The organism is Amycolatopsis sp. NPDC050768, assembly GCF_040654155.1.
GTDB lineage: Bacteria > Actinomycetota > Actinomycetes > Mycobacteriales > Pseudonocardiaceae > Amycolatopsis.
The window spans coordinates 136,441-230,760 of the sequence record NZ_JBFAHL010000016.1; the positions used below are offsets into that span (position 1 = coordinate 136,441).

At 70.9% G+C, this 94,320-nt stretch carries 89 protein-coding genes, 2 tRNA genes and 1 riboswitch; of the genes, 39 read left to right on the forward strand and 52 right to left on the reverse strand.

What is annotated here, in order from left to right; translation table 11 throughout:
- Positions 1 to 101: 101 nt before the first annotated feature.
- Positions 102 to 1,565, reverse strand: coding sequence for a M1 family metallopeptidase (locus tag AB0H62_RS37045; RefSeq protein ID WP_360591291.1), 1,464 nt, complete (start codon positions 1,563 to 1,565; stop codon positions 102 to 104).
- Positions 1,566 to 1,642: 77 nt separating this feature from the next.
- On the opposite strand from AB0H62_RS37045, the gene AB0H62_RS37050 reads away from it, so the two are divergent.
- From AB0H62_RS37050 to AB0H62_RS37060, 3 genes are all read left to right on the forward strand, one after another.
- Positions 1,643 to 2,743: a histidine kinase gene (locus tag AB0H62_RS37050; protein WP_360591293.1), complete on the forward strand. Its 1,101-nt coding sequence runs from the start codon at positions 1,643 to 1,645 to the stop codon at positions 2,741 to 2,743.
- A gap of 18 nt (positions 2,744 to 2,761) precedes the next feature.
- Complete coding sequence (locus tag AB0H62_RS37055) at positions 2,762 to 3,403, forward strand: response regulator transcription factor (protein ID WP_220243156.1); 642 nt, start codon at positions 2,762 to 2,764, stop codon at positions 3,401 to 3,403.
- A gap of 81 nt (positions 3,404 to 3,484) precedes the next feature.
- Positions 3,485 to 4,201: a DUF4190 domain-containing protein gene (locus tag AB0H62_RS37060; protein ID WP_220243157.1), complete on the forward strand. Its 717-nt coding sequence runs from the start codon at positions 3,485 to 3,487 to the stop codon at positions 4,199 to 4,201.
- A 4-nt stretch (positions 4,202 to 4,205) separates the two neighbouring features.
- Here AB0H62_RS37060 and AB0H62_RS37065 read toward each other — a convergent pair whose 3' ends face one another.
- Both AB0H62_RS37065 and AB0H62_RS37070 read right to left on the reverse strand, forming a co-directional pair.
- Positions 4,206 to 5,687: a cobyric acid synthase gene (locus tag AB0H62_RS37065; RefSeq protein ID WP_360591296.1), complete on the reverse strand. Its 1,482-nt coding sequence runs from the start codon at positions 5,685 to 5,687 to the stop codon at positions 4,206 to 4,208.
- On the reverse strand, positions 5,684 to 6,622 hold the full coding sequence (locus AB0H62_RS37070) for a cobalamin biosynthesis protein (RefSeq protein ID WP_220243159.1): 939 nt from the start codon (positions 6,620 to 6,622) through the stop codon (positions 5,684 to 5,686). Before AB0H62_RS37070 ends, AB0H62_RS37065 begins: the two co-directional genes overlap by 4 nt.
- Positions 6,623 to 6,658: 36 nt before the next feature.
- On the opposite strand from AB0H62_RS37070, the gene AB0H62_RS37075 reads away from it, so the two are divergent.
- From AB0H62_RS37075 to AB0H62_RS37085, 3 genes are all read left to right on the forward strand, one after another.
- The gene (locus AB0H62_RS37075; protein ID WP_354876980.1) at positions 6,659 to 7,264 is read left to right on the forward strand and encodes a bifunctional adenosylcobinamide kinase/adenosylcobinamide-phosphate guanylyltransferase; all 606 of its coding nucleotides are present in this window, start codon (positions 6,659 to 6,661) and stop codon (positions 7,262 to 7,264) included.
- A 10-nt stretch (positions 7,265 to 7,274) separates the two neighbouring features.
- Positions 7,275 to 8,294 (forward strand): nicotinate-nucleotide--dimethylbenzimidazole phosphoribosyltransferase, encoded by a 1,020-nt coding sequence (gene cobT, locus AB0H62_RS37080; RefSeq protein WP_360591299.1) that lies wholly within the window; start codon positions 7,275 to 7,277, stop codon positions 8,292 to 8,294.
- 145 nt (positions 8,295 to 8,439) lie between these two features.
- Positions 8,440 to 9,195, forward strand: coding sequence for an adenosylcobinamide-GDP ribazoletransferase (locus AB0H62_RS37085; protein WP_255638321.1), 756 nt, complete (start codon positions 8,440 to 8,442; stop codon positions 9,193 to 9,195).
- A 53-nt stretch (positions 9,196 to 9,248) separates the two neighbouring features.
- On the opposite strand, the gene AB0H62_RS37090 is transcribed toward AB0H62_RS37085, so the two are convergent.
- From AB0H62_RS37090 to AB0H62_RS37115, 6 genes are read right to left on the reverse strand one after another with little or no spacing between them, the layout of a single operon-like run.
- A complete protein-coding gene (locus AB0H62_RS37090; protein ID WP_220243162.1) occupies positions 9,249 to 10,199 on the reverse strand; it encodes a redoxin domain-containing protein in 951 nt (316 codons plus the stop codon).
- Positions 10,200 to 11,489, reverse strand: a complete 1,290-nt coding sequence (locus tag AB0H62_RS37095) for an epoxide hydrolase family protein (RefSeq protein ID WP_255638322.1) — start codon at positions 11,487 to 11,489, stop codon at positions 10,200 to 10,202.
- A gap of 54 nt (positions 11,490 to 11,543) precedes the next feature.
- On the reverse strand, positions 11,544 to 12,569 hold the full coding sequence (cobC, locus tag AB0H62_RS37100; protein ID WP_360591302.1) for an Rv2231c family pyridoxal phosphate-dependent protein CobC: 1,026 nt from the start codon (positions 12,567 to 12,569) through the stop codon (positions 11,544 to 11,546).
- The gene (locus AB0H62_RS37105) at positions 12,562 to 13,902 is read right to left on the reverse strand and encodes a cobyrinate a,c-diamide synthase (RefSeq protein WP_360591304.1); all 1,341 of its coding nucleotides are present in this window, start codon (positions 13,900 to 13,902) and stop codon (positions 12,562 to 12,564) included. The genes cobC and AB0H62_RS37105 overlap by 8 nt, the downstream gene beginning before the upstream one ends.
- A gap of 5 nt (positions 13,903 to 13,907) precedes the next feature.
- Positions 13,908 to 14,522 (reverse strand): cob(I)yrinic acid a,c-diamide adenosyltransferase, encoded by a 615-nt coding sequence (gene cobO, locus AB0H62_RS37110; RefSeq protein WP_220243165.1) that lies wholly within the window; start codon positions 14,520 to 14,522, stop codon positions 13,908 to 13,910.
- Entirely contained in the window at positions 14,522 to 16,507 is a 1,986-nt protein-coding gene (locus AB0H62_RS37115; RefSeq protein ID WP_220243166.1) for a putative cobaltochelatase, read from the reverse strand. Before AB0H62_RS37115 ends, cobO begins: the two co-directional genes overlap by 1 nt.
- 68 nt (positions 16,508 to 16,575) lie before the next feature.
- On the opposite strand from AB0H62_RS37115, the gene cbiE reads away from it, so the two are divergent.
- Genes cbiE through AB0H62_RS37145 form a run of 6 tightly spaced genes read left to right on the forward strand, consistent with a single transcriptional unit; the run spans position 16,576 to position 23,966 of the window.
- Positions 16,576 to 17,727 (forward strand): precorrin-6y C5,15-methyltransferase (decarboxylating) subunit CbiE, encoded by a 1,152-nt coding sequence (gene cbiE, locus AB0H62_RS37120; RefSeq protein WP_360591307.1) that lies wholly within the window; start codon positions 16,576 to 16,578, stop codon positions 17,725 to 17,727.
- Positions 17,724 to 18,485 (forward strand): SAM-dependent methyltransferase, encoded by a 762-nt coding sequence (locus AB0H62_RS37125; protein ID WP_360591309.1) that lies wholly within the window; start codon positions 17,724 to 17,726, stop codon positions 18,483 to 18,485. Before cbiE ends, AB0H62_RS37125 begins: the two co-directional genes overlap by 4 nt.
- A complete protein-coding gene (locus AB0H62_RS37130; RefSeq protein WP_220243169.1) occupies positions 18,482 to 19,492 on the forward strand; it encodes a Gfo/Idh/MocA family oxidoreductase in 1,011 nt (336 codons plus the stop codon). The genes AB0H62_RS37125 and AB0H62_RS37130 overlap by 4 nt, the downstream gene beginning before the upstream one ends.
- Positions 19,489 to 20,217 (forward strand): cobalt-precorrin-6A reductase, encoded by a 729-nt coding sequence (locus AB0H62_RS37135; protein WP_360591311.1) that lies wholly within the window; start codon positions 19,489 to 19,491, stop codon positions 20,215 to 20,217. Before AB0H62_RS37130 ends, AB0H62_RS37135 begins: the two co-directional genes overlap by 4 nt.
- Positions 20,214 to 20,858 (forward strand): 5,6-dimethylbenzimidazole synthase, encoded by a 645-nt coding sequence (bluB, locus tag AB0H62_RS37140; RefSeq protein WP_360591313.1) that lies wholly within the window; start codon positions 20,214 to 20,216, stop codon positions 20,856 to 20,858. Before AB0H62_RS37135 ends, bluB begins: the two co-directional genes overlap by 4 nt.
- Before the next feature lie 30 nt (positions 20,859 to 20,888).
- Positions 20,889 to 23,966, forward strand: a complete 3,078-nt coding sequence (locus AB0H62_RS37145) for an arabinosyltransferase domain-containing protein (protein ID WP_360591315.1) — start codon at positions 20,889 to 20,891, stop codon at positions 23,964 to 23,966.
- Positions 23,967 to 23,969: 3 nt separating this feature from the next.
- Here AB0H62_RS37145 and AB0H62_RS37150 read toward each other — a convergent pair whose 3' ends face one another.
- A complete protein-coding gene (locus tag AB0H62_RS37150; protein ID WP_360591316.1) occupies positions 23,970 to 25,142 on the reverse strand; it encodes an MFS transporter in 1,173 nt (390 codons plus the stop codon).
- Positions 25,143 to 25,196: 54 nt separating this feature from the next.
- Between AB0H62_RS37150 and AB0H62_RS37155 the strand changes: the two genes are divergently transcribed.
- Together AB0H62_RS37155 and AB0H62_RS37160 are read left to right on the forward strand one after the other, a co-directional pair.
- Positions 25,197 to 25,943 carry a helix-turn-helix transcriptional regulator gene (locus tag AB0H62_RS37155; protein ID WP_360591318.1) on the forward strand — a complete coding sequence of 249 codons (747 nt, stop codon included), beginning with the start codon at positions 25,197 to 25,199 and terminating at the stop codon, positions 25,941 to 25,943.
- A gap of 47 nt (positions 25,944 to 25,990) precedes the next feature.
- The gene (locus AB0H62_RS37160; protein WP_255638328.1) at positions 25,991 to 26,416 is read left to right on the forward strand and encodes a heme-binding protein; all 426 of its coding nucleotides are present in this window, start codon (positions 25,991 to 25,993) and stop codon (positions 26,414 to 26,416) included.
- Here AB0H62_RS37160 and AB0H62_RS37165 read toward each other — a convergent pair.
- From AB0H62_RS37165 to AB0H62_RS37175, 3 genes are read right to left on the reverse strand one after another with little or no spacing between them, the layout of a single operon-like run.
- Positions 26,407 to 27,927 carry a precorrin-2 C(20)-methyltransferase gene (locus AB0H62_RS37165; protein WP_360591320.1) on the reverse strand — a complete coding sequence of 507 codons (1,521 nt, stop codon included), beginning with the start codon at positions 27,925 to 27,927 and terminating at the stop codon, positions 26,407 to 26,409. The genes AB0H62_RS37160 and AB0H62_RS37165 overlap by 10 nt on opposite strands.
- Positions 27,924 to 28,547 (reverse strand): precorrin-8X methylmutase, encoded by a 624-nt coding sequence (locus tag AB0H62_RS37170; protein ID WP_360591322.1) that lies wholly within the window; start codon positions 28,545 to 28,547, stop codon positions 27,924 to 27,926. Before AB0H62_RS37170 ends, AB0H62_RS37165 begins: the two co-directional genes overlap by 4 nt.
- Positions 28,544 to 29,671 carry a precorrin-3B synthase gene (locus AB0H62_RS37175; protein WP_220243176.1) on the reverse strand — a complete coding sequence of 376 codons (1,128 nt, stop codon included), beginning with the start codon at positions 29,669 to 29,671 and terminating at the stop codon, positions 28,544 to 28,546. The genes AB0H62_RS37170 and AB0H62_RS37175 overlap by 4 nt, the downstream gene beginning before the upstream one ends.
- Positions 29,672 to 29,815: 144 nt before the next feature.
- On the opposite strand from AB0H62_RS37175, the gene AB0H62_RS37180 reads away from it, so the two are divergent.
- From AB0H62_RS37180 to AB0H62_RS37205, 6 genes are all read left to right on the forward strand, one after another.
- The gene (locus tag AB0H62_RS37180) at positions 29,816 to 30,676 is read left to right on the forward strand and encodes an ABC transporter ATP-binding protein (protein ID WP_360591407.1); all 861 of its coding nucleotides are present in this window, start codon (positions 29,816 to 29,818) and stop codon (positions 30,674 to 30,676) included.
- Complete coding sequence (locus AB0H62_RS37185) at positions 30,676 to 31,557, forward strand: ABC transporter permease (RefSeq protein ID WP_220243177.1); 882 nt, start codon at positions 30,676 to 30,678, stop codon at positions 31,555 to 31,557. The genes AB0H62_RS37180 and AB0H62_RS37185 overlap by 1 nt, the downstream gene beginning before the upstream one ends.
- A gap of 6 nt (positions 31,558 to 31,563) precedes the next feature.
- Positions 31,564 to 31,797: a helix-turn-helix transcriptional regulator gene (locus AB0H62_RS37190; RefSeq protein ID WP_220243178.1), complete on the forward strand. Its 234-nt coding sequence runs from the start codon at positions 31,564 to 31,566 to the stop codon at positions 31,795 to 31,797.
- A gap of 10 nt (positions 31,798 to 31,807) precedes the next feature.
- Complete coding sequence (locus tag AB0H62_RS37195; protein ID WP_220243179.1) at positions 31,808 to 32,425, forward strand: hypothetical protein; 618 nt, start codon at positions 31,808 to 31,810, stop codon at positions 32,423 to 32,425.
- Positions 32,426 to 32,490: 65 nt separating this feature from the next.
- Positions 32,491 to 32,560: riboswitch (cobalamin riboswitch) on the forward strand.
- 52 nt (positions 32,561 to 32,612) lie between these two features.
- Entirely contained in the window at positions 32,613 to 36,221 is a 3,609-nt protein-coding gene (cobN, locus tag AB0H62_RS37200) for a cobaltochelatase subunit CobN (protein WP_360591325.1), read from the forward strand.
- 851 nt (positions 36,222 to 37,072) lie between these two features.
- Positions 37,073 to 38,281, forward strand: coding sequence for a chitinase (locus tag AB0H62_RS37205; RefSeq protein ID WP_360591327.1), 1,209 nt, complete (start codon positions 37,073 to 37,075; stop codon positions 38,279 to 38,281).
- 82 nt (positions 38,282 to 38,363) lie between these two features.
- Here the strand turns inward: AB0H62_RS37205 and AB0H62_RS37210 are convergent, their stop codons facing one another.
- From AB0H62_RS37210 to AB0H62_RS37225, 4 genes are all read right to left on the reverse strand, one after another.
- The gene (locus AB0H62_RS37210; protein WP_360591329.1) at positions 38,364 to 39,470 is read right to left on the reverse strand and encodes a dihydrofolate reductase family protein; all 1,107 of its coding nucleotides are present in this window, start codon (positions 39,468 to 39,470) and stop codon (positions 38,364 to 38,366) included.
- Positions 39,467 to 40,699 carry an aldehyde dehydrogenase family protein gene (locus AB0H62_RS37215; RefSeq protein ID WP_360591331.1) on the reverse strand — a complete coding sequence of 411 codons (1,233 nt, stop codon included), beginning with the start codon at positions 40,697 to 40,699 and terminating at the stop codon, positions 39,467 to 39,469. The genes AB0H62_RS37210 and AB0H62_RS37215 overlap by 4 nt, the downstream gene beginning before the upstream one ends.
- 89 nt (positions 40,700 to 40,788) lie before the next feature.
- A complete protein-coding gene (locus AB0H62_RS37220) occupies positions 40,789 to 41,451 on the reverse strand; it encodes a M50 family metallopeptidase (RefSeq protein ID WP_360591409.1) in 663 nt (220 codons plus the stop codon).
- Positions 41,452 to 42,319: 868 nt separating this feature from the next.
- Positions 42,320 to 43,294 (reverse strand): hypothetical protein, encoded by a 975-nt coding sequence (locus AB0H62_RS37225; RefSeq protein ID WP_360591333.1) that lies wholly within the window; start codon positions 43,292 to 43,294, stop codon positions 42,320 to 42,322.
- A gap of 173 nt (positions 43,295 to 43,467) precedes the next feature.
- On the opposite strand from AB0H62_RS37225, the gene AB0H62_RS37230 reads away from it, so the two are divergent.
- From AB0H62_RS37230 to AB0H62_RS37240, 3 genes are all read left to right on the forward strand, one after another.
- Complete coding sequence (locus AB0H62_RS37230; RefSeq protein WP_360591335.1) at positions 43,468 to 44,235, forward strand: methyltransferase domain-containing protein; 768 nt, start codon at positions 43,468 to 43,470, stop codon at positions 44,233 to 44,235.
- A gap of 35 nt (positions 44,236 to 44,270) precedes the next feature.
- On the forward strand, positions 44,271 to 45,593 hold the full coding sequence (locus tag AB0H62_RS37235; protein ID WP_360591336.1) for a M20 family metallopeptidase: 1,323 nt from the start codon (positions 44,271 to 44,273) through the stop codon (positions 45,591 to 45,593).
- A gap of 111 nt (positions 45,594 to 45,704) precedes the next feature.
- Positions 45,705 to 46,757 carry a trypsin-like peptidase domain-containing protein gene (locus AB0H62_RS37240; RefSeq protein ID WP_360591338.1) on the forward strand — a complete coding sequence of 351 codons (1,053 nt, stop codon included), beginning with the start codon at positions 45,705 to 45,707 and terminating at the stop codon, positions 46,755 to 46,757.
- Between the two features lie 123 nt (positions 46,758 to 46,880).
- Here AB0H62_RS37240 and AB0H62_RS37245 read toward each other — a convergent pair whose 3' ends face one another.
- Positions 46,881 to 47,267 carry a DUF3224 domain-containing protein gene (locus AB0H62_RS37245; RefSeq protein ID WP_360591340.1) on the reverse strand — a complete coding sequence of 129 codons (387 nt, stop codon included), beginning with the start codon at positions 47,265 to 47,267 and terminating at the stop codon, positions 46,881 to 46,883.
- A gap of 66 nt (positions 47,268 to 47,333) precedes the next feature.
- On the reverse strand, positions 47,334 to 48,875 hold the full coding sequence (locus AB0H62_RS37250) for a helicase HerA-like domain-containing protein (RefSeq protein WP_220243188.1): 1,542 nt from the start codon (positions 48,873 to 48,875) through the stop codon (positions 47,334 to 47,336).
- A 117-nt stretch (positions 48,876 to 48,992) separates the two neighbouring features.
- Between AB0H62_RS37250 and orn the strand changes: the two genes are divergently transcribed.
- Positions 48,993 to 49,601 carry an oligoribonuclease gene (orn, locus tag AB0H62_RS37255; RefSeq protein WP_220243189.1) on the forward strand — a complete coding sequence of 203 codons (609 nt, stop codon included), beginning with the start codon at positions 48,993 to 48,995 and terminating at the stop codon, positions 49,599 to 49,601.
- 74 nt (positions 49,602 to 49,675) lie between these two features.
- Positions 49,676 to 49,751 (forward strand) — tRNA-His (locus AB0H62_RS37260).
- A 241-nt stretch (positions 49,752 to 49,992) separates the two neighbouring features.
- Here the strand turns inward: AB0H62_RS37260 and AB0H62_RS37265 are convergent.
- Positions 49,993 to 51,234 carry an NADH:flavin oxidoreductase/NADH oxidase family protein gene (locus AB0H62_RS37265; RefSeq protein ID WP_220243190.1) on the reverse strand — a complete coding sequence of 414 codons (1,242 nt, stop codon included), beginning with the start codon at positions 51,232 to 51,234 and terminating at the stop codon, positions 49,993 to 49,995.
- A gap of 233 nt (positions 51,235 to 51,467) precedes the next feature.
- Here AB0H62_RS37265 and AB0H62_RS37270 point away from each other — a divergent pair.
- Positions 51,468 to 51,540: transfer RNA gene (locus AB0H62_RS37270), tRNA-Lys, on the forward strand.
- Between the two features lie 72 nt (positions 51,541 to 51,612).
- Here AB0H62_RS37270 and AB0H62_RS37275 read toward each other — a convergent pair.
- The 3 genes from AB0H62_RS37275 to AB0H62_RS37285 form a co-directional block, all read right to left on the reverse strand.
- Positions 51,613 to 52,008 carry a tyrosine-type recombinase/integrase gene (locus AB0H62_RS37275; protein ID WP_360591342.1) on the reverse strand — a complete coding sequence of 132 codons (396 nt, stop codon included), beginning with the start codon at positions 52,006 to 52,008 and terminating at the stop codon, positions 51,613 to 51,615.
- A gap of 34 nt (positions 52,009 to 52,042) precedes the next feature.
- Complete coding sequence (locus AB0H62_RS37280; protein WP_360591344.1) at positions 52,043 to 52,831, reverse strand: hypothetical protein; 789 nt, start codon at positions 52,829 to 52,831, stop codon at positions 52,043 to 52,045.
- 449 nt (positions 52,832 to 53,280) lie between these two features.
- Positions 53,281 to 54,666 carry a site-specific DNA-methyltransferase gene (locus tag AB0H62_RS37285; RefSeq protein WP_360591411.1) on the reverse strand — a complete coding sequence of 462 codons (1,386 nt, stop codon included), beginning with the start codon at positions 54,664 to 54,666 and terminating at the stop codon, positions 53,281 to 53,283.
- A 680-nt stretch (positions 54,667 to 55,346) separates the two neighbouring features.
- Here AB0H62_RS37285 and AB0H62_RS37290 point away from each other — a divergent pair.
- The gene (locus tag AB0H62_RS37290; RefSeq protein ID WP_255638329.1) at positions 55,347 to 56,450 is read left to right on the forward strand and encodes an AI-2E family transporter; all 1,104 of its coding nucleotides are present in this window, start codon (positions 55,347 to 55,349) and stop codon (positions 56,448 to 56,450) included.
- 792 nt (positions 56,451 to 57,242) lie between these two features.
- On the opposite strand, the gene AB0H62_RS37295 is transcribed toward AB0H62_RS37290, so the two are convergent.
- The 6 genes from AB0H62_RS37295 to AB0H62_RS37320 form a co-directional block, all read right to left on the reverse strand.
- Entirely contained in the window at positions 57,243 to 58,121 is an 879-nt protein-coding gene (locus AB0H62_RS37295; protein ID WP_360591346.1) for a GAF and ANTAR domain-containing protein, read from the reverse strand.
- Positions 58,122 to 58,126: 5 nt separating this feature from the next.
- Complete coding sequence (locus AB0H62_RS37300; RefSeq protein ID WP_360591348.1) at positions 58,127 to 58,825, reverse strand: ANTAR domain-containing protein; 699 nt, start codon at positions 58,823 to 58,825, stop codon at positions 58,127 to 58,129.
- Positions 58,822 to 59,115: a WhiB family transcriptional regulator gene (locus AB0H62_RS37305; RefSeq protein ID WP_220243196.1), complete on the reverse strand. Its 294-nt coding sequence runs from the start codon at positions 59,113 to 59,115 to the stop codon at positions 58,822 to 58,824. Before AB0H62_RS37305 ends, AB0H62_RS37300 begins: the two co-directional genes overlap by 4 nt.
- Entirely contained in the window at positions 59,112 to 60,197 is a 1,086-nt protein-coding gene (locus AB0H62_RS37310; protein WP_360591350.1) for an acyl-CoA desaturase, read from the reverse strand. Before AB0H62_RS37310 ends, AB0H62_RS37305 begins: the two co-directional genes overlap by 4 nt.
- 302 nt (positions 60,198 to 60,499) lie before the next feature.
- Positions 60,500 to 60,976: a DUF5994 family protein gene (locus AB0H62_RS37315; RefSeq protein WP_360591352.1), complete on the reverse strand. Its 477-nt coding sequence runs from the start codon at positions 60,974 to 60,976 to the stop codon at positions 60,500 to 60,502.
- 160 nt (positions 60,977 to 61,136) lie between these two features.
- The gene (locus AB0H62_RS37320) at positions 61,137 to 61,601 is read right to left on the reverse strand and encodes a DUF5994 family protein (RefSeq protein WP_220243199.1); all 465 of its coding nucleotides are present in this window, start codon (positions 61,599 to 61,601) and stop codon (positions 61,137 to 61,139) included.
- A gap of 884 nt (positions 61,602 to 62,485) precedes the next feature.
- Here AB0H62_RS37320 and AB0H62_RS37325 point away from each other — a divergent pair.
- The 4 genes from AB0H62_RS37325 (at position 62,486) to AB0H62_RS37340 (ending at position 65,259) form a co-directional block, all read left to right on the forward strand.
- Positions 62,486 to 62,944 (forward strand): DUF5994 family protein, encoded by a 459-nt coding sequence (locus AB0H62_RS37325; RefSeq protein WP_360591354.1) that lies wholly within the window; start codon positions 62,486 to 62,488, stop codon positions 62,942 to 62,944.
- A 414-nt stretch (positions 62,945 to 63,358) separates the two neighbouring features.
- Positions 63,359 to 63,520: a hypothetical protein gene (locus tag AB0H62_RS37330; RefSeq protein ID WP_360591356.1), complete on the forward strand. Its 162-nt coding sequence runs from the start codon at positions 63,359 to 63,361 to the stop codon at positions 63,518 to 63,520.
- 10 nt (positions 63,521 to 63,530) lie between these two features.
- A complete protein-coding gene (locus tag AB0H62_RS37335) occupies positions 63,531 to 63,887 on the forward strand; it encodes an RGCVC family protein (RefSeq protein ID WP_360591358.1) in 357 nt (118 codons plus the stop codon).
- Between the two features lie 991 nt (positions 63,888 to 64,878).
- Positions 64,879 to 65,259, forward strand: coding sequence for a membrane dipeptidase (locus tag AB0H62_RS37340; RefSeq protein WP_255638332.1), 381 nt, complete (start codon positions 64,879 to 64,881; stop codon positions 65,257 to 65,259).
- 59 nt (positions 65,260 to 65,318) lie between these two features.
- On the opposite strand, the gene ilvD is transcribed toward AB0H62_RS37340, so the two are convergent.
- The 17 genes from ilvD to AB0H62_RS37425 all read right to left on the reverse strand — a co-directional run bounded on the left by ilvD (position 65,319) and on the right by AB0H62_RS37425 (position 81,988).
- Positions 65,319 to 67,016: a dihydroxy-acid dehydratase gene (gene ilvD, locus AB0H62_RS37345; protein WP_360591360.1), complete on the reverse strand. Its 1,698-nt coding sequence runs from the start codon at positions 67,014 to 67,016 to the stop codon at positions 65,319 to 65,321.
- Between the two features lie 9 nt (positions 67,017 to 67,025).
- The gene (locus AB0H62_RS37350; protein ID WP_360591361.1) at positions 67,026 to 67,466 is read right to left on the reverse strand and encodes an iron chelate uptake ABC transporter family permease subunit; all 441 of its coding nucleotides are present in this window, start codon (positions 67,464 to 67,466) and stop codon (positions 67,026 to 67,028) included.
- A 205-nt stretch (positions 67,467 to 67,671) separates the two neighbouring features.
- On the reverse strand, positions 67,672 to 67,857 hold the full coding sequence (locus tag AB0H62_RS37355; protein ID WP_220243206.1) for a hypothetical protein: 186 nt from the start codon (positions 67,855 to 67,857) through the stop codon (positions 67,672 to 67,674).
- Positions 67,858 to 68,342: 485 nt separating this feature from the next.
- Positions 68,343 to 69,545 (reverse strand): alpha-hydroxy acid oxidase, encoded by a 1,203-nt coding sequence (locus AB0H62_RS37360; RefSeq protein WP_360591363.1) that lies wholly within the window; start codon positions 69,543 to 69,545, stop codon positions 68,343 to 68,345.
- The gene (locus AB0H62_RS37365) at positions 69,542 to 70,441 is read right to left on the reverse strand and encodes an NAD(P)-dependent oxidoreductase (protein ID WP_360591365.1); all 900 of its coding nucleotides are present in this window, start codon (positions 70,439 to 70,441) and stop codon (positions 69,542 to 69,544) included. Before AB0H62_RS37365 ends, AB0H62_RS37360 begins: the two co-directional genes overlap by 4 nt.
- Entirely contained in the window at positions 70,441 to 71,643 is a 1,203-nt protein-coding gene (locus AB0H62_RS37370) for a M24 family metallopeptidase (RefSeq protein ID WP_360591367.1), read from the reverse strand. Before AB0H62_RS37370 ends, AB0H62_RS37365 begins: the two co-directional genes overlap by 1 nt.
- Positions 71,640 to 72,422: an ABC transporter ATP-binding protein gene (locus tag AB0H62_RS37375; RefSeq protein ID WP_220243210.1), complete on the reverse strand. Its 783-nt coding sequence runs from the start codon at positions 72,420 to 72,422 to the stop codon at positions 71,640 to 71,642. The genes AB0H62_RS37370 and AB0H62_RS37375 overlap by 4 nt, the downstream gene beginning before the upstream one ends.
- A 1-nt stretch (position 72,423) precedes the next feature.
- Positions 72,424 to 73,215: an ABC transporter permease gene (locus AB0H62_RS37380; protein ID WP_255638334.1), complete on the reverse strand. Its 792-nt coding sequence runs from the start codon at positions 73,213 to 73,215 to the stop codon at positions 72,424 to 72,426.
- Positions 73,212 to 74,072: an ABC transporter permease subunit gene (locus AB0H62_RS37385; protein ID WP_220243211.1), complete on the reverse strand. Its 861-nt coding sequence runs from the start codon at positions 74,070 to 74,072 to the stop codon at positions 73,212 to 73,214. The genes AB0H62_RS37380 and AB0H62_RS37385 overlap by 4 nt, the downstream gene beginning before the upstream one ends.
- Positions 74,069 to 75,052, reverse strand: a complete 984-nt coding sequence (locus AB0H62_RS37390) for an ABC transporter substrate-binding protein (RefSeq protein WP_360591370.1) — start codon at positions 75,050 to 75,052, stop codon at positions 74,069 to 74,071. The genes AB0H62_RS37385 and AB0H62_RS37390 overlap by 4 nt, the downstream gene beginning before the upstream one ends.
- A 130-nt stretch (positions 75,053 to 75,182) precedes the next feature.
- A complete protein-coding gene (locus AB0H62_RS37395; protein ID WP_220243213.1) occupies positions 75,183 to 76,145 on the reverse strand; it encodes an amidohydrolase family protein in 963 nt (320 codons plus the stop codon).
- The gene (locus AB0H62_RS37400; RefSeq protein WP_360591372.1) at positions 76,142 to 77,308 is read right to left on the reverse strand and encodes an FAD-dependent oxidoreductase; all 1,167 of its coding nucleotides are present in this window, start codon (positions 77,306 to 77,308) and stop codon (positions 76,142 to 76,144) included. Before AB0H62_RS37400 ends, AB0H62_RS37395 begins: the two co-directional genes overlap by 4 nt.
- An 8-nt stretch (positions 77,309 to 77,316) precedes the next feature.
- The gene (locus AB0H62_RS37405) at positions 77,317 to 77,520 is read right to left on the reverse strand and encodes a ferredoxin (protein ID WP_220243215.1); all 204 of its coding nucleotides are present in this window, start codon (positions 77,518 to 77,520) and stop codon (positions 77,317 to 77,319) included.
- A 12-nt stretch (positions 77,521 to 77,532) separates the two neighbouring features.
- On the reverse strand, positions 77,533 to 78,714 hold the full coding sequence (locus AB0H62_RS37410; RefSeq protein ID WP_360591374.1) for a cytochrome P450: 1,182 nt from the start codon (positions 78,712 to 78,714) through the stop codon (positions 77,533 to 77,535).
- A gap of 86 nt (positions 78,715 to 78,800) precedes the next feature.
- Complete coding sequence (locus AB0H62_RS37415) at positions 78,801 to 79,715, reverse strand: fumarylacetoacetate hydrolase family protein (protein WP_360591376.1); 915 nt, start codon at positions 79,713 to 79,715, stop codon at positions 78,801 to 78,803.
- A 25-nt stretch (positions 79,716 to 79,740) separates the two neighbouring features.
- Entirely contained in the window at positions 79,741 to 80,931 is a 1,191-nt protein-coding gene (locus AB0H62_RS37420; RefSeq protein WP_360591378.1) for an FAD-dependent monooxygenase, read from the reverse strand.
- A 4-nt stretch (positions 80,932 to 80,935) separates the two neighbouring features.
- Entirely contained in the window at positions 80,936 to 81,988 is a 1,053-nt protein-coding gene (locus AB0H62_RS37425; RefSeq protein WP_360591380.1) for a cupin domain-containing protein, read from the reverse strand.
- A 191-nt stretch (positions 81,989 to 82,179) separates the two neighbouring features.
- Here AB0H62_RS37425 and AB0H62_RS37430 point away from each other — a divergent pair, with 191 nt between their 5' ends.
- Positions 82,180 to 83,109: a MarR family transcriptional regulator gene (locus tag AB0H62_RS37430; RefSeq protein ID WP_360591382.1), complete on the forward strand. Its 930-nt coding sequence runs from the start codon at positions 82,180 to 82,182 to the stop codon at positions 83,107 to 83,109.
- A gap of 556 nt (positions 83,110 to 83,665) precedes the next feature.
- Here the strand turns inward: AB0H62_RS37430 and AB0H62_RS37435 are convergent.
- The gene (locus tag AB0H62_RS37435) at positions 83,666 to 84,598 is read right to left on the reverse strand and encodes a hypothetical protein (RefSeq protein WP_360591384.1); all 933 of its coding nucleotides are present in this window, start codon (positions 84,596 to 84,598) and stop codon (positions 83,666 to 83,668) included.
- A 120-nt stretch (positions 84,599 to 84,718) separates the two neighbouring features.
- On the opposite strand from AB0H62_RS37435, the gene AB0H62_RS37440 reads away from it, so the two are divergent.
- Positions 84,719 to 85,207: a hypothetical protein gene (locus AB0H62_RS37440; RefSeq protein ID WP_360591386.1), complete on the forward strand. Its 489-nt coding sequence runs from the start codon at positions 84,719 to 84,721 to the stop codon at positions 85,205 to 85,207.
- Positions 85,208 to 85,266: 59 nt separating this feature from the next.
- Here AB0H62_RS37440 and AB0H62_RS37445 read toward each other — a convergent pair whose 3' ends face one another.
- Both AB0H62_RS37445 and AB0H62_RS37450 read right to left on the reverse strand, forming a co-directional pair.
- Positions 85,267 to 85,626, reverse strand: coding sequence for an MmcQ/YjbR family DNA-binding protein (locus tag AB0H62_RS37445; RefSeq protein ID WP_220243222.1), 360 nt, complete (start codon positions 85,624 to 85,626; stop codon positions 85,267 to 85,269).
- A 167-nt stretch (positions 85,627 to 85,793) separates the two neighbouring features.
- Positions 85,794 to 86,081, reverse strand: a complete 288-nt coding sequence (locus AB0H62_RS37450; protein WP_360591388.1) for a hypothetical protein — start codon at positions 86,079 to 86,081, stop codon at positions 85,794 to 85,796.
- 236 nt (positions 86,082 to 86,317) lie between these two features.
- Between AB0H62_RS37450 and AB0H62_RS37455 the strand changes: the two genes are divergently transcribed.
- From AB0H62_RS37455 to AB0H62_RS37470, 4 genes are all read left to right on the forward strand, one after another.
- The gene (locus AB0H62_RS37455) at positions 86,318 to 86,566 is read left to right on the forward strand and encodes a hypothetical protein (protein ID WP_220243225.1); all 249 of its coding nucleotides are present in this window, start codon (positions 86,318 to 86,320) and stop codon (positions 86,564 to 86,566) included.
- A 248-nt stretch (positions 86,567 to 86,814) separates the two neighbouring features.
- A complete protein-coding gene (locus tag AB0H62_RS37460; RefSeq protein WP_255638336.1) occupies positions 86,815 to 87,441 on the forward strand; it encodes a TetR/AcrR family transcriptional regulator in 627 nt (208 codons plus the stop codon).
- Positions 87,442 to 87,593: 152 nt separating this feature from the next.
- Entirely contained in the window at positions 87,594 to 88,805 is a 1,212-nt protein-coding gene (locus AB0H62_RS37465; RefSeq protein WP_220243226.1) for a cytochrome P450, read from the forward strand.
- Positions 88,806 to 88,828: 23 nt separating this feature from the next.
- The gene (locus AB0H62_RS37470; RefSeq protein WP_220243227.1) at positions 88,829 to 89,023 is read left to right on the forward strand and encodes a ferredoxin; all 195 of its coding nucleotides are present in this window, start codon (positions 88,829 to 88,831) and stop codon (positions 89,021 to 89,023) included.
- A gap of 168 nt (positions 89,024 to 89,191) precedes the next feature.
- Here AB0H62_RS37470 and AB0H62_RS37475 read toward each other — a convergent pair whose 3' ends face one another.
- The gene (locus AB0H62_RS37475; RefSeq protein ID WP_220243228.1) at positions 89,192 to 89,968 is read right to left on the reverse strand and encodes an aquaporin; all 777 of its coding nucleotides are present in this window, start codon (positions 89,966 to 89,968) and stop codon (positions 89,192 to 89,194) included.
- Between the two features lie 144 nt (positions 89,969 to 90,112).
- On the reverse strand, positions 90,113 to 90,598 hold the full coding sequence (locus AB0H62_RS37480; protein WP_220243229.1) for a carboxymuconolactone decarboxylase family protein: 486 nt from the start codon (positions 90,596 to 90,598) through the stop codon (positions 90,113 to 90,115).
- Between the two features lie 200 nt (positions 90,599 to 90,798).
- On the opposite strand from AB0H62_RS37480, the gene AB0H62_RS37485 reads away from it, so the two are divergent.
- Positions 90,799 to 91,974 carry an HAD family hydrolase gene (locus AB0H62_RS37485; RefSeq protein ID WP_360591391.1) on the forward strand — a complete coding sequence of 392 codons (1,176 nt, stop codon included), beginning with the start codon at positions 90,799 to 90,801 and terminating at the stop codon, positions 91,972 to 91,974.
- Between the two features lies 1 nt (position 91,975).
- Here the strand turns inward: AB0H62_RS37485 and AB0H62_RS37490 are convergent, their stop codons facing one another.
- Positions 91,976 to 93,475: a PLP-dependent aminotransferase family protein gene (locus AB0H62_RS37490; RefSeq protein WP_360591393.1), complete on the reverse strand. Its 1,500-nt coding sequence runs from the start codon at positions 93,473 to 93,475 to the stop codon at positions 91,976 to 91,978.
- Positions 93,476 to 93,622: 147 nt separating this feature from the next.
- On the opposite strand from AB0H62_RS37490, the gene AB0H62_RS37495 reads away from it, so the two are divergent.
- Positions 93,623 to 94,320, forward strand: a 698-nt coding sequence (locus AB0H62_RS37495; protein WP_360591395.1) for an MFS transporter, incomplete at its 3' end; no start/stop codon positions are given.

Below are 94,320 nucleotides of genomic sequence, written 5' to 3' on the forward strand. Positions count from 1 at the left end.
CGCGTGGGCCGCGGGCTTCTACTCCCGCGGGTCTCCGCGGCCAGGGGCCGATCGCACCGCCTGATCGAGACGCCGGCGCGATCTCGCGGTCGCCGGTCATCTCACGCCCTCCAGTCCGGGTGGCCCGGCATCGCCGGAGTGGTGGACGCGTACAGCCAGTCGTGGAAGAACGCGCCCAGGTCGCGGCCGGAGACGCGTTCGGCCACGGCGACGTAGTCCTGCGTCGCGGCCGGGCGGCCTTGGAACTCGTCGAAGAAGGTGCGTTCGATGCGGTCGAAGGTCGCCGGGCCAACGAGGCTGCGCAGCGCGTACAGCGTGAGCTTGCCGCCGAGATCGGTGCCGAACATGACACCCGCCGCGTAGGTCTGGCGGGCGACCGGGCCGTTCTGCTTCAGGATCTCGTTGTTCTGCGCATAGCCGGACTTCGCCGTCTCGTCGAACGGTTTCCCGCCGTGCTCGGAGTCGTAGAGGTCCTGGTAGAAGGTGGCGTGGCCTTCGCTGAGCCACATGTCGTCCCAGTGGCGCACCGGCACGGCGTCGCCGAAGTACTCGTGCGTGAGCTCGTGCGCCATGGTCGAGACCTCGCTGGGGTTTTCGAGGGCCAGAGCGCTGTAGGTCGGCATCGCCGCGGTCTCCAGCGCGACGCCGCCACCGTAGAGGCGGTTGACGCCGAGGGTGCCGGCGCTCGCGTACGGGTACGGGCGGCCCAGGCGCTGCTCCAGCCACGCGATGATCTCCGGGGTCTTGCGCGCGGTGTCGAGCGCGGCCGGTTTCGCCGCCGTCGTCACGTAACTGCGCACCGGCAGGCCGTGCGGGCCCACCTGGTCGACCTCGGTGAAGTGGCCGGCCGCGAGCTGCACGACGTCGGTGGCCGTGGGCCGATCGACACGGAACACCGAGGTCACCCGGTCGCCCGCACGGTGCTTCCCGACGAGCGTGCCGCTGCCGACGCCCTGCACGTCGGCCGGGGTCGTGATCCGCAGGGTGTAGGTGGCCGGGTCGCCCGGCACATCGTCGGACGGGAAGACCGCGTGCTCACGGTCCGTCTGCCCCATCACCGCGAACCCGTCCGGGGTGTTCTGCCAGACACCGATGGCCTCGGCGAGATCGGGCGGCAGCGGCTGCCCGGTGGGCGACTGCGGGCTCTTCGCCCGGTCCGCGACGTAGCCGATCCGCACGGTGAACGGCACGCCCTTGCGCACCGGCCGCGCAGGCGTGACCACCAGCTTTTCGCCCTGCACCACGAACTTCGCGGCCGTGCCGTCGACCTCGACCGTCCGGATCTCGCCCACGGCCGAGTCGAGCCCGAAGGACGACAGCGACTGCGTGGCGACGGCGCGCATCGCCACCGCCGCGTCCATCGTGGTCACGCCCGGCCGGTAGTCGAGGGAGACGTCGTAGTCGCGGGCGTCGTAGCCGCCGTTGCCGAGCCCGGGGAACAGCCGCTCGCCCGCGCTCAGCGCGCCGGGAGACGCGGGATCAGCCGTGGCGGCGGTCGCGGTGCCGGCGGCCAGCACTGCGGCGAGCCCTGCCACCGCTGCGGTTTTCACGATCGTTTTCACCATGCGCCCTACCTTGCCGAGACCACCGCCGCACGCACATCAGCCGGGCAGCTCGAACGGGCTAACCGGAAAGTCGTACGGTGATCGCCGTGCGACTGCTGCTGCTCGACGCCTGCCTGGCGATCGCGGTCGCTGGCGTGCTCACGCTGGAGGCGCTCAACGGCGTGAACCGGCCCGCGCTGTGGCAGCTCACGATCGTGGCCGTGCTGGTGCTGTTGCTGCTGCGTCGCCGGTTCCCGCTGGTCACGATGCTGGCGATGGCGGTGCTGGCGTGGTTCGAGCCGACGGCGCAGCTCGCCACGATCTTCTCGCTCTACACCGTCGCGGCCCAGCGCGGACCGAAGTGGCCGACGGCGGTCGCGGTGGCCGCGGATCTGGTGATCACGTTCGTCACCTACCGGCCCGACGACCTGCAGGCCTGGGAGATCGTCGGCTTCGTCGCGGCCCTGATGCTGGTCCTGCCCTTGCTCGCGGGCCTGTGGATGCACCAGCGCGCCGTGCTCGTCGACGCCCTGCACGACCGCGCGGACCAGGCCGAACGCACGCGCGACCTGCTCGCCGAACGCGCCGTGACGGCCGAGCGCCGGCGGATCGCGCGCGAGATGCACGACGTGGTGGCCCACCGCGTGAGCATCGTCGCGCTGCAGGCCGGAGCGTTGTCCGTGCGCGCGCCCAACGACGAGACCGCGCGGCTCGCCGAGGTGATCCGCGAGTCGAGCGCCGCCGCGCTCACCGAGCTGCGCGACATCCTGCGGGTGCTGCGCGAGGAGGAGAACGAACCGAAGGCGCTGCCGAGCCCCACGCTCGACGGCGTCGCGCAGCTGGCCGGCGATCTCGCCGCGGCCGGCGCGGACGTCGACGCCGAGGTGCCCGATCCCCTGCCGCAGGTGCCGGAAATGGTGGGCCGGGCGGCGTACCGGATCGTGCAGGAAGCCCTGACCAACGCGGCGAAACACGCGCCGGGCGCGCCGATCCGCGTCCGGCTGTCCCTCGACAGCGGCAAGCTCGTGGTCGAGGTGGCCAACGCCCTCGGCGCGTCGGCGGGCTTGCCCGGCGCGGGCTACGGCGTGATCGGCATGCGCGAGCGCGTGACGTTGGCCGGCGGCGCGCTGCGCGTCGGCCCTGACGGCTCGGGTGACTACGTGGTGCGCGCGGTGTTCCCGCTCGCCGGCGGTGCGTGAGATGAGGAGGACGCTGCGGTGATCAAGGTCGTGCTGCTGGACGACGAGGTGCTCGTGCGCAGCGGCATCCGGATGATCCTCGAGTCGGATCCGGAGATCCGCGTGGTCGCGGAGGCGGGCGACGGCACGGGCGTCGCCGAGCTCGTCGCGCGGCATCAACCCGACGTCGTGCTCACCGACATCCAGATGCCCGGCGTCGACGGCCTCGAGGTGACCCGCGTGGTCACGGCGCTGCCCGAGGCGCCGGCGGTGGTCGTGCTGACCACGTTCGACCTCGACGAGTACGTGCACACCGCGTTGCGCCGCGGCGCCACCGGGTTCCTGCTCAAGGACACGCCGCCGCGCGACCTGGTGAGCGCTGTGCACGTGGTGCGCCGCGGCGAGGCGATGCTGTCGCCCGCCATCACGCGGCGGCTGCTCGGCGAGTTCGCCTCAGGCGGGGCCACGGAGAGCGCGAAGGCGCGGCTGACGGCGCTGACCTCCCGCGAACGCGAGGTCGCGGTGGCCGTCGCCGAGGGCTGGAGCAACGCAGTGATCGCCACCCACCTCGGCGTCAGCGAGGCCACCGTGAAGGTCCATCTGGGCCGCATCATGTCCAAAGTGGAGGCCTCGAACCGCACTCAGGTGGCCATTCTCGTGCACGATGCTGGTCTTGCTTGAATCGTTGTCGCGCAAGCGGTGCCCGGTTGGTTACGATCATGCCCGGGTCGGGGGATTCCACGGAGAATTCAGGGGACCCTCATGTCCGATTCAGTCCTGCCGCCCAAGCCGACCGGGCCGAGCTACCAGGACGCGCCACCGCCACCGCCGCCACCCGCGACGGGCAAGACCAACGGTTACGCCATCACCTCACTGGTGCTCGCGATCGTCCCGCTGCTGAAGGTGCTCTTCGGCTTCGCTCTGGCGATCCCGGGGATCAGCCTGCTGCTGAGCGTGATCTTCGGTGTCGTCGCGCTGCGTCAGATCCGGCGCACCGGCGACAGCGGCCGCGGCCTGGCCATCGCGGGCCTCGCCCTGTGCGGTGCGTGGCTGCTGACGCTGATCATCACCGCCGGCAACTCCTCCGGTTCGAGCAGCGAAGACGCCGCCATCGACGAGCTGTCGGGCGGCGGCAACAGCGTGTTCTCGGCCGAGCAAGGCGAGTGCTTCTCCGGCTACGACAAGCTCACCAGCGACATCGCCAAGGTCTCGTGCGACGTGGCGCACGCCGACGAGATCTATGCAGTGGTGCCCCTGCCGGAGTCCGAGAGCTATCCCGGCGAGGAAGCCCTGACCACGCTGAGCCGCCAGTACTGCACCACAGCGCAGTCGGGGTTCTTCGTCGACACCACGATGCCGGCGGACCTGGTGATGGGCGTGTACTACCCGCCGGCCGGAGCGTGGCAGAACCAGAACCGCTCGGTGGTCTGCACCCTGGAATCCAAGTCCGGCGTGCTGAAGGCCCCGGTGGCGCACTAGCGGATCACGGTGCGCCGGGCGGGACGAACGGCAACCCGCCCGGCGCACCGTTTTCCAGCAGCCGCAGCAACTGCGCGGTGTCCACTTCGGACTCGATGGCGTCGGCCAGGCGCTCCAGCATGTCCTCACGCAAGGCCGCGAAACCTGGCGCGTCCGGGGCCGGGGTCCAGTCGACCCCGGACTGCGCCGCCACCTCCGTGAGCCAGGCGCGGCGGAAGCCATCGTTTTCGAAGGCGCCGTGCCAGGTCGTGCCCCACACGGACCCGACGCGAAAACCGTCCAAAAAGGACTCTTCGGCGGTGCCCGATGCCGTGCCGTGGTGGATCTCGTAGGCCTCGACCCGGTGGCCGCGCCATTCGCCGACCGGGCGGCCGAGCACCTTCTCCCCCGCGAACGTGACGTCGGTGGGCAGTAGACCGAGGCCGTCGACCGTGCCGGCGCGCGACTCGACGTCGTCGTGGATTGTGGTGGCGAGCATCTGGTAGCCGCCGCAGATGCCGAGCACGGGACGGCCGGCGGCGGCGCGCGCGGTCACCGCGTCGGCGAGGCCGCGCTCGCTCAGCCAGCGCAGATCGTCCACGGTGGCGCGGGAACCGGGCAGCACCACGAGATCCGCGGCGGCGACCGTGTCCGGGTCGGCCGTGAGGCTCACCGTCACGCCGGGTTCGGCCGCGAGGGCGTCGACGTCGGTGGCGTTCGAGGCGCGCGGGAAGCGCACCACGGCCACGCGCAGCCCGCCGCCGCGCGGAGCCTCGTGCCGCCAGCCCGCGGCGGCCAGCGCGTCTTCGGAGTCGATCCACACGCGGTCCAGCCACGGCAGCACCCCGAGCACGGGCCGGCCGGTCACGTCTTCGAGGCTCTTCAGCCCCGGGCGCAGCAAGCCGACGTCGCCGCGGAACTTGTTGACCACCCAGCCCGCGACCAGAGCCTGGTCTTCCGGTGACAGCAGCGCGAGCGTGCCGAACATCGCCGCCAGCACGCCGCCCCGGTCGATGTCGCCGACCACGACCACCGGCAGCGAGAACCGCCGCGCCAGACCCAGGTTCACGTAGTCCCCGCCGCGCAGGTTGATCTCCGCGGGGCTGCCGGCGCCCTCGCACACGACCACGTCGAACCGGGAGCTCAGGTCCTCGAAAGCGCCGAACGCGATCTCCGCCAGCCCCGCGCGGCCGGTCGCGTACTCGCCGGCTTCCAGCGTGCCGAACGGTTTCCCGAGCGCGATCACGTGACTGCGCCGGTCGCTGCCCGGCTTGAGCAGCACGGGGTTCATCGCCGCTTCGGGCTCGACGCGCGCGGCGCGGGCCTGCAGCCACTGCGCGCGGCCGATCTCGGCACCGTCGGCGCAGACCATCGAGTTGTTCGACATGTTCTGCGCCTTGAACGGCGCCACCCGCACACCGCGGCGGGCCAGCCAGCGGCAGATCCCGGCCGTGACCAGGCTCTTCCCTGCATCGGACGTCGTGCCGGCGACCAGCAGCCCGCTCATCGCGCCACCGCCACCGCTGCTGCCACCAAGGCCGCGGCCGCGCCGGCCACGCGCGACAACCGCACCGCGCGGCGCAGGTCGACGGGCTGCGGCGCGCGGCCGTCACCGAGCGTGCCGCGGTCCTCGACCTCGCCGCCGTAGCTGTTGGTGCCGCCGAGACGCAGGCCGAGCGCGCCGGCGAACGCGGCCTCGACCTGGCCGGCGTTGGGGCTCGGGTGGTGCGAGCCGTAGCGCCGCCACGCCCGCCACGACGCCCGGGTCTGCCCACCCGCGAGCGGCGCGGACACCGCGGTGAGCACGGCGCCGGCCCGCGACGGGACGAGGTTGACGATGTCGTCGAGGCGCGCCGCCGCCCAGCCGAAGTTGCGGTGACGCGGCGAGCGGTAGCCGACCATCGCGTCAAGCGTGTTGAGCGCGCGGTAGCCGAGCAGGCCGGGGATGCCCGCGACGGCGCCCCACAGCAGCGGCGCGACCACAGCGTCGGACGTGTTCTCGGCGATCGACTCGGTAGCCGCGCGCGTGAGCTCCGCGGGGTCGAGCTCCGACGCGTCGCGCGCGCAGAGGTGCGACAGGCGGGCACGGGCGGCGGGGACGTCGCCGGCGTCGAGCAGCCGCGCCATCTCGCGGCCCTCCGCCGCGAGCCCGCGGCCGCCGAGCACGACCCACGTCGCGGCGGCCGTGAGGGCGAAGCGCGCGAAGGGACGTCGGCGCGTGCTCAGCTGAGCGGCCACGCCCAGGCCCGTCGCGGCTCCCGCGCACACCGCCGCGTACGCCGCTCCGCGCGGCTTCGAGTCGGCCCACCAGCGGCGTTCCAGCGCGCCGGCCCAGCTGCCGAACACCGCGACCGGGTGCCCGCGGCGGGGGTCACCGAAGAGTGAGTCGGCCGCATATCCGGTGATCAGGCCGGCCGCGGTGACGGCTTGTCGGAGTGGCACGTGGCGAACGGTAGCGCGTGCACGAGAATGCCGGGTATGACCAAGCTGACGCACCGGCTCGCCGGGTATCTCGAGACCCTGGCGCGGACCCTCCGCCGGTACGGACGCGACGACGGCAAGGTGCTGGTCCTCGGCGGCGTCCGCTCGGGGAAGTCGAGGCACGCGGAGCGGATCGTCGCGCACCACACGCACCTCGTGTACGTGGCCCCCGGCCTCCCCCCGAGTGACGACGACCCCGAGTGGGCCGCCCGCGTCGCCGCGCACAAGGCCCGGCGCCCGCGCCACTGGACCACGGTGGAGACCACCGACCTGGCTACCGTGCTGCGCTCGGCGACGAGCCCGCTGCTCATCGACTGCCTCGGCACGTGGCTCTCGCGCGTGCTCGACGAGGTCGGCGCGTGGTCGGGCAAGCCGGGCTGGGAGCGCCGTCTCGACGACCGGCTCGAGGACTTCCTGGCCGCGTGGACCCAGGCCCGCGTGCCCGTGGTGGCCGTGAGCAACGAGGTCGGCAGCGGTGTGGTGCCCGCTACGTCGTCCGGACGGCTGTTCCGTGATGTGCTGGGCGCACTCAACAACCGGGTGTCCGCCGAGTCCGACCGGAGTCTGCTGGTCGTCGCCGGGCGGGTGCTCGAACTGCCGTAAGGAGTCCGCCGTGCCGAGTTTCGACATTCCCGTGCCCGACGCCGCCGCCCGCGCCGCCGCGCAGGAGCGCCTCGACGGCCTGGTGAAGCCACTCGGCGCGCTGGGCCGGCTCGAGGAACTGGCCGCGTGGCTCAGCGCCGCCCACGGCGTGGTGCCGCCGCGTCCGCTGGACGACGTGCGTGTGGTCGTCTTCGCGGGCGATCACGGGGTGTCGGCGCAGTCGGCCTACCCGCGTGAGGTCACGGCGGCGATGGTGCGGGTGTTCCTCGCCGGGCGCAGTGGCGTCACGGTGCTCGCCGCGCAGGTCGGTGCTCGCGTGCGAGTGGCGGACATCGCGGTCGATTGGGACGCTTCGGATGTTCCGGCTTCCGTGACCGCGCACAAGATCCGCCGCGGCTCGGGCGCCATCGACGTCGAGGACGCGCTCGCCCCGGGCGAGGCCCTCGCCGCGTTCGAGGCGGGGCGCGCCATCGCGGCGGAGGAGGCGGACGCGGACCTGCTCATCCCGGGCGACATGGGCATCGGCAACACCACGATGTGCGCGGCCCTGGTCGCGGCCACGCTGGGCCTGCCCGCGGCCGAGGTCGTCGGCACGGGCACCGGCGTGTCCGGGGCGGCTTTGGACGCGAAGACGGCCGTGGTCGAGGCCGCGGTGCAGCGCGCCGCGGGACGGGTGGCCGATCCGTTCGAGCGGCTGACGGCGTTGGGCAGCGCCTGCGTCGCGGCCACCGCGGGGTTCCTCGTGGAAGCCGCGGTGCGGGGCATCCCCGTGCTGCTCGACGGCATCTTCTCCGGCGCGGCCGCCCTGGTCGCCCGGGACATCGCGCCGGGTGCCGAGCAGTGGTGGCTCGCGGGGCACCGCTCGACGGAGCCTTCGCAGGCGTTCGCGTTGAAGGCGCTCGGGCTCACGCCGATCCTCGACCTGGGCCTGCGCCTCGGCGAGGGCAGCGGCGCCGTCCAGGCCGTTCCGACGCTGCGTGCGGCGCGGGCGATCATCGCGGACATGGGGTTGCTGGCGGACCTCGCGTGAGGGCTGCCCGCGAGGACGTGAGGGCCACCGGAGCACGGCTCGAAGGATTCGGGTGGCCGTCTGCCACGGCCCTGAGAAGCGCGGCGAGGCGGCCGGCGGCCGTTGTCAGGTGCCTCGATTCCGGAGGGCTGCGGGTGGGGCGCCGGTGAAGCTCGGCGACGCGCTGCGGCTGGCCTTCGGCACACTGACCACCGTGCCCGTGCCGGCCCCGCGCGTCATCGATCGAGGGGTGGCCGGGGCGGCGATGGTGCTGGGCCCGGTCGCGGCGGTCCCCCTCGCGGCGGCCGCGGGCCTGGTCGTGGCCGGCGGCGTGGCCGTGGGACTGCCCGCGCTCGCCGTCGCCGCCCTCGCGCTGGGAGTGGTGGCCCTGGGCAGCCGCGGCCTGCACCTCGACGGGCTGGCCGATACCGCGGACGGGCTCGGCGCGTCGTACGACCGCGCCAAAGCCCTCGACGTCATGCGCCGCGGCGACTCGGGCCCGACCGGGGTGGCGACGCTCGTCTTCGTGCTCCTGGTGCAGGTCGGTGCTTTGACCGGCGCCGTGTCGGCGGACCACGGCGTCGTGGCCGCCGTGGTCTCCGTGCTGGCGGGCCGGTGCACGCTGTCGATGTCGTGCGCGCGCGGCGTGCCGTCCGCCCGGCCGGAGGGGCTCGGAGCGACGGTGGCGGGGTCCGTGCCGCGGGTGGTCGCGGTGGCCGTCGGTCTGGTGGCCGCCGCGCTGGCCGCGCTGGCGCCCGGCTTGCCGTGGTGGCAAGGGGTGGCCGCGGTCGGCGCCGGGTACCTCGTCGCGGCCGCCTTGCTCGCCCGGTGCGTCCGGCGCCTCGGCGGAATCACCGGTGACGTCCTCGGCGCCGGAGTCGAAGTGGCGGTGGCGGCGACGCTGCTCACGCTCGCCGTCTGAGCCGCACCCGGTTCCGGTCGGCGACGGCGACGGCGACGGCGACGGCGACGGGGCTAGCCGAACGTGAACACGTACGCCTGGGCGCCGGGTTCGAGGAAGGTGATCTCCAGCGTCCGCTCGCGGACCTCGTCGTGCTGGCGCACGAGCTGGTAGAGGCGAGCGTCCCGGAGCAGGCCGTTCCCGTCCTCGTCGACGTCCACACCGTGCGCCGGGCCCGGAGCCGCGCCATCGAGGAACACGCGGAAGAGAACCGGCTCCCCCGCACCGCGAGACAGCACGACATGCGCGTCCCGCGCGTGGAACCGGTAGGAGATGCTCCCGCCGGCTCGGTCGAGCACGACGTTCTCGGGCCCGATCGTCCAATCGCCGGCGAGGGCCCAGTTGCCGAGGTGCAGGCGCGGCGGGAGCCCGTAGGTGCGGCGTTCGTCGAACCCGACGCGGCCCGGCGACGCGAAGTGCTCACCACGCCCGTAGCCGAGATACGTCTCGGACGTCCGCAGGTGCTCCCAGTCGGCCTCGGCCTCCACGCCGCGCCCAGCGACGGAGACGAGCTCGCGCTCGACACCGAGCAGCCGCTGGATGACGCGCTCCGACTGCTCGTAGCGTCCTTCCCCGAAGTGGTGGTCGCGGATGACGCCTTGGGCGTCCACGAAGTAGAGCGCCGGCCAGTAGTGGTTGTCGAAGGCGCTCCAGATGGCGTAGTCGTTGTCGACCGTGACCGGGTAGTCGATTCCTCGTTCCATCGTCGCCTGCCGCACGCGGTCGATCTTGTGCTCGAACGAGAACTCCGGCGTGTGGACTCCGACTACGACCAACCCGTCGTCCCGATAGGCCCGCGACCAGGCGCGGACGTAGGGCTCCTGGCGCAGCCAGTTGATGCAGGTCAGCGTCCAGAAGTTGACGACGACGACGCGGCCCTCCAGCTCGGCGGGGCCGAGTGACCCGGAGTTGAGCCACTCGGCCCCGCCGAGCGCGGGCATCTGCACGCGTGCGGATACCGACATCTAGCGAACCGAACGCAATCCGGCGCGGACCTCGGAGGCGAACAGCTTCGGCTGCTCCCAGGCGGCGAAGTGCCCGCCCTTGTCGAGGCGGTTGTAGTGGACGAGGCGGGGATAGGCCTCCTCCGCCCAGCTCCGCGGCACCTGGTAGAGCTCGTCCGGGAAAACGCTCACCGCCACCGGGACGGAGACGCCCTTCGGGTCGAAGAAGCCGAGCTTGTTTTCCCGGTAGAGACGTCCCGAGGAAACCCCCGTGTTCGTCAGCCAGTAGTGGGTGATGTTGTCGAGCACGTCGTCTCGGGTCAGGCCCTCGTCCTGCCCGTCGAAGACGCGAGCGATCAGCGCCAGACTGGCCGAGTCGTGATCGAGCATCCAGGCGGCGAGGCCGACGGGTGAATCGGCGATCCCGTAGAGCGTCTGCGGGTGGGTCCCCATCTCGAGGGCATAGGCCACGTCGGTCGCGAAGAAGTCCTTCAACTTTTCGTAGAGGCGGGTTCCCTCGTCGGACAGATCGGGCGGTGCCGGGCCGCCGGACTGCACGGCCTGGGCGACATCGGGTCGAACGGCGCCGGGGAAGTTGGTGTGGATGCCGATCAGGCCTCCCGGCGCCTGTGCACCCATCAGATCGACGATCTGCCCGCCCCAATCGCCGCCCGAGGCGACGTAGCGCTCGTAGCCCAGGCGCTTCATCAGCTGCGCCCAGGCGCGCGCGATGTGCTCGGGGCCCCAACCGGTGACGGCCGGCTTGCCCGAGAACCCGTAGCCGGGCATCGACGGGATCACCAGGTGGAACGCGTCCGCTTCGCTCGCGCCGTGGGCAGTGGGATTGGTGAGCGGATCGATGATCTTCAGCTGCTCGATGACCGAGCCGGGCCATCCGTGCGCGACGAGGAGCGGCAACGCGTCTTCGTGTTTCGAGCGAACGTGGATGAAGTGGATGTCGAGGCCGTCGATCTCGGTGATGAAGTGCGGTAGAGCCTTCAGCCTCTCCTCGCATCTGCGCCAGTCGTACTCCGTCGCCCAATAGCGGGCGAGCGCCTGCATCGTCTCCAGCGGCACGCCCTGCGAGATGTCCGAGACGGGTTCCTTTTCCGGCCAGCGAGTGGCCAGAATGCGCGCACGCAGATCATCAAGATCCGCATCGGGCGTCTCGACCGTGAACGGCCGGATCGCTTGATCGTGCGCTGCTCCTTCAGTCGTGACAGACATGCGTCTCCTCGGTGGGATGGGTGCGGTGGTCGATGTCGCGTTGCCGGACCAGACGCGAAACTCGGTACTGTGCCACCCGACCACCGGCGGTTCCTCACCCGAAACGAGTGATACGCACGGTTTCGTCGTGCTCGCCGGCTAGAGCGAGCGGGCCAGCGCGGCGACGAACCCGTCGGTCACCTCGCGGGAACGGACCGCCAGGCGCAGGTGCCGGGGGCCCAAGCCGGGGAACGTATCGCCGCGGCGCACCGCGTACCCCACGGAGCGCAGGCGAGAACGCAGGCCTTCGTCGGGAGCCTCGATCAGCACGAACGGACCCCGCGGGTCACCCAGGACCGGAATGCCCAGTCCGCTCAGGCGGGAGACGAGGTAGTCGCGGTCCGATTCGGCGGTGGCGGCCAGCTTTTCCGCTTCTTCCAGCGCGGTCGGGCGGCAGCAGGCGACCGTGGCGACCGCGGCCGGCGTCGACACCGACCACGGTGGCTGGACGGCCCGCAGCCGCGCGAGGACTTGAGGCGGGCCGAGGACGTAACCCGCGCGCAAGCCCGCCAGGCCCCACGTCTTGGTGAGGCTGCGCAGCACGACCACGCCGTCTAGCGACGAACCCGCCAGGCTCTCCGCTTCGCCGGGGATGGCGTCGAGGAAGGCTTCGTCCACCACGAGCAGGCGGCCGGGTTGTGCCAAGGCACGAAGTACGTGGGCGGGGTGCAGCACCGAGGTCGGGTTCGTCGGGTTGCCGACGAACACCAGGTCGGCCGACGCCGGGACGAGGCCGGGATCCAGCACGAAACCGTCCGACGACGGCAGGACTACACGCGAGACGTCGTGACCCGCCGCGCGCAGGGCGGCCTCGGGTTCCGTGAACTGCGGGTGCACGACCACCGCGTGCCGCGGCTTCAAAGCCGAAGCCAGCAGGGTGAACGCCTCCGCCGCACCGGCCGTCACCAGCACTTCGTCCACCGGACGGCCGTGCCGCGCGGCAACAGCTGCCTGTGCCGCCGACGGATCGGGGTACGCGGCCAGACTGTCCACAGCGGACACCAGCTCCCGCCGCAACCACTCGGGCGGGCGCGGCAGCCGGACGTTCACCGCGAGGTCCACCAGCCCCGGCCCGACCTCGCGATCGCCGTGGTGGTGCAGGTCGTAGTCCGAGGTGTCAGCCACGCGGAGCCACCTGGGCAAAGGCGCGCACGTGGGTAGCGAACCGTTCCGCCAGCTCCGGATACCCGGCCCAGTGCACATGCAGGTACGACGCGTGCAGCGAACTCGAAGCGAACCCGTCCACCGTCCGCTCCCAGCCCCACGCCGGCGACGGACCGGCCCCGGGCGTGAGCTCCGTGCGGTGGAACTCGTGGCCGGTCACGCGCTGGCCCGCGACCGCGAGCACGTTGTCCGCCAGCGAAACCGCCGTCCGGTACCCCAGCTTCCCGCGTTTGGTCATCACCGCGGTCGCGTCCACGACACCGGCCATCGGCAGTCCGTCCAGCTCACGGCACAGGTAGAGCAGCCCCGCGCACTCCGCGCTCACCGGCATACCCTGCCCGACCGCGTCCGCCACCGCCGTGAGCAACGGCTTGTTCGCCGACAGCTCCGCCGCGTGCACCTCCGGGAACCCGCCACCGAAGTACAACCCGGCACAGCCCTCGGGCAGCTGCTCGTCCCGCAGCGGATCCACGTCGACGACGTCCACGCCGAGCGAGGCCAGCAGCTCGACGTTCTCCGTGTACCGGAACGTGAACGCCGGCCCGGCCGCCGCGGCCACCACCGTCCGCGGTCCCTCGAAGCCGCCGGGCGGTGTCCACACGGGACCGGTCAACGGCGGCGCCGCCCGCGCGACCCGGACCACGGCTTCAAGATCCACCCCGCCGGCCACCCACGACGCCAGCTCAGGCAGCACCCGCTGCGAGTCGGCAGCGCGCTCGGCCGCGGGCACCAGGCCGAGGTGGCGGCTCGGCGCGTGCACGTTCTCGTTGCGTCGCAACGCACCCAGCAGCGGAACGCCCGTGGCCTCCAACGCGGACGCGATCTCGTCCTCGTGGCGCTGCGAACCCAGCTTGTTCAGGATCACCCCGGCGAGGCGCACGCGCGTGTCGTAGTTCGCGAACCCGAGCACGGTCGCCGCGACGCTGCGCGAAGCGGCCGAAGCGTCGACCACCAGCACCACCGGCGCGTCGAGGACCCGGGCGACGTGCGCGGTCGACGCGTAACCCTCCGTGCCGAGCGCGCCGTCGAACAGTCCCATCACGCCTTCGATCACGGCGATGTCCGCGTCGGCGGAACCGTGGCGCAGCAAGGGAACCAGCCGGTCCTCACCCTGCAGGAACGGGTCGAGGTTGCGCGCGGGACGACCCGTGGCCAGCGCGTGGTAGCTCGGGTCGATGAAGTCGGGCCCGACCTTGTGGCCCGACACGCGGTGCCCGGCGGCGCGCAACGCCGCCATCAGCCCGGCGGCGATGGTGGTCTTGCCGTGCCCCGAGCCGGGCGCGGCGATGACCACCCGCGCTACCACTCGATCCCCCGCTGCCCCTTCTGGCCCGCGTCCATGGGGTGCTTGACCTTCGTCATCTCGGCCACCAGGTCGGCGGCCTCGACGAGTTCCGGCGGCGCGTAGCGGCCGGTGATCACCACGTGCTGGTGCCCGGGCCGGGAGACCAAAGTGGACACCACGTCGTCGACCTCGAGCCAGCCCCACTTGAGCAGGTAGGAGAACTCGTCGAGCACGTAGAAGTCGTGCGTCTCGGCGGCGAGGCGGCGCTTGATCTCGGCCCAGCCCTCGCGCGCGTTGGCGGCGTGGTCTTCGTCGGTCCCGGACTTGCGCGTCCAGCTCCAGCCCTCGCCCATCTTGTGCCACTCGACGGGCCCGCCCTCGCCCGTGTCGTCGTGCAGCTTCCCGAGCGCGCGGAACGCGGCTTCCTCGCCGACGCGCCACTTCGCCGACTTCACGAACTGGAACACCCCGATCGACCAGCCCTGGTTCCACGCGCGCAGCGCCATGCCGAACGCGGCGGTCGACTTGCCCTTCATCTCGCCGGTGTGCACGGCGAGCAGAGGGCGGTTGCGGCGCTGTCGCGTGGTGAGCCCGTCCTGCGGGACGACGGCCGGTTTCCCTTGCGGCATCAGGCAGCCCTCCCGGTGCGTTCGCGGACGGCCGAGGCCAGCGTCTCGGCCGCGACCTCGGCGAGTGCCACATGCTCGGCGCCGAGGTGCCCGGCCAGCTCCGCCGCCAGCCCGAGGCGCATCCGGCCGCTCTCGCAGTCCATCACGATGGTGGTGACGCCGGCCAGCAACCCCGCCGCGGCCTGCGAGCGTGCGACGGCGTCGGCTCCGCTCGTGGCCCGCCCGTCCGTGACGAGAACCAGCAGCGGACGCCGGCGCGGATCGCGGATCGCCTCCACGCGCAGCACGCGCGCGGCTTCCAGCAGCCCTTCCGCGAGCGGCGTGCGGCCGCCCGTCGGCAGTCCTTCCAGCCGCGCGGCCGCGGCCTCGACGCTGATCGTCGGCGGCAGCGTGAGCTCGGCCGAGTCACCACGGAAGGTGACGAGCCCGACCTTGTCACGCCGTTGGTAGGCGTCCAACAGCAGCGACAGCACCGCCGTCTTCACTTCGCGCATCCGCGTGCGCGCGCCCATGGAGCCCGACGCGTCCACGCAGAACAGCACGAGGTTGCCTTCGCGCCCTTCGCGCAACGCGAACCGCAGATCCTGCGTACGCACCAGCAGCCCGGGACCGCTGCGGCCACGGGACCGCTGGTGCGGCGCGGCGGCACGCATCGTGGCGACGAGGTGCGGCCGGCCGTCGCGGACGCTCGGTGGCTGGACCCCGATCGTGCGGCCGGTGTCGGTGATGGCCCGCGACCGGCGGCCACGCTCGCCTTCGCCGGTTCCCTTCACGCGGAACACGCGCGCCCGGAACGTCTCGCCGGAACCGACCGTGTTCTGCGGTCCGGAACCCGTCCCCTCGCCCGGTTGCTGCTGCGGTTGCTGCTGGGGCGGCGCCGGCTGGTCCCCCGGCGGCTGCTCACCTTCGGCGCTCGGGGACCCGGAACCCGAGCCGGGACCGTCGTCCTCCGGGCCAGGACCGGGATCCTCAGGCGGTTGCGCGTCCTGCAACGCCTGTTCCAGCTGCTCCTCGGAAATCCCCGGCGCGTCGAACGGGTTGCGGCGGCGCCGGTGCGGCAACGCGAGCCGCGCGGCCACGCGCACGTCCTCGGTGGTCACCTCGTTGCGCCCGGCCCACGCCGCGTGCGCGACGGCCGTGCGCGCCGTGACGATGTCGGCCCGCATCCCGTCCACCTCGAACGACGCGCACACCTCGGCGATCTGCCGCAGCGCGTCGTCGGGCAGCTTCACCGCGGGCAGAAGCCGTTGTGCCGCCTCGATGTCCGCGGCCAGCGCCGAGTCTTCGGCGGCGTACGCGGCCGCAAACCCGTCGGGATCCGCCTCGTACGCGAGGCGCCGGCGGACCACCTCCACGCGCTGCTCGGGCTCTCGGCTGGACGCGACCTCGACCGTCAGCCCGAACCGGTCCAGCAGCTGCGGCCGCAGCTCGCCTTCCTCGGGGTTCATCGTGCCGATCAGCACGAACCGCGCCGCGTGCGACACGGACACGCCCTCGCGCTCCACGGTCGCGCGGCCCATCGCGGCGGCATCGAGCAGGGTGTCGACGAGGTGGTCGTGCAGCAGGTTGACCTCGTCCACGTAGAGCAGGCCCCGGTTCGCCGCGGCCAGCAGACCCGGCTGGTAGTCCGTGACGCCCTCCGACAGCGCCTTCTCCAGGTTCAGCGACCCGACGACCCGGTCCTCCGCCGCGCCGACGGGCAGCTCCACCAGCCGCGCCGGCCTCCGGTGCGCGGGCGCGCCCGCGGGGTGCGGACCGTCCGGGCAGACGGGGTCGGGCGCGGCGGGATCGCACGAGAACCGGCAGCCGTCCACCACGTCGAGCTGGGGCAGCAGACCGGCGAGCGCACGCACCATCGTCGACTTCGCCGTGCCCTTCTCGCCCCGCACCAGCACGCCGCCCACGGCGGGTGAGATCGAGGACAGGATCAGCGCCAGGCGCAGGTCCGGCATCCCGACGACGGCGGTGAACGGGTACGGCTTCAAGAGCTCTCCTCGTGGTCGGCGTCCGGCCGATCATCGCACAGGAAACGCGTCGTCTAGCGTGGGTGAACGTGCGCGAAAAATCACCCCTGTTCGTGGTCGGCATCGGGGCCGACGGCTGGCCGGGATTGGCCGAGCGGGCGCGGAAAGCCGTGCTCGAAGCCGACGTCGTGCTGGGTGCGCCGCGGCAGCTCGCGATGCTGCCCGAAGGCGTCCGCACGCAAGCCTGGCCGAGCCCGTTGCTCCCGGCGCTCGACGACGTCCTCGCCGCGCACGCCGGGAGTCGCGTCTGCGTGCTGGCCAGCGGCGATCCCCTGCTCTCAGGCATCGGCACGACCCTGCGCGACCGCGGCCACGAGATCGACGTCCTGCCCGCGCTTTCGTCGGTGACGCTGGCCCGCGCGCGGCTCGGCTGGTCGTTCGAGGAGACCGAGGTGGTCACTGTCGTCGGGCGCGCCGTGGACCGCGTGGCCCGGGTGCTCGCGCCGCGCCGGAAAGTGCTGGTGCTGGGCGCGAACGCGGCCGACCTGCGGGAGCTGCTCCGGACCCGCGGCTACGGCGAGTCCACCCTGACCAGTCTCGAAAACCTCGGCGCCGAAGACGAGCACATCGAAGACGGCTGGATCGGCGAACCCGGCCCGCTCACCGTGTTCGCCCTGGTCTGCGCCGGCCCCGCGCTCCCGCTCACCGGACTGCCCGACAGCGCATTCGAGCACGACGGCCAGCTCACCAAACGCGACGTCCGCGCGTCCGCCCTCGCCCACCTCGCGCCCGTCCCCGGCGAGCTGCTCTGGGACGTCGGCGCGGGTGCGGGCAGCGTCGGCATCGAATGGTCCCGCGCGCACCCGCTCAACCGCGCGATCGCCGTCGAACGCGACCCCGCGCGCGCCGAGCGCATCACTCGCAACGCCGCCACACTCGGTGTCCCCGAGCTGCGGGTGGTCACCGGCCCGGCCCCCGACGCACTGGCGACCCTGCCCCGGCCCGACGCCGTCTTCATCGGCGGCGGCCTCACCGTGCCCGGCCTGCTCGACGCGTGCCTCGCCACGGGTGCCCGCGTGGTCGCCCACGGTGTCACGCTGGAAGCAGAACAGATCCTGGCGAACGCCTACGCGAGCCGGGGTGGTGAGCTGACGAGGATCACCGTCGACCACGCGCAGCCGCTCGGCGGGTTCACGGGGTGGACCCCGTCGCGCACCGTGACGTCCTGGAGTTCGAGATGACCGTTCACTTCATCGGCGCCGGCCCCGGCGCGGCCGACCTCATCACCGTCCGTGGCCGCGACCTGCTCGCGCGCTGCGGTGTGTGCCTGTACCCGGGCAGCATGACGCCGACCGACCTGCTCGCGTACTGCGCGCCCGAGACCGAGCGCGTCGACACGGCCAACCTGAGCCTCGACGAGATCGTCGAACGCCTGATCGCGGCCCACCACGCGGGCCACGACGTCGCGCGGCTGGTGTCCGGCGACCCGTCGCTCTACAGCGCGGTGGCGGAAACCGTGCGCCGCCTCGACGCCGCCGGCGTGCCCTACGCCATCGTCCCCGGCGTCCCCGCGTTCGCCGCGTCGGCCGCCGTGCTGGGCCGTGAGCTGACCGTGCCCGGCATCGGGCAGAGCCTCGTGATCACGCGCGCGCAAGCGCGGTCGACGGCGTTGCCCGAAGGCGAGACGCTGGCGAACTTCGCTCGCAGCGGCACCACACTCGCGTTGCACCTGGCCATCAACCACATCGAGCGCGTCACCGAGGAGCTCGTGCCGTTCTACGGCGCCGGCTGCCCCGCGGCCGTCGTGGCGCTGGCGAGCCAGCCGGGCGAAACCGTCGTGCGCGGCACGCTCACCGACATCGCCGCACGGGCGCGCGAAGCGGGAATGACGCGCGCGGCCACCATCTTCGTCGGCCAGGTGCTCGCCGCCGGAGGATTCCCCGACAGCTTCCTGTATTCGAGCACCCGAGACCGCGCGAGCCAACCGGAGTCACTGTGACAGACCTACGCTGGGGCCTGCTGGCCGCCGGATCGATCGCCGCCGACTTCGCGACCGGCGTCGAGCTCAGCAAACACGGCACGCTGGAAGCCGTCGCCGCCCGCTCGGCCGACCGGGCGCGCGAGTTCGCCACCCGCTTCGACATCCCGAAGGCCTACGGCTCCTACGGCGACCTGCTCGCCGACCCGGACGTCGACGCCGTCTACATCGCCACGCCGCACCCGATGCACGCGGAGTGGGCGATCCGCGCCGCCGAAGCCGGCAAGCACGTGCTGTGCGAGAAACCGCTCACGGTCACCGCGGCCGAGGCCGAGAAGGTGATCGACGCGGCGCGCCGCCACGACGTCTTCCTCATGGAGGCGTTCATGTACCGCCTGCACCCGCAGACGCGCCGGCTCGTCGAGCTGATTTCGTGCGGCGCGATCGGTGAGGTCCGGGCCGTCGACGTCTCGTTCAGCTTCGACACCGGCGCCAACGACGCCCCTCGCCTGGCCGACCCGGCGCTCGGCGGCGGCGGGATCCTCGACGTCGGCTGTTACTGCACGTCGCTCGCGCGGCTCGTTTCGCAGGCGGCGACCGGCATCGACGTCGTGGAACCCACTACCGTCACCGGGATGGCGCGGCTGACCGACCGCGGCGTCGACGAGTTCGCGATGGCCCTGCTGCGGCTGCCGGGCGACATCATCGCGCAGCTGTCCTGCGGCTACCGGCTCACGCAGGACGACCACATCCGGATCTACGGCACCACCGGGCAGATCCACGTGCCGAAACCCGCCTGGCTGCCGCAGATGCGCCGCGCGACGTCGTCGCAGATCGTGCTGACGCCGGCGGGCGGCGAGCCCGAGGTGATCGAGATCGAGGCGACGCAGAGCGTGTTCGCGCGCGAGGCCGACCACGTCGCCGCCCACGTGGACAACCGGCAGGCACCCGAGCTGACCTGGGCCGAGACGCTCGCGAACATGCGCACGCTCGACCGCTGGCGCGCGGCCGTCGGCTACGGCGGATGACCGTGCTGGTCCTCGGCGGCACGGCCGAGGCGCGGGCGCTCGCGGCCGAACTGCACTCGCGCGGGGTCGCCGTGGTGTCGTCGCTCGCCGGGCGGGTCGCCCGGCCGCGGCTGCCCGTCGGCGAAGTGCGGGTCGGGGGTTTCGGTGGTGTCGAAGGGCTGTCCGCGTGGCTGCGTGAGCACGACGTGGCGGCGGTTGTCGACGCGACCCATCCGTTCGCGGAACGCATTGGTACCAACGCTTTCGCCGCCACCTCGGCCATCGGCGTGCCGCTGCTGCGGCTCGCCCGGCCCGGTTGGCAGCCCGCCGAAGGCGATCGCTGGCACTGGGCCGATGACCTCGGCGCCGCCGCCGGACTGCTGCCCGGCCTCGGCTCCCGCGTCTTCCTGACCAGCGGACGACAGGGGCTCGCCGCGTTCGCCGAGCTCGACGCGTTGTGGTTCCTCATCCGCTGCGTCGACCCGCCCGAGCCGCCGTTGCCGAGGCAGCACCAGGTCCTGCTGAACCGCGGACCGTACGAAGTGGACGGAGAACGCGCGCTGCTGGCCGAGCATCGCATCGACGTCCTCGTCACCAAGGACAGCGGCGGCCCGATGACCGCCGCGAAGCTCACCGCCGCCCGCGAGCTTGGCCTGCCGGTGGTCGTCGTGCGCCGCCCGGCGCGCCCGGCCACCGCCGAGGTCGCGGGGGTCGCCGAAGCCGTGGAATGGGTGCTGCACCGATGATCGACGAGTTCTACGAAGTTCTTCGCCGCCGCCGCGACGTCCGAGGCGAGTTCACCGGCGAGCCGATCGACGACCCCGTGCTCACCCGCGTGCTCGAAGCCGCGCACGCCGCGCCGAGCGTGGGCCTGAGCCAGCCGTGGGACTTCGTGCTCGTGCGCGACCCCGCCACGCGCGCGGCGTTCGCCCAGCACGTGCACGACGAACGCGACGTGTTCGCGGCCGAACTGGCAGGCGAACGCGCCGACACGTTCTCCCGCATCAAGATCGAGGGCATCCGAGAGTCGACCCTCGGCATCGTCGTCACCTACGACGCCGAACGCGGCGCGCCCGCCGTGCTGGGCCGGCACGCCATCGCCGACGCCGGGCTGTACTCCGTCTGCCTCGCCATCCAGAACCTGTGGCTGGCCGCGACCGCCGAGGGCCTCGGCGTCGGCTGGGTGAGCTTCTACCGCGAGCCGTTCCTCGCGTCGTTGCTCGGCATCCCGGCCGGAATCCGGCCTGTGGCCTGGCTCTGCGTCGGCCCCGTGACCGCGCTGGCCGAGGTCCCGGACCTCGAGCGCCACGGCTGGCGCACCCGCGCGCCGTTGGCCAACGCCGTGCACCACGAGCGCTTCACGCCCCGTGACGAGGGGTGTGCGTAGCCCCTTCAGCCGACCGGATAGCTTTCCCGGATGCGTCCGATTGCCGTAGCGCTGGGGTTGCTTTCGGCGCTGTGCGCCCTGGCTTATCCGTTCCTGCCCGTCGTGCAGGACACCGCGCAGGTCGGCTGGCCCACCGGCTCCGACACCCGGTCCGTCAACGCGCCCTTGACCGGGTACTGGGCCCAGGACCTCGAGGCCGAGATCCCGTGCGCCACGGTCAAGTCGCTCGACGCGCGCACGAACGGTCCCGCGCTGCTGTTCGCGACGGTGCCGGACGGGCGCACCGACCCGCGCGCCGGCAACGGCGTCGGATTGCAGCTGCGCGTGGACAACGGCGTGCTGCTCGCGTCCAGCCAGGGCCAGCAGATCGCGCAGCAGCCACTGCCACCGGCCGGCTGCACGGTGACGCTGAAGTCGGACGCCACGCAGATGACGCTCGCCGTCGCGGGCACGACGGTGTTCCACACGACCGGCGACGTCCGCCCGCGCGTGGTCGGCATCTACTCCTCGATCAGCTCCGCGAAGGACCCGATCTCGGGCCTGCACGTGACGGTCGTGCCGGACACCCGCTACCAGACTTCGCCGACGGCGTTGAAGATCGGCGTCGGCATCCTCGGCGTGCTCGCGTTCATCGCCTGCCTGATCGTGGTGTGGCGCATGGACTCCGGGTTCGCCCGTCGCGCGCCGCGGTGGGCTCCCGTGGGCTGGTGGCGCCTGACCGGCCGCGACGCGACGGTGATCCTCGCGCTCGGCGCGTGGGTGTTCATCGGACCGGTGACCTCGGACGACGGCTACATCCTCACGATGGCCAGAGTCACGGAGTCCACGGGCTTCCTGACCAACTACCACCGCTGGTTCGGCGTCGCTGAGGCGCCGTTCGGCTGGTTCTACCACCTCTACGAGCTGATGACGCACGTCAGCACGGTGCCGCCGTGGATCCGGCTGCCCTCGTACCTGGTGGGCGTGATCAGCTGGCTGCTCATCAGCCGCGAAGTGATGCCCCGGCTGGGCACGCAGGTGCGCGGCAGCCGCGCGGCCGGCTGGGCCGCGGCGGCCGTGTTCCTCGTCTGGTGGATGCCCTACAACAACGGCGTGCGGCCGGAACCCGTGGCCGCGCTGGGTTCGCTGCTCGCGATCTGCGCCGTGGAACGCGCGTTGGTGACGCGCCGCCTGCTGCCGCTGTGCCTCGGCCTCACCGCGGCCGCGTTCACGCTCGCCGCGACGCCGACGGGGCTGATCGCGGTGGCGCCGTTCCTGGTGGCCGCGCGGCCGTTGTTCAAGCTCGTGCGCCAGCGCGCGGCCGGTGGCTGGCTCCCGATCCTCGCGCCGATCGCCGCTTCGGGGCTGCTCGTGCTCGTGGTGGTGTTCGCGGACCAGACGTTCGCGACCGTGCAGGAGGCCACGCGCATCCGCACGCAGGTGGGGCCGAACCTGTCGTGGTTCCAGGAGCTCGCGCGCTACCAGCTGCTGTTCGAGAACCTGCCCGACGGGTCCGCGCCACGCCGGTTCCCGGTGCTGCTGGTGGTCCTGTGCACGGTGACGTGCCTGGTCGTGCTGCTGCGGCGCGGCCGGATCCCGGGCGCGGCACTCGGACCGAGCCGGCGGCTGATCGGCACCACCGCGTTGTTCTTCCTGCTGCTGGCCCTCACGCCGACGAAGTGGACGCACCACTTCGGCGCGTTCGCGGCTGTCGGGGCGTCGATGGCCGCGTTGACCGCGTTGGCGACGAGTTCCACCGTGCTGCGCTCGAACCGCAACCGGGCAACGTTCGTCGCGGGGCTGCTCGTGGTGGGCGCGCTCGCCGCGACGGGACCCAACACGTACTGGTTCGTCTCGCGCCTGGGCGTGCCGTGGACCGGGCTCGCGCCGTCGATCGCCGGGATCCCGCTGTCGACGATCCTGCTGGTGGCCGCGGCGATCGCGGGGATCTACGCGTTCGTGGAGAACATCCGCGCCCACCGCCCGGGCGCGCCCGCGCCGCAGGAAAAACGCGGCCGGTCGCTGCGGCTGGGCTCGCTGTCGCTCGTGGTCGTGTGCGGCTTGGTCGCGTCCGGCGAGTTCTACACGATGGCGGCGGCGATCTACATCCAGCGCGGCAGCTACAGCCTGGGCGCCGCCGACTTCGGGCACCTGTTCGGCAAGAGCTGCAACCTGTCCGACCACGTGATGGTGGAGACCGACGCCGCGAAGAGTGTCCTGCACCCCCAGCCCGAGCAACGGACCGTGCCGGCGAAACAGGAAGAGTCGCCGCTGCCGAACCCGGACCAGGGCAACGGCCAGGTCCAGACCGGCTTCCACACGCGTCCCACCGAAGAGGACGACCCGCTTTCCGAGCCCCCGCACGGCTTCACGCCCGACACCGTGCCGATGTGGAGCAGCTACTTCGAGCAGAACCGCGCGGGCCGGCTGCGCAGCGAGTGGTACGCGCTGGCCGACAAACCCGCCGACGGCCAGATCGTGATCGCGACGGCGGGCCAGCCGCGGCGTCCCGCGTCGGTGAGCCTCGACTACGGCGTGGTGACGCCCGACGGCGTCAAGGTGCTGCGCAGCCAGTTCGCCCTCCCGCCGGGCGCCGGCACCGGCGGCTGGAACGACACCCGCATCAACCTGCGCGACCTGCCGCCGCAGACCACGTCGGTGCGCGTGGACATCGTCGACAACGACCTCACCGAGGACGGCTGGATCGCCGCGTCCGCCCCGCGCGTGCCGACCTTCACCACGTTGACGGACAAGCTCGTGGGCAAGTCCGTGTACATCGACTGGCCCGCGTCGTTCGTCTACCCGTGTGCGAACCCCGTGACCTCCCGCGACGGCATCTCGCAGGTCCCCGACTACCGCATCACGGCCGGCGCACTGGCCGACGAGGCGGAATGGGCGTCGGCCACCAACGGCGGGCCGATCGGCTGGCTCGAGGAGGTGGCGAAGGAACCCGAGGTGCCCAGCTACCTGATCGGCCAGCCGAGCCAGTCGTGGGGCCAGCTGCTGCAGGTGGAACCGTTCAGCGAAGGCATCGCGCCCACGGTGCAGCACGGCCGGAAGACGGTGTGGGGCTGGTGGTCTCCGGGTCCGGGGCCGGCACAGCCGAACGGGAAGGACCCGACGCGCTGACCCTCACGCCTTGACCGTCTCCTGTGGACGGTCCTCGTGGTGCGGTTCGGTCAGCCCGCGGGCCGCGACCGCGGCGAGCACCGGCAGCACGGCCAGCGACAGCAGCGCCCACTGCAGGCCCGCCGCGTTCGCGAGCACGCCGACCGCGGGCGCGGCCAGCCCGCCGACGCTCACCGCCAGGCCGAGCGTGACGCCGCTGGCCGTGCCGTGGCGGTGGGGCAGGTAGTCCTGGCCGAGCGTGACGTGCAGGGAGAACGGGACGTAGGTGGCCACGGCGGTCAGCGCCACCAGCGCGTACACCGCGGGTCCGGGCACGAGCGCGACGCCGGCGACGGCGGGAATCGCGACGAGGTACGCCACGCGCAGGGTGCGGATCCGGCCCCAGCGCTCGGCCAGCACTCCGCCGAGCAGGGTGCTCGCGGCGCCGGCGCCGAACAGCACGACCAGCGCGGTCTCACCCGCCGTCGGACCAGCGCCGACCCGTTGCGCGACCCAGATCGCGAGGAACGTGCTCAGCCCGAACGTCACCATCGAGCGCGCGACGACCACGATCGTCAGCCGGGCGAACTGGCGCCAGTCGTCGCGGCCGGCCACAGCGGCGCGGCTCGCGGCGGCGCCGGGAGCCCGCAGCTTCCGCAGCACGGCGACGGTGAGCAGGCCCGCGGCAAGCGCCGGGACCGCCAGCAGCGGGGTCGCGCCGAGCCCGCCGAGGTGCAGCACGGGCGTGACGAGGATCGGGCCGAGCGCGAAACCGACGTTGCCGCCCAGGGAGAACCAGCTCATGCCGACGTGCCCGCGTCCCGCGACCCGGCGGGCCAGCCGCGCCGATTCGGGGTGGTAGGCGGCGACGCCGAGCCCGGACAACGCGATGGCCAGCCACGTGAGCGCGTACGAGTTCCCGAGACCGGACAACCCGATGCCGGCACCGGCGACCGTCATGCCGGCCGGGACGAGCCAGGGCAGCGCCCGCAGGTCGGTCAGCACGCCGAACAGCGGCTGCACCACCGACGACAGCAGCGTCGCGGCCAGCGTGATGCCGGCCGCGGCGAGGTAACCGTAGGAGCGCTCGGCCACGAGGAACGGGACGAGGGCCGGCACGGCGCCCTGGTAGAGGTCGTCGACCGCGTGGCCGACGACGAGCATCACCATCGGCCACCGGGAGTTCGCTGAAGTCATGCGGAGATCGTTGCGCCGGACCAGGGGTTCCCGATTCCGCTATTCTGCCGACCTATGTCGATTTCTCGCCATCTGCCCGCGGCGCCCACCTCGAGCCGCGAGCTGGAGACCGCCGAGCCGGTCGCGGCGCACTGGCACGACGAGAACCAGGTCGTCTACGCGAGCCGCGGCGTGCTCGCAGTACACACGGAAACCTCGCGGTGGATCACGCCGGCCCACCGCGCGCTGTGGGTCCCGGCGGGCACCGTGCACGCCCACCGCGCGTACGGCGTCACGCGGATCCACTTGGTCGGCCTCGCCCGCGCGTTCAACCCGCTGGGCCTGGTCGAGCCGACCGCGCTGGCGGTCTCCCCGTTGCTGCGGGAACTCCTCGTCGCCTACACCGTGCTCGCCGACGATCGCGACAGCCCGGCCGGGCGGCGGATGCGCGCGGTGCTGCTGGATCAGCTCGCCGCCGCCGAGGAGCGGCCGGTACGCGTGCCGGAAGCCCGGGATCCGCGCCTGGCCGCGGTCTGCCGGCTGCTGGAGGCCGACCCGTCGGACTCGCGCGGACTCGACGCGCTGGGCCGCGAGGCCGGGGCGAGCGGGCGCACGTTGACGCGGCTGTTCCGGCAGGACACGGGCATGACGTTCCCGCAGTGGCGCACCCAGCTGCGGCTCTACCACGCGCTGCGGCTGCTCGCCGAGGACACGCCCGTGACGACCGTCGCGCGCGAATGCGGCTTCGCGACGGCGAGCGCGTTCATCGACGTGTTCCGGCGGTCGCTCGGGCACACCCCGGGGTACTACCTGCGCGGCTGAGGGCGGGCCGGTGGACGGCCGGAGCCGATCGCGGCTAGGTTCGAAGCGTGTCTGATACTCCCCGCCTGCCCGGGTTGACGTTGGCCGAAGCGGACCAGCTGGTGAACACGGCGCACGCCGTCGCCGCCGAGCGAGGGTTCGCGCCGCTGGCGGTCGCCGTCCTCGACGTCACCGGTGAGGTGATCGCGCTGAAGCGCGCCGACGGCGGCACGCCCGTGACCAGCCGCGTCGCCGTGGCCAAAGCCCGCACGGCGCTGCGCATGCTCAAGCCCTCCGGCGAAGTCACTCTGCCCGGCGAGGTCGTCGGCCCCCTCCAGCACGTCTACGGCGGCGACTTCGTCGCGCGCGCCGGCGGCATCCTCGTCACCGACGGCGACGTGGTCGTCGGCGCCATCGGTGCGTCGGGTGCGCAGAGCGCGCAGGACGAAGAAGCCGTGCGCGCCGCCGTCGAACAGCTGCAGCCTCACGCGTAGGTGCGCGGGGTCCAGACGACCGTCGTGCCGTCCGGGCCCTCCTGCGCCACCGTTTTCGACGAGCCCACGATGAGCAGGCACCGCATGTCCACAGTGGACGGATCCAGCTTGCCCAGCGTGGTCACCGTGATCCGCTCCTCCGGCCCGCCCACGTCACGGGCCACGACGACCGGGGTGGCCGGTTCGCGGTGGCGCAGCAGGACTTCCCGCGTGGTGGCCAGCTGGGTCGTGCGAGTGCGTGAAGCCGGGTTGTACAGCGCCAGCACCAGATCGGCCGCGCCCGCAGCGTCGAGGCGGCGTTCGATGACGTCCCACGGCTTGAGGCGGTCCGAAAGGGACAGCACGCAGTAGTCGTGACCCAGCGGCGCGCCGACGCGGGAAGCGGCGGCCTGCGCGGCCGTCACCCCCGGGACGATGCGCACGCGCACGCCGGCGCCTCGACCGGCGGCGACCTGTTCCAGCACGGCGGAGGCCATGGCGAACACGCCCGGGTCGCCTGAGGAAACCACGGCAACCCTCGCCCCGGAAGCCGCCAGCTCCAGCGCTTCCACCGCACGGTCGGCCTCGACGCGGTTGCCCGACGCGTGCCGCTCCTGGCCGGCGCGCTGGGGCACGCGGGCGACGTACGGGCCGTAGCCCACGATGTGCTCCGCCGCGGCCAGCTCGGCCGACGCTTCGGGCGTCAGCCACTCCGGACCCGCCGGGCCGAGGCCGACGACCACGACCTCGCCGGTGCCGGAAACCGGCTTCGCCGCCGGAGGAACCACCGCCGGCTCACCGTCCACCCGGGACGCATACGCCGGGCTCGGCAGCAACGCCAGCGAGAAGTACGGCACCGTCGACGGATCGACGTCGGCGAGCGGCTCGATCCGCTGCTCACCCCACGTGGCGCGCTCGACGTACCACGCGTCGTCCAGCTTGCCCGCCTCCGCGAACGCCTCGCGGACGGCACCGAAGGTGCGCCCCAGCTTCAGCACGGCCGCGGCCTGCGTGTCGGCCAGCCGGCGCGCCAGCTCGGGCGCCGGCAACGTGCCCGGCAGGACCGTGAGCACCTCGTCGCGCTGCACCAGTGGACGGCTGAGCACCGACGACGCCGCGCTCACCGACGTCACGCCCGGCACGACCTCGGCCTCGAAGCGACCGGCGAGGCGCTCGTGCATGTACATGTAGGAGCCGTAGAAGAACGGGTCGCCCTCGCACAGCACGACCACGTCGCGTCCGGCGTCGAGGTGCTCGGCCAGCTTTTTCGCGCTCAGCTCGTAGAAATCGGCGATCGCGCCCTCGTAGCCGCCGGGGTGGTCGGTGGTCTCCGTGGTGACCGGGTAGACCAGCGGCTCCTCCAGCTGGCCCTCGCGCAGGTACGGCGCGGCCACCGAACGCGCGATGCTGCGGCCGTGGCGCGCGCTGTGGTAGGCGATCACGTCGGCCTCGCCGATCAGCCGCGCGGCCTTCACCGTCATCAGTTCCGGGTCGCCGGGGCCGAGCCCGACGCCGTAGAGCCGGCCGGTCATTCGACCACGCTCGCGATCGCGTTGACGGCCGCCACGGCCATCGCGCTGCCACCCCGGCGCCCCTGCACCACGAGGTACGGCGCCGGAGCCCGCTTCGCCAGTTCCACTTTGGACTCGGCCGCGCCGACGAAACCCACCGGCACGCCGACGATCGCGGCCGGCGCCCCGACGCCTTCCTCGAGCAGCTCCAGCAGGCGGAACAACGCCGTCGGCGCGTTGCCGATCGCCACCACCGAACCCGGCAGCCGGTCGCGCCACAGCTCCAGCGCCGCGGCCGACCGCGTCGTGCCCATCCGCTCGGCCAGCCCCGGCACGCTCGGGTCGTCGAGGGTGCAGACGATGTCGTTGGCCGCGGGCAGCCGCTTGCGCGTGATGCCGCTGGCGATCATCTTCGCGTCGCACAGCACCGGCGCGCCCGCCTCGAGCGCCGCCCGGCCGGCCTCGACGACGTCGAGGGAGTAGCTCAGGTCGTCGACCAGGTCGACCATGCCGCAGGAGTGGATCATCCGCACCGCGACGCCGGCGACGTCGTCCGGCAGAATCGCCAGGTCCGCCTCCTCGCGGATCGTGGCGAACGAGTGCCGGTAGATCTCGGCACCGTCGGCCAGGTAGTCGATCACGGGTTTTCCTTCCTCACCAAGGAGTCCGCCAGGCGGGACGCCGCCAGCAGGCGTCCGCCGACACGGTAGCCGCCGGCTTCGGCGACCACGTCGAGGTGGGGGCCCGACGGCCGCCCGCAGCGCCGTGCACAGCCCGCCACGTGGGCGCGGACCCCGGCCGGGACCAGGCGCGCGGCGTCGGCGCGCACGTCGGCCAGCGACTTCGCGCAGCCGGGGCGGCCGATGCAGGCGGTGATCTCCAGCGCGGCGGGGTCGGTGCTCAGACCGGCCGCGTGCAGGCGCGCGGCCGCGTCCGGTGCGGCGTCCGGCAGCACGATCGACCGCCACGGTGTGACGACGGCGAGGTCGGCGAGGTCGGCGAGAATCCGCAGCTGCGCGGCCGTGAGCTGCCCGAACCGGGGCGCGACACCGACGCCGTGGTCGCCGAGCGGCCCGACGGTCGGGTCCACGCGCACCGGGCGCTCCACCGGCTCCGCCTCCGATCCCCGGGGCAGCAGCACGGTGGGATCAGGGAGCTCCGCGATCCGCCAAGCCGTCTCCCGCTGTGCGGCGAACTCACGCGCGACAGCCAGCAACGCGGCCACAGCTTCGTCACGCGGCACGGGCCAGCCGGTGTCCACGCCAGCGAGCAGCACCGTGCCCGCGTCGGACGTCACCGCGCGCCAGCACACATCGGCGCCTTCGCCCGCGACGTCACCCCGGCCGTCGTCGAACGCGAACAGGAACCGCCCCGGCAGCTCGGCCAGCTCCGGCTCGGCGCACAAGGCCACGTCCAGCTCCCCCGCCAGCCCGCGGACGTCGGCGGTCCCGCCGTGCACCCCGCTCAACGGCGAGGCCAGCACGTTGCGCACCCGCTCGTGCGTCGGCGAAGGCAACAACCCGGCAGCCATGAGCCTCGACGCGAGACCGGGCCGTGCCACCCCACGCAGCTGGACGTTGCCCCGCGAGGTGAGGTGCACGTCGCCGTCACCGAGGTCTTCGGCGCAGGAAGCCAGCACCCGCAACCGCTCCGCGGAGACGACCCCACCGGGCAGGCGCACGCGGGCGAGCGGTCCGTCCGCCGCGTCGTGCGTGGCGAAGACCCCGGGGCAGGCGTCGGCGCGTACGCGGGCAGGGCTGGACATGCCGCTCACTGTAGCTGGCTGCGGATTAAGCAGACTTGCGATCGTATGTAGTAGGTGTGCTACATTTCGTCGCACACAAACGATGGGGGTGGATTCGGTTTGAGGAATCCAGAGGAAGTCGTGCTGCGGGTCGAGGACCTGCGCATGAGATACGGCACCAACGACGTACTCCACGGCGTCGACTTCAAGGCCTACCGCGGCGAAGTGCTCTGCCTGCTCGGGCCCAACGGCGCCGGCAAGACGACCACGATCGAGATCCTCGAGGGTTTCCGGATGCGCTCGGCGGGCGACGTCGAGGTACTCGGCACCGATCCCGCGCGCGGCGGTGAGGACTGGCGGGCACGGCTGGGGGTCGTGCTCCAGTCCTGGCGTGACCACGGGAAATGGCGCGTGCGCGAGCTGCTGGCGCACCTCGGCGAGTACTACGCGCCGTACTCGACCGACACGATCCGCCGCCCGTGGGACACCCGCGAGCTGATCGACGCCGTCGGGCTCACCCCGCACGCGGACAAGAAGATCCGGCAGCTCTCCGGCGGGCAGCGGCGCCGCCTCGACGTCGCGATCGGCATCGTCGGCCGGCCCGAGCTGCTCTTCCTCGACGAACCGACGGCGGGCTTCGACCCCGAGGCACGGCGCGAGTTCCACGACCTCGTGCACCGGCTGACCGACGACGAGGACACCACGATCCTGCTCACCACCCACGACCTCGACGAGGCCGAGAAGCTGGCCGACCGGATCCTCATCCTCAACGGCGGCCGGATCGTCGCCGACGGTTCCGCCGACGAGCTCAGCCGCCGGATCTCCGGCGAGGCCGAGGTGCGCTGGTCCGTCGACGGGCAGCACTTCGTGCACTCCACCACGGAGGCCACGAAGTACGTGTTCGAACTCTTCAAGCAGCACGGCGAAGCCGTGGCCGACCTGGAGGTCCGCCGCGCGTCCCTCGAGGACACCTACATGACCCTGGTGCACCGCGCCGAGGCCGGACTCGTGGGAGCGGGTGTGTGATGACTGCGATGACCACGCCGATGGCGTTCGCCGCGGCCGCGAAGCGAAGGGCCCTGCGCAGTGGGTTGCGCCGCGGGCTGACCGAGTTCCGCCAGCAGTGGACCAACCGAGACGACGTGCTCGGCCAGGTGGTCTGGCTGGTCCTGATCCTGACCACGCTGTTCTTCATGCGCAACGCGCACCTGCCCGGCACGTCGTTCTCACTGGGCACCGCGACCGTGCCGAGCGTGCTCGGCGCCGGGATAGTGTTCAACGGCCTTTCGGGCGCGGCCGGCCAGCTCGTGATCGACCGCGAGGACGGCACGCTGCTGCGCGCCAAGGCCACGCCCAACGGCATGCTCGGCTACCTGCTCGGCAAGATCGTGTCGCTCTCGCTCATGCAGGTGGCCGGCCTGGTCGTGGTGCTGGTGCCGTGCCTGTTCCTGTTCTCCGGGCTGGCCGCGGACGGCGTGTGGTCGTGGCTCAACCTGCTCTGGGTCCTGGTGCTCGGGCTGCTGGCCACGCTGCCACTGGGCGCCGCGATCGGCTCCCTCATCCGCGACCCTCGGGCGATGGCCCTGGTCATGCTGCCGGTCACGGGCCTGACCGCGATCTCCGGCATCTTCTACCCGATCACGGCCCTGCCGGTCTGGGTGCAGGGCATCGCCCAGGTGTTCCCGATGTACTGGCTCGGCCTCGGCATGCGCTCGGCGCTGCTGCCGGACTCGGCCGTGGTGGTGGAGATCGGGCAGTCGTGGCGGCCCTGGTGGACCCTCGGCGTGCTGGTCGTGTGGGCCGTGATCGGATTGGCGCTGGCCCCGGTACTGCTTCGGCGCATGGCGCGGCGGGAATCCGGGTCGTCGGTGGCCGAACGACGGGAGAGGGCACTGCAGCGTGTGTGATCCGCGGTGAGCGAGAACGTCTACAACCGCATCGCGGTGCTGCGCGCCGAGCGCGGGATCTCGCGCCGGCAGCTGGCCGACGCGCTCGGCGTGCACTACCAGACGATCGGGTACCTGGAACGCGGCGAGTACAGCCCGAGCCTCTACCTGGCCCTGCGGATCGCGGAGTTCTTCGAGGTGGCCGTGGAGGTGCTCTTCTCCACCGAGCCGTTCCCGCGGATCGGCGACCGGTCGGCGTAGAACGGATGGGGTGACCGCCCATCTGCACGCCGCCGAGGACTTCATCGACCACCTCTCGCCGGAGGCCAACCGCTACAAGGCCTCCGGCGAGCCCGACGTCGTGAGCTGGACGCGGCCGCAGCGCAACCACACGCAGTGCGCCTCGTTCCAGACCCAGCTGCTCAAGCACGTCTACGACTGGGCCGACGACGAGTTCTTCACCACCCATTTCCGCTCGGTGAGCCCGCCTTCACGCACATACCGGTGGGTCTTCGAACAGCGGCAAGTGCCGCACTTCGCACGCGTGGACACCGTCGCCGACCTGCGTCCCGGTGATCTCGTGGTGATCGACTACGGGCACCGCCGGCCGACGAACACCGGGCACATCGCGCTGGTGCGGGGCACGCCCGTCGTGGACGAGGCCAAGTCGTACGTCGTGCCCGTGGCCGATTGCACCGCCGACCCGCACGGCACATCGCCGGACTTCCCCGACAGCCGCTCCCCCGCGGGGCAGGGCGCCGGTTACGGGCACCTGGTCGTACACGCGTCGCCGGATACAGGCGGGTTCGCGGGTTACGCGTGGAGCGTCACGGCCCAGCGGTCCCACCCCGTGGCCGAGCGGCCGATCGTGGCCGTGCGCGTGGTCTGAGACGTCACCTTGACGCGGGCTCGCACGCCCGTGAGAGTGAGTGGCGAACCACGCGTCGGCAGGTGGAGGAACCCGGTGAGAGTCCGGGACGGTCCCGCCACTGTGACCCGGAGTGATCCGGGGAGCCAGGAACTCCCGCCGGCGCGACCGACGACCCGGGGCGCGGACACCCCGAGTGAGGAACGCCGTGATCCTGTTGCTGTCCACGTCGGACACCGATCTGCTCAGTGCCCGGGCCAGCGAGGGCGAGTTCCGGCTCGCGAACCCCGCGCGGCTCGACGTCGCGGACCTGCCGGGGCTGCTGGACGGCGCGCCGATCGTCGTGGTCCGGATCCTGGGCACGCCGCGGTCGTGGCAGGAGGGCCTGGACACGCTGCGCGCGTCGGGCTCGCACGTGGTGGTGCTGGGCGGTGAGCAGACGCCGGACGCGGAGCTGATGAAGCTCTCCACCGTGCCGGCGGGCATCGCGGCCGAGGCGCACGCCTACCTCGCGCAGGGCGGGCCGGAGAACCTCACGCAGCTGCACCGGTTCCTGTCCGACACGCTGCTGCTGACCGGCGACGGTTTCGAGCCGCCCGCGCAGCTGCCGTCGTGGGGGGTGCTGGAGCGCGCTTCTTCGGGTCCGGCGGACGGTCCGGTCGTCGGGATCCTCTACTACCGCGCGCACCACCTGTCCGGGAACACCGGGTTCGTCCACGCACTGGCCGACGCGATCGAGGCCGCGGGCGGGCGCGCGCTGCCGATCCACTGCGCGTCGCTGCGCAACCGCGAGCCGGAGATGATGGCCGAGCTGGGCCGTGCCGACGCGCTGCTGGTCACAGTGCTGGCGGCGGGCGGCACGCGGCCCTCGGGGGCCGGCGCGGGTGGCGACGACGAGGCGTGGGACGTCGCGGAGATGGCGGGGCTCGACATCCCGATCCTGCAGGCGCTGTGCCTCACCAGCGACCGCGCGACGTGGTCGGCGAGCGACGAGGGCCTGTCGCCGCTGGACGCCGGCAACCAGATGGCCGTGCCGGAGTTCGACGGCCGGCTGATCACGGTGCCGTTCTCGTTCAAGGAGTTCGACGAAGACGGCCTGCCGCGCTATGTCGCCGACGCCGAGCGCGCTTCGCGGGTGGCCGGGATCGCCCTGGCGCACGCGCGGCTGCGGCACACGCCTCCCGCGTCCCGGCGCATCGCGCTGATGCTCTCGGCGTACCCGACGAAGCACTCGCGGGTGGGCAACGCCGTGGGGCTGGACACGCCGGCGTCGGCGATCAAGCTGCTGCGGCTCATGCGTTCGGAGGGTTACGACCTGGGCGCCGACGCGTTCCCCGGCGTCGAGCCGACGGGCACCGACCAGCCGGACGGCGACGCGTTGATCCACGCGCTGATCGCCGCGGGCGGGCAGGACCCGGAGTGGCTGACGGAGGAACAGCTCTCGGGCAACCCGATCCGGGTCCCCGCGGCGCGGTACCGCTCGTGGTTCGCCGAGTTGCCCGCAGAGCTGCGTGAGGCGATGGAGGAGCACTGGGGTCCCGCGCCGGGCTCTCTGTATGTCGACACATCGGCAAATCCCGAGGGCGACATCGTGCTGGCGTCGCTCCAGTCGGGCAACGTCGTGATCATGATCCAGCCGCCGCGCGGGTTCGGCGAGAACCCCGTGGCGATTTACCACAACCCGGACCTGCCGCCGAGCCACCACTACCTCGCCGCGTACCGCTGGCTGGAGGAGGAGTTCGGCGCGCACGCCGTGGTGCACCTGGGCAAACACGGTTCGCTGGAGTGGCTGCCGGGCAAGACGGCGGGCCTGTCGGCGTCCTGCGCGCCCGACGCCGTTCTGGGCAACCTGCCGCTGATCTACCCGTTCCTCATCAACGACCCGGGCGAGGGCGCGCAGGCGAAACGGCGGGCACACGCCACGATCGTCGACCACCTGATCCCGCCGATGGCGCGCGCCGAGTCCTACGGCGACCTCGCGCGGCTCGAGCAGCTGATGGACGAGCACGCGAACATCGCCGCGATGGACCCGGCCAAGCTGCCGGCCATCCGCGCCCAGATCTGGACGCTCATCCAGGCGGCGAAGCTCGACCACGACCTGGGCGTCGCCGAGCGCCCGCACGACGTGGAGTTCGACGACTTCCTGCTGCACATCGACGGCTGGCTCTGCGAGGTGAAGGACGCGCAGATCCGCGACGGCCTGCACATACTCGGCGAGGCCCCCGTCGGCGAGGCGCGCGTGAACCTCGTGCTGGCGATGCTGCGGGCCCAGCAGATGTGGGGCGGCAAGCAGGGGGCGGTGCCGGGGCTGCGTTCGGCGTTGGGGCTGAAGGAGAACTCCGACGCCCCGCTGTCCGAAGTGGACGCGATCGAGACCACGGCGCGGTCGCTGGTGGTGGCGATGGAAACGCGTTCGTGGGCTGCGTCGGCCGTGCCCGCCGTGGTCTCCGAAGTTCTGGGCACTGCGGACGCGGAAGTCTCGCGGGTGCTGACGTTCGCGGCTTCCGAGATCGTCCCCCGGCTGGCGGGTACCTCGGGCGAGATCTCCGCGGTGCTGCACGCTCTCGACGGCGGTTACATCCCGGCCGGGCCGAGTGGTTCGCCGTTGCGCGGCTTGGTGAACGTGCTGCCGACCGGGCGGAACTTCTACACCGTCGACCCGAAGGCCATCCCGAGCCGCCTGGCGTGGGAGACCGGCCAGGCACTGGCCGACTCGCTGTTGCGCCGCTACCGCGACGACACCGGCTCGTGGCCGACGTCGGTGGGGCTCTCGGTCTGGGGCACCTCGGCGATGCGCACCTCCGGCGACGACGCCGCGGAAGTGCTGGCGCTGCTGGGCGTGCAGCCGGTGTGGGACGAGGCTTCGCGGCGCGTCACCGGCCTGGAGGCCATTCCGCTGGCCGAGCTGGGCCGCCCGCGCATCGACGTCACGGTGCGCATCAGCGGCTTCTTCCGCGACGCTTTCCCCCACGTGATCACTTTGCTGGACGACGCCGTCCGACTGGTGGCAGCTTTGGACGAGCCTGCTTCGGAGAACTTCGTCCGCGCCCACGTCTCCGCGGACTTGGCCACGCACGGCGATGCTCGCCGCGCGACCACCCGCATCTTCGGCTCGAAACCCGGCGCCTACGGTGCCGGCCTGCTGCCCCTGATGGACTCCGGCAACTGGCGCGACGACAAGGACCTGGCCGAGGTCTACGCCGTCTGGGGCGGCTTCGCCTACGGCCGCGACCTCGACGGCCGCCCCGCGCGCGAAGACATGGAGCAGTCCTACCGGCGCATCGTCGTGGCCGCCAAGAACACCGACACGCGCGAACACGACATCGCCGACTCCGACGACTACTTCCAGTACCACGGCGGCATGATCGCCACCGTTCGCGCGCTGACGGGCTCCGCGCCCGCGTCGTACATCGGCGACAGCACCACCCCGGACGCCGTCCGCACCCGCACCCTGGGCGAAGAAACGGCGCGCGTGTTCCGCGCCCGCGTGGTCAACCCGCGCTGGCTCTCGGCCATGCGCCGCCACGGCTACAAGGGCGCCTTCGAACTCGCCGCCACGGTCGATTACCTCTTCGGCTTCGACGCCACCGCCGGCGTCGTGGGCGACTGGATGTACGAAAAGCTGTCCGAGTCGTACGTGCTGGACGCCGAAAACCAGGACTTCCTGCGCCAGGCCAACCCGTGGGCCCTGCGCGGCATCATCGAGCGCCTCACCGAAGCCGCCGACCGCGGCCTCTGGTCCGACCCGGACCCCGACCTGATGGCCCAACTGCGCGACGTCTACCTCACCCTCGAAGGCGACCTCGAAGGCGAGTGACCACCCCTACCCCTACCCCGGCTCTGACGGCGCGGCCCTCACCTACCGCTCCATCGGCTCCGGCCGCCCCCTGATCCTCCTCCACGGCTTCACGGCACGCGGCACCCAGTGGCTCGCCTCCGGCCCCGCGGCACACCTCGCCTCCACCGGCCACCACGTCATCCTCCCCCCTTGGCGGCGATCCTCAGGACCTGCTCCACATCCTGGATACCCACGTCCCGACTTCCCCCACCGACTTGGAACACATCCCACGCCGACCCTGGTCACCGTCGGCGCTGACGACCCGCACCGCACCTCCGCCGAACAACTCGCCGCCACCATGCCCCGCGCCGAGTTCCGCGAAGTCCCGTGCAACCACTTCACCGCCCTTTGCGCCGCGAAGTTCGCCGCCGCGATCACGTCATTCCTGGCCCGGCCTATCACCTAGTTCGCGCATCCTCCGCCTGGCCCCAGACCGTGTCCCGTCGTGGCCTCACCTAGTTGCTGGCAGTTCGCGCTTCGCGTTGCCCGCAACCGAGCCACGCACTCCGCCTTTCCCAGTCCGCCTTGGCGTTCGCGACCTGCTCGCCGGACCGAGCGCGTGCGTTGCAGTTTCCGGCCGGGCGAGCACCTCGATCGCACCCCGCGTGGCCAAGGCGCTCACCCCGGCGGAACGGGGCTGTCCGCAGTGGACCAGCGGGGCGGTTGGTCCGCGTCCGGTCGGGGGCGGCGCGTTGGGCCGCCAGGGTGAACACCGGAGGCCGATACCGGCATTTCGCCCGTAGCGGCCCGCCGATCGTCGGGTGGTGGGTTGACTTCGTATTGGTCTAGTCCAATGCTGTAGCGCACCCCGCTCGTCAGCTGGAGGACAGATGCAACGAAGCAGACTGGCCGCCGTCGGGCTCGCCGCCGCCGCCGTGCTCGGGACAGCCGCGACCCTGGCCGCCACGGCCGACGCCCAGCCCGCGGCCGCCGCGGCCCTGAGCAACAACTGGTACGCCTCGGCGCCGTACCTCATGCCCGTGAGCAACAACCCGCCCGACCCGGTCACGGTGATGAATGCGACTGGGCAGAAAGCGTTCCAGCTGGCCTTCATCCTCGCCCCCGACGGTGGCGGCTGCAGCCCGACGTGGGACGGCAAGTCGGCGGTCTCGTCGGACACCGCGGTCGCCGGAGTCGTGAACCGCATCCGCGGCAACGGCGGCGACGTCTCGGTGTCCGTCGGCGGATACGGCGGCACGAAGCTGGGCCAGACGTGCGGCACCGTCGACGCGACCGCCGGCGCCTACCAACAGGTGGTGACGAAGTACGGCCTCAAGGCCATCGACTTCGACCTGGAAGAACCCGAGTACGAGAACACCGCGGCGATCGCCAACGAGCTCGGCGCCGCGAAGAAGCTGCACGCCGACAACCCGGGCCTGTTCGTGTCCGTCACGATGCCCGGCACCTCGGCCGGCACGGGCTGGTTCGGCACCCAGCTGCTCGACCAGGCCAAGTCCATCGGCTTCACACCCAACAACTTCTCGATCATGCCCTTCGACGGCGGCTTCAACGGCTCCTCGGCGCAAGTGTCCGCGCTCGAGAACTTCCACGGCCTGCTGGAAAGCCACCTCGGCTGGGACAGCGCCACCGCGTACTCGCACGAGGGCTTCTCCGGCATGAACGGCCGCTCCGACAACGCGGAGATCTTCACCCTCGCCGACTTCCAGACCGTCTACGACTACGCGACCAGCCACCACCTCGGCCGCTTCACGTACTGGGCCGTCAACCGCGACCGCCCCTGCACCACCACGACCGACAACGCCGTGTGCTCCAACGTCACCCAGAACGACTGGGACTTCACCAAGTTCACCACCCGCTTCGCCGGCGCGACGCCACCCCAGACCGGCCCGCCGACGACCCCGCCCACCAACCCGCCGGGCACCTGCACCGCACCTGAGTGGCAGAAGGCGTCGGTCTACGTCGGCGGCAACTCCGTCTCCCACAACGCCCACAAGTGGACCGCCAAGTGGTGGACCCAGGGCGAAGAACCCGGCGCAGGCGGCCCCGACGGCGTCTGGTCGGACAACGGCCCCTGCTGATCGCTTTCCCGGTCCCCCGCTGCCGGGTGGTCCACGGTGAATCCACTGTGGACCACCCGGTGTTCCACGTTCGGCGGCAGGCTCAGGGGCGGATGCCGGGCAGGTGGGTGTTGGCGCTGCGGACCTCGGAGGCCAGCGCGGGCACCTCGACGACCTTGCGGCCCGCCGCGGCGAGGAGTTCGACGCCCTCGGCTTCGACGAACAGGGACGGCTCGCGCCAGGCGATGACGACGCGCGGGATGGGCGTTTCGAGGATCAGCTGCGTGCAGCTCTTCGGGTGGGAAGCGCGGGAGCTGCACGGTTCGAGCGAGCTGTACATGGTCGCGGTGGCCAGGCGGGGGTCGTCCGCGCGGAGCTTGGCCAGGGCGGCTTCCTCGGCGTGGTTGTGCGGCTCGCCCTCGCCGGAGTGGCCGGTGGCGAGCACGGTGCCGTCGGGCGCGGCGATGACGGCGCCGACGCGGAACGTCGAGCTGGGCGGGCATTCGTCCGCCAGCGCGATCGCCTGGCGCAGGCGCAGGACGTCGATCGGGGTGGGCTCGGCGGCCGCGCGGTAGTGGAGCACGGCGACGTTGCCGAGCTGGCGCAGTTCGGCCAGCTCCAGCGGACGCGGGAATGCGCCGGGGCCGAGAAAGCGCGGCGCGCGCGGGTCGCCGACCACCAGGGGCGCGATGGCGAGGCGCAGCTCGTCGGCGAGGCCGGCTTCGAGGAACTGCGTGTGGACGGCGCCGCCACCCTCCACGAGGAGCCGGCGGACGCCGCGTTCGCCGAGGTCGTCGAGGATGCGCTCGAGCCGGGGCGGGGTGCCGGCGTCGATGATCGTGGCGACGTCGCGCAGGCCGTCGACCGCGACCGGCGGCGCGTAGACGAGCTTCGGCGCTTCGCCGACCGTGAAGAAGCGCGACGCCGGATCGAGCTTGCCGGTGCTCGTCACCGTCACCTTGATCGGCTGCTCCGGCCGCCCTGCCGCGACTCGCTCGCTTCGCAGCTCCGCCGAACGCACGAGCAGCCGCGGGTTGTCCGCGCGCACCGTGTTGGCGCCGACGAGGATCGCGTCGGCGTCGGCACGCAGGCGGTCGACCTCGGCGAAATCGTCCTCATTGGACAGGATCAGCCGGGTGGTGCTCGCGTCGTCGAGATAGCCGTCCAGCGACTGGGCGGCGGAGAGTACGACGTGGGGACGCCTGCTCATGCGGGTTGGACCGCGTACTGGCGCACATACAGGTCGGTGTAGGTCACCGGCCCGCGCGGCCCCGGCACGCGGTCGAGGTTGATCCCGGTCTCGGGCACGGCCAGCAGCTTGAAGCCGTCGAGCAGCCGCGTCGGCGCGTTCCAGAAGACGCCCGTGCCGGTGTAGCCGTCGAAGAACGCGCCCGCCGCCGCTTCGTCCTCGGTGGCGATGCCCGCCGCGAGGCCCGACGTCCGCTCGTTCGCGATCTCCACAGCCTCGTCGAGCCCGCTCACGCGCTCGACCGTGACGGTCGCCTCGCGGTCGGAGTCCAGCGCCCACTCGTAGCCGATGGCGTGCTCGTGCGGCGCCAGCGACGGCGTGACCCCGCGCTCGGCCAGCGCGGCGGTGATCGACGGCCACACGGCGTCGTGCACGTCGTCGTGGACGAGCAGCAGGTTGAGCCGGTTGCACACGCCGAGCCGGTCGAGGCTCGCGGACACGAGGTCGCGCACCTTGCCGGCGTCGGCCGCCGCGTCGACGTACAGCACGCCGCCGCCGTCCGCGTGTGCCAGCGTGCGCACGCCGTGCACGGCCGCCTCGGTGGCCAGCGCGCGCGTGCTGTCGCCGCTGCCGCGCAGGATCACCAGCGGCACCAGCCCCGGTAGGCGCACCAGCGCCGACGCGGCCTCCCGCTCGACGCGCGGCACCAGCTGCACCACGTCCGGGTCGATCCCGGCCTCAGCCAGCGCCGGCGCGATCACCGTGTCACGCAGCCGCTGGGCCGAGCCCAGCGCCGCCGACCCGGTGCGCAGCACCCCGGCGTTGCGCGACTTCACCAGCTGCGACGCCACGTCGACCGTCACGTTCGGCCGCGCCTCGTAGTTCGCGCCGATGACGCCCACGGGACGGCGCCGCTCGATCAGCCGCAGCCCACCGTCCAATGTGGACACCTCGACGGACCGCTCCTGGTGCGGCGCGCCGGCCAGCAGCCGTAACTGCTCGGCCATGCCGTCGAGGCGCTCGGGCGTGATGGTGAGCCGGTCGAGCAGACCCGCGCTCATCCCGTCCTCGCGCGCCTTGGCGACGTCGGCCCGGTTGGCGTCGAGCACCTCCTCGCGGTGCGTCTGCAGGCGCTCGGCCATGCCTCGCAGCGCCGCGTCCACGGCCTCCTCGGTGGCCTTGGCCAGCGACGGCGCGGCCAGCTTCGCCGCTCGCGCGCACTCCTCGACGGCCTTCGCGACCTCGTCCATCGTCGTCTCCCTCCGCGCGTTCGGCAGAGGACCAGTTTGCCGCACCGCCCACATCCGGGGACGACTGGCTCAACCCTCGGGACGCACCCTCAAGCGACGACCGGCTCCAGCAGCCACAGCGCACCGGCCAGCAGACAGCTCACCGTGAGCACCACGAACACCAGCACCCACAGCACGGCGGGCACCGCGGTCAGGCGGCTGAGCTGGTCGGCGTCGGAGTCGCGCGCCTGGCCGCGATGGCGCTTGACCTGCAGCTCCACCACCGGCCGGACGCCCCCGAACAGCAGGAACCACGTCAGCAGGTACGCGAACGGCGCCTGCACCACCGGCGGCGCGACCAGCGCCACGAGCCCCAGCACGACCGCGCTCGCAACCACGGTGAACACGCCGTACGCGTTGCGCACCATGATCAGCACACCCAGCAGCAGCAACGCCACCAGCACCAGCACGGCCGTGATCAGGTCCTGCCCGACCAGGCTCGCGAACAGCAAGCCCAGCACCGACGGCGCGACGTACCCGGCCAGCGCCGTGAACGCCATGCCCGGCCCCTCCGGCTTGCCGCGCGACACGGTGACGCCCGAGGTGTCCGAGTGCAGCTTGATCGAGCGCAACCGCCGCCCGACCAGCACCGCGGCCAGCGCGTGGCCCGCCTCGTGCACGATGGTCACCACGTTGCGCGCGAACCGCCACGGCGTGCCGCCCACCAGCACCACCAGCAACGCGACACCACCGGTGACCAGCGTGATCGCCACCGGGGTGTTCGCCTGCGTGAGCGCCGCCTCGACGGCCCCGGGCGCGCCGGCCGCACGCTCCCACCCACCAGCCACGGCTTGGCTGGTGACCACGGACGAGACGTCGAGCACACGCGAAATCACGCGCACACCTCACCACAAGCGACATCTGGCCACTGTTAGTGCCCGTTGCGGGATGGGCCGACTGAGGTCGGTATGGGGTGGGTCACGTCATGGGATCTCCCTTCTTCGTCTTCGACATTTGTTGGCCGGGGCGCAGGCCTCTTCGGCGCCGCTGACCACCTCCTTCACTTGTCTGCCCGCTCCTCGGCCAGGACCAAGGCTCCGGCTCGGGCTGCGCCGCCCACCGCCCACCACCGCCACCGCCCCCGGCACCGGCACCGGCACCGGCACCGGACGCGAGCAGGCTGGGCCCGCAGAACGCGCCCGTAAGCAATCCCTGCGCCCGCACGCCTTCCCGTCCCCGTCTCAGCGCGCGCCGCTGGACCGCAACCAACTGACCCCGGCCGACTGCGAGCAGCCAGGCCACCGCCGACCGCCGCCGGCCCGGCACCGGTCGCGAGGCAGACTGGGCCCGCAGAACGCGCCCGTGGGCAATTCATGCGCCCGCCCGCAAGCCTTCCTCTCCCCGACCCACTCTCCGACTCAGCGCCCGCACGCCTTCCTGTCCACGACCCAGCGCGCGCCGTCGGACCCCAACCGACTGACACCCCGGCCGACTGCGAGGAGCCAGGCCACCGCCGAGGCCGGCTCGGCAGTCACTGCCCAGAAGGACGGCACCGCCGCGGCCGGAGCGGCGCGTCCACGCGAGCCATTTCGCGAGCCGCAGTCAGCCGGGCGCGCACGGGCGCCGGCGCCCGTGCGGACGTCAACGTGCGGCCGAGCCCGTAACCACCTCCTCAGCCGAGGAAGCCGCGTCGGGGTCTGGCGGGACGGCGTCGAGGGTGGCCCGGAACAGCAAGGCGATCCAGCTGCGGTAGGGGCGCCAGTCGTCGGCCAGGGGGATCAGTTCGGAGGCCGGGGTGGTGGCCGGGAGGCCGTACTCGTCTCGCATGGCTTCGTGGAGGCGGCCGTCGGCGCGGGGGAAGAGGTCGGGGTGCCCCGCGCCGCGCAGGAGGATTTGTTCGGCGGAGAAGGCGCCGATGCCGGGGATGGCGCGCAGGTGCGCGAGGGCGTCGGGGATGGGGAGCGCGCGCAGCTCGGCAGGGTCGAGCCGGCCGTCGGCGGTGGCTTGGGCGACGGAGCGCAGGCGGGCGACGCGGAAGTCGGCCAAGCCGTCCTCCGAGGCGAGCTCGGCCAGGACCGCGGGCGCGGGGAACGAGACCACTTGGTATTCGCCGACGTCGATGATGGCGCCGTGGCGTTCGGCGAGCACGCGGCGGCGCCGGATGGCCGTGGTGAAGCGCATGCCTTGGGAGAGCACGGACCAGCAGGCGGCTTCGTAGGGCGAGGAGAACAGCACGGGGCGCAAACCCGGATGGGCAGCGCGCAAGCGGGCGGCGACGGAGTCGCGCAGGTCGATGTCGGGCAGTCCGGAGGCGTCGACGTCGAGGGAGAGCATGCGGCTCACCTGGCCCATCACGCGCGCCGCCAGGTCGACCGGCGCGGAGACCTCCACCTCCACCGTGCCGGGCGATCTCTGGCGGATCGCGGCTCCGGCGTGGGTCCAGACGCCGTCCACGGGAAAGGCCAACCGCAGCACACCCGGCTCCGAGGCGGCGTCGGGCCGGGCGGCAGGGCCGAAGCCGGCCAGGTAGTGGCTCGCGGCGCACAGGTCGAACGGTCCGCGCACGGCGATCTCGCCGGTCGGCACGTCGATGGGCAGCAGGATCGGTGCGGTCATCGGGGTGTCCCTCCTCTGCGGCCTCCGGGGGTCGGAGAACCGTGGAAGCGACGTTAGGAAGAGGGGCCGACAATCCGGGGCCTCGAACGCCTGATCGGCGAGATCTTCACTCGATCGTGGAAAACCAGGCTTTGGCATACTGCCGGTATCCGAACCGGAAGGGAGCGAAACCGGTGGTAGAGCACCCAAAAGCCCAGGACCGTCTCGCCGATCTGCTCGACGCTCCGGCCAAGACCACGGACGCGGGCTACCTCGACGTCCTCGGCGACGCGCCCCAAGCCGGGCCCACCACGGGAATCACCCAGCGCGTGATGCGCACGACGCTGCTCCCCCAGGTCTACGAACGCTACTGGCGCCCCGCGTTCGGCCGGCTGTTCAAGGGCCCGTTCGGCCCCAGCATGGCCGGCGAAGTCCGCCTCGCCACGGAACTCCTCGCGCTCGAACCCGGTCGGATCGCGCTCGACGTCGCCTGCGGCACCGGCCGGTTCACCCGAGCTTTCGGGGCAGCCGTGGGAAAAGAGGGCCTCGCCGTCGGCCTCGACGGTGCGCCCTCGATGCTCACCCGCGCCGTCACCGAGACCGACGAAGACGGAGTCGCCTACCTCCGCGCCGACGCCGTCGAACCGCCGTTCACACCCTCCACAGTGGACGCCATCTGCTGCTTCGCCGCCCTGCACATGTTCGCCGAGCCCGAACGCGCGCTGGACTCGTTCGCGCGGATCCTGCGCCCCGGCGGCCGCGTCGTGCTGCTCACGAGCGCGCGCCGCGACTGGCAACCCGCGCGAGTCGTCGACACGGCGGGCGGGATCCTCAGCGGGCAGCGAATGTTCGACCGCGGCGAGATCGCCGCCGCCTTGCGCGCCCGGGGTCTCCGCATCGTCGCCGAGCGGTTCGCGGGCGTCACCCAGATCGTCGCCGGCGAGCTGCCCGAGGCGGACTGATCCACTTTGTCGGTGCCCGGGGATAGCATCCCCGCATGACCGACGCCGCTCCCGTCCCGCCCGACGACTCCCACCTGCGCGCCCTGATCGAAGCCACGGCCGAAGCCGTCGCGGCCGCCGAACCCCTCGGCTCCGACCACACCGGAGCCGAGTCCGGGGTGCGCGCGGCCGTGGCACAAGAAGTGCGGGCTCGCGCCGACGAACTCGTTGCGCTGAGCCAAGACCTGCACGCCCACCCGGAAGAGGGCTTCACCGAGCACCGCTCCGTCGGTGCGCTGGCGGAGCTCCTGCGCGCCCACGGCCACGAGGTCACGGTCGGCCTCGGCGGCCTCGACACCGCCCTGCGCGCGAGCACCCCGGACAACGGCGGCCCGCACATCGCCGTGCTGTCGGAGTACGACGCGCTGCCCGGGCTCGGGCACGCGTGCGGGCACAACGTCATCTGCACCGCCGGCGCCGGCGGGTTCCTGGGCGCCGCGGCCGTGGCCGAGCAGGTCGGCGGACGCGTGTCCCTCGTCGGCACGCCGGCCGAGGAAGGCGGTGGCGGCAAGGAGACGCTCGCGCGCGCCGGGGTGTTCGACGACGTCGACGCCGTGATCATGCTCCACCCGTTCAGCCACGACATCGCGCTGCACCCGTTCCTCGGCCGGCGGCAGCTGGAGATGGTGTTCCACGGCGTCGGGGCCCACGCGTCGGCGCAGCCGTTCATGGGGCGCAACGCGCTCGACGCCGCGGTCGCGGCCTACCAGGGCGTGTCGATGCTGCGCCAGCAACTGCCTTCGACCGACCGCGTGCACGGCGTCTTCACCGACGGCGGCGCCCGGCCCAACGTGATCCCCGAACGCGCTGCGCTCCTGTTCTACCTCCGCTCGGCCGACCCCGAGACGTTGCGCGACCTCGCGAAGCGGATGACCGCGATCGCCCACGGCGCCGCCGAAATGACGGGCTGCGGCGTGGAGCTCACGTGGGATTCGCAGCCGGCGTACCTGCCGATCCGCTTCAACACCACGTTCGCCGGGCGCTGGTCGGCGAACCAGGCCGACACGGGCCGCAAGCCGCTGCCGCCGGGGATCGTGCCCGAGTTCCTCACAGGGTCCACCGATCTGGGCAATTTGTCCTACCGGATGCCCGCGCTGCACCCGATGATCGCCGTCTCCGGACCGACGGTTGCCTTGCACACCAAGGAGTTCGCCGAAGCCGCCGGCTCGCCCGCGGGCGACAAGGCCGTGGTCGACGGCGCGCTCGGCCTCGCCCTCACCGCCGCCGACTACCTCGCCGACGCGACGCTGCGCCAAGCCGTGCACGACGAGTTCGAAGCCTCGGGAGGTGCGCTCGACGTCCCGAAGTTCTTCGACTGAAAGCCACCGAACCAGGCTGAGGAACGCCTGAGGATTCTCAGCTGATTCTTCTCAGCAAAGCCGAAGGGATTTCCACAGGGTTCTCACAACCACCGCCGCGAATCTGGTGTCATGACCGAGAACGAGAGTCGGCCCGGCCCCGCCTCACCCGGTGGGCACCAGCCGCACCAGACCCACCCGATCGCTGCTCAGCAGAACGCCCAGCAGCACACCCAGCCGCAGTACGGCCCGTACGCCCAGCACGGGCAGTACCGCCACCAGCAGCAGGCCGCGCCGAACCCGCTCTTCACGCAGCAGCCGCAGGCTCAGCCGGCCACGCAGCCGAAGCGACGGGGCGGCAAGCTCGCCGCCGTCGTCGGGGCGACCGCGCTCGCCGCGGCGCTCGTCGGCGGTGGCGCCGGTGCGGCGATCGTCGGGCTGACCACCACGTCGGTGGCCTCGCCCGCGTCGTCCTCCGCGGTCGCCGGGCAGACGGTCAGCAACACGACCTCCACCGGCGACGTCAGCACGGTCGCGGCGAAGGTCCTGCCGAGCGTCGTGCAGGTCAACGTCGACACCGGCCAGGGCGAGGCCATCGGCTCGGGCGTCATCCTGAGCTCCGACGGCCGGATCCTCACCAACGCCCACGTGGTCGACGGCGCGGTCGGCGACGTCACGATCACGACGTCCGACGGCAAGCAGTACCAGGCCGGCGTGGTCGGCGCCGACACCAAGGGCGACATCGCGGTGCTGCAGGCCAAGGGCGCCAGCGGCCTCACCGCCGCCACCCTCGGCGACTCGAGCAAGCTCGTGGTCGGCCAGGAAGTGATCGCCATCGGCTCGCCGGGCGGGCTGCAGAACACCGTGACCACCGGCATCGTCAGCGCGCTGAACCGGCCGCTGTCCGACGTCGGCGGGGGCGAGCAGCAGCAGTCGCCGTTCAGCCGCACGTCGAACCAGGCGGACAACGGCCCCAGCTACACCGCGATCCAGACCGACGCCTCGATCAACCAGGGCAACTCCGGCGGCGCGCTCGTCGACGCCCAGGGCCAGGTCATCGGTATCAACTCCGCCCTCTACAACCCGTCGGCCTCGGCCAACGGCTCCGCGGGCAGCGTCGGGATCGGCTTCGCGATCCCGGTCAACGACGCCAAGACGATCGTGGATCAGATCGTCAACGGCTGACGCAGTCGCGGACGGACCGCGGTCGGGGCGGCCCGTCCGACTTTCCTCGCTCGAATCGGGGTAGTGGGGAAAAAACGGTGAAAGCCGCTCTCCCAGGGTTTCGGGGCCCTGAGAGAGCGGCTTTCACGCTGCCGGGAGCTCGTAGGTCAGCGTGAACGTGTGGTTGCCGGCCTCGTCCTGCGTGATGGCGGCGGAGCCGGAGATGCCCGTCAGCTCTCCCGATCCGGAGCCCGCGAGGATCAGCAGCGACAAGCCCTCGTCGCCCGCCGTGTGCCGCAGCACGAACGAACCCTTGCGCCCGTCGACGGACACCGCCAGGCGCTCGAAGGCGACGTACGCGCGCGAAGTGGCATTCGAGGCCGTCAGCATCTCGACGGTGCTGGTGCCCTCGACCGCACCCGTGAAGGTTTTGGCGATGGCCACACGGGCGAACTCGGTGCCACCCGTCTCGTCCTGGGCCTGCGGCTCCCACTTGTCGAGCTCGAACGTGGCGGTCGCGGTGCTGGTCATGGCTGGTCCTTCCGATCGTGAGCCCTCAGCCTGCCCGCCATACCTGCCAATTTGTGTCAGGTATTTTCATCGCCGGCGGTTGCCGAACAGCCCCCGCGTGATCTCCCGCCCCAGCGCGGACGCGGCCGAGCGCATGAAGGACTTCACCGCCGGGTTGCTCATCGCCTGCGAGATCAGCCCGGGGTCCTCCTTCTCGGCCTTCCCAGCAGGAGCCGGTGCAGGGGCCTCGGCAGCAGGCGGCGCGTCCGCCGGCGCCGCGACCCGAGCCGCCAGCTTCTCGTACGCCGACTCGCGGTCGATCGTCTCCGAGTACTTCGCGTGCAGGTCCGACGACGCGACCGCCGCGGCCACCGCCTCGTCCCCGACCGAGCCCATCTTCGACCGCGGCGCCCGCAGCCGCGTCCACGCGACCGGCGTCGGCGCGCCCCGCTCGGACAGCACCGTGACGACCGCCTCGCCGATGCCGAGTGACGTCAGCGCCGTCTCGAGGTCGTAGTGCGGTGTCTTCGGGTACGTCTTCACCGTCCTGGCCAGGGCTTTCTGGTCGTCCGGCGTGAACGCCCGCAGCGCGTGCTGCACCCGCGCGCCCAGCTGCGACAGCACCGCGTTGGGGATGTCCGTGGGCAGCTGCGTGCAGAAGAACACGCCGACGCCCTTCGACCGGATCAGTTTCACCGTCTGCTCGATGCGCTCCAGGAACGCCTTCGACGCGTCGTTGAACAACAGGTGCGCCTCGTCGAAGAAGAACACCAGCTTCGGCTTGTCGAGGTCACCCTCCTCGGGCAGCTCCTCGAACAGCTCGGCCAGCAGCCACATCAGGAACGTCGAGAACAACGCCGGCTTCGACTGCAGGTCGTCCAGCTCCAGCAGCGTCACCACACCTTTGCCATCGACCTCGCGCATGAGGTCGTGGACGTCGAGCTCGGGCTCGCCGAAGAAGTCCTCGCCGCCCTGGGCCTCCAGATTGGACAGTGCGCGCAGGATCACCCCGGCCGTCGCCGAGGAGACGCCGCCGATGCCCTTGAGGTCGGCCTTGCCCTCGTCGCTGGTCAGGTGCGTGATCACCGACCGCAGGTCCTTCGTGTCGAGCAGCGCCAGTCCTCGCTGGTCGGCCCAGTGGAAGATCAGGCCGAGAGTCGACTCCTGCGTCTCGTTCAGGCCCAGCACCTTGGACAGCAGCACCGGGCCGAAGCTCGTGATCGTGGCCCGGATCGGCGAGCCCTTCCCACCGGTACCCAGCGACAGGAACTGCACCGGGCACGCGGCGGGCGCCCAGTCGTCACCCAGCTCCTGCGCGCGTTTCGTGAGCTTGTCGTTCGCCTCACCCGCCGCCGACAGCCCCGAAAGGTCGCCCTTCACGTCGGCCAGCACCACCGGCACGCCGGCGGCGGAGAGCTGCTCCGAGATCAGCTGCAACGTCTTCGTCTTGCCGGTGCCGGTCGCACCCGCCACCAGACCGTGGCGGTTCAGCGTGGCCAGCGGCAGCCGCACGGCCGCGGCCGCCTCGGTCCGCCCGTCGATCACCACGGCGCCCAGCTCCACCGCGTCGCCCTCACTCACGTAACCCTGCGCGATCTCCGCCGCAGGCGCCGACCCCTGCTCGGCCACTGGCCGCACCCCGTTCCGAGTCCGAAATCACACTCTTTCACCTGGCTGCCCGAGCGTAACGCGCCGAATGCGCAGGTAACCCGGCTGACATCCCCGTGTCGGGTTAGGGTTGTCCGGGTGACCGACCACCTAGTCTGGATCGACTGCGAGATGACGGGGCTCGACCTCGGCAAAGACGCGTTGATCGAAATAGCCGCCCTCGTGACCGACGCCGACCTCAACGTCCTCGGCGAGGGAGTCGACATCGTCATCCACACCGACGACACCACGCTCGACGGCATGCCGCAGGTGGTCCACGACATGCACGCCAAGTCCGGGCTCACCGAAGAGGTCCGCGCCTCCGCGGTGACGCTCGCCGAAGCCGAGCAGCGCGTGCTCGACTACATCCGCGAGCACGTCCCCGACCCCGGCACAGCCCCGCTGGCAGGCAACTCCATCGCCACCGACCGCGGCTTCATCTCCCGCGACATGCCGGCGCTCGACAGCCACCTGCATTACCGCATGGTCGACGTGTCGTCGGTCAAGGAACTCGTCCGGCGCTGGTACCCGCGGATCTACTACGCGAAGCCCGAGAAGGGCCTCGCCCACCGCGCGCTCGCCGACATCAAGGAATCCATCGGCGAACTCGACTACTACCGCAACGTCGCCTTCGTCCCCCAACCCGGGCCGACCAGCGAACAAGCCAAAGCCGCGGCCGCCGAAGTGCAGGAACGCCACCAAAGCTGACCCGGTGAAAACCCGTCGCGAGGGCACGCTACGATATTCCGTAGCAAGGTGATCGCGACGATCCCTCGCAGATGGTGGGCGTAGCTCAGCTGGTAGAGCACCTGGTTGTGGTCCAGGAGGTCGCGGGTTCGAAACCCGTCGCTCACCCCATTACCCCAGTTTGGTCGGTCCCTGGTGGGACCTTTCCCGAACTGGGGTTTCGCCTTTTCCTGGGGGTCGGACCCCCAGACCCCCGCCGGGGGATGCCCCCGGACCCCCATCAGGTGTGGTCGCCCCGGATCCCCGTCCTGCCGGGTTGCCCGGACCCCTGACCCGTGCGGTGGCCGTGGTGTGTGGGGTGGTGACGAATCCGTGGTCGGGTGCGGTGGGTGGTGGGGTCCTTTGTGGAGGGTTAGGAGTGGAGGAGGGCGTCGCGGAGGGTGGTTAGGAGGGCGATCAGGAGGGCGGTTGGGGGGCGGCGAGTGGGGCGGGTGTCGGCGCCGCGGCCCAGGCGCGCGAGTTGTTGTTGGTGCCAGGAGGAGTTGAGCAGGTCGTCGAGGAGTTTGTGACCGACTTTGGGGGTGGGGGCGGCGCTGTGGGTGGCGGGGTTGGTCAGGACACGGTGGGGGAACGTCGGGTCGTGGGTGATGGGGCGGGCCAGGCCCACGAGGTCGACGGAGCCGGAGGTGACGGCCTCGGCCATGGCGGCGTGGGAGCGGAAGCCGCCGGTGAGCATGAGGGGGACCGTGAGCTCGCGGGCGAAGTGGTCGGCGAAGTCGTGGAAGTAGGCCTCGCGGGCGCGGGTTGAGGCGCGTTCGGGCGTGCCGTCGACGACAGCGACGCTTTCGTAGGTGCCACCGGAGACTTCGAGCAGGTCGACGCCTTCCTGTTCCAGGGCCTTGGCGACCACGAGGGCGTCTTCGGGGGCGAAGCCGCCGCGTTGGAAGTCGGCGGAGTTGAGTTTGACCGACAGGATGAACGACGGCGGCGCGCCGGCGCGGATGGCGCGGACGACGTCCAGAAGGAAGCGCATCCGGTTCTCCAGCGGGCCGCCCCAGCGGTCGTCACGGCGGTTGACGAGCGGGGACAGGAACTGGTTGAGCAGGTAGCCGTGCGCGGCGTGCAACTGGACCCCGGCGAAGCCCGCTTCGGCCGCGACCTGGGCTGCGGTCGCGAAGCGCTGGACAAGTGCGACGACTTCCACGTCCGAGAGCGCTCGCGGTCGCCGGAACAGCCACTTGCCCAGGTCCAGGGGCACGGCTGACGGGGCGACGACGTCTTGCTTCCGCCCGGCGAGTTTGAGGCCGCGCATCGACTGCCGGCCGGCGTGCGAGAGCTGCAAGAGCAACTTCGCCTCGGTGCCGACGGTCGCGGCGGCCCATCGGCGCAGCTCGGGCAAGTGGCGGGCGTCTTCGATCACGACATTGCGCTGAGCCTCCAGCGCCGATCCGTCGACCATGACGTTTCCGCTGATCAGCAGGCCGGCACCGGAGTGCGCGAGCCGCCGGTAGGCCTCCGTGAGCTGCCGCGTCGGTGCGCCGCGCCGGTCGGCCAGGTGCTCACTGGTCGCGGCCTTCGCGAGCCGATTGGCCAGGACGGCGCCGTTGGGCAGCGTGAGCGGGGTGGCGAGGATGGTCTCCTGTACGTCGTACATGACACCAGAGTGACCTGTACGACGTACAGTTGTCAACGGCCGGTTCACCACCTTGGCGGCCCCACAACGGCCCCCGACCTGTCAGACTGACCTCGAACGCGCAGCTAGGAGCCCTCCAGCCGCCGCGGCGACCACCCGCGCGCGGTTAACGTGACCCCCCTGAAACGCGGCTTGAACAGCCTGCTAATCTTTTCCACGTCGCCGAGGGAAACCAAAGCGGCGGGCAGCACCAAGCGCCATTAGCTCAATTGGCAGAGCAGCTGGCTCTTAACCAGCGGGTTCGGGGTTCGAGTCCCTGATGGCGCACCCTCATTCCCCAGGTTCGGATCGCTTCCGGCCTGGGGATTTGTGTTATGTGGAAGCGTTTCTTCCGCTTGATCACTGTCCACAATGGTCGGTGCGGTGCCCGAGCTGTCGCGTTGCCGTCCGCGGGATGATTTTGGCTGTGGCCTCGGCGGCCGCGAGTGCGACTTCGGGCAACACGGTCGTGTAGGCGTCGGCGGTCACCGTGATCGACGAATGCCTCAGCATGTTCTGCACGACCTTCATATCCGCCCCCGCCTCCAGCGCCAAGCTCGCCGCCGTGTGGCGCAGGTCATGCAGCCGGATCGGCGGCAACCCAGCCTGGCGGGTGAGTTCCTGGAACCGGGCAGTCACGTCCGCCGGGTGCAACGGGCTGCCATCAGGCTGGGTGAACAGCAGTCCGCTCTCGACCCAGGCGGCGCCGAGCCGGGCCCGCGCCTCATCCTGGCTGGCGAGGTGCGCCTTGAGCACGATGACAGTGCCGGCGTCCAATGCGACGAGGCCTTCAGACGAGGTGGTCTTGGGACCCGACTCCCCGGTCTCCCAGCCGTACTGCACGATCTGATTCGCCCCTCAAGATCGCCGCATCCAAATACGTGTCCGTACGTCGCTGCCCACACGGCTCACCACGCCGAAGCCCCACGTGCGCGATCACATGAAACAACGCATACAGCCGGTCATTGACCGCGTGATCCAAAAACCGGCCCGCCTGCCGCGGGGTCCACACCATCACCGGCGACGGGACCTCCCCAGTCTGCCGCCACCACGCCACCCGCTCCTCGGTCCACACCTTCGCCTTCGGACGAACCGCCGGCGGCAACTCCACCAACGACGCCACATTCACCACCAGCAAGCCCTCCTTGACCACCGGGCTCAACATCGCCCGCAACGTCTCCCGAATCCGCCGAACCGACGTCGGACCAACCGGCCGCTGCCACTTCACCACCGCGATCTTCCGCGAGTCGCCGCTGGCGCGGTACTCGGCGATCAGGTCGTTGTGCTCAACGATCGCGTCAAACATCCCATCCAAGTGCGCCACGCTCAGCTTGTCCCGCCGGATGTGCGCCAGATGCGGCCGGAAGTAGAGGCGTACTTGTGACTCATAGGAGCGGTAGGTGTTGCGGCTGCCGGTCTTCCTTTTCTTCGCCAGGAACACGGTGAACACCTCGCCCAAGAACGGATGTTCCAGTACCTCGGCACCCACACGCACCAGCCGGCGCAGATCCTCGATTTCCGGGAGCTTCTGCTGGGCCGTGATCGCCGCGGCGATCAGGTCGCCGATCTTGCGGAGCATGCATGTCCGTGTCGTCGTCGTCCCCGGCGATGGCCAGCAAGTCACCGACGTGATCCGGTTCGTCCTGGGCCTTTGTCGCGGTCGGGAATCCACCACGCCGCCTCGGCCGGCGACGCCCGGCACGGTCGGCTGGCAACTCGATGCGGTAGCACCACTGGCCGCGCCTGCTCTGGTCCGGTCTCGGGCACTCCTTGCCCAGGCTTCGACCGCTTTTATCCTTGCAGGAGCAGCGTTTGTACACCGATCCCTCTGCCATCTTCTGCACCCGCCCTTCGGTTGGTTGAATCAGCGGGTTGCCGCGATACTCGCGCTACAGACGGTCCTCGGGGAAGCCCGAGCCCACCCACGTTCACCCAATGGGTGGATCTATACCGAGAACCCGCAGCACCCCGACGACCGGAACGCGGTACTCCCCACCGACCAGCAACAACGGACACGGGAAACCATCCTCACGCGCCAACGCGTACGCCGTCGTCCGCCCAATCCGCAAAACCTGCGCCGCCGTAATCAAGTCCACTACTGCGGGCAACGCAGCCACGTCGGCCACCGTCATCACATCCGCCACGGATTCCCCGGGCTTCACGCGGCGGCCCCGATATCAGCGAGTCGGCGGTGTGCCATCGCCTGGCAGGCCGGGCAAGGTCGATGCCGACGAACGAACACCCCTGCTCCAGCGCAGCAACGCCCGTGGTCCCGCTGCCGCAGAACGGATCGAGCACGACATCGCCACCCGGACAACCCAGACGGACACAACGCCGGGCGATCTCCAACGTCCCCGCCGCCGGATGCCCAGTGCGGGAACGACCCGCCGACACCTGCCACAGATCCGTCCCATCCTCAGCCGCCGAGCCACAGGACCAGAACTGGTGCGTTCCCGACTGCGCCAGCAAGAACACCATCTCGTAGCGCTGGGCAAGCCGATCGCGCACACTCTCCGGCCGCGCATTCGGCTTCTCCCACACCACCGCGCTCCGCAAGAACCAACCGCGCTCCTGCAAGGAAACACCACCCGCCAGGGCACCCCGACGAGATCCTTGCTTCGATGAGCCGAATGCGGTGGCCGATGTACCCCGTAGCCAGTCGCAGTCGAGCCCGAGCCGGCGCATCGCGATCCGGTGGTAGGCGGGGTTGGTGTCGATGCCGATGTAGTGCCGGCCGAGTGCGCGGGCGGTGACTCCGGTGGTGCCACCGCCGCTGAACGGGTCGAAGACGTGGCCGCCGGGTGGAGATCCGGCCGCGATGCAACGGCCTGGGATCTCCGGCGGTGAGGGAGCCTGATGCCCGGCTCGTGTGCGGTCGGGTGGGATGGTCCACACGTTGCCCGGATTACGGCACCGCTGGCTATAGCCTGGTGTCCACGGCCAAGGTCGAGGTGCGGTGTTGTGTGTGCCGCCGCGGTGGGCACGGCGGCGCAGGGCATGGTCGTCGGTGTGCGATTGTCGGATCGCGTCAAGGTCGAAGAAGTAGTCGGGCTGGGTGACGAACAGGAAGACCATCTCGTGGCGGGTGGCGAGACGGTCCTGGATGGGAGTGGGCGTGGTGTGGGGCTTGTGCCAGACGATCGCCGAGCGCAAGAGCCACCCGTCGTCCTGCATCGCCAACGCCGGCCGCCACGGCATACCGAGCAGATTCTTGTGCAGCACATCCGCACGCGGCCGGTAACGCGGCTGCCCGAACTCGCCGGGCGCAACGCACCAGTAGCCATCGGAATTGGTGGAGTAGCTGTCACCAAGGTTGATCCACACCGTGGCCCGCGCAGTAAGCACCCTCCGGGCCGCGGAGAACAACGCACGAAGATTCTCGATGTAATCGTCCGCACTCGGCTCCAGCCCAATCTGCGGTTTCTCGCGCCACGCCCCGCAGTCTCGGCATCGCCACCGCCGGCACCGCGGTCACCGCGTGAGGCACCGGCATCAGCTGGGCGGTGCCGGCAGCCAGGACGGCCGCCTGTTCTGCTGTCCGGTCAGGCCGAGGCGGCGCAGACCGATGTCGTGGAGGTCGGGGTTGAGGTCGATGCCAATGTAGGAGCGGCCAGGCTGTTGCGCGGCCAAGAGGTCGCAGGCCGGACGGTTTGTCCGGGAGTCGGGTATGACGCGGCCGGCCGGAGGTCAGGCCGCGCGGCACAACCTGCGCATACCCGGGTTATCCGGCATCAAACTCGCCGGATATGCCCACCGAGCGGCAGGGCTCGCTGCCTTGGGCGGCGACGCTTTGCTGAATGCCGGATCACGGCAAATAACACCTGAATCGACGAATTCAGCGTAGCCCTGTTCGACCGCCTTGGGACCTCTCCTTCTCGTGTTCGGCGAAGGCGCACATCGGGTACCTCCCCCGGATGACCGAGTCCGAAGGCACGGGAGGCCGGTCCGGGGACTTCCATCGTGTCCGGCGCGGACGGTAAGCCGCCCGGAATATGCCCGGACGACCACGCCAGTGAAAGGTCGGATGCACCATGAACAGCGATGAGCCCCCCGCACAGCATGGTGTGCGCAGCGCTGAGGAGGTCCGTGCGGCGGTGCCTTACGGGTTGCGGGTCGGGGCCGCCGTCTTCGGCCGCCTGCTGGTCGTCGCCGGTGGCTTGGCACTGATCGGGTACGTGGCGGTGAAATTGGCCGCGGTGCTGGTACCGGTCGCGGTGGCGCTGCTGCTCGCCGCGCTGCTCGCCCCTACGGTCTCCTGGCTGGCCCGGAAGAAGGTACCTCGCGGGCTGGCCACCGCTGTGGTGCTGGTCGGCGGATTGGCCGTGGTGGGCGGCGTCGTCACCTTCGTGGTCATCACCGTCACGGCGGGCATGCCAGAGCTGATCGCCCAGATCGCGCGCACCGTGGACGAGCTGCGCACCTGGTTACGCACCGGACCGTTGCACCTGAGCCAGGGCCAGATCGACAGCATGCTCGCCCAGCTGACCACCACACTGAGCGAGAACCAATCGGCCATCGCCTCCGGCGCGCTGTCCACCGCCGTCACGGTCGGAGAGTTGGTCACCGAGTTCCTGCTGATGGTGTTCTGCCTGATCTTCTTCCTCGCCCAAGGCGGGAAGATCTGGACGTTCCTGCTCGGCGCCGTCCCCGTTCGGGTGCGGCATCGGGTGGGCCTGGCCGGGCACGCCGGGTTCACCACCCTGGCCGGCTACATTCGCGGCACCGCGGCCGTGGCGGTCGTGGACGCCGTCGGCGTCGGCGTCGGCCTGCTCATTGTCGGCGTGCCGCTGGCCGCTCCGCTGGCCGCGTTGGTGTTCCTCGGCGCGTTCATCCCGGTGGTCGGGTCTGTGGTCGCCGGCGCAGTCGCGGTGCTCGTGGCACTGGTGACCGGCGGGCTCGTGCCGGCCATCATCGTGCTCGCCATCGTGATCGGTGTGATGCAGCTGGAAAGCCATGTGCTGCAACCGTTCCTCCTCGGCCGCGTCGTACGCCTGCACCCCCTGGCCGTCGTGCTCGCCCTGGCCGCCGGGCTCGTCACCGCCGGCATCATCGGCGCCTTGCTCGCCGTCCCACTGCTCGCCGTGCTCAGCTCCGCCCTGCGCACCCTCGCCGCCCCGCCGCCGCAACCCGATGCCCCGACTGCGGCGACCGACAGCACTGGTCCAGAGGACTCTTCGGGGCGGCAGACCGCGGCGTAGCGGAGGCCAGGTCGCACCGGTCCACTGCTCGGACCCGCCAACACGATGTCCTTCGCACCAACCCGGCATCCGGCAGCTCTTCCCGGCCGCCGGGCGGGCCGGCCGTTCCGCCCCGACCACCTGTCCGCACTCCTCAACGACGTCGGGATCCGGCCGCAGCCGCCCTCGGCGCCGCCATCCGGCAGCAACTCCTGGAGATGCCCGCACCGTCGTCCCGGATGCTTTCGGCTACCACGACAAAACCACCGCCCGACTCCTGAAAGAGACCGGCAGGACCTGGGGTCGATACGCCCCGGAAGCCACGGAAAGTCACTTCCAGGCTCAGCGACCCCGTCAACACCCGACAGTTGAATACGAGCCCCAACCAGTACCACGGCCGACCCAGCAGCAGTGACACCGACCCAGGCCGCAGCGGATCGCCTGCTCGACCGTGATGTCCCGTGGTCTACGCCGTACGGCTCGACCGGGTCCAGGGGCGGCTGGGCAAGGGACCGGCCGGGTGCGTGGTGCGATTGGGCGGCGTGTACCAGGAACGGATGGCGGCCTCGCCACTCAACGACAACGACGTCGCCTGGCCGGCACGAGACGACGTCGATCGGTGCCCACTGGTGGCGGCGAGAATCCCGCCCCTCCATCTCCGCGCGCAGACCGGTCGCTTGCAAAGCACGCGGTGCCTGCAGCCTGGCTGGGGGCCGGCCCCGATTCTTCCGGCGAAGCCATGGCCTGAGCTGCGTGCGCGCCGGTCGCGTGGTGGGGCACGGCGAACGTGGGATCTGTCGTGCCGCTGGCCTGTCACGGATCACCAGCGACACGTTCGGCTCGAGCGGCGGTGGCGGGAAGGTTGCTGACCGGTAACCGGGGTCCTTTCTGATGCACCGGCTTTTGCGGCTGGGTACGGTGCGCGAGGATTGCGGGGATGTCCGCGGTGCCCTCGGCCACTGCTCGGGCGAGATCGGAGAGACGCTCGTTGTGGGAGCGGGCATAGCCGCGCAGAGCGGTGAACGCCGTTTCCATGTCGAGGCCCTCGCCGCGGGTGGAGAGCACGCCTTTGGCCTGTTCGATGATGACCCTGCTGTTGAGCGCGGTCTGCAGCTGTTCGGAGAGCAGGTCCGCGCTCTCGATCGCCCGCTGTTGCAGCATGCCGATGGTGGCGACGTCGGCGAGTGCCTGCCCGAGCCGGGCGCTGGTGTCGTCGACTCCGTTTCGGTCGGCCTTGAGCAAGGTGAGCACGCCGATGACCTGGCGGCGCAGCCGCATGGGAACCGCTTGGACGGCGTGGAATCCGCAGTCACGGGCGGCGGCGGCGAAGCGCGGCCAGCGGGTGGCGTCGGCGGTGAGGTCTGCGCTGGCGATCGGAATTCCGCTGCGAACGCAGTCGATGCAGGGCCCGTCCTCGGTCTGGACAGCGAACACCTCCAGCACCTGCGCGCGCTCCGAGGATGCCGCTGCCGTGCGCAGTCCACCGTGTCCGTCGAGCAGGATCACCCCGGCTGCAGACACTTCGAGAAGCTCGACGCACTGATCGCACAGCATGTGCAGGAATTCCAGCGCGTCGAACTCGTCGACAAGGGTGTCGGCCAGCGCCACGAACGTGTCGGCCAAACGCTGTTCACGGCCGTGGCCCCCGGCTGCGCCCGGAATGGTGCGGACGGTGTGGGGTTGTTCGGACATGCTGGTCACTCTCCTGTCTCGAGTCGAAGGCGGTAGCTGATGATCTGGTGGGACACCTGGTCGAGGGGTGTCTGGTGGGAGTAGGCGTGGGCGCGGATGAGCAAAAGCGCGTCGCGCATTGTCACGTTCAACTGCGCGGTGACGACTCCGGTGGCTTGGTGGACCACGGCGTGGATATCGGAGAGCCAGCCGATGTCCATCGGGTCCGGGCTGCGCAGATCGTCGAGGACTGTGTGCGTGGCGATGTCGGCCAGTGCCAGCGCGTCCCGCAGCTCGGTCCGGTTCAGGGAGCCCGCGGTGGTGCGGTACAGGTCGAGCGTCCCGAGCCGGACCGCGCCGATGTGCAGCGGGAACGAGAACACCGCGGCCACGCCGGCAGCTCGGGCTCCGGGGGTGAATCCGGGCCAGCGGGCCTCCGCAGTTGCCAGATCGGCGACCAGGGTGGGGCCGCCGCGTTCGTGCGCCGCCGGCCCGGGGCCTTCGCCGACCGTGCGCTGCAGGTCGTCGAGGACCAGGCTGGTCGCGTCGGTCGCGCACGCCAATGCCTGCGCAGTGCCATCGTCGCCGCCTTGAACAGTCATCGCGGCGCCAGTGACCGCGCACAAGTCGACGCAGAGGCCGGACACCCGCCGCAGCAGGGCCGCCGGGTCGCTATGGTCGGCGCGGAGCAGGGCCAGCAGCTCGACGTATCGTTCGGTACTCATGGCGCGGGCAGGCTGTCAGCGCTCGGCCGTGCTGCCCGGCGATCGGTTTCGGACAGCCCGCCCCACACGCCGTAGACCTCCTGGGTCACCAGCGCGTGCGCGCGGCACTGCGCCAGCACCGGGCAGCTGTGGCAGATCTGCTTGGCCCGGGCCACCCGCTCGGCTTTGACGCGGCCACGTTCGCCGTCGGGGTGGAAGAACAGGGCGCTGTCAAGCCCGCGGCAGGCGCCTCGCAGCTGCCAGTCCCAGCTGTCCACCACGGCGGTGCCACGTCGCCAGCCGTGAGTCACGCGGAGCCACCCACGGCGCTCCTGGCGCGCAGCGGCGCGCTGACCCGGTGCAGGTGCTGCAGGACGTGGCCGTAGGACCGCAGGAGGCCGCACTGGGTGTACTCGATGCTGTGCTGGGCGCAGAATTGCTGGACCAAGCGCTGAGCGGCCCGCAGGTTGGTGCGGGGCATGCTCGGGAACAGGTGGTGTTCCACCTGGTAATTCAGCCCGCCGAGCACGAAGTCGACCATCGCACCGCCCCGGACGTTGCGGCTGCTGAGTACCTGCTTGCGCAGGAAGTCCGGGCTGGCGCCCTCGGTGTAGGTGGGCATGCCCTTGTGCCCGGGCGCGAAGGAACAGCCCATGTACACCCCCCACAGCCCTTGGTGCACGGCGATGAACGCCAACGCCACCGGCGGGGACAGAACGAGGAATATCGCGGCCAGGTACACAGCCGTGTGCAGCACCAACAGCGTTGCCTCCAGCTTGCGGGCCTTGACTTTGCCCCGCCCGACGGTGGCGATGCTGGCCCAGTGCAGGTTGAGTCCTTCGAGCAGCAGCAACGGGAGGAACAGGAACGCCTGGTACTTGGCGGTGAAGCGGACGAACCACTTCCGGTCGCGGGACTGGCCGGAGGTGAACGCCAGCATGGGGATGTCGAGGTCGGGGTCGTCCTCTTCGTGGTTCGGGCTGGTGTGATGACGGTTGTGCTTGTCGATCCACCAGCCGTAGCTGATGCCGACGAGTCCGGCGTGGACGTAGCCGACGGTGTTGTTGGCCTGCCGGGAGCGGAAGATCTGCCGGTGGCCGGCGTCGTGGCCGATGAAGGCAAGCTGGGTGGACATCACCGCGAAAAACCCGGCCGTGACCAGCTGCCACCACGTGTCGCCCAGCACAGCGAAAGCGGCACACCCACCGGCGAAGGCCAGGAGTGTCAGGCTGATCTTGACGGCGTAGTACCCGCGGCGCCGTCCCAGCAGGCCGGCGCGTGCCACGATCCGCTGCAAGTCGGAGAAGCCGGCTTCGGCGGGGGCCACGTGTTTCAAGGAACCGTCGGGGCCACCGACGGCGGGGCCGGGCGAAATCGGTCGGGACGTGGTCATCACAGATCCTCTGTGGACAGTTTCGGACTGGATCAGTCCTGCGTGCGCCGGGGTCCCGGGCGTGGCTGTATTCCAGCCTCTGGATGCGAGTGCTCGTTGCGAGCGTTCAATCGATCATAGGCGCTCTGGGTGCAGACTGCGGGCTCACCGCGTTGCCGGGGCGTCCTGGCGTGAAAAATCGACGGACAGGTAGTAGCCCAGCCCGGTGATCCGCAACGGCCGCAGCACCCGATGAGAACCGGCCACCATCTTGCCGGCCACTACCGATCCTCACCGTGCGGATCAGGATCGCGGTGCGCAGGTCAGGAACGCGACACGGCCGCAACTGGGCGGGTGCCGGTGAAGCCGCCTTCGGATTCCCAGCGGTAGACATCGTTTTCGGCCGGCAGGTGAGTGACGCCGGCTCCTTCGAGGATCTGTTCCGGGCGTGTCGCGTTGTTCTGATCCGAGGCTGCCGACAGCGCGCGTTCAGCGATGGCAGGCGTCGTTTGCGGTGGTATGACGAGCAGGGTGAGCCGCTGCATCAAGCTGCCGGTCACGTGCACAACGTGCGGATCTTGCGAGCGGAACCCTTCCAGGCGCACAACCCGGCCCCGGTGGACCAGCTTGGCTCCGGCGGCCGTCCACGCCTGCGAGGCGAACGCCACGCGCCACACCGGCCCGATCCGGTCGGCGAGCGCAGCGGCGAGTCCTGGCACCTCGGCTGCCAGATCGCCGGAGGGCGGCCACCAGGCGCCGTCGACGAAGCCGGCGACGGAGAGCCGGGGCTTGAGCTGCACCCTGGGGCGGTCAGGCGTGGCGGGACCACGACCGTGCGGACTGTCGACCATGAAAACTCCGATCCCGATCAGGAAGGCCGGTGAGGTAACGGTGGGCGACACGGCTGGACCGGAGTGCGAATTGCTCCCGGTCCCCTCGAGACTCCCGGTCGGGCGGGGTTCATGCCGGGCCGGTGACGCCGCTGGCGGTCAGGATCAGCTGGGCGGAATCGGTGGTGTCCGGGGCGGAGGTCACGCTCAGCGCGCGTTCCGCTGCGACCGGGTCGGCTTCCGGGGGGATCACCAGCAGGGTCAGGTGATGGATGCGTGGTCCGATCACCACGATGGTGTGCTGCTGGAGGCCGGAGAAACTCGCCAGCCGCACCAGATCGGGTCCGTGGGCGAGCCGGTCCGGTGCGAGGTCCCATGCAGCCGGGTTGAAGCCGATGCGGTCCACGCTTCCGAATTCTGCGGTGAGCGAGGCGACGAGGGCGCTGAATTCAGTGACCGGATCCCTTGACCGTGGCCACCAGGCGCCGTCGAAACAGCCTTTTGTGGCTCCCGGTTCCTTCAGCTGCAGCCTATGCCCGATGGCGAAAGAGTTGATCACGGTTGCCGAGGCACCGTTGCCTGGTACGAACTTCATCGTCGCGCTCCTATCCGGCCCGCATCGTGCGGTGGTGATTGCCGTGGTTGCTGCGCGGCGGTGCCGGTGCGCGCCGTTCTCGGCCGACGGAGTCGGACTTCGATTCGCTCAGGCCGATGTGTTCAGCCTACGCCGAATCACAGGCTCTGCTGTCACCGTTCACAAGTGGAGCGGGTGCGCGGAAGGGCACAGTCAGCGGCGGCGCTGCCGCCGCGTGCGCGCTTGTGGCTGGCGCGGATGCGTTGCCGCGCGTTCGCCGGGCCGAGCGGCCGGGGGCCGGAACAAGCTGCCATAACGGGTTTCCTGCGGCTCGACGAGGGCGCCGGACCGACGCTCTTCTGCCACGGGGTGGCTGAAGAGTGGCTTTCCCAAGGGTGAGGTACTGATGGTTTTCCTTTCGAGACAACGTGATCGATGTCCGCCACCGAGTATCGGGAGCGGGCCACGTCGCACCATCGCCGTAACCCTTTTGGGCGCTGTCGGCTGGCACCGCGGACGCGGTCGGAGCCGGAGCGGCTCGACGGCCTTCAGGCCGATGGGTGACGATGGTGTGTCGTGGGCCCGGCTACATGCCGTGCTCCCGTCCTCGGCCGGAACCGACCGGAGGAGGGCCGAGGACGGCGCGGGCTCGATCGCCCACACACGAGATGCTCTCGGACACCACCCACACTACACCGACGAGCGGCCGAACGCGCTGTGGAGTGCTGCCCCTGCGACGAGGGCTCCGTGCGACGGCCGGACACCCGTTGCAGGACAACGGGACCGAACCCGGGGAGTAGCCTGGCAGCACCGGAGGCGAAGCAATGTCCGGCCGTTCGCCGGGCCCACCTCTGGCGCGCGAACGATCCCCGGCCCGGTCACGGGCCGGAGACAGGAGCGCCGGGATGGTGGTCTCGGTTCAGCTGGAAACGACGACCGAAGGTGAGCAGCTTTCCGCGCCCCGCCTGCGGATGAAGCAGGCCGGCGCCGAACGCGGCCACGTCGATGGCGGCTGGTGGCCGCGCGCGACGGATCTGGTGGCGGAGCTGCCGTCATTGGCGAATGCGCTTGAGCAGTGGGTGGGACCGGTCACGCGCGTGTCCTACCACCTGGACACCTGGGGGCTGGTCACCCGGAAGGTACGCGTCGGCGACCGCATGGTGCGGCTCGAGGGCTTCCGCTTCACGGACCCCCACACGATCACCGTGATCGGTTCGGACTCCCGGGGGACGATCCTGCTGGTCGTGCCACCGGGGACCGACAGGGAAGCAGCTCGCGCGGCGCTGCGGTCGGCTGCCGGTGAGGAGTCCACCGCCGCCGCCGCGGAAATCCTCTCCGGCAAAGAGTTTTCCCCGCGACCCTGAGCGACCGCAGGGCCGGTCCGGTGTCTCGGGTGGACGGTTCGGCCCACCAGCGGCCACCGGACTCCGCCCGATCAGCGCCACGCCGAGCGGCTGATGACCGGAGAACCGCTGGCGGCGGTTCGTGGACGCTGACCTCGCGGCACAGCGTGGTCCGGCCGGGTGTGCTGTCGTGACCTTCCGGTACCTGGCCACGTGTAGTGTCAGTGGTGTCCGGAAGCATCCCGCGCGATGGCAGTAGAGCACGCGCCGTCCCCGGCTCGTAGCACGCCTGGCGATGATCAGCGCCCAAGGCGAGTCGCTGGCCGCAGCAGCTGGGCGAGGCATCGGACACGATGATGACGCACGCGCTTGCGTTGCTCTGCAATCTGCAGAGCTCGCGTTGCTCTGCAATCTGCAGAGCTCGTGGAGCTCGGCGTGGACAAGAACACCACCGTGGTGTTCCCCGCCCCGCTGATGAGCACCATCGGTGAGCTGGGCGCTTTCCTCGCCCGCGAGAACGCGGCCGCGAACACCCCGCCGCCGCCGTTCGTCGCGCCGGTCGTGACGTCGAACGGAGCCGAGGCGGCCGACCAGTGAGGAGCACGAATTGATCACCGAACTCGCCCCATTGCCGCCGACGGGCGTGCGGACGGACGTTGGCGGCTGCCCTGTCTGTCCACATGAGACAGACAGCCACGACACGATCGCGAGCCGCTTCTGCGCGGCGACGGCGGCAGGTGGGCTCCACCGTGGCTGCGCCTGCCCTGCAAGAAGCCCGGAAACCGAGGAAGAGGAAGAGATCATGACCAGTGAGGTGGTCTTCGTGTCGCGGTACGACCAGCGGGTCGTACTGGTACGCGATGTGCTGAAAGCAGATACGGGCCTGACCGAAGCGGCGTGCCAAGCGCTTGCGGTGCGGCTACTGCACCTCATCGACGAGGCACCCGAGAAAGTGCGGCGGTAGGAGTTCGCCTTGCCGGTCCGGAAGGCGGCACAGGATGGGGCGGAGGTTTCCACCGAGCTGTTCGTTCCCGTCGGCTACTGGATCGCGGCCCGGGTGTCCACCAGCCCTGGCTCGTGGCAAACATCGTCAGCCACGGGCCGTGAGCCGAATGCCGTGGGGCATGGCGGAGAGCATGGTTGCCGCGGCGGGGACGTGGTGGAGGCGCCGGGGCGCAATCGACCAGGCAAGGGCAAGGAGCAGGACGGCTTGCCAGCCGGCGCACCACCGGACCCGGTGCCTGACCAAATCCCCCGTTCTCCCGAATTCGCATCCATGGGGACCAGTGTCGGTGACCGGGCACCATTTCCCGCATTCAGAACCCGCGACGGGAGAACCCCGCAGGGGACCCGCTAAGCCCGCCGTATCAGCTCGCCATGAAGTCCGCACGAAATCCGCCGACGCCGGGATACCGCCGAGTAGAGGAAAAGGTCGAGCCCGGCATCACTCGACACCATCCGACACGTCGCTCTTAACCAGCGGGTTCGGGGTTCGAGTCCCTGATGGCGCACATTCCTGAATCGAGGGCGGCGGCCGCGGGCGGTGGTGTGGACGGATGCCCGGGTGGCGCATTGGCGGGCCGCCGGTGAACGTCCGCCGGTGGCGGTGTGGACGGCGCAGCAAACGGCCGAGTTCCTCGACCACGCGCGGCCGCATCCGCTTTATGAGTTGTACCTGTCGATCGCCCTGCTCGGTCTGCGTCGTGCTGAGGCGGCGGGGCTTCGGTGGTGTGATCTTGATTTTGGATGTGGGGACCGTGCAGGTGTCGCATCAGGTGCAGGACCGAAGTTTGGTGTGCGCACCCGTGCGGGTCAGCCGTCCGGATTCGTCTTTTCTCGGCCGGGCGGACTACCGTTCAGCCCTGGCTATCTGACGTTGGCAGGGTGTGGCATGCCGGACCCGAAGGCTGAGCCGATGGTGATGTCCAGCGAGGAACAGCGAGTTTTGCTGGGACGTGTTACGTGCCGTCGCCGAGACCGGTGGGGTGATCGGGATGTCCGCGCCGCCGCACACCACCTTGTCGCATAGCCATCTCCTGCACGACATCCATTCGGGCAAGGACCATTTCCGGTACTGCGCAGACCTGGTCGGCATCGAGCACGTCGCGGTCGGGCCCGACACCCGCTACGGCGACCACGTCGGCCTGCACACCGTGTTCGGGCATCTGCTCGGCAAGACGACAGGAGGCGGACCGCCCCGTGAGAAAGTGCCCCATGTGGACGGATTGGAGAACCCGACGGAGAACTTCGGCAACATCTGTGGGGAGCTGGTCCGAGACGGGCTCTCCGACAGCGAGATCGCGCCGTGCTGGGCGGCAACATCCTGCGGGTGCTGAAGGAAGTCCGGGCATGACCGCTGCGCCCGGCCGGATCGCCGGGCGCAGTCCTGCCTGCGTTACCCGCAGACAGCGCCCTGGGAGGCCGAGCCGACGAGCCTGGAGTACTTGGCCAGCACGCCGCGAGTGTAGCGGGCCGGCAGTGGCGTCCAGCCCGCCCGGCGGGCCGCCAGCTCGGCGGCATCCACGCCGAGGTCCAGCATGCCGGTCGCGACGTTGAGGCTGACGGGATCGCCATCGCGGACGAAGGCGATCGGCCCGCCGTCGGCTGCCTCCGGGGCGACATGGCCGACGCACAGGCCCGTCGTGCCGCCGGAGAAACGGCCGTCGGTGAGCAGCAGGACGTCCTTGCCGAGCCCCGCGCCCTTGATCGCCGCGGTGATGGCGAGCATCTCCCGCATCCCCGGCCCGCCCTTGGGGCCCTCGTAGCGGATCACCACGACGTCGCCCGCGATGATCGTGCCGTCCTCCAGCGCGTCCATCGCGGCGCGTTCGCGATCGAACACCCTGGTGGTGCCGGTGAATACGTCCGAGTCGAAACCGGCGGACTTCACGACCGCGCCGTCCGGCGCCAGGGAACCACGCAGGATCGTGATGCCGCCGGTCGGGTGGATCGGCGAGGCCATCGCGCGCAGCACCGTGCCGTCCGGGTCCGGCGGCGCGATCTCGGCCAGGTTCTCGGAGACCGTACGCCCGGTCACGGTCACGCAATCGCCGTGCAGAAGATCCGCTTCCAGCAACGCTTTCATCACCACGGGCACGCCGCCGATGCGGTCGACGTCGGTCATCACATGCCGTCCGAACGGTTTCACGTCGGCCAGGTGCGGCACCCGCGCACCGATCCGCGTGAAGTCGTCCAGGCTGAGCGGTACCTCCGCCTCGTGCGCGATGGCGAGCAGGTGCAGGACCGCGTTGGTGGAGCCGCCGAACGCCATCACCACGGCGATCGCGTTCTCGAACGCCTCCAGGGTCATGATCTGCCGAGCGGTGATCCCCTTGCGCAGCATCTCGACCACCGCCTGACCGGACCGCCGCGCGAACCCGTCACGCCGCCGGTCCGTCGCCGGCGGAGCCGCGCTGCCGGGCAGCGACATACCCAGTGCCTCGGCCGCACTGGCCATCGTGTTCGCCGTGTACATCCCGCCACACGCGCCTTCGCCGGGGCAGATAGCGCGCTCGATCAGTCCGACGTCCGCGCGGCTCATCAGGCCCCTGGCGCAGGCACCGACTGCCTCGAACGCGTCGATGATCGTGACTTCGCGCTCGCCGCCGTCCGACAGCGTGACCCGCCCGGGCAGGATCGAACCGGCGTAGAGGAACACGCTGGCGAGGTCGAGCCGGGCGGCCGCCATCAGCATTCCCGGCAGCGACTTGTCACAGCCGGCCAGCAGCACTGAGCCGTCCAGCCGCTCGGCCTGCATCACGGTCTCCACACTGTCCGCGATCACCTCACGCGACACCAGAGAGAAGTGCATGCCCTCGTGGCCCATCGAGATACCGTCGGACACCGAGATCGTGCCGAACTCCAGCGGGTAGCCACCCGCGGCGTGCACGCCGTCCTTGCTCGCCTTCGCCAGCCGGTCCAGTGACAGGTTGCACGGCGTGATCTCGTTCCACGAAGAAGCGACACCGATCTGGGGCTTCACCCAGTCGTCGTCACCCATACCCACGGCCCGCAGCATCCCGCGCGCGGCGGTGCGCTCCAGGCCGTCCGTGACGTCGCGACTGCGCGGCTTGATGTCCGGAGTCTCGTCCATGAACGGAGCCTACCGCTCCACCACGCCACGAGGAGCACCAAAAGAGCTGTCACGGATGGCGAAGCTGGGTGCCAGGTTCGGGACCGTGTAGCTCAACGTCAGGCCGGCCCACATGTCCGCGACGGCTGGCACCACGGGCAGGCCCAGTGCCCGGTAGGGACGAGTGGTCAGCCGGACGGCCGCTCCGGCGGGGGCGGCGAGGCCGAGCAACAGCAAAGCCCCGACCGCCTGCGCGGCTTCAGCGGTGCAAGCGCCGACGAGGGCGAGAAAACCGAACCCGATCAGCCGCACCGGCAGGCCGCGGGCAGCGGCGACGTCCGGGTCCAGGGTCGCGAACAGCAGCGGCCGCGCGAGCAGCTGCATCAGCAGGCACAGCACGGCACCGATGACCGCGGCAAGAACGGCGTTACCGGAACTGATGCCGAAGATCGATCCGAACAGGACGTTCACCCCGGCGGGCGCCGTTGCCGGTGCTGCGGTTGGTGGTGTCCACGGTGAGGAAGAAGACGCCGAGTCCCAGGATCCAGGCGAAGATGTTGCCGATCACGACGTCGTCCGGGTGTCCCCTGCGAGTCCCTGATGGCGCACCCTCACCCCCCAGGTTCGGATCACTTCCGACCTGGGGATTTGTGTTATGTGGACGCATTTCTTCCGATTACTCACCGTCCACAATGGTCGGTGGCGTGCCCGATTCGTGCGCGAGCTGTCGCGTTGCCGACCGTGGGATGATCTTGGCGGTGGCCTCGGCAGCAGCGAGGGCGACTTCAGGCAGCACGGTCGTGTAGGTATCCATGGTCACCGTGATCGACGAATGCCGAAGCATGTTCTGCACAACCTTCATCGGAAAACGTGAATACTAGTGGCCTACAACGTAGCACCTACACTTATCCACCCCTTTAATGTGACTCCAAATGTCCGGCTCCCATGCCCCTGATCCCGCCTCGTGCGAACATCCTTACGTTCAGTCCCGGATCACACTCAGTTTGCGTCCCGGGCATGTCCGAGGGTTTCCCATGTCCGAGTTCCCGTTCCGCATCGACCCCGTCGGTTGCTCATGCCAGCACTGCCAAGGAGGATGGCGCAGCAGCCCTTTCAATCCCGTCGGCGGCCCCATGCAGTTCCAGTAACTGCTGCACGAAGGGGTCCGCGACGCCACCCGATGACGACACTGGTGGATCGCACGACCGGACAGCCGGCCTCCGCACTGAGGTGCGGGACGTCGGCGGCGGCGCGGGCGCCACCGATGCCGTGTTCTGCGAACTCCGCCAGTTTCCAGGAGCTGCCGGCGTTTGGTCCGAGGTGCCGCGACAGTCACCGGGATTTCGTTCACCCCGTCCGCGGATCGACACCAGGACGGGGTGTCCCGGCGCCCGCGGGCGGGTGGGCCACGGTGAGGGCTCCGGCGATGCTCGTCGCGAGCACGCGGTGGTCGATGTCCTCGATGCGGGCGCAGGCGGTGAGGGCCATCGCGCGGTCGAGCTCCGAGGTCAGTATCTGCAGCACCCGCTCCACGCCCGCTTGCCCGCCGGCCGCGAGCCCGTACAAGTAGGGCCGGCCGATCAGCACCGCGCGGGCGCCGGTGGCCAGGGCGGCGAGCACGTCGGTGCCCCGTCGCACGCCGCCGTCCAGGAACACCTCGGCGTGGCCCGCGACTTCGGCGACGACGCCTGCGAGGGCTTCGATGGTGGCGGGCGCACGGTCGAGCTGGCGGCCGCCGTGGTTGGACACCACGATGCCGTCGGCGCCGTGGTCGAGCAGCACGCGGCAGTCGGCCGGGCGAAGCACGCCCTTGACCACGAGCGGGCCGGACCACCACGCGCGCAGGTCGGCGAGGTCCCGCGCGGTCACCGGGTAGAGGCTGCGCAGCATGTCTCGCTGCATCGCGTGCGGCGCGACCCGGCCGTGGCGCGAGCCGCGCCGCCGCAGGTGACCGCGCGCGATGTCCACCGCCCAGCTCGGGCGCGTGGCGCAGTGCAGCGCCATCCGGGGCCCGAATCGCATCGGCACGGTGAATCCGTTGCGGCGGTCCCGTTCGCGGTTGCCGAACACCGCACTGTCCACAGTGACCACCAGAGCCCGGTACCCGGCCGCCGCGACGCGGTCCAGCAGCGCGCGCACCGCGGCGCGGTCCGGCCAGAGGTAGAGCTGGTACCACCGCGGGCCAGGGGCCGCGGCGGCGACCTGCTCAAGGGTGAAGCTGCCCACCATGCCCTGGACGTAGACGGTGTCGCGGGCAGCGGCCGCACGGGCGACGGCCATCTCGGCGTCGCCGTGCAGCACCCGTGCCGCGCCGGTCGGTGCGAGCAGGATCGGCGACGCCAGCCGGTCGCCGAAGATCCGCACCGCGGTATCGAGTTCGCCGGGCATGGCCAGGGCCGAGGGCAGCAGCCGCGTGGCACGGAACGCTTCGACGTTGCGCCGCAGCGTCACCTCGTCTTCGGCGCCGCCCTCGACCAGGTCGAACACCGGGCGAGGGACCCGGCGGCGTGCGCGCTCGCGCAGTTCGGCGATGTTGCCGGCGCGGTTCACCCCTCGCCTCGCGCGTACCGCGCCAGCAGGTCGGCCGCCGCCTCGATCGCCCGCGCCTTCCCCTGCCGCGTCGCGCCCGCGATGTGCGGCGAAAGGAAGCACCCCGGGGCCGTCCACAGTGGATGATCCGGCGGCAGTGGCTCGGGGTCGGTGACGTCCAGCACCGCCAGCAGCCGCCCGGCGAGGACCTCGGCGGTCAGCGCCGCCGTGTCGACCACCGTGCCGCGCGCGGCGTTCACCAGCACGGCCCCGTCCGGCATCCGGGCCAGCAATCCCGCCCCCACCAGGCCCGCGGTGCCGGCGGTCGCCGGCACGAGCAGGACCACCGCGTCGGCCTCGGCCACGAGGTCGTCGAGCTCGGTCACCGGGTGCACCCCGGCGCGACCGGTGCGCGCGACCACGGTGACCGATGCCCCGAGGCCGGCGAGCTTGTCGCGGGCGCAGCGGCCGATCGACCCGGCACCGACGAGCACCACCCGGGCCCCGGCCAGCTCCGCGCTCACCGTACGGCGCCATCGCCGCTGACACTGCTCGCGCACGGCGAGCAGCAGCCCGCTGGCCAGCCCGAGCAACGTCGCGGCGACCCACTCGGCCACCGCGTTGTCGCGCGCACCGGCGGGCCGGCTCAACCGCACCCGGTCCGGCAGGTACGGCTCGAGCCACTCGGCACCGGCGATCAGCGTCTGCACGACCCGCAGCGCGGGCAGCTCGCCGAGCACGGGGAGCAGGTCGGTGCGCTGGTGCTCCAGCACGAGGAACTCGACGTCCCACAACGCCCGCACCGCTGCCGGTCCCCCGGACGAGGGGAGCGGGACGACGCAGACCCGCCCCGGCGCGGCGGCGCGCAGCGCGGGCAGTGCCTCGTCCGGTCCGGAAACCACGACCTGACTCGTCATCAGCCCAGCTCGGCCAGCCGCTTGTCGAACTTGTGCAGCTCCTCGACGCCGTCGTCCCCGATGATCACGTTGTCGCACACCCAGTGGCAGAAGCCGTCGAGCACGTAGCGCGGGTGGCAGGCGAGGTTCATACCCGCGGCCAGCACCATCGGCTCTTCGGCCCGGATCAGCGGGCGCTCGACGAGATCGGTGCCCTGGCCGTGGCAGTGCAGCCGCAGCTCCTCCGGCCGCCCGTTGTCGCACAGGAACTCGTTGTACTCCGCCCAGATGTCGGCGGGCGCTGCGCCTGGACGCAGCAGGCCGTAGCAGAACCGCTGCGCCCGCAGGCAGAACTCGTACTCCTCGGCGATCCGGTCCGGGACCCGGCCGACGACGCCGGAGCGGCCGATCTCGGTGTACATCCCGCCAGGGCCGTTCACCTCCACCATGAGGTGGAACGCATCGCCCTCGCGGATCACCCGGTGCTGGCTGTGCGGGTGCGCGATCCGGCCGGGCTCGCCGAGTGGTGTCGAGACGCACCAGTAGATGCCTTGCTCACTGCCCAGCGACTGCGCCGTGTGCTGCGCGATGGCGGCCACGTCGCTGTCGCGCATCCCCGGTGCCACCGCCTCGAACGCCGCCGCGATCGCCGCGTCCTGCAGCTTCGCGGTGGCGCGCACCAGGTCCAGCTCCTCTTCGGACTTGAGCGCACGGACGGTGTCGACGATGTCGGCGGCTTCGGTGAACGTCGCCGCGTGCAGCTCACGCTGCAGGTACTCGCCGAAGGCCATCGGGATCGTGCCGGTGCCGACCCATCCGATCCGGCGGGTGGCGAACGGCCGCAGCGCGTCGAGCGCGAGCTCCGCAGCGTCGTAGCGGGTGTAGGACACCGAGCTCATGTACGGGCTCGCCAGCGCCCGGCCGACGCCGCGCAGCACCGGGTCGTGGACGGGATCGACCACCAGATCCTCGCCGCGCGCGCCGTGCCGGATGATCGTCATCGGCTCCTCGCGGGGGAACACGACGGTGACCGGGTAGCCGTTGGTCGCCGGGATGTCGGTGAGGTAGCGGATGTAGCCGCCGACGTAGTCGTTGTTCGTCTGCGCCACCAGCACGTCGATCCCGCAGGCGGCCATACCCTCGCGGATCGCGCGCCACCGCCGCTGCAGCTCGGCGGTGCTCACCGGGTGGTTCAGCCGTTCGGACAGCTCGGTTCCGGTCATCGGGCAGCTCCCGTCTTCGCGCCGCTGATCAGGGTGAGCACCTCGGTGCGCAGCTCGGTGAACCGCGGCAGGGCCTTGGTCGTCACCTGGCTGCGCGGCCGGGGCAGGTCGACGTCGAGCGTCCGCAGCACCGTGGTCGGGCGTCCGGACATCACGATCACCCGGTCACCGAGGTACACGGCTTCGTCGATGTCGTGGGTGACCAGCACGATCGTCAGCCCGGCGTCGTGGCGCACCCGCAGCACCAGGTCCTCCAGGTCCGCGCGCGTCTGGGCGTCCACCGACGCGAACGGCTCGTCCATGATGAGGAACTCGGGCCGGTAGGCGATGGCCCGCGCGATCGCGACCCGCTGCTGCATCCCGCCGGAGAGCTGCCACGGGTAGCTGTCGTCGAACCCATCGAGGCCCACCTCCTCCAGCGCCTTGCGCACCGCGGCCCGGCGCGCCGCTCGGTCGCGGATCTTGTTCTTCAACGGGATCGCGACGTTGCGGGCGACCTTCGACCAGGGCATCAGCGATCGGCTGTAGTCCTGGAAGACGCACGCGACCTCCGGCGGCGGGCTCTCGATCACCTTGCCCGTCTCGGTGAGCACGACCTTGCCCCCGGACGAGGGCAGCAGGCCGGACAGGCAGCGCAGCAAGGTGGTCTTACCGGCACCGGACGGGCCGACGATCGTGACGAACTCGCCGGCGTTCACGGTGAACGAGATGTCGCGCAGCACCTCCAGCTCGCTGCCGGCGGAGCGGTAGGACTTCCTCAGGTGTTCCACGGTCAGCATGTCAGCTCTCCCGATCCTTGGTGTACCAGCGCAGCAGCCGGCGTTCGACCAGCACGAAGGCGCCGTTGAAGAGCACGCCGAGGATCCCCAGCAGGAGCATGCCCGCCCACATCTGGGACACCTCGAAGCTCTGCTGCGCCTGCAACGTGACGAACCCGATCCCGTTGGTCGCCGCCACGAGCTCGGTCACCACCATCATCACGAACGCCACGGTCAGGGCGATGCGCATCCCGGCGAGGATGTTCGGCGCGGCGGCGGGCAGCTGCACGTGCAGCACCCGCTGCGCCCGGGTCAGCCGGTAGGACCGCGCGGCATCCTCGAGCTCCCGATCGACTGCCCGCACCCCGTCGATGGTGTTGAGCAGCACGGGAAAGACCGTGACGAACGCGGTGAGCACGATCTTCGGCAGGTCACCGATCCCGAGCAGCACGATGCTCACCGGCACCAGTGCGGTGGCGGGCAAGGCCCGGCAGAACTGCAGCGCCGGGTCGAACGCCCGGTGCAGCAGTGGCAACCGTCCGAAGAGGACACCGAGCGCTATGCCGATCACCACGGCGACGCAGTAGCCCAGCAGCATTCGGCCGACGCTCGGCAGCACGTCGGAGGCGAACCGGCTGAACAGCCACAACTGCTGGAACGACACCAGGATCGAGCGCAGCGAAGGCCAGAACGGCGAGGTGTTGCCGAGCGAGGCGAACCACCAGGTCAGCAGTGCCGCGACCGGGACGATGAGCGAGACGAGCCACGCCGTGAACCGGTGTCCGGCCCGGCGCGGGCGCACCATCGAAGTCATCTGGCCTCCTCACGGTAGGAGATGTGCCAGCCCAGCACACGACGCTCGATCGCGAGCAGTCCGACGTTGGCCAGGACACCGAGCACACCGACGACGAACACCAGCGCGTACATGCTCGGGTAGACCGCGTTGGAGGCGTAGACGGCGATATCGGCACCGATCCCCCGCACTGACGCGATGATCTCGACCGCCACCACCACGACCAGCACGTGCGACGCAGCGAGCCGCACCCCGGTGGCCACGAACGGCGCCACGGCGGGCAGCACCACGTGCCCGAGCCGTTGGTGGGCTCGCAGCCCGAACACGCGGGCGCTGTCGCGCAGCACGTCGTTGATGCCGCTGACCCCGTAGAAGGTCTGGAAGAGCATCGGCCACAGCGCGCCGACCATGCCGAGCAAAGTGGACACCCGGGGGGTGGCACCGAGCAACAGCAGCATCAGCGGCAGGAACACCACTGCCGGCACGAAACGCAGGAAGTCGAGCGGGTAGTGCACGAGCCGGTACAGCAGCGGCACGGTGCCGAGCGCGACGCCGAGGACCAGGCCGGCGACCACACCGCCGGCCAGGCCGACGGCGACCTGCTCCAGGGTCGCCATCAGGGCGTGGACGAACCCCGCGGTGGGAGCCAATTCGACGAGCGCCGCCCCGATCGCGCTGATCGACGGCACCTCCGGCGGCAGCCAGCCGGCGCGGGCGATCAGTTCCCACAGCACGAGGATGCCGAGGGTGGTCAGCCACGGGAGGCCGCGCAGCAGCCACGGCCGGGAAGCCCGGCGGGCGGGGGCGGCCGCCGGCGTCGGTGCGTCGAATCCGGCGGGCGCGGGGGCCAGGCCGGTGGGGGTCGGCTGGGTGCTCACGGCACTACGTACGTTCCGTACGCGGGCGCGACCGAGACCACCCCGTACTTGACTGTGAACGCCGCTTCCTTCTCGATCACCTGGCGGCTGACGTCCGCGGTGTAGAGCGGTAACGGAGCCTGTGCGACGAGAGCGGGATCGGCCTTCGTCTGCTTCACGATGGCCTTGCGGGTCTCGTCGGGATGTGCGTTGGCGTACTCACTGGACTCTCGCACCGCCTTGCGCCACCTTTCCACGATGCCGGGATGCTGGTCGATGAAGGACTTGGCCATGAAGAACACCGTGTTGTCGGCGTCCGGATCGGCGAACGCGACGGCCGGCGAGTCACCGATGTCCCGAAAGCCCTTCTTCCGCAACGCCGTCGCGTACGGCTGGGCGGTGCTGATCGCGTCGACCTTGCCCTGCTCGAGGGCGGTGATCTGGTCGGGGAACGTGAGCTGTACCAAGTGGACGGACGACGCGTCGCCGCCGTCCTTCTCGATCGCCTCGCGGATCCAGAACTCCCAGCAGCACTTCAGGGAGTTCACGGCGACCGTCTTGCCCGCAAGGTCCTTGAAGGACCGGATCGAGCTGCCGCCCGCCACCATGGTCTGGTACTGCGCCCCGGCCGCGGCGGGACGGTCGGCGACCGCGCCCGACACGATCTGCACCGGGATGTGCGAGGCCGCCGCGATCACGACCGGCGAGATGCCGCCGAGCGCCACCTGCTGCTGGCCGTTGATGACCTGGGTGATCGCTCCGGCGCCGGTGGCCGCGCGGCCGATGGTGAGGTCGATCCCGTTCTGCGCGAAGAACCCGTGCTGCTCTCCCACCAGGATCGCGGTGGACGACTGCGACGCCGCGACCCCCGCCGTGATCGGGATCAGGCCGCCGGTCGACCCGCCACCGAGCGTGTTGGTCGCGCTCAGCGCCCCGCACGCCGACAGCAGGAACATGGCCCCGGTGAGCACCAGGCACGCGAGTTTGCGTCGATACTTCACGGTTGGCTCCGTTTCGCCGGTGAAACGAATCAAAGTCCTTGCGGGGCCGCGGAAATCGCCCGTCCGGGAGAAGAATTGTGCCCGTATCGTACGCCGTGCTCGCGCGCACGAACACAGTTTTTCGTTGTTATTACTGGGAAATACGCGCCGTGTCCGCTTCGGACACCCGCGGTAGCAGTGCGAGTGCGTTGTCCCGGTTGACGGCGGCGCGCTGCGTTTCGGACAGCGGATACGCGTCCAGCTGCGCGGTGAAGTACTGGGAATTGTCGCCGCGGGCATAGGGCCAGTCGCTGCCGTAGAGCACGCGGTCCGGCGCGGCGAACGCGAGCAGGCTCGGCAGGGTGTCCGCGTTGGCGGACAACGCCGTGTCGAAGTAGAACGTGCGCAGGTCGCGCAGGAAGTTCTCGCGCGTGACGACGTGCCCCGCCGCGCCTTCGGTGAGACTGGCCATGCGGTGTGCCGCGTACGGTACGAACCCGCCGGCGTGCGAGAGGATCATCCGCATCCGGGTCGACCGGGCCACCACGCCGTGGCGCACCAGGTTGAGGGCCGCGCGGGTGGTGTCGAGCAAGAAGTCGGCGGCGAAGGGCGGCACGCCCGGCACCGCGGGTCCGGGCGGCGCGGTCGGATGGACGAACACCACCGCCGCCCGCCGGTCCAATTCGGCCATCAGCGGGTCGAACGCCGGGTCGCCGAGGTACACGCCGTCCACATTGGCCAGCAGGATCACGCCGTCGGCGTGCAGCTCGTCGAAGGCGTAGGCCACCTCGGCGAGCGAACCGTCCACATCGGGCAGTGGTACCGAGGCGAAGAACCCGAAGCGACCGGGGTGGTCGCGGACCAGCCCGGCGGAGAACTCGTTGACCTGCCGTGCCAGTTTCCGCGTGTCGGCGGCGCTGCCGCCCAGGTGCACGCCGGGACGCCCGACGGAGACGACGGCCGTCGCAATGGCGAGCTCGTCGAGCAGCTCGAGCGCGGCGGCCGGGCTCCACGCCGGCGTGGCCTGCCCGCCGAAGTAGCCGCTCGTGCGCAGCGCGTCCGCCCAGACAGGGGGGACGATGTGGTGGTGGGTGTCGATCCGGCCGGTGGTCATGTCAGCACTTTCCCTTCCGTGCTTTTCCCTTCCCCGGCCGGGGCGCCGAGCCTGCCTCGGGCCCGGGTGAACCCGCGGGGGTTGTTCCAACCGAGGACGCCGGTCACGCGGCCGCCCGCCGCGTGGGCGGCCACGAACTTGCCATCGGCCACCGAGCCGTCGACGACCGTCAGCTCACCATCGGCGAAGGTGCCGGCGGCCTGGATCCGGATGTCGCCGGCGTCGGTCCAGAAGAAATGCGACGGCGCGAACGGCTCGTCGTGCCCGAGCAGGTTCAGCGCGGCGCGCCGGCCTTGCTCGGTGGCGTTCATCCGGTGTTCGAACCGGCGGTGGGTACCGGTCGCCGGATCGGGGTTGGCCGCGACGTCGCCGGCCACGTAGACGCCGTCGGCGGCTCGGCAGAACGCGTCGCAGCGCACGCCACCGCGCAGGTCCAGCCCGGAGCCGGCAAGCCACTCCGTGGCCGGTTCGGCGCCGACGGCCGCGACCACGATGTCGGCCGCGAGCGTCGTGCCATCGTCCAGCCGCACCAATCCGGCGTCCGCGGTCGTGACCCCGACGCCCATCCGGAACTCCACGCCGCGTTCTTCACCCGCCGCCCGCACAAGCTCGCCCAATGCCGGCCCGAATTGCCGGATCATGGGACTGGGCAACGGATCGACGACGGTGACGGTCGAGCCGAGCGACCGCGCGGCCGCCGCGATCTCGACGCCGAGGAACCCCGCGCCGACCACGACGGTGCGCCGCGCCGAGCGCAGCCGTTCCCGCAGCACCACCGCGTCCTCGACCGTGCGCAGGTAACACACGCCCTCGGCGCCGGGCAGCCGCCGCGGCCGCACGCCGGTGGCGATCACGAGCGCGTCGAACGCGACTGCCGTCCCATCGTCGAGCCGGACGCGGCGGCCGGGCAGGTCCAGCCCGGTTGCCTGCCGGCCGAACCGGGTGTCCAGCCCGAGCTCGGTGTAGCTGCCGGGCGGGCGCAGTGCGAGCCGGTCCGGCTCCCAGGAACCGAGCAGCACCTGCTTCGACAACGGCGGCCGGTCGTACGGGGCGTGGGGCTCCGCGCCGATCAGGGTCAGCCGGCCGTCGAAACCGTGCTCCCGCACCGTCTCCACCGCAGTGAGCCCCGCCGCGCCCGCACCCACGACCACCACCGCTCTCATGTCCGCGCTCACCCGCCCGACGTGGTCAGGCGGATCGCCCGCGCGGGACAGATCCGTTCGGCGCTGCGGACGGCGTCCTCTTCGGACGAAGGCACGTCGTTCACGCGGAGCACGACGATCCCGTCGTCCTCACGCTGGTCGAACACCGCGTCGGACAACAGCACGCACTGCCCCGACGCGATGCACTTGTCGGCTTCCACTTCGACCTTCATGCATTGGCTCCGTTACCACTCGACGGGCATCGCGAAGAGCCCGTAGAACACGTTCTTCGTCTTGAACGGCAGTTCGCTCACCGGCGCCGCGAGCCGCAGATCCGGCAGGCGCCGCAGCAGCGTGGGGTACACCACTTGCAGCTCGACGCGCGCCAGCGGCTGCCCGAGGCACTGGTGGACCCCGTAGCCGAAGGTGAGGTGGTGCCGCGCGGACCGGGACAGGTCCAGCTCGTCGGGGTTGTCGCCGAACGCCTCCGGGTCGCGGTTGGCCGAGTCGTTGGCCGCCACCACGCCCTCGCCCTTGCGGATCAGCGTGCCCGCGACCTCGACGTCCTCGAGCGCGACGCGCCGCCGGCCGTAGTGCGTGATCGTCAGGTAGCGCAGCAACTCCTCGACCGCGTTCGCCACCACTGCCGGCGAAGTGTCGGCCTTCAACGCGGCGAGCTGGGCGGGGTTCTGAAGCAGCGCCAACGTCCCGAGCGCGATCATGTTGGCGGTCGTCTCGTGCCCGGCGCGCAGCAGCAGGTTGAGCATGTTGATCAACTCGTCGCGGCTCAGGCCGCCCGCGCGCTCGATTTCGAGCAGGTGGCTGATCACGTCCGGTGCGGGCTCGGCGGCCTTGCGCTCGACCAGGCCACCGAGGTACTCGCGGATCGTGGCGAACGCCTCCAACGCCTCGTCCGCACCGGTCTCACCGGAGATGAGCAACCCACTCTGCCGCTGGAAGAACTCGTGATCTTCGTACGGAACACCGAGCAGTTCGGAGATCACCGACGAGGTGACCGGCAGTGCGAATCCGGTGACCAGGTCGGCGGGCTGTGGGCCGGCCGTGAACTCGTCGAGCAGCTCGTCGACGTGCCGCTGGATGCGCGGGCGCAGCGCCTCGACCCGCTTGATCATGAAGTCCCGGGTGAGCATCCGGCGGTGCCTGGCGTGCTCGGGGTCGTCCATGTTCAAGAACGTGGGGTGCTTCTGGCGAGTCACGGAAACGCCCGCGCTGTGGCTGGGGAAGCCCGGGTTGGTCATGTCCGCGCTGAACCGCGGGTCGGCCAGCACCTCGCGGACGTCGTCGAAGCGGGTGACCAGCCAGGCGATCTTGCCGTCCCACAACCGCACGCGGGAGATCGGCTCGTCCGCGCGCAGGTCGCGGAACTCGGCGGGCGGGTCGAACGGACAGCCTGGCGGACGGGACATCGGGTAGTCGGGGATCGGCTGCCCGGAAATCTCTGTGGTAGTGATGGTGCACCTCCGACTTGGCTTGAGCGGCCGGGAAAGCGGGATCAGTTCGCCGTGCGAGCGCGGACGGGGGTGAGCTCGGCCGGCGGCACCGGGCCCGCCCCCGCACCCAGGGTCGGGCAGGTGACGGCACTGGCCGCGCTGACGCCGACGGTCAGCTCGCCGACCCGCGTCACGGCCGCGGTCACCGAATCGCCGTCGTTGATGGCCCCGACGCCGGCCGGCGTGCCGGTGCTGATGACGTCACCAGGATGGAGTGTCATCACCGACGAGACGTACTCGATGAGCGCGGGCACGTCCCAGATGAGGTCGCGGACGTCGGCGTCCTGGCGCAGGGTGCCGTTCACCGAGCAGGTCAGCCGGAGTGTCTCGAGTGGACCGACCTCGTCCGGCGTCACCAGCCAGGGCCCCATCGGCGTGAAGGTGTCGAACGACTTGCGGGTGGAGCGGTCCTCCCCGCCGCGCATGGTGATGTCGAGCAGGCACGTGTAGCCGAACACATGCGACAGTGCGTCGGCCGCGGGCACCCCGCGGGCCGTGCGGCCGATCACCACGGCCAGCTCACCCTCCTGGTCGAACCGGCGGTCGGTGTAGGGCAGGCGGACCACGTCGCCGGCACCGATCAGCGACGAGGGCGCCTTGAGGAACACGCCGAGCGAGCCGACGTGCACGCTCTGGCTCATCTCGGCCTGGTGGTCCACGTAGTTCACCGGCGCGGCCACGATCTTGGTCGGATCCGGCACCGGCGGCAGCACGCGGACCTCGTCGAGCGGGACGCCGGGACCGTCGGCGAGCGGGACCTCCCCCGCGGGAGACCCGGACGCCGCGATGAGGCGCCGCATCGGGCTGAGCCCGGCCGGCCCGGCGGCGCGTTCCGGTGAGACCTCGCGCACCACGCCGTCGGCGACGACGCCGACCCGGTCGAGGCCGTCGCGGCCGCGGTAACTGAGCAACTTCATTGTCGGCTCCTCGGTGTCGTGCCGATCAGGACGAAAGGACGGCGGATTCCGCCGCGTACAACCAGTCCAGCTCGCTGTAGTCGTCCGGCCGCCGGGAGCGCATGTACCGGTCGCGCAGCGCGAGTGTGACCGGGTCGCCGGTGTGCCAGACCTGGCCCCACAGCCGCGCCCGCGTCTGGCACAGGCCGGCGCGGGGGACTCGGACGGTGTCGTAGGACTTCACGGCTTTCCCGATGTCGGTGCCGCTCCCGCGGACCGCTTCGCCGAGCGCCAGCGCGTCCTCGAGCGCCTGGCACGCCCCCTGGCCGAGGTACTGCAGCATCGGATGCGCCGCGTCGCCGAGGAGCACCGCCCGGCCGTGCACCCACGTGGGCAGCGGGTCCCGGTCGTAGATCGGCCAGCAGCGGCCGGTCTCGATGCGCGAGACGTGCCGCTGCACCTCCTCGCACGCTTCGCCGAACCGGCCGAACAGCTCCTCGACCGGGCCTACCTGCTCATCGCCGCGGCCGAAGCTGTCACTGCGGAACACCGCGACCTGGTTGTACAGCTCGCCGCGGCGCACCGGGTACTGGATGAGGTGCAGCCCGGGCCCTACCCACAGCACCACGTCGTCGTTGCTGACCTCGGTCCTCACCTCGCTCATGGGCAGCGCGCCGCGGTAGGCGACGAATCCGCTCGGCACCGGCTGGTCGACGGAGACCAGCTTGCGCACCACGGAGTGCAGCCCATCGGCGCCGACGAGCAGCTCGGCGCGGTACGTGGCGCCGTCCTCGCAGCGCACGCCGGCGCTGTCCTCGTCGGCCCACGCCTCGGCGACGACCCGGTTGTTCTCCAGCCGCACCAACGGTTCCGCCCGGCAGGCTTCGACCAGAATGGACAGCAGATCACTGCGGTGCACCACCACGTAGGGGTAGCCGTAGCGCTCCCGGAAGGCACCGCCGAGATCGAGTGTGGTGAGCGGGTCGGCGGTGATCGCGTGCCGCATCACGCCGTGCCGCGGCAACACCGCGACGTCGAGCAGCTCGGTGAGCAGGCCGAGCCGGTCGAGCATCCGGATCGCGTTCGGGCCGAACTGCAGGCCGGCGCCGATCTCGGTGAACTCGGCCGCGCGTTCGAGCAGGTGGACCTCGCGCCCGGCGCGGGCCACGGACAGCGCCGCGGCAAGCCCGCCGATACCGCCACCGACGATCAACGTGGGCAGTGGTGTCGTCACCATGCGCTCAGCACTCCCGTTCGCGGTAGAGGCCCAGCGCTTCCAGCACGGGTGCGTCACTGACGCTGAACACGTCCAGGTGCTCCTCGGCGGCAAGGCCGTAGGGAGCCCACGACGGCACAGCGAAGACGTCACCCGGTGCGAGCGCGAAGCGCTGGTCACCGATCAGCACCTCGCCGGTGCCGGCCAGCACGGCCCCCACCCGGGACCCTGCCTGGCGGGTTGTGCGGCTGCGGCTGCCGGCGCGCACGCGGCGCATCTCGCAGCGCATGGTGGGCATGACGTCGGCGCCGGTCTGCGGATTGGTGTAGCGGATCTGCGCCTCGCTCGCGCCGGTGGCGGCCAGCTGCGCCGCGAGCGCCCGGTCGGTGTCGGCGCGCCGGTACACCAGCAGCGGCGAGTGCGCCGCCTCGTGCCGGGCCTTGCCGAGCCCGCCGGGCAGGAGGCCGGGACCAGCGCCCCAGAGCCGTTCGGCGGCCGAAGCCGGCTCACTGCTCAAGCCACCCTGCGCGTCGGCGCCCTCCTCGAAGAACACCGCGTCGAGCGCGGCGACGACCGGCAAGTCGAGCACGTCCAGCCACATCATCGGCTCGGCGCCGGGGTTGTGGTGCTCGTGGAAGGTCATGCTCGGGGTGAGCACGAGGTCGCCGGTCGCCATGCGCAACGGGTCGCCGTCGACAAGCGTCCAGGCACCCTCGCCGGCGAGGACGAACCGCAGCGCCGCCGGGGTGTGCCGGTGCGCGGGCGCGCGCTCCCCCGCACCCAGGTACTGCATCCCGGCCCACATGGTGGAGGTCGCGTACGGCGCACCGCCGAGACCGGGATTCGCGCAGGCCAGCACCCGGCGATCGCCGCCCCGGTCGATGCCGACCAGTTCGCCACTGCGAGCCGCGAGCCCGCTGAGCGCTTCGGCCCGCCACCGGTACGGGACGGTCCGGGGCACCGGCTCCGGCGTCAGCAGGCCGGAGAGCTTCCACAACGGCTGGAGATCGGCTGCCGCTACGTCGCCGTACAGCTCGTCCAGCCGGCTGTCCTGATCCGTGAAGCGAGATGTCGCCATGGGGGTTTCCCTCCGCATGCCACGAGACAAGCTGAATTAGTACGTGTACGTACTATGCAACGGGACGCTAGACGCTGATTTCCTGACAGTCAAGGGCTTCGCGGCGCAACCACGGCGTCGATCAAGCCAAGATAGTACGGACACGGCCGATCTCGGTCCGCTACAGTGAACCGGTCAAGAAGGGGACTCTCGTGCGAAACACCGCCATCGGCAGCAGCCCACCTCCCCAGGCACCGGGACCGGTCACCCTCGTGCTGCCACCCGACACGACGGCCGGGCACCTCATCCGCCGCGCCCAGCAGGCGCACACGGCGCTGTGGTCAGCCGAGGTCGGCACCGAAGTCACCGGCCCGCAGTACGCGATCCTGAGCGCGCTGAGCCGCCGGTCTGGGGTCGACCAGGTCACCGCGGGCCGCGCGGCGTCACTGGACAAGTCGACGACGGCCGACATCGTCGACCGGCTGCGGCGCAAGGACTGGATCCAGCGTGACCGCGACACCGGCGACGGCCGCCGGTACCTGCTTTCGCTGACCCCCTCGGCCAAGGCGATGCTGCCCGACCTCACCGCCCGGGTGGAGACGGTGCAGGACCGGCTGCTGCACCCGCTGGGACCTAACCTGCGGCGCAGCTTCGGCAGGCTGCTGGGCCAAGTGGCCTACCAGGGGCCGGTGCCCACTGGAGGCAAGGACGAGGACAAGGACATCGAGGTGCTGCGGCTCAGCTCGACGCCCGGCCACCTCATCCGGCGGGCCGAGCAAGTGCACGGCGCACTCTGGACCCGGCACGTCGGCACCCAGCTCACGCCATCGCAGTACGCGCTGCTGTGCAGCCTCGTCTGGCGCCCGGCGATCGACCAGACCGCGGCCGGCGAGATGGCGTCGCTCGACAAGTCCAGTGCCGCGGACATCGTGGCGCGACTGCGGCGGCGAGGCTGGCTGCTCGACACCCGGGACGAGACCGACCGGCGGCGCAAGCTCCTGGTGCTCACCGACCTCGCGCGCGACACGCTCGCCGAGGTGACGCCCGCGGTGCAGACCGTTCAGCGCGACCTGGTGGCACCGCTGTCTCCCGCCGAACAGGACAAGCTGATCAGCCTGCTGCGGCGCGTCGCGTACCAATGACCGTCCGGTGAAGACTGTCGCCGCATCAGGTGACCGAGTCGGAACGCGAGGTGGTCCGTGTACGCGCCGCGCACGTGCGCGAGGTCCTGACCGAGTCGTCATCGTCCCAACTATCGGCAACGGATTCTCGACGCGATCAACACTGCCCGCCTGCGATGCTCCACTTTCCCTTGTGGCACTGAATGTCTCGTCCTTGTGACGCAATGCCTGCCCGCGAGACACTTGGAATGTCGACCGGGAAGATCGCAGAAATGTAGTCCTGACAGGGTTCGTCGAACTCGGCGATTCAGATCAGATCCTTTTGCGGCCGATGGACGGAGGGGCCTTGTCCTCCAGCAGAGCCCGGGTGCCGTCGTGTCCAGGACTCCGGGAGGCGGCGATGAATGCGTGAAGAAACGCAAAGCCAATTGCCAATCCGACCCCATGGGCCACCACAAACCTGGCTGATGTGACAGCAAGACCGCCGAGGAAGAGTTCAAGACGCTGTGCGACCTTTTCGGACCGCCGAAAGTGAGCCCCCGAAACGTGGGTGGTCACCTGAGCCGATGGCCGGGCCCTACCGCGGGATGGCGGCGTGGTCCAGGTCAAGGATTACGGGCGCGTGGTCGGTGCACTGGCCGACCGCGGCGTGGTCGACGACGTGGACGCTGCGCACGGCGGCGTCGGGCGCGTGGTGGGTGGCGTACCAGCGGTCGATGCGGCGGGGCGGGTGGTGATCGGCCGGGTGGAACCCGGTGGTGGCGGCCCAGGGGGCGCCGGTGATCCGGGCGCAGTCGCGCATCCGGCCCAGGTGCTCGAGCCGGATCGCGACGCGGCGGTCGAGGTGTCCGTGCTCGTCGAACTGGTAGGCGTGGTCGGGGTGCCAGGGCTGGTGCAGGTAGGGGTCGTGATCGTAGAAGTGGCTGTCGCCGTCGACGGTCGGGACCGTGGTGGCGCCGACGCCGTTGAAGCCCCCGCCGATGAACCCGGGCACGTCGTCGCGGTGCATGGCACGCAGGATCTGCGCGGCGTCCGACCATCCCCAGGCCTGGTCGAACCGGGACAGTTGAACGGACCCGACGCGCAGTCGTGGGCCGCCGAGGTCGAAGACGCAGGTGACCATCGAGTGCCACATCCCGGCGTCGGCGCGCTCGAACCGGCCGATGGTGCCGGGCACGGGGGTGACTCCGTCGCGCCAGAGCAGCGCGGTGTGGTGGATGTCGCCGCCCAGGGCGAGCATCGGCTCGCCGCGGTGTTTCCACTGCCGGTCCACGGCCTTGGCCAGTCGTCGCAGCCGCGTCGTCGCCAGGTCCCGCTTGTCGGGGTCGCGGGGGCCGGGTTCGCGGGCGACGATCTCCTGCACCGCCAGCACATCCGCGTCGAGCCCACGCACTAGCGCCTCCAGGCGCGCGAACCGTTCCTCCGCGGCCGGGCTGTCGCCGTCGTAGAGGTTGAACGCGTTCACCGACACCAGCCGCACCGCGACCTCCGAGTTCGTTCCGTCCAGCACCGACCGGCCCAACCGATGGCGCGGGGCCGACGGCGACACCGTAGCGCGGTGATCACCGCGCCGGCCCGGTGCCGAGAGCCGGGCCTGCCAGGATGAGGTGATGATTCAGGACAGGCCGTCGTGGAGGGACGCGACTTAAAGGACTACACCGCTGCCAACGACCCGAACCACATGCTCCGCCGGCCCAACGGCTACACATCCAAAGACGCGTTCGCCGACAGCCGGATCCCTGTCGACCAACTGCAGGGATCCGAGGCCGACGCGATCGAGCGCGGCGGCAGCATCGAGGTGTTCACCGACGAGGACAGCGCGAAGACCCGGATGGACTACATCCAAGCGATCGGGAAGGGCCTGCCCGCTGCGGCCGAGTATGACTTCCTCGCCGGCCCCATGCCAGTCGCGAGTTCTCCGGCGACTCTGTTCAGCGGTCCCTCGATGGCACCAGGCCCGGCGCCACCAGATCATGCCGCGGGACGTCGAATCGGGTGGAGAGTGCTCGAAGGCCTTCGAGCAGCTCGACGCACGCCAGGCCACAGCCGAGGCCGCTCCGTCGAACGAGCCGTTCGTGACGGTCGCCAGCTGCATGGGCAGGCTCGCCTTCAGCGGTGACTCCTTCGGATCGACGCTGCCGAGCCGTCGAACTCATCGTCAACCACGGGGCGGGCGCGTCATCCCGGACCATCGGGATGGGAGAGGTCGTAGGCGCGGGAGACCTTCTGGGGGACCACCATCCGCCACGCGTCCACGACGAACTCGCGGGCCTCGGTCGGGTCCAGCGGAGCGAGCTCGGCGTGGACCCAGTTGAACCGCATGTCCGACTCCGACGGCAGCCCGAACTTCTCCGGCTCGCCGGCGATGAGCGCGGCGCGCTCCTCTTTCGGGAACGCGAACCCCATCACTGTCTCGTCGAGGGAGAACGCGACATAGACGATCTGCTTGACCCGGAACTTCAACCGGCCGCGCACGTAGACCGGATAGGAGCGCTCGAGCTCCGAGCCCAGGGCGCGAACGTCCTCGATTACCGCCATGACGCACCTCCTCACCCGAGGACTAAGGCTGCCACGTCGCGCCCAGCGCGCGCGGGATGCCGGTTGTCCTGGGTCGTTCCCGTCACCAGGGTGCCCTCGATCGGCAGATGCAGCCAGCCGGCCGCGCGCTCGGGGGTCGGTGTGGTCCATCTCCTCCAGCTCCCCAATCAGGCGCTCACCAAGCCGCCGGCGGAACCCTCGGTCTCGACACGGGCCGGATAGTCGGGATCCTCGAGGGCGATGTCGCCGGCGAAGTAGAGGCAGCAGCGGAAGTCGTCGTTCGCGACGAGCTCGTCGAGCCGGTCGAAGAGGCCGAGCAGTTCGCACTGCGACAGTGCGGCAACGGCGGCGTTGCCCGGCCGCGCGTGCGCTTGTTCTTGACCTGGGATGTCGAACGGCGTCTCGAAATGGTTTCGAGCAACCAGTTCCCCGGCCCGCGCGCGCGAACCATCCACAGTGATCGCCCAAGGGATTAGTGCGAGATCAGATACGCGGACTTACCGGTCGCATTGGCGTATCGCCTCGGGACAGATCGCGACGCGCGCCCCCAGCCGGTTCGCCAACCTGCACCATCTTGACCCTACTCCGTGGTCGCCGGTACCTCGGTGGACGAGCGGCGAGGTTTCGACCGCGACCGGGCTGCGAAAAGACGAATCCGAAGATCATCAAGAGGTCGACAAACGCGGTGCCGATGCACACACCGAAGTCGATCTCATCGGGTCGATGCAGGTCCACCGCCGCCGCCGGGTCGGCGACCACCTCGACAGCCGAACCGGACAGTTGGACCGCAGAGCAGTTCACGCCGCCGTCCAAGTACACGAAGAACGCAATGGTCGTCGTCACGCCGGACGGGCAGCGTGGCGTCGTCGCCGTCGACGGCGACAAGCCCTTAGTTGTGCTGGCGGTCGCGCGAGCGGTAGCGGTGTTCCCTGTCGACTGATGGCGACGACGCACGCGTGGTCGACGCGGTGAAGCTGGTGTTGGCCACGGCGGTGGCACGAGAGCGCCAGCTCGAGCGTGTCCATGTAGTGACTGACAGTGGTGCCACTCCGACCGCTCAATGATCGGCATGACCGCCATTGTCTCGATCCACATCGATGACTGCATCCATCGATTCGGACCGATACTCTCCGAAACGAAGCAGGGGCCGACCCGCGTGACGGACTGGCAGACGGTAAGAATGAGAGCGTGCCGGAAGAAGTCGAGGTCAGCGCCGGGCGCACCCGCAACAGACGCGGCGAAGGCGACCGGCTGCGCAGGGAGATCCTCGACGCGGCCAGCCGGCTGCTGTCCGAGCTCGGCGGCGAAGACGGGCTCACGATCCGCGGCGTCGCCCGCGCGGTCGGCATCGCGCCCGCGAGCATCTACCAGCACTTCACGGACCGCTCCGCGCTCGTCGCGGGCCTGCTCGACTACGAGTTCGCCCGGCTACGCGCCGCGATGGAAGCGGCCGAAGCGAGCGAGGACCCGGACGACGTCGTCGGCCGCGTGCGGGCGCTGCTCCACGCCTACTGCCGGTTCGCCATGGAGAACCCGGGGCACCACCGGCTGATGATGGCCAACGGGGTCACCCGGCCCGGGCCCGAGGTGCGCCCGCAAGGGCCGCTGCCGGCCATCGTCGATCTGGTCATCACCGGCTTCGCTCGCTGCGACGCCGGCGGCTTCCCGCTGCGGGTACCCGCCGAGCGGGCCGGCGTGATCGCGTTCGTCGGCGCGCACGGTCGAGTCGCGCTGTTCCACAATTCGCCGGAGCGTGCGAACGCGGCCACGATGGAGCCGTTCGTCGACGAGGTCGTTTCGCTCGTCTTTGCTTGACCCACGGGCGTTTTCTCCCGTTTGCCCCCGACTGTTCTCGGCCGTCCCGGTGATCTTGTGCACGAGGGTGGCCAACTTCCCACCAGGTTGCTTACTCTGTGCTCAGTCCTTATCCGAACAATCGTTCGGTTACCCTGCGTAGGAGGTATGAGATGTCGGAGGCTCTGTCCGACGCGCCCCAATACCCGATGTCGCGCGGCCGCTGTCCGTTCGACCCGCCGCCGGAACTCGATCGGCGACTGCATGACGAGCCGGTGTCCCACGTCAAGATCTGGGACGGCAGCGAACCCTGGCTGTTCACACGCTACGAAGACGTCCGGGCAATGCTCGCCGACTCGCGGGTCAGTGCCGACACCGATGTACCCGGCTATCCGCAGCAGTCCCCGGGTATCGCCGCCAGGAGCAAGCGCGCCAAGGTGTTTTTCAGCATGGACGATCCCGGACACGCCGCCCAACGGCGCCTGTTCACCGCCGACTTCATGGTGAAGAAGGTGGAGCGCCTGCGGCCACGGATCCAGAAGATCGTCGACGAGCTGATCGACGACTTGCTGGCCGGCCCGAAGCCCGTGGACCTGGTGCAGGCCTTCGCCCTGCCCCTGCCTTCGCTGGTGATCTGCGAGCTGCTCGGTGTGCCGTACTCCGACCGCGCGTTTTTCCACCGCGTCAGCAAGATCCTGATCTCGAAGGCATCGTCGCCGGATGAACAAATGTCGGGAACGGAAGAGCTGCTGGCCTACCTGCGCGGGCTGGTGAAGGAGAAGCAGGCCGAGCCGGGCGACGACGTGCTCAGCCGGCTCGCCGTGGAGCAGGTGACCACCGGGAAGATGACCGCGGACGAAGTCGCGATGATGGGCCAGCTGCTGCTCGTGGCCGGCCACGAGACCACGGCCAACATGATCGCGCTCGGTACCACGGCACTGCTGGAACACCCGGATCAGCTCGACCTCGTGCGAGACGGCGACCCGGCGCTGGTGGCCAACGCCGTGGAGGAACTGCTGCGCTACCTCTCGATCGTCCACACGGGACGCCGACGGGTGGCGCTGGAGGACATGGAGCTCGCCGGGCAGACGATTCGCAAGGGCGACGGGTTGATCGGCGCGTCGGACGTCGCGAACCGCGACGCCGAGGCGTTCCCGGAGCCCGACAAGCTCGATGTCACGCGCAAGGCTCGCCACCACGTGGCGTTCGGCTACGGCGTGCACCAGTGTCTCGGGCAGCCGCTGGCTCGAGTCGAGCTACAGGTGGTCTACAGCACGCTCTACCGGCGGATCCCGACGCTCAAGCTCGCAGCGCCATTGGAGGAGCTGGACTTCAAGCACGACATGGTCGTCTACGGGCTGCACTCACTGCCCGTGACATGGTGACTGTTCCCGAAAGGACGCAACAGATGAAGGTGGTCATCGACCAGGCCCGGTGCGTCGGAGCGGGCCAGTGCGTGCTCGCGGCGCCGGAGGTGTTCGACCAGCGCGAGGACGACGGCATCGTGGTGCTGCTGGACGAGAACCCGCCCGAACAGCTGCACAACCAGGTCCGCGAGGCGGCGCAGATCTGCCCCGCACTGGCGATCGAACTGGAGAGCTGAGGGTTTCCGGTTGTCCACTGTGGAACAGGTCGCGCGCCACACGGTGGTGTGACGCCCGACCGGATGTCCGGGGGGCCAGCCGCCCGTGCTAGATCCGCCTGAGGCTCATGGACAGGTCGGCTCGCGCGCCGAACGGGGTGGTGGTCGTTGTCGTGACTGGTCTTCGCTTCATCCGCGGTGTCGGCACGGTCCGGCGCGGACTGGTTCGAGGACGACTGTCCAGAGTGGACTGGTGCGTCGGGTGTGGAGCAGGCGGTGGAGCACAGCCCCGAACACGGCGCCCAGGACCGGGGCGATCAGGTAGATCCACAGATCGCCGAGGTGTCCGCTGAGGATGGCCGGCCCGAGCTGGCGGGCCGGGTTGAGCGAACCACCGCTGCGCGGCCCGAGGAGTGCGATCACCAGGCCGACCGACAGCCCGATGACGTACGGAATCAGGCGGGCGTGACCGGAGAAGCTTCCAACCACGAGCATCAAGAGGGCCATGAAGCCCGCTTCCGCGAGGAAGACGGAAGCGGGCTGCCAGCCGGGCGCGGGGCTGATCGCGGCAATCGCGATCTGCGGGTGGGTGACCACCTGCCCCCACGCCAGCCGCCCGAGGGCGGCGCCCGCCACCGAACCCGTGAGCTGGGCGAGCACATACGGCGCGACGCGACGCCCCGGGAAGTCGTTCATCAGCCACAGTGCGACCGTCACGGCGGGGTTCATGTGTCCCCCGCTGCGCCTGCCGAGCGGGCTCAGCATGAGTCCGATGAGCATCGCCCCGCTGAGTACCCCGATCACGGCCAGCGCGCGGGGCAAGTTGGCGATGTAAAGCGTGCCTCCCGGATCACGCAGCCACCGGACCTCGGTCACCGTGAGGAACAGCAACACGGTGGTGAGCACGAATTCGTCGGCGGCGTATGCGAAGGACAACCGGCGTAGCAGGACAGGAGCGGTATTCACGATGGCCTCCGAGGGTCGCGTGCCGGGAACCGGGAATTTCCCGGCACCGTGGCCGCTGATCAGCCGCGCAGTCCTACGGCGAGTTCGCCGGCGCCCGCAGCGGGTACACGCAGTCCGCACCGGGGCGGTGCGGTCGTTTTCGCGTCAGGCGTTCGGCGTGTAGTGGCCGGGCACCATGCGAGTCGACACGCCGAAGCGGTTGAACGCGTTGATGGTGGTGATGGCCGCGATGAGGTGGGCGAGTTCGGTTTCGTCGAACTCCTTCGCCGCCTTCGCGTACACGTCGTTCGGGACGAATCCGTCGGTGATCACGGTGATCGCCTCGGTGAGTTCGATCGCCGCGATTTCCCGTGCGGTGTAGAAGTGCCGCGATTCCGCCCACGCGTCCAGTTGCAGGATCCGTTCCGCGGATTCACCAGTGGCCAGGGCGTCCTTGCTGTGCATGTCGAGGCAGAAAGCGCAGTGGTTGAGCTGCGACGCGCGGATCTTGACCAGGTTGACCAGGTCGGGGTCGAGGTTCTTCTTCGCCGCGGTGTCCAGGCGCAGCATCGCCTTGAACACGTCTGGGGCCAGCTTCATCCAGTCGAGGCGTGGAGCGTGCTCCGGGAGGCGTATGTGATTCGTCGTCATGACAGCCACGCTACGGGCCACAATCCCGCACACCTGGTCCATTTCCCGGCCGGGGCGGTGGGCCACTCACGGCCGCGTCCGGTATGAGCCAGTGCACAGTGGACATGCCACCGGCTGCCCTTACAGTGGGAAGACCGAGGCCCGCCGACCGAAACAGGCCGCGCCCGAATTCAGCACCGACTCCAAGAAGGAATCACGGGATGAACCAGACGTACCCCGTGCTGCTCGATTTCGCCGTGAGTGGCACCGGCACCCTCCTCGTCGCCCTGCACGTACCCGGTGAAAACCGTCGATCGTGGGACCGGCTCAGGCTCGAGAGCCACTTTCGCGTGATCCACGTCGATCTGCCACGGCCGGCTGCCCACGACGTCCTCACCCTCGCAGACGACTTGCACGCCGTCGTCGAGGCGGTCGCGCCGGGGCATCGGCCGCGGCTGGTAGGGCAGTCGATCGGCGCGGTGGTCGCCGCCGCGTACGCCGCTGCCCACCCCGCAGGCGAAGTGGCCAACCTGGACCAGCTGCTCGAACTGTCCGTTGTGGACTTCCGGCGGTGGGTCGCACGCAGCACCTCCACACCGGCATGGCTCGTCGCCCTGGACATCGACGGGACCCTGCTGCGCGAAGACGGGTCCGTGAGCGACGCGGTGCTCACGCAGGTCCACCGGCTCGATGCCGCCGGGCACCATGTGGTGCTCACCACCGGCCGCTCCGCAGCGACCACCGTCCCGCTGCTCGACCGTCTCGGCATCACCCCGCAGTTCCTGGTGTGCGCCAACGGAGCGGTGACCCTACACCGGGATCTGGACGTCCCAGGCGGCTACCGGCGCGGCCGGGTGGAGTCCTTCGACCCGGCCGACGTGCTCCGGTCGATCCGCGCACATCTGCCCGACGCCCGCTTCGCCGCCGAGGACAACCACGGTCGTTACCGCCTCACGGAACCCTTCCCGTTCGGCACGACCGGATTCGACGACGAGCCGGTACAGGTGGCGTTCGAGGACCTTTTGGGCCATCCCGCGACCCGCGTCGTCGCGTTCGCGCCCGGCCACGACATGACCGATTTCCTTTCCGTGGTGGGGAAAATGAGCCTGCGGCGGGTGAGTTTCGCCGTCGGCTGCACACCGTGGCTCGACCTCGCCGCCGAGGGCGTCAACAAGGCCAGGGCGGCTGAAGGCGTACGCGCCGAGCTCGGCGTCCCCCGCGAGCGGGTCCTGGCCGTCGGCGACGGCCACAACGACCTCGAACTGCTCGCCTGGGCGGCCGAGCGCGGTCGCGGCGTCGCGATGGGACAGTCGCCCGCCGAGCTGATCGCGGCCGCCGGCGAACTGACCGGAACCGTCCACGAAGACGGGCTCGCCCAGGTCCTCGCCACGCTGTAGCTCAGCGAGGCAGCACCTGGCACAGCGCGGCGAGCGCGCCCGCCCACGCACTGTCGGACGGGGTGGCGTAGCCCACGACGAGCCCGTCATCGCGCGGCACCGGTCGCTCCCCCGCATCGTCCGGATGGGACTCCCGCACTGACGGGTGCGCGAAGTCCCCCAGCCCGTCGAGAGCGACACCCACCCGGGCACCCGCGGCGATCACCGACCGCTCGGTGCCCGGCGGGAGGTCGAGCACCGCGTGAAGACCCGCCGCGATCCCCGACACGCGAATCCCTGGCGCCTGCTCCGCGACCGCCGCGACCAGCTGGTCACGGCGGCGCCGGTAGCGCAGCCGCATCGCCCGCACGTGCCGGTCGTAGTCGCCGGACGTGAGGAACTCGGCGAGCGTCAGCTGGTCGAAGGACCCGGGTGCCCAGTCCACGTGGCCCTTGGCGGCGATCACGCCCTGCGTCACCGACCGGGGTAGCATCATCCACCCGATGCGCAGCCCGGGCGCGAGCGATTTGCTCGCGGTGCCGAAATAGACGACCCGATCGGGGTCAAGGCCTTGCAGCGCACCAATGGGCTGGCGGTCGTACCGGAACTCGCCGTCGTAGTCGTCCTCGAGCACCAAACCCCCGGTCGCCCGCGCCCAGTCGATGACGGCGGCCCGGCGGTCCGGACGCAACGCACCGCCGGTCGGGTACTGGTGCGCTGGCGTGAGCAGGACCGCACCCGCGTCGAGGGAGGCGAGTTCCTCGATCCGCGTGCCGTCCTCGTCGAGGGGCAGAGCCGGCGTCTGCAGGCCGGTTTCGGTGAGCAGGTCGTAGTACTGGGGCACGCCGTAGGTCTCGACGGCGACGGTCCGCACGCTGCGCGCCTTCAGCACGCTGCCGATCAGGCGCAGCCCATGGACGAACCCCGCGCAGATCACGATGCGCTCGGGCGACGCGTAAACGCCGCGGGCGCGCGCGAGGTAGTCGGCGAGCGCCGTGCGGAGTTCGACGCGGCCGCGCGGGTCGCCGTAGCCGAGAGCTTCGTGCGGCGCGGCCATGATCGCGCGCCGGGACGCCGCCAGCCACTGCGCGCGCGGGAAACTCGCCAGGTCCGGGTTGCCGGGCAGCAGGCTGAACCGCGTGTCCGACGTGCGAATCGGCGTCGGCCGGCGGAGCGCGACGCGGTCCGAGCCGGGCGTCGGCGCACGACGGGGCTCCGCCCGGCGGGCGACGCGCGTGCCCGAACCCTGCCGCGCGGTGAGCCAGCCTTCGGCCACGAGCTCGGCGTACGCGTCGGCCACGGTGTTGCGCGCGATCGACAGATCAGCCGCCAGCGTCCGCGACGACGGCAACTGCGCGCCGGGCACGAGGCGGCCCGTGCGGACGGCCTCGCGCAGGGCGTCCATGAGCGAAGTGCGCACGCCGTGGCGACCGCGAAGGTCCAGGTGATCCAGGTACAGATCAGCGCCGAGACCCTCGGCGGACCGCTTTTCCTCCGGCGAATTGGCCCGTGTTCCCGACATGTAAATGGACCATACTCCTGATCCATTTTGACCTAGCGTGAGAACTGAGCCTGTCGCACCGATCGCGAATCCGGTTGCAATTCACCACCGCTCGCCAATCGCCCCGATCCGCTCAGCCCGAGTCGCACCCAGCCCCAAGGAAGAGCCATGAGTTCACTCGACGTCCGGGAAACGCCCGGCGAACCACCGCCCGGCATCAGCACCAAGTTCGCGGTCCTGCTGGCCGTTGTCTGCGGGATCGCAGTCGCCAACATCTACTACGCCCAGCCGTTGCTGGAGGAGATCGGGAACGACCTCGGGGTCGGGCCGGCCGGGCTGGGGTTCGTGTCGACCGTGACCCAGATCGGCTACTTCGCCGGACTGATCTTCATCGTGCCGCTCGGCGACCTGCTCAACCGGCGGGTCCTCATTCCGATCGGGTCGGTGATCGCGGCGGTGGCCCTGGTCGCCGTGGCCGTCTCACCGGGGCCGGTGACGTTCTTCATCGCCAGCGGTGTCGTCGGACTGGCGACCGTGGTGCAGCAGGTCATCATCGCCTACTCGGCCGTGCTGAGCAGCCCTGAATCGCGGGGCCGGGTCCTCGGCATCGTGACCAGCGGCGTCGTCATCGGCATCCTGCTCGCGCGAACCGTGGCGGGCCTGCTCGCCGACGCATTCGGCTGGCGCTCGGTCTTCGTCGTCTCCGCCCTGCTGATGCTCGGAGTGGCCCTCGTCCTCGGTGTCAAGTTGCCGCCGGAGCTGCCGGACCGACCGTCGGTCTCGTACCGCAAGCTGATCACGTCGATCGTCACGCTGACCGCGCGCGAACGCGTGTTCCGCGTGCGCAGCCTCATCACGCTGTTCAT

Bases quoted from the DNA above. Each gene is read 5' to 3' on its own strand.
- AB0H62_RS37395 (WP_220243213.1), bottom strand. From the start codon at position 76,145: ATGACCACCGGCCGGATCGACACCCACCACCACATCGTCCCCCCTGTC.
- AB0H62_RS37355 (WP_220243206.1), bottom strand. From the start codon at position 67,857: ATGAAGGTTGTGCAGAACATGCTTCGGCATTCGTCGATCACGGTGACC.
- AB0H62_RS37210 (WP_360591329.1), bottom strand. From the start codon at position 39,470: ATGAGCAGGCGTCCCCACGTCGTACTCTCCGCCGCCCAGTCGCTGGAC.
- AB0H62_RS37205 (WP_360591327.1), top strand. From the start codon at position 37,073: ATGCAACGAAGCAGACTGGCCGCCGTCGGGCTCGCCGCCGCCGCCGTG.
- AB0H62_RS37215 (WP_360591331.1), bottom strand. From the start codon at position 40,699: ATGGACGAGGTCGCGAAGGCCGTCGAGGAGTGCGCGCGAGCGGCGAAG.
- AB0H62_RS37065 (WP_360591296.1), bottom strand. From the start codon at position 5,687: ATGAGCGGGCTGCTGGTCGCCGGCACGACGTCCGATGCAGGGAAGAGC.
- AB0H62_RS37400 (WP_360591372.1), bottom strand. From the start codon at position 77,308: ATGAGAGCGGTGGTGGTCGTGGGTGCGGGCGCGGCGGGGCTCACTGCG.
- AB0H62_RS37420 (WP_360591378.1), bottom strand. From the start codon at position 80,931: ATGGTGACGACACCACTGCCCACGTTGATCGTCGGTGGCGGTATCGGC.
- AB0H62_RS37060 (WP_220243157.1), top strand. From the start codon at position 3,485: ATGTCCGATTCAGTCCTGCCGCCCAAGCCGACCGGGCCGAGCTACCAG.
- AB0H62_RS37280 (WP_360591344.1), bottom strand. From the start codon at position 52,831: ATGCTCCGCAAGATCGGCGACCTGATCGCCGCGGCGATCACGGCCCAG.
- AB0H62_RS37410 (WP_360591374.1), bottom strand. From the start codon at position 78,714: ATGTCCCGTCCGCCAGGCTGTCCGTTCGACCCGCCCGCCGAGTTCCGC.
- ilvD (WP_360591360.1), bottom strand. From the start codon at position 67,016: ATGGACGAGACTCCGGACATCAAGCCGCGCAGTCGCGACGTCACGGAC.
- AB0H62_RS37425 (WP_360591380.1), bottom strand. From the start codon at position 81,988: ATGGCGACATCTCGCTTCACGGATCAGGACAGCCGGCTGGACGAGCTG.
- AB0H62_RS37485 (WP_360591391.1), top strand. From the start codon at position 90,799: ATGAACCAGACGTACCCCGTGCTGCTCGATTTCGCCGTGAGTGGCACC.
- AB0H62_RS37125 (WP_360591309.1), top strand. From the start codon at position 17,724: ATGACCGTTCACTTCATCGGCGCCGGCCCCGGCGCGGCCGACCTCATC.
- AB0H62_RS37150 (WP_360591316.1), bottom strand. From the start codon at position 25,142: ATGACTTCAGCGAACTCCCGGTGGCCGATGGTGATGCTCGTCGTCGGC.
- AB0H62_RS37415 (WP_360591376.1), bottom strand. From the start codon at position 79,715: ATGAAGTTGCTCAGTTACCGCGGCCGCGACGGCCTCGACCGGGTCGGC.
- AB0H62_RS37465 (WP_220243226.1), top strand. From the start codon at position 87,594: ATGTCGGAGGCTCTGTCCGACGCGCCCCAATACCCGATGTCGCGCGGC.
- AB0H62_RS37325 (WP_360591354.1), top strand. From the start codon at position 62,486: ATGGTGGTCTCGGTTCAGCTGGAAACGACGACCGAAGGTGAGCAGCTT.
- AB0H62_RS37470 (WP_220243227.1), top strand. From the start codon at position 88,829: ATGAAGGTGGTCATCGACCAGGCCCGGTGCGTCGGAGCGGGCCAGTGC.
- AB0H62_RS37235 (WP_360591336.1), top strand. From the start codon at position 44,271: ATGACCGACGCCGCTCCCGTCCCGCCCGACGACTCCCACCTGCGCGCC.
- AB0H62_RS37445 (WP_220243222.1), bottom strand. From the start codon at position 85,626: ATGGCGGTAATCGAGGACGTTCGCGCCCTGGGCTCGGAGCTCGAGCGC.
- AB0H62_RS37155 (WP_360591318.1), top strand. From the start codon at position 25,197: ATGTCGATTTCTCGCCATCTGCCCGCGGCGCCCACCTCGAGCCGCGAG.
- cobO (WP_220243165.1), bottom strand. From the start codon at position 14,522: ATGCCGCAAGGGAAACCGGCCGTCGTCCCGCAGGACGGGCTCACCACG.
- AB0H62_RS37455 (WP_220243225.1), top strand. From the start codon at position 86,318: ATGCACACACCGAAGTCGATCTCATCGGGTCGATGCAGGTCCACCGCC.
- AB0H62_RS37180 (WP_360591407.1), top strand. From the start codon at position 29,816: ATGAGATACGGCACCAACGACGTACTCCACGGCGTCGACTTCAAGGCC.
- AB0H62_RS37300 (WP_360591348.1), bottom strand. From the start codon at position 58,825: ATGAGTACCGAACGATACGTCGAGCTGCTGGCCCTGCTCCGCGCCGAC.
- AB0H62_RS37365 (WP_360591365.1), bottom strand. From the start codon at position 70,441: ATGACGAGTCAGGTCGTGGTTTCCGGACCGGACGAGGCACTGCCCGCG.
- AB0H62_RS37370 (WP_360591367.1), bottom strand. From the start codon at position 71,643: ATGACCGGAACCGAGCTGTCCGAACGGCTGAACCACCCGGTGAGCACC.
- AB0H62_RS37075 (WP_354876980.1), top strand. From the start codon at position 6,659: ATGACCAAGCTGACGCACCGGCTCGCCGGGTATCTCGAGACCCTGGCG.
- AB0H62_RS37490 (WP_360591393.1), bottom strand. From the start codon at position 93,475: ATGTCGGGAACACGGGCCAATTCGCCGGAGGAAAAGCGGTCCGCCGAG.
- bluB (WP_360591313.1), top strand. From the start codon at position 20,214: ATGATCGACGAGTTCTACGAAGTTCTTCGCCGCCGCCGCGACGTCCGA.
- AB0H62_RS37240 (WP_360591338.1), top strand. From the start codon at position 45,705: ATGACCGAGAACGAGAGTCGGCCCGGCCCCGCCTCACCCGGTGGGCAC.
- AB0H62_RS37145 (WP_360591315.1), top strand. From the start codon at position 20,889: ATGCGTCCGATTGCCGTAGCGCTGGGGTTGCTTTCGGCGCTGTGCGCC.
- AB0H62_RS37225 (WP_360591333.1), bottom strand. From the start codon at position 43,294: ATGACCGCACCGATCCTGCTGCCCATCGACGTGCCGACCGGCGAGATC.
- AB0H62_RS37185 (WP_220243177.1), top strand. From the start codon at position 30,676: ATGACTGCGATGACCACGCCGATGGCGTTCGCCGCGGCCGCGAAGCGA.
- AB0H62_RS37045 (WP_360591291.1), bottom strand. From the start codon at position 1,565: ATGGTGAAAACGATCGTGAAAACCGCAGCGGTGGCAGGGCTCGCCGCA.
- AB0H62_RS37310 (WP_360591350.1), bottom strand. From the start codon at position 60,197: ATGACCACGTCCCGACCGATTTCGCCCGGCCCCGCCGTCGGTGGCCCC.
- AB0H62_RS37380 (WP_255638334.1), bottom strand. From the start codon at position 73,215: ATGACTTCGATGGTGCGCCCGCGCCGGGCCGGACACCGGTTCACGGCG.
- AB0H62_RS37165 (WP_360591320.1), bottom strand. From the start codon at position 27,927: ATGACCGGCCGGCTCTACGGCGTCGGGCTCGGCCCCGGCGACCCGGAA.
- AB0H62_RS37175 (WP_220243176.1), bottom strand. From the start codon at position 29,671: ATGTCCAGCCCTGCCCGCGTACGCGCCGACGCCTGCCCCGGGGTCTTC.
- AB0H62_RS37320 (WP_220243199.1), bottom strand. From the start codon at position 61,601: ATGAAGTTCGTACCAGGCAACGGTGCCTCGGCAACCGTGATCAACTCT.
- AB0H62_RS37090 (WP_220243162.1), bottom strand. From the start codon at position 10,199: ATGTCGGTATCCGCACGCGTGCAGATGCCCGCGCTCGGCGGGGCCGAG.
- AB0H62_RS37265 (WP_220243190.1), bottom strand. From the start codon at position 51,234: ATGTACGACGTACAGGAGACCATCCTCGCCACCCCGCTCACGCTGCCC.
- AB0H62_RS37375 (WP_220243210.1), bottom strand. From the start codon at position 72,422: ATGCTGACCGTGGAACACCTGAGGAAGTCCTACCGCTCCGCCGGCAGC.
- AB0H62_RS37480 (WP_220243229.1), bottom strand. From the start codon at position 90,598: ATGACGACGAATCACATACGCCTCCCGGAGCACGCTCCACGCCTCGAC.
- AB0H62_RS37405 (WP_220243215.1), bottom strand. From the start codon at position 77,520: ATGAAGGTCGAAGTGGAAGCCGACAAGTGCATCGCGTCGGGGCAGTGC.
- AB0H62_RS37295 (WP_360591346.1), bottom strand. From the start codon at position 58,121: ATGTCCGAACAACCCCACACCGTCCGCACCATTCCGGGCGCAGCCGGG.
- AB0H62_RS37135 (WP_360591311.1), top strand. From the start codon at position 19,489: ATGACCGTGCTGGTCCTCGGCGGCACGGCCGAGGCGCGGGCGCTCGCG.
- AB0H62_RS37245 (WP_360591340.1), bottom strand. From the start codon at position 47,267: ATGACCAGCACCGCGACCGCCACGTTCGAGCTCGACAAGTGGGAGCCG.